General features: G+C 68.5%; 109 protein-coding genes and 1 tRNA gene (2 of these 110 cut by a window edge). 49 read left to right on the top strand and 61 right to left on the bottom strand.

All coding sequences use genetic code 11. The features are described from left to right. Window positions 1–536: the 5' portion of an LLM class flavin-dependent oxidoreductase gene (locus FHS97_RS08350; RefSeq protein WP_184035696.1), read on the bottom strand. 463 nt of this gene lie to the left of the window's left edge; the window shows 536 of its 999 coding nt (coding positions 1–536); the start codon lies at window positions 534–536; its stop codon lies beyond the left edge, outside the window. A gap of 233 nt (window positions 537–769) precedes the next feature. On the opposite strand from FHS97_RS08350, the gene FHS97_RS08345 reads away from it, so the two are divergent. The 4 genes from FHS97_RS08345 (at window position 770) to FHS97_RS17695 (ending at window position 4,110) form a co-directional block, all read left to right on the top strand. Then, the gene (locus FHS97_RS08345) at window positions 770–1,435 is read left to right on the top strand and encodes a pyrimidine 5'-nucleotidase (protein WP_184035694.1); all 666 of its coding nucleotides are present in this window, start codon (window positions 770–772) and stop codon (window positions 1,433–1,435) included. Further along, on the top strand, window positions 1,432–2,259 hold the full coding sequence (gene dapD, locus FHS97_RS08340; RefSeq protein WP_184035692.1) for a 2,3,4,5-tetrahydropyridine-2,6-dicarboxylate N-succinyltransferase: 828 nt from the start codon (window positions 1,432–1,434) through the stop codon (window positions 2,257–2,259). Before FHS97_RS08345 ends, dapD begins: the two co-directional genes overlap by 4 nt. Window positions 2,260–2,416: 157 nt before the next feature. After that, window positions 2,417–3,382, top strand: a complete 966-nt coding sequence (glpX, locus tag FHS97_RS08335; RefSeq protein ID WP_184035690.1) for a class II fructose-bisphosphatase — start codon at window positions 2,417–2,419, stop codon at window positions 3,380–3,382. Continuing rightward, window positions 3,379–4,110: a CPBP family intramembrane glutamic endopeptidase gene (locus FHS97_RS17695; protein WP_184035688.1), complete on the top strand. Its 732-nt coding sequence runs from the start codon at window positions 3,379–3,381 to the stop codon at window positions 4,108–4,110. Before glpX ends, FHS97_RS17695 begins: the two co-directional genes overlap by 4 nt. Window positions 4,111–4,264: 154 nt before the next feature. Here FHS97_RS17695 and FHS97_RS08325 read toward each other — a convergent pair whose 3' ends face one another. Genes FHS97_RS08325 through FHS97_RS08310 form a run of 4 tightly spaced genes read right to left on the bottom strand, consistent with a single transcriptional unit; the run spans window position 4,265 to window position 8,033 of the window. Next, window positions 4,265–5,005, bottom strand: a complete 741-nt coding sequence (locus tag FHS97_RS08325; RefSeq protein WP_184035685.1) for a 3'(2'),5'-bisphosphate nucleotidase CysQ — start codon at window positions 5,003–5,005, stop codon at window positions 4,265–4,267. Beyond that, entirely contained in the window at window positions 5,002–6,912 is a 1,911-nt protein-coding gene (cysN, locus tag FHS97_RS08320; RefSeq protein ID WP_184035683.1) for a sulfate adenylyltransferase subunit CysN, read from the bottom strand. The genes FHS97_RS08325 and cysN overlap by 4 nt, the downstream gene beginning before the upstream one ends. Then, window positions 6,912–7,832: a sulfate adenylyltransferase subunit CysD gene (gene cysD / locus FHS97_RS08315; RefSeq protein ID WP_184035681.1), complete on the bottom strand. Its 921-nt coding sequence runs from the start codon at window positions 7,830–7,832 to the stop codon at window positions 6,912–6,914. The genes cysN and cysD overlap by 1 nt, the downstream gene beginning before the upstream one ends. A gap of 36 nt (window positions 7,833–7,868) precedes the next feature. After that, window positions 7,869–8,033, bottom strand: a complete 165-nt coding sequence (locus FHS97_RS08310) for a hypothetical protein (RefSeq protein WP_184035679.1) — start codon at window positions 8,031–8,033, stop codon at window positions 7,869–7,871. A 49-nt stretch (window positions 8,034–8,082) separates the two neighbouring features. Between FHS97_RS08310 and FHS97_RS08305 the strand changes: the two genes are divergently transcribed. After that, window positions 8,083–8,928 carry an endonuclease/exonuclease/phosphatase family protein gene (locus FHS97_RS08305; RefSeq protein WP_184035677.1) on the top strand — a complete coding sequence of 282 codons (846 nt, stop codon included), beginning with the start codon at window positions 8,083–8,085 and terminating at the stop codon, window positions 8,926–8,928. Between the two features lie 88 nt (window positions 8,929–9,016). On the opposite strand, the gene FHS97_RS08300 is transcribed toward FHS97_RS08305, so the two are convergent. After that, entirely contained in the window at window positions 9,017–9,871 is an 855-nt protein-coding gene (locus FHS97_RS08300) for an MBL fold metallo-hydrolase (RefSeq protein WP_184035674.1), read from the bottom strand. 262 nt (window positions 9,872–10,133) lie between these two features. Between FHS97_RS08300 and FHS97_RS08295 the strand changes: the two genes are divergently transcribed. The 12 genes from FHS97_RS08295 to FHS97_RS08240 all read left to right on the top strand — a co-directional run bounded on the left by FHS97_RS08295 (window position 10,134) and on the right by FHS97_RS08240 (window position 25,127). Next, window positions 10,134–10,445, top strand: coding sequence for an STAS domain-containing protein (locus tag FHS97_RS08295; protein WP_184035672.1), 312 nt, complete (start codon window positions 10,134–10,136; stop codon window positions 10,443–10,445). Then, the gene (locus FHS97_RS08290) at window positions 10,442–10,810 is read left to right on the top strand and encodes a response regulator (RefSeq protein ID WP_184035670.1); all 369 of its coding nucleotides are present in this window, start codon (window positions 10,442–10,444) and stop codon (window positions 10,808–10,810) included. Before FHS97_RS08295 ends, FHS97_RS08290 begins: the two co-directional genes overlap by 4 nt. Beyond that, window positions 10,807–12,774, top strand: coding sequence for a chemotaxis protein CheW (locus FHS97_RS08285; RefSeq protein WP_184035668.1), 1,968 nt, complete (start codon window positions 10,807–10,809; stop codon window positions 12,772–12,774). The genes FHS97_RS08290 and FHS97_RS08285 overlap by 4 nt, the downstream gene beginning before the upstream one ends. 19 nt (window positions 12,775–12,793) lie before the next feature. Continuing rightward, window positions 12,794–13,276, top strand: coding sequence for a chemotaxis protein CheW (locus tag FHS97_RS08280; RefSeq protein ID WP_184035793.1), 483 nt, complete (start codon window positions 12,794–12,796; stop codon window positions 13,274–13,276). Between the two features lie 35 nt (window positions 13,277–13,311). After that, window positions 13,312–15,225 (top strand): methyl-accepting chemotaxis protein, encoded by a 1,914-nt coding sequence (locus FHS97_RS08275; protein ID WP_184035666.1) that lies wholly within the window; start codon window positions 13,312–13,314, stop codon window positions 15,223–15,225. Between the two features lie 168 nt (window positions 15,226–15,393). Beyond that, entirely contained in the window at window positions 15,394–17,181 is a 1,788-nt protein-coding gene (locus tag FHS97_RS08270; protein WP_184035665.1) for a methyl-accepting chemotaxis protein, read from the top strand. 52 nt (window positions 17,182–17,233) lie between these two features. Next, window positions 17,234–19,141, top strand: coding sequence for a methyl-accepting chemotaxis protein (locus FHS97_RS08265; protein ID WP_184035663.1), 1,908 nt, complete (start codon window positions 17,234–17,236; stop codon window positions 19,139–19,141). A gap of 178 nt (window positions 19,142–19,319) precedes the next feature. Then, on the top strand, window positions 19,320–20,990 hold the full coding sequence (locus tag FHS97_RS08260; protein ID WP_184035661.1) for a methyl-accepting chemotaxis protein: 1,671 nt from the start codon (window positions 19,320–19,322) through the stop codon (window positions 20,988–20,990). Further along, on the top strand, window positions 20,987–21,487 hold the full coding sequence (locus FHS97_RS08255) for a chemotaxis protein CheW (protein ID WP_184035659.1): 501 nt from the start codon (window positions 20,987–20,989) through the stop codon (window positions 21,485–21,487). The genes FHS97_RS08260 and FHS97_RS08255 overlap by 4 nt, the downstream gene beginning before the upstream one ends. 19 nt (window positions 21,488–21,506) lie before the next feature. Continuing rightward, window positions 21,507–22,358: a CheR family methyltransferase gene (locus tag FHS97_RS08250; protein WP_184035657.1), complete on the top strand. Its 852-nt coding sequence runs from the start codon at window positions 21,507–21,509 to the stop codon at window positions 22,356–22,358. A 6-nt stretch (window positions 22,359–22,364) separates the two neighbouring features. Further along, window positions 22,365–23,438, top strand: a complete 1,074-nt coding sequence (locus tag FHS97_RS08245) for a protein-glutamate methylesterase/protein-glutamine glutaminase (protein WP_184035655.1) — start codon at window positions 22,365–22,367, stop codon at window positions 23,436–23,438. A gap of 15 nt (window positions 23,439–23,453) precedes the next feature. Continuing rightward, window positions 23,454–25,127: a hypothetical protein gene (locus FHS97_RS08240; protein ID WP_184035653.1), complete on the top strand. Its 1,674-nt coding sequence runs from the start codon at window positions 23,454–23,456 to the stop codon at window positions 25,125–25,127. Window positions 25,128–25,185: 58 nt separating this feature from the next. Here the strand turns inward: FHS97_RS08240 and FHS97_RS08235 are convergent, their stop codons facing one another. Both FHS97_RS08235 and rnd read right to left on the bottom strand, forming a co-directional pair. Next, a complete protein-coding gene (locus FHS97_RS08235) occupies window positions 25,186–25,476 on the bottom strand; it encodes an I78 family peptidase inhibitor (protein WP_184035651.1) in 291 nt (96 codons plus the stop codon). Then, window positions 25,473–26,648, bottom strand: a complete 1,176-nt coding sequence (rnd, locus tag FHS97_RS08230) for a ribonuclease D (RefSeq protein ID WP_184035649.1) — start codon at window positions 26,646–26,648, stop codon at window positions 25,473–25,475. Before rnd ends, FHS97_RS08235 begins: the two co-directional genes overlap by 4 nt. 123 nt (window positions 26,649–26,771) lie before the next feature. Between rnd and aspS the strand changes: the two genes are divergently transcribed. After that, a complete protein-coding gene (gene aspS, locus FHS97_RS08225) occupies window positions 26,772–28,589 on the top strand; it encodes an aspartate--tRNA ligase (RefSeq protein WP_184035646.1) in 1,818 nt (605 codons plus the stop codon). 317 nt (window positions 28,590–28,906) lie between these two features. On the opposite strand, the gene FHS97_RS08220 is transcribed toward aspS, so the two are convergent. Beyond that, entirely contained in the window at window positions 28,907–29,536 is a 630-nt protein-coding gene (locus tag FHS97_RS08220; RefSeq protein ID WP_184035643.1) for a carbonic anhydrase, read from the bottom strand. A 52-nt stretch (window positions 29,537–29,588) separates the two neighbouring features. On the opposite strand from FHS97_RS08220, the gene lipA reads away from it, so the two are divergent. Beyond that, window positions 29,589–30,518: a lipoyl synthase gene (gene lipA / locus FHS97_RS08215; RefSeq protein ID WP_028967086.1), complete on the top strand. Its 930-nt coding sequence runs from the start codon at window positions 29,589–29,591 to the stop codon at window positions 30,516–30,518. A 6-nt stretch (window positions 30,519–30,524) separates the two neighbouring features. Continuing rightward, window positions 30,525–30,995 (top strand): type II toxin-antitoxin system RatA family toxin, encoded by a 471-nt coding sequence (locus FHS97_RS08210; RefSeq protein WP_184035640.1) that lies wholly within the window; start codon window positions 30,525–30,527, stop codon window positions 30,993–30,995. Here the strand turns inward: FHS97_RS08210 and FHS97_RS08205 are convergent. Genes FHS97_RS08205 through FHS97_RS08195 form a run of 3 tightly spaced genes read right to left on the bottom strand, consistent with a single transcriptional unit; the run spans window position 30,947 to window position 33,110 of the window. Continuing rightward, window positions 30,947–31,459, bottom strand: coding sequence for a CinA family protein (locus tag FHS97_RS08205; protein WP_184035638.1), 513 nt, complete (start codon window positions 31,457–31,459; stop codon window positions 30,947–30,949). The two genes, FHS97_RS08210 and FHS97_RS08205, sit on opposite strands and share 49 nt — an antisense overlap. Next, complete coding sequence (locus FHS97_RS08200; RefSeq protein ID WP_184035636.1) at window positions 31,456–31,986, bottom strand: hypothetical protein; 531 nt, start codon at window positions 31,984–31,986, stop codon at window positions 31,456–31,458. Before FHS97_RS08200 ends, FHS97_RS08205 begins: the two co-directional genes overlap by 4 nt. After that, window positions 31,983–33,110 carry a bifunctional 2-C-methyl-D-erythritol 4-phosphate cytidylyltransferase/2-C-methyl-D-erythritol 2,4-cyclodiphosphate synthase gene (locus FHS97_RS08195; RefSeq protein ID WP_184035634.1) on the bottom strand — a complete coding sequence of 376 codons (1,128 nt, stop codon included), beginning with the start codon at window positions 33,108–33,110 and terminating at the stop codon, window positions 31,983–31,985. The genes FHS97_RS08200 and FHS97_RS08195 overlap by 4 nt, the downstream gene beginning before the upstream one ends. A 402-nt stretch (window positions 33,111–33,512) precedes the next feature. Between FHS97_RS08195 and dusB the strand changes: the two genes are divergently transcribed. Genes dusB through ntrC form a run of 3 tightly spaced genes read left to right on the top strand, consistent with a single transcriptional unit; the run spans window position 33,513 to window position 36,969 of the window. Continuing rightward, complete coding sequence (gene dusB, locus FHS97_RS08190; protein WP_184035631.1) at window positions 33,513–34,505, top strand: tRNA dihydrouridine synthase DusB; 993 nt, start codon at window positions 33,513–33,515, stop codon at window positions 34,503–34,505. Beyond that, window positions 34,505–35,566 carry a two-component system sensor histidine kinase NtrB gene (locus FHS97_RS08185; protein ID WP_184035791.1) on the top strand — a complete coding sequence of 354 codons (1,062 nt, stop codon included), beginning with the start codon at window positions 34,505–34,507 and terminating at the stop codon, window positions 35,564–35,566. Before dusB ends, FHS97_RS08185 begins: the two co-directional genes overlap by 1 nt. Further along, entirely contained in the window at window positions 35,563–36,969 is a 1,407-nt protein-coding gene (gene ntrC, locus FHS97_RS08180) for a nitrogen regulation protein NR(I) (protein WP_184035629.1), read from the top strand. Before FHS97_RS08185 ends, ntrC begins: the two co-directional genes overlap by 4 nt. Before the next feature lie 22 nt (window positions 36,970–36,991). On the opposite strand, the gene FHS97_RS08175 is transcribed toward ntrC, so the two are convergent. Beyond that, entirely contained in the window at window positions 36,992–37,417 is a 426-nt protein-coding gene (locus tag FHS97_RS08175) for a hypothetical protein (protein ID WP_184035627.1), read from the bottom strand. A gap of 175 nt (window positions 37,418–37,592) precedes the next feature. Between FHS97_RS08175 and FHS97_RS08170 the strand changes: the two genes are divergently transcribed. The 4 genes from FHS97_RS08170 (at window position 37,593) to hflX (ending at window position 43,364) form a co-directional block, all read left to right on the top strand. Next, window positions 37,593–39,830: a sensor histidine kinase gene (locus FHS97_RS08170; protein ID WP_184035625.1), complete on the top strand. Its 2,238-nt coding sequence runs from the start codon at window positions 37,593–37,595 to the stop codon at window positions 39,828–39,830. 5 nt (window positions 39,831–39,835) lie between these two features. Continuing rightward, window positions 39,836–41,206: a nitrogen assimilation response regulator NtrX gene (gene ntrX, locus FHS97_RS08165; RefSeq protein ID WP_184035623.1), complete on the top strand. Its 1,371-nt coding sequence runs from the start codon at window positions 39,836–39,838 to the stop codon at window positions 41,204–41,206. Between the two features lie 345 nt (window positions 41,207–41,551). Beyond that, on the top strand, window positions 41,552–42,061 hold the full coding sequence (gene hfq / locus FHS97_RS08160) for an RNA chaperone Hfq (RefSeq protein ID WP_184035621.1): 510 nt from the start codon (window positions 41,552–41,554) through the stop codon (window positions 42,059–42,061). A 10-nt stretch (window positions 42,062–42,071) separates the two neighbouring features. Further along, window positions 42,072–43,364 (top strand): GTPase HflX, encoded by a 1,293-nt coding sequence (gene hflX, locus FHS97_RS08155; protein ID WP_184035619.1) that lies wholly within the window; start codon window positions 42,072–42,074, stop codon window positions 43,362–43,364. 158 nt (window positions 43,365–43,522) lie between these two features. On the opposite strand, the gene mazG is transcribed toward hflX, so the two are convergent. From mazG to FHS97_RS08080, 15 genes are all read right to left on the bottom strand, one after another. Then, the gene (gene mazG, locus FHS97_RS08150; protein ID WP_184035789.1) at window positions 43,523–44,260 is read right to left on the bottom strand and encodes a nucleoside triphosphate pyrophosphohydrolase; all 738 of its coding nucleotides are present in this window, start codon (window positions 44,258–44,260) and stop codon (window positions 43,523–43,525) included. A gap of 17 nt (window positions 44,261–44,277) precedes the next feature. Continuing rightward, complete coding sequence (locus FHS97_RS08145; protein WP_184035617.1) at window positions 44,278–46,746, bottom strand: T6SS phospholipase effector Tle1-like catalytic domain-containing protein; 2,469 nt, start codon at window positions 46,744–46,746, stop codon at window positions 44,278–44,280. Between the two features lie 162 nt (window positions 46,747–46,908). Further along, complete coding sequence (locus FHS97_RS08140; protein WP_184035615.1) at window positions 46,909–47,223, bottom strand: GCN5-related N-acetyltransferase; 315 nt, start codon at window positions 47,221–47,223, stop codon at window positions 46,909–46,911. Between the two features lie 140 nt (window positions 47,224–47,363). Further along, window positions 47,364–48,755, bottom strand: a complete 1,392-nt coding sequence (gene lpdA, locus FHS97_RS08135) for a dihydrolipoyl dehydrogenase (protein ID WP_184035613.1) — start codon at window positions 48,753–48,755, stop codon at window positions 47,364–47,366. A 19-nt stretch (window positions 48,756–48,774) separates the two neighbouring features. Further along, on the bottom strand, window positions 48,775–49,269 hold the full coding sequence (locus FHS97_RS08130) for a DUF1877 family protein (RefSeq protein WP_184035611.1): 495 nt from the start codon (window positions 49,267–49,269) through the stop codon (window positions 48,775–48,777). A gap of 11 nt (window positions 49,270–49,280) precedes the next feature. Continuing rightward, on the bottom strand, window positions 49,281–50,492 hold the full coding sequence (gene odhB, locus FHS97_RS08125) for a 2-oxoglutarate dehydrogenase complex dihydrolipoyllysine-residue succinyltransferase (RefSeq protein WP_184035609.1): 1,212 nt from the start codon (window positions 50,490–50,492) through the stop codon (window positions 49,281–49,283). Window positions 50,493–50,565: 73 nt separating this feature from the next. Next, entirely contained in the window at window positions 50,566–53,535 is a 2,970-nt protein-coding gene (locus FHS97_RS08120) for a 2-oxoglutarate dehydrogenase E1 component (protein ID WP_184035607.1), read from the bottom strand. Window positions 53,536–53,666: 131 nt separating this feature from the next. Then, window positions 53,667–54,557, bottom strand: a complete 891-nt coding sequence (gene sucD / locus FHS97_RS08115) for a succinate--CoA ligase subunit alpha (RefSeq protein WP_184035604.1) — start codon at window positions 54,555–54,557, stop codon at window positions 53,667–53,669. Then, the gene (locus tag FHS97_RS08110; protein ID WP_184035601.1) at window positions 54,554–55,084 is read right to left on the bottom strand and encodes a hypothetical protein; all 531 of its coding nucleotides are present in this window, start codon (window positions 55,082–55,084) and stop codon (window positions 54,554–54,556) included. The genes sucD and FHS97_RS08110 overlap by 4 nt, the downstream gene beginning before the upstream one ends. A 2-nt stretch (window positions 55,085–55,086) precedes the next feature. After that, entirely contained in the window at window positions 55,087–56,049 is a 963-nt protein-coding gene (mdh, locus tag FHS97_RS08105) for a malate dehydrogenase (protein ID WP_184035599.1), read from the bottom strand. Between the two features lie 117 nt (window positions 56,050–56,166). Next, on the bottom strand, window positions 56,167–57,261 hold the full coding sequence (gene zapE / locus FHS97_RS08100) for a cell division protein ZapE (RefSeq protein WP_184035597.1): 1,095 nt from the start codon (window positions 57,259–57,261) through the stop codon (window positions 56,167–56,169). Window positions 57,262–57,553: 292 nt separating this feature from the next. Further along, window positions 57,554–58,336: a succinate dehydrogenase iron-sulfur subunit gene (locus tag FHS97_RS08095; RefSeq protein ID WP_281391686.1), complete on the bottom strand. Its 783-nt coding sequence runs from the start codon at window positions 58,334–58,336 to the stop codon at window positions 57,554–57,556. A gap of 138 nt (window positions 58,337–58,474) precedes the next feature. Next, on the bottom strand, window positions 58,475–58,948 hold the full coding sequence (locus FHS97_RS08090) for a VOC family protein (RefSeq protein ID WP_184035595.1): 474 nt from the start codon (window positions 58,946–58,948) through the stop codon (window positions 58,475–58,477). Then, window positions 58,945–59,721: a VOC family protein gene (locus tag FHS97_RS08085; RefSeq protein ID WP_184035593.1), complete on the bottom strand. Its 777-nt coding sequence runs from the start codon at window positions 59,719–59,721 to the stop codon at window positions 58,945–58,947. The genes FHS97_RS08090 and FHS97_RS08085 overlap by 4 nt, the downstream gene beginning before the upstream one ends. Continuing rightward, complete coding sequence (locus tag FHS97_RS08080; protein ID WP_184035591.1) at window positions 59,718–60,131, bottom strand: VOC family protein; 414 nt, start codon at window positions 60,129–60,131, stop codon at window positions 59,718–59,720. Before FHS97_RS08080 ends, FHS97_RS08085 begins: the two co-directional genes overlap by 4 nt. A gap of 202 nt (window positions 60,132–60,333) precedes the next feature. Between FHS97_RS08080 and cobS the strand changes: the two genes are divergently transcribed. From cobS to FHS97_RS08045, 7 genes are all read left to right on the top strand, one after another. Continuing rightward, a complete protein-coding gene (gene cobS, locus FHS97_RS08075; RefSeq protein WP_184035589.1) occupies window positions 60,334–61,338 on the top strand; it encodes a cobaltochelatase subunit CobS in 1,005 nt (334 codons plus the stop codon). 46 nt (window positions 61,339–61,384) lie between these two features. Then, a complete protein-coding gene (locus FHS97_RS08070) occupies window positions 61,385–61,669 on the top strand; it encodes a type II toxin-antitoxin system Phd/YefM family antitoxin (RefSeq protein WP_184035587.1) in 285 nt (94 codons plus the stop codon). Continuing rightward, window positions 61,669–62,055 (top strand): type II toxin-antitoxin system VapC family toxin, encoded by a 387-nt coding sequence (locus tag FHS97_RS08065; protein WP_184035584.1) that lies wholly within the window; start codon window positions 61,669–61,671, stop codon window positions 62,053–62,055. The genes FHS97_RS08070 and FHS97_RS08065 overlap by 1 nt, the downstream gene beginning before the upstream one ends. Beyond that, window positions 62,055–63,878: a cobaltochelatase subunit CobT gene (gene cobT, locus FHS97_RS08060; protein WP_184035582.1), complete on the top strand. Its 1,824-nt coding sequence runs from the start codon at window positions 62,055–62,057 to the stop codon at window positions 63,876–63,878. Before FHS97_RS08065 ends, cobT begins: the two co-directional genes overlap by 1 nt. 189 nt (window positions 63,879–64,067) lie before the next feature. Beyond that, a complete protein-coding gene (locus tag FHS97_RS08055; RefSeq protein WP_184035580.1) occupies window positions 64,068–64,370 on the top strand; it encodes a ribbon-helix-helix domain-containing protein in 303 nt (100 codons plus the stop codon). A 31-nt stretch (window positions 64,371–64,401) separates the two neighbouring features. Further along, complete coding sequence (locus tag FHS97_RS08050; RefSeq protein WP_184035578.1) at window positions 64,402–66,825, top strand: TonB-dependent receptor; 2,424 nt, start codon at window positions 64,402–64,404, stop codon at window positions 66,823–66,825. Window positions 66,826–66,933: 108 nt separating this feature from the next. Next, window positions 66,934–67,617 (top strand): Fe2+-dependent dioxygenase, encoded by a 684-nt coding sequence (locus FHS97_RS08045; RefSeq protein ID WP_184035576.1) that lies wholly within the window; start codon window positions 66,934–66,936, stop codon window positions 67,615–67,617. Between the two features lie 33 nt (window positions 67,618–67,650). On the opposite strand, the gene FHS97_RS08040 is transcribed toward FHS97_RS08045, so the two are convergent. From FHS97_RS08040 to FHS97_RS08030, 3 genes are all read right to left on the bottom strand, one after another. Next, window positions 67,651–68,505 carry a manganese catalase family protein gene (locus FHS97_RS08040; RefSeq protein WP_184035572.1) on the bottom strand — a complete coding sequence of 285 codons (855 nt, stop codon included), beginning with the start codon at window positions 68,503–68,505 and terminating at the stop codon, window positions 67,651–67,653. A 445-nt stretch (window positions 68,506–68,950) separates the two neighbouring features. After that, on the bottom strand, window positions 68,951–73,579 hold the full coding sequence (locus FHS97_RS08035; RefSeq protein ID WP_184035570.1) for an NAD-glutamate dehydrogenase: 4,629 nt from the start codon (window positions 73,577–73,579) through the stop codon (window positions 68,951–68,953). A gap of 73 nt (window positions 73,580–73,652) precedes the next feature. Then, on the bottom strand, window positions 73,653–74,882 hold the full coding sequence (locus tag FHS97_RS08030; protein ID WP_184035568.1) for a PAS domain-containing protein: 1,230 nt from the start codon (window positions 74,880–74,882) through the stop codon (window positions 73,653–73,655). 163 nt (window positions 74,883–75,045) lie between these two features. On the opposite strand from FHS97_RS08030, the gene FHS97_RS08025 reads away from it, so the two are divergent. From FHS97_RS08025 to FHS97_RS08015, 3 genes are all read left to right on the top strand, one after another. Beyond that, window positions 75,046–75,121 (top strand) — tRNA-Thr (locus FHS97_RS08025). 859 nt (window positions 75,122–75,980) lie between these two features. After that, window positions 75,981–77,249: a M23 family metallopeptidase gene (locus tag FHS97_RS08020; RefSeq protein WP_246346532.1), complete on the top strand. Its 1,269-nt coding sequence runs from the start codon at window positions 75,981–75,983 to the stop codon at window positions 77,247–77,249. Window positions 77,250–77,253: 4 nt separating this feature from the next. After that, entirely contained in the window at window positions 77,254–77,658 is a 405-nt protein-coding gene (locus FHS97_RS08015) for a bactofilin family protein (protein ID WP_184035566.1), read from the top strand. A 168-nt stretch (window positions 77,659–77,826) separates the two neighbouring features. Here FHS97_RS08015 and FHS97_RS08010 read toward each other — a convergent pair whose 3' ends face one another. The 7 genes from FHS97_RS08010 to FHS97_RS07980 form a co-directional block, all read right to left on the bottom strand. After that, complete coding sequence (locus tag FHS97_RS08010) at window positions 77,827–78,240, bottom strand: Na+/H+ antiporter subunit G (protein WP_184035564.1); 414 nt, start codon at window positions 78,238–78,240, stop codon at window positions 77,827–77,829. Continuing rightward, window positions 78,237–78,506, bottom strand: a complete 270-nt coding sequence (locus FHS97_RS08005) for a K+/H+ antiporter subunit F (RefSeq protein ID WP_184035562.1) — start codon at window positions 78,504–78,506, stop codon at window positions 78,237–78,239. The genes FHS97_RS08010 and FHS97_RS08005 overlap by 4 nt, the downstream gene beginning before the upstream one ends. Then, window positions 78,503–78,991 carry a Na+/H+ antiporter subunit E gene (locus FHS97_RS08000; protein ID WP_184035560.1) on the bottom strand — a complete coding sequence of 163 codons (489 nt, stop codon included), beginning with the start codon at window positions 78,989–78,991 and terminating at the stop codon, window positions 78,503–78,505. The genes FHS97_RS08005 and FHS97_RS08000 overlap by 4 nt, the downstream gene beginning before the upstream one ends. Then, the gene (locus tag FHS97_RS07995) at window positions 78,988–80,511 is read right to left on the bottom strand and encodes a monovalent cation/H+ antiporter subunit D (RefSeq protein ID WP_184035557.1); all 1,524 of its coding nucleotides are present in this window, start codon (window positions 80,509–80,511) and stop codon (window positions 78,988–78,990) included. The genes FHS97_RS08000 and FHS97_RS07995 overlap by 4 nt, the downstream gene beginning before the upstream one ends. Then, window positions 80,508–80,861, bottom strand: coding sequence for a Na+/H+ antiporter subunit C (locus FHS97_RS07990; protein WP_184035554.1), 354 nt, complete (start codon window positions 80,859–80,861; stop codon window positions 80,508–80,510). Before FHS97_RS07990 ends, FHS97_RS07995 begins: the two co-directional genes overlap by 4 nt. Then, entirely contained in the window at window positions 80,858–83,668 is a 2,811-nt protein-coding gene (locus tag FHS97_RS07985; RefSeq protein ID WP_184035552.1) for a monovalent cation/H+ antiporter subunit A, read from the bottom strand. Before FHS97_RS07985 ends, FHS97_RS07990 begins: the two co-directional genes overlap by 4 nt. 272 nt (window positions 83,669–83,940) lie before the next feature. Next, window positions 83,941–85,884 carry a BCCT family transporter gene (locus FHS97_RS07980; RefSeq protein WP_184035549.1) on the bottom strand — a complete coding sequence of 648 codons (1,944 nt, stop codon included), beginning with the start codon at window positions 85,882–85,884 and terminating at the stop codon, window positions 83,941–83,943. A gap of 215 nt (window positions 85,885–86,099) precedes the next feature. Here FHS97_RS07980 and FHS97_RS07975 point away from each other — a divergent pair, with 215 nt between their 5' ends. Further along, complete coding sequence (locus FHS97_RS07975; RefSeq protein ID WP_184035546.1) at window positions 86,100–87,275, top strand: helix-turn-helix transcriptional regulator; 1,176 nt, start codon at window positions 86,100–86,102, stop codon at window positions 87,273–87,275. On the opposite strand, the gene FHS97_RS07970 is transcribed toward FHS97_RS07975, so the two are convergent. The 8 genes from FHS97_RS07970 to flgC are packed head-to-tail and all read right to left on the bottom strand — an operon-like array spanning window position 87,269 to window position 92,035. Beyond that, window positions 87,269–87,691 carry a flagellar biosynthesis protein FlgN gene (locus FHS97_RS07970; protein ID WP_184035543.1) on the bottom strand — a complete coding sequence of 141 codons (423 nt, stop codon included), beginning with the start codon at window positions 87,689–87,691 and terminating at the stop codon, window positions 87,269–87,271. The two genes, FHS97_RS07975 and FHS97_RS07970, sit on opposite strands and share 7 nt — an antisense overlap. Continuing rightward, complete coding sequence (locus FHS97_RS07965; protein ID WP_184035540.1) at window positions 87,691–87,987, bottom strand: rod-binding protein; 297 nt, start codon at window positions 87,985–87,987, stop codon at window positions 87,691–87,693. The genes FHS97_RS07970 and FHS97_RS07965 overlap by 1 nt, the downstream gene beginning before the upstream one ends. Then, window positions 87,987–89,111, bottom strand: a complete 1,125-nt coding sequence (locus FHS97_RS07960) for a flagellar basal body P-ring protein FlgI (RefSeq protein ID WP_425506301.1) — start codon at window positions 89,109–89,111, stop codon at window positions 87,987–87,989. Before FHS97_RS07960 ends, FHS97_RS07965 begins: the two co-directional genes overlap by 1 nt. Before the next feature lie 45 nt (window positions 89,112–89,156). Further along, a complete protein-coding gene (locus tag FHS97_RS07955; RefSeq protein WP_184035537.1) occupies window positions 89,157–90,224 on the bottom strand; it encodes an EscU/YscU/HrcU family type III secretion system export apparatus switch protein in 1,068 nt (355 codons plus the stop codon). A 1-nt stretch (window position 90,225) separates the two neighbouring features. Next, window positions 90,226–90,975, bottom strand: coding sequence for a flagellar biosynthetic protein FliR (locus FHS97_RS07950; protein WP_184035534.1), 750 nt, complete (start codon window positions 90,973–90,975; stop codon window positions 90,226–90,228). A 7-nt stretch (window positions 90,976–90,982) separates the two neighbouring features. Continuing rightward, window positions 90,983–91,249: a flagellar biosynthetic protein FliQ gene (locus FHS97_RS07945; protein ID WP_184035531.1), complete on the bottom strand. Its 267-nt coding sequence runs from the start codon at window positions 91,247–91,249 to the stop codon at window positions 90,983–90,985. Window positions 91,250–91,257: 8 nt separating this feature from the next. Further along, entirely contained in the window at window positions 91,258–91,611 is a 354-nt protein-coding gene (fliE, locus tag FHS97_RS07940; protein WP_184035528.1) for a flagellar hook-basal body complex protein FliE, read from the bottom strand. A 16-nt stretch (window positions 91,612–91,627) separates the two neighbouring features. Continuing rightward, window positions 91,628–92,035, bottom strand: coding sequence for a flagellar basal body rod protein FlgC (gene flgC / locus FHS97_RS07935; RefSeq protein ID WP_184035525.1), 408 nt, complete (start codon window positions 92,033–92,035; stop codon window positions 91,628–91,630). 112 nt (window positions 92,036–92,147) lie between these two features. Between flgC and FHS97_RS07930 the strand changes: the two genes are divergently transcribed. The 3 genes from FHS97_RS07930 to fliP are packed head-to-tail and all read left to right on the top strand — an operon-like array spanning window position 92,148 to window position 93,444. Then, on the top strand, window positions 92,148–92,381 hold the full coding sequence (locus FHS97_RS07930; RefSeq protein WP_184035522.1) for a FliM/FliN family flagellar motor switch protein: 234 nt from the start codon (window positions 92,148–92,150) through the stop codon (window positions 92,379–92,381). 3 nt (window positions 92,382–92,384) lie between these two features. Further along, window positions 92,385–92,690, top strand: coding sequence for a flagellar biosynthetic protein FliO (locus FHS97_RS07925; protein ID WP_184035519.1), 306 nt, complete (start codon window positions 92,385–92,387; stop codon window positions 92,688–92,690). After that, window positions 92,683–93,444: a flagellar type III secretion system pore protein FliP gene (gene fliP, locus FHS97_RS07920; RefSeq protein ID WP_184035515.1), complete on the top strand. Its 762-nt coding sequence runs from the start codon at window positions 92,683–92,685 to the stop codon at window positions 93,442–93,444. Before FHS97_RS07925 ends, fliP begins: the two co-directional genes overlap by 8 nt. A gap of 51 nt (window positions 93,445–93,495) precedes the next feature. Here fliP and FHS97_RS07915 read toward each other — a convergent pair whose 3' ends face one another. From FHS97_RS07915 to motA, 4 genes are read right to left on the bottom strand one after another with little or no spacing between them, the layout of a single operon-like run. Further along, window positions 93,496–93,876: a hypothetical protein gene (locus FHS97_RS07915; RefSeq protein WP_184035512.1), complete on the bottom strand. Its 381-nt coding sequence runs from the start codon at window positions 93,874–93,876 to the stop codon at window positions 93,496–93,498. Window positions 93,877–93,925: 49 nt separating this feature from the next. Next, window positions 93,926–94,732: an OmpA/MotB family protein gene (locus FHS97_RS07910; protein WP_184035509.1), complete on the bottom strand. Its 807-nt coding sequence runs from the start codon at window positions 94,730–94,732 to the stop codon at window positions 93,926–93,928. Window positions 94,733–94,792: 60 nt separating this feature from the next. Continuing rightward, entirely contained in the window at window positions 94,793–95,182 is a 390-nt protein-coding gene (locus FHS97_RS07905; RefSeq protein WP_184035506.1) for a response regulator, read from the bottom strand. A 31-nt stretch (window positions 95,183–95,213) separates the two neighbouring features. Beyond that, window positions 95,214–96,113 (bottom strand): flagellar motor stator protein MotA, encoded by a 900-nt coding sequence (gene motA, locus FHS97_RS07900; RefSeq protein ID WP_184035504.1) that lies wholly within the window; start codon window positions 96,111–96,113, stop codon window positions 95,214–95,216. 151 nt (window positions 96,114–96,264) lie between these two features. On the opposite strand from motA, the gene flaF reads away from it, so the two are divergent. Further along, window positions 96,265–96,621, top strand: a complete 357-nt coding sequence (gene flaF / locus FHS97_RS07895) for a flagellar biosynthesis regulator FlaF (protein WP_184035500.1) — start codon at window positions 96,265–96,267, stop codon at window positions 96,619–96,621. A gap of 278 nt (window positions 96,622–96,899) precedes the next feature. Here flaF and FHS97_RS07890 read toward each other — a convergent pair whose 3' ends face one another. The 5 genes from FHS97_RS07890 to FHS97_RS07870 all read right to left on the bottom strand — a co-directional run bounded on the left by FHS97_RS07890 (window position 96,900) and on the right by FHS97_RS07870 (window position 100,958). Continuing rightward, a complete protein-coding gene (locus FHS97_RS07890; RefSeq protein ID WP_184035497.1) occupies window positions 96,900–97,706 on the bottom strand; it encodes a sigma-70 family RNA polymerase sigma factor in 807 nt (268 codons plus the stop codon). 141 nt (window positions 97,707–97,847) lie between these two features. After that, window positions 97,848–98,807 (bottom strand): peptidoglycan-binding protein, encoded by a 960-nt coding sequence (locus tag FHS97_RS07885; RefSeq protein WP_184035494.1) that lies wholly within the window; start codon window positions 98,805–98,807, stop codon window positions 97,848–97,850. Next, a complete protein-coding gene (locus FHS97_RS07880) occupies window positions 98,804–99,226 on the bottom strand; it encodes a hypothetical protein (RefSeq protein ID WP_184035490.1) in 423 nt (140 codons plus the stop codon). Before FHS97_RS07880 ends, FHS97_RS07885 begins: the two co-directional genes overlap by 4 nt. Beyond that, entirely contained in the window at window positions 99,210–100,547 is a 1,338-nt protein-coding gene (fliI, locus tag FHS97_RS07875) for a flagellar protein export ATPase FliI (protein WP_184035487.1), read from the bottom strand. The genes FHS97_RS07880 and fliI overlap by 17 nt, the downstream gene beginning before the upstream one ends. A 12-nt stretch (window positions 100,548–100,559) precedes the next feature. Beyond that, window positions 100,560–100,958: a flagellar biosynthesis repressor FlbT gene (locus tag FHS97_RS07870; RefSeq protein ID WP_184035484.1), complete on the bottom strand. Its 399-nt coding sequence runs from the start codon at window positions 100,956–100,958 to the stop codon at window positions 100,560–100,562. Window positions 100,959–101,119: 161 nt separating this feature from the next. On the opposite strand from FHS97_RS07870, the gene FHS97_RS07865 reads away from it, so the two are divergent. Genes FHS97_RS07865 through FHS97_RS07855 form a run of 3 tightly spaced genes read left to right on the top strand, consistent with a single transcriptional unit; the run spans window position 101,120 to window position 105,494 of the window. Then, window positions 101,120–102,418 carry a flagellar hook-basal body complex protein gene (locus FHS97_RS07865; protein ID WP_184035481.1) on the top strand — a complete coding sequence of 433 codons (1,299 nt, stop codon included), beginning with the start codon at window positions 101,120–101,122 and terminating at the stop codon, window positions 102,416–102,418. Window positions 102,419–102,455: 37 nt separating this feature from the next. Further along, on the top strand, window positions 102,456–104,567 hold the full coding sequence (locus FHS97_RS07860) for a FlgK family flagellar hook-associated protein (RefSeq protein ID WP_184035478.1): 2,112 nt from the start codon (window positions 102,456–102,458) through the stop codon (window positions 104,565–104,567). A 12-nt stretch (window positions 104,568–104,579) separates the two neighbouring features. Continuing rightward, entirely contained in the window at window positions 104,580–105,494 is a 915-nt protein-coding gene (locus tag FHS97_RS07855; RefSeq protein WP_246346531.1) for a flagellin, read from the top strand. 81 nt (window positions 105,495–105,575) lie between these two features. Here the strand turns inward: FHS97_RS07855 and FHS97_RS07850 are convergent, their stop codons facing one another. Next, a complete protein-coding gene (locus tag FHS97_RS07850) occupies window positions 105,576–107,351 on the bottom strand; it encodes a tetratricopeptide repeat protein (RefSeq protein WP_184035475.1) in 1,776 nt (591 codons plus the stop codon). Then, window positions 107,348–107,578, bottom strand: coding sequence for a hypothetical protein (locus FHS97_RS07845; RefSeq protein WP_184035473.1), 231 nt, complete (start codon window positions 107,576–107,578; stop codon window positions 107,348–107,350). Before FHS97_RS07845 ends, FHS97_RS07850 begins: the two co-directional genes overlap by 4 nt. Window positions 107,579–107,671: 93 nt before the next feature. On the opposite strand from FHS97_RS07845, the gene FHS97_RS07840 reads away from it, so the two are divergent. After that, window positions 107,672–108,091 carry a hypothetical protein gene (locus FHS97_RS07840; protein ID WP_184035471.1) on the top strand — a complete coding sequence of 140 codons (420 nt, stop codon included), beginning with the start codon at window positions 107,672–107,674 and terminating at the stop codon, window positions 108,089–108,091. 10 nt (window positions 108,092–108,101) lie between these two features. Here FHS97_RS07840 and FHS97_RS07835 read toward each other — a convergent pair whose 3' ends face one another. The 4 genes from FHS97_RS07835 to FHS97_RS07820 all read right to left on the bottom strand — a co-directional run bounded on the left by FHS97_RS07835 (window position 108,102) and on the right by FHS97_RS07820 (window position 110,870). Continuing rightward, a complete protein-coding gene (locus tag FHS97_RS07835; protein ID WP_184035468.1) occupies window positions 108,102–108,848 on the bottom strand; it encodes a MotE family protein in 747 nt (248 codons plus the stop codon). Window positions 108,849–108,922: 74 nt separating this feature from the next. Next, window positions 108,923–109,381 (bottom strand): hypothetical protein, encoded by a 459-nt coding sequence (locus FHS97_RS07830; RefSeq protein WP_184035465.1) that lies wholly within the window; start codon window positions 109,379–109,381, stop codon window positions 108,923–108,925. Continuing rightward, window positions 109,381–110,376: a flagellar motor switch protein FliM gene (gene fliM, locus FHS97_RS07825; RefSeq protein ID WP_184035462.1), complete on the bottom strand. Its 996-nt coding sequence runs from the start codon at window positions 110,374–110,376 to the stop codon at window positions 109,381–109,383. The genes FHS97_RS07830 and fliM overlap by 1 nt, the downstream gene beginning before the upstream one ends. Further along, on the bottom strand, window positions 110,373–110,870 hold the full coding sequence (locus FHS97_RS07820) for a flagellar basal body-associated FliL family protein (protein WP_311770333.1): 498 nt from the start codon (window positions 110,868–110,870) through the stop codon (window positions 110,373–110,375). Before FHS97_RS07820 ends, fliM begins: the two co-directional genes overlap by 4 nt. Window positions 110,871–111,022: 152 nt before the next feature. On the opposite strand from FHS97_RS07820, the gene FHS97_RS07815 reads away from it, so the two are divergent. The 3 genes in view from FHS97_RS07815 to flgA are tightly spaced (at most 41 nt apart) and all read left to right on the top strand, a layout consistent with a single transcriptional unit that may run on beyond the window. Then, a complete protein-coding gene (locus FHS97_RS07815) occupies window positions 111,023–111,763 on the top strand; it encodes a flagellar hook-basal body complex protein (RefSeq protein ID WP_184035459.1) in 741 nt (246 codons plus the stop codon). 41 nt (window positions 111,764–111,804) lie between these two features. Further along, entirely contained in the window at window positions 111,805–112,590 is a 786-nt protein-coding gene (gene flgG, locus FHS97_RS07810) for a flagellar basal-body rod protein FlgG (RefSeq protein WP_184035455.1), read from the top strand. A gap of 9 nt (window positions 112,591–112,599) precedes the next feature. Further along, on the top strand, window positions 112,600–112,929 hold the 5' portion of the coding sequence (flgA, locus tag FHS97_RS07805) for a flagellar basal body P-ring formation chaperone FlgA (protein WP_184035452.1). Its footprint extends 132 nt past the window's final position; the window shows 330 of its 462 coding nt (coding positions 1–330); its start codon is at window positions 112,600–112,602; its stop codon lies beyond the right edge, outside the window.

The following is a 112,929-nucleotide window of genomic DNA, read 5'->3' as shown; positions in this document are numbered from 1 at the left end:
CCCAGCATCGCGGCGAGCTGCGCGCCGAACAGGCTGGAGCCGAGAATCCACATTTCCGGCTTCGCGCCCGCACCCGGCGTCGCGGTGATGCCGGTGCGCCCGTCGTCGGCGAAATAGCTTTGCAGCTCGACGACGTCGCGCGGGAATTCATTGGCGTCGCTGGACAGGTTGCGGCGCAGCGCGTGCGCGACGCGCTGATCGGAGCCGGGCGCGCGGCCGAGCCCGAGGTCGATGCGACCCGGGAACAGCGCGTCGAGCGTCCCGAACTGCTCGGCGATCTGCAGCGGAGCGGAGTTGGGGAGCATGATCCCGCCCGAGCCGATGCGGATGCGGCTGGTCGCCTGCCCGACATGCGCAATCACCACCGCAGTCGCCGCCGAGGCAATCCCGGTCATGCCGTGATGCTCGGCCACCCAATAGCGGTTGAAGCCGAGTTGCTCGGCATGTTGCGCCAGGTCCGCGGCATTGGCGAGCGACTGCGCGACCGAGCCGCCCTCGATGACGGGGACGAGGTCGAGAAGGGAATAACGGGTCATGAAACGAAGATGGGGATCGGATTGCCCGTCTGCCACGACAGCGTCGCTATTCGGTGGGAAAGCCGATGTTTCCGCTGCCCCCTGCCGTCATTCCCGCGCAGGCGGGAATCCAGACGCGCAGGTACTCGAAAGAGCCGATCCGTCACAGGCTCTGGCTTCCCACCTGCGCGGGAATGACGACCGGGCGGGCGCGGGGATGACGCCCGCCGCCAAACCCACTAGAGCGACGCGCCATGCACCCGGCCTTCGCGCACGTCGATACGTGGATCTTCGACCTCGACAACACGCTCTATCCGGCGCGTGCCGACCTGTTCGCGCACATCGACCGGCGGATGACCGCCTTCATCGCCGACTTCCTGAAGGTCGATGCGATCGAGGCGCGCCGCATCCAGAAGGAATATTTCCTCGGTCACGGCACCACGCTCGCCGGGCTGATGGCGGATCACGACGTCGATCCGTACGCCTTCCTCGCCTATGTCCACGACATCGAGATGGACGCGCTGGAAGAGAATGCCCCGCTCGCCGCCGCGCTGGCGCGATTGCCGGGGCGCAAGCTGGTCTTCACCAACGGCGACCGCCCCTATGCGCTCAAGGTGCTGGAGCGGCTCGGGCTGGGGCAGAGTTTCGAGGCGGTACACGACATCGTCGCGATGGACCTTACCCCGAAGCCTGCCGCCGCCGCCTATGCCGGGCTGTGCGCCGTGTTCGACATCGAGCCGACCCGCGCGCTGTTCGTCGAGGACATGGCGCGCAACCTCAAACCCGCCAAGGCGATCGGGATGACCACCGTCTGGGTGGACAACGGGTCCGAGCAGGACCACGACGCCGACCGATCCTATGTCGACCACCGCGTGACCGACCTCACCGCGTGGGTCCAGTCTGTTTTGGAGGACCAATGACCGCCGAGCTTTCCGCCACGATCGACGCCGCGTGGGAGAACCGCGCCGAGCTGGGGCTGACCACCGGGGGCGAGGTGCGCGTCGCGGTCGACCGCGCGCTGGCGCTGCTCGACGCCGGGCAGGCGCGCGTCGCCGAGCCGGATGGCAATGGCGGCTGGCGCGTCAATCAATGGCTCAAGAAAGCGGTGCTGCTCAGCTTCCGGCTCAACGACAATGCGCTGATCGACAACGGTCCGGGCGCGGGCCATTGGTTCGACAAGGTGCCGAGCAAATTCTCGGGCTGGAGCGAGGCCGAATTCCGCACCGCCGGCTTCCGCGCGGTGCCGGGCAGCATCGTGCGGCGCGGCGCGTTCGTCGGCAAGGGCGCGATCCTGATGCCGAGCTTCGTCAACATCGGTGCCCATGTCGGTGAAGGCACGATGGTCGACACCTGGGCGACGGTCGGCAGCTGCGCGCAGATCGGCAAGAACGTCCACCTCTCGGGTGGGGCCGGGATCGGCGGCGTGCTTGAGCCGTTACAGGCCGATCCGGTCATCATCGGCGACGGCGCGTTCATCGGCGCGCGTGCGGAGGTCGCGGAGGGTGTGCGCGTCGGCGAGGGCGCGGTGCTGTCGATGGGTGTCTATCTCGGCGCGTCGACCAAGATCATCGACCGCGAAACCGGCGAGACGTTCCGCGGCGAAGTGCCGCCCTATGCGGTGGTGGTCCCCGGCTCGATCGGCGGTGGGGATGGCAAGCCGGCGCTCTATTGCGCGGTGATCGTCAAGCGCGTCGACGCGCAGACCCGCAGCAAGACCAGCATCAACGACCTGCTCCGCGACTAGAATTTGCTCCACTTACGTGGAAGCGGGCCGGCGCCGCCGCTGATCCAGCCGTGCTGGATCGGACTCTAAAGCGCGTGTATAACACGTAAAACAAAATGCCTCGACACCGTCATGTGGCGCGCCTATCCGGGTGGGGATCAGAGGAAAAGGACTCCCCATGCCGACTGCCAGCAAGGTTCTCGACCGCGTGCTCGTGCTGGAGATGGTGCGCGTCACCGAGGCGGCGGCGATCGCCGCCTCGACGCTGACCGGGCGCGGTGACGAGAAGGCCGCCGACGCCGCCGCGGTCGAGGCGATGCGCGCCGCGCTCAACGAACTCGATATCGACGGCACGGTGGTGATCGGTGAGGGCGAGCGCGACGAGGCGCCGATGCTGTTCATCGGCGAGAAGGTCGGCAGCGGGCAGGGCCCGGCGATCGACATCGCACTCGATCCGCTTGAGGGCACGACGATCTGCGCCAAGTCGGGGCCGAACAGCCTCGCGGTGCTGGCGATCGCCGAGAAGGGCGGCCTGCTCAACGCGCCCGACGTCTATATGGATAAACTGGCGGTCGGGCCGGGGCTGCCTGCGGGCGTGATCGACCTCGATCGCACCCCGACCGAGAATGTCGCGGCGATCGCGGCGGCCAAGGGCGTCCAGCCGAAGGACATCATCGCCTGTGTCCTCGATCGCCCGCGCCACGAGGCGCTGATCGCCGAGCTGCGCGGGATCGGCTGCGGGGTGGTGCTGATCGGCGACGGCGACGTCGCCGGGGTGATCGCGACCAGCGATCCCGACACGACGATCGACGTCTATATGGGCTCGGGCGGCGCGCCGGAGGGCGTGCTGGCCTGCGCGGCGCTGCGCTGCGTCGGCGGGCAGTTCAAGGGACGCCTGCTGTTCCGCAACGACGACGAGCGCGGGCGCGCGCGCAAATGGGGGATCGAGGATCTCGACCGTCAGTATGATCTCAAGGATCTGGCGAAGGGCGATTGCATCTTCGCGGCGACCGGGGTCACCGACGGTTCGCTGCTGGAAGGCGTGCGGCGCGTCGGCGGCAAGATGACCACCGAGAGCGTCGTGATGCGCGCCTCGTCGGGTACGGTGCGCTGGGTGAAGGGCGAGCACCGCCTCGACCTGTGATCGTAGCGGCGGCGGCGCTGGCGGTCGCGCTGGCGAGCCTCGCGCTGCTGCTCCACGGCGCGCGCTTTGGCTATTGGCCGCGGCCACCCGCGGTTGCACGTGGGGCGGTGCGGCACCGCTGGTTCGCGCGGCTGGCGTTGCGCGCGCTGGTGCATTTCGGTGCGGTTGCGGTGCTGCTGCTGGCGGTGCTGGATCGGCTCGACGCGATCGCGCGATTCCCGCCCGAACTGCGGTCCGCCCGCGCGCCGGCGGTGGCGTGGATCGGCCAGCCGGGCTGGCCGCCGCTGGCGCTGGGGGCGCTCGGCGGGGTGGTGATCGCCGCATTGCTCGAACGCCGCGGACGGAGGGTGACGGTGGGCGACCTGCGCGCGGTGACGCCGATGCGCGGTGCCGAGCTTGGCTGGGGCGTGCTGCTCGCAATCGTCGCGGGAGTGACCGAGGAGTTGTTCTTCCGGCTGCTGCTGCCGTTGCTGATCGCGATCGTGAGCGGGTCGGCGTTGCTCGGCTTCGCGGGTACGACCGCAGCGTTCGGTTATGCGCACCGCTATCAGGGCTGGCGCGGGGTGATCGGGACGGTGATCGCCGGCGTGTTGCTGGCGCTGGTCTATCTGGTGTCGGGGCGATTGTGGGCGGCGATGCTGGTCCATGCCGCGATCGACCTCAACGGTCTGGTGCTGCGGCCGATGCTGGCGGGACGGTGGCTCGCCTCACCGTCATTGCGAGCGTAGCGAAGCAATCCAGGGCGTCCTGGTCCGGCACTGAATTGCTTCGCTGCGCTCACAATGACGAACGGCTTCGTCGCCCTGGACCTGATCTGGGACCCCGCTTTCTAAGGCGCGAGTGGAGAAGAAGCGGACCCCGGGTCAAGCCCGGGGCGACGCGTTAAACATTCGACAAGGCCGCCAGCACCGGCGCGACATGTTCCTGCCGGCAGATCAGCAGATCCGGCATGTAGGTGTCGGCGCAATTGTAGACCAACGGCGTGCCGTCGATGCGGCTGACGTGCAGCCCATGGGCGCGCGCCACCGCGGCGGGGGCGCAGCTGTCCCACTCATATTGCCCGCCCGAATGCAGGTAGATGTCCGACTGGCCGAGGATAATGCTCATCGCCTTCGCGCCGGCGCTGCCCATCGGCACCAGCTCTGCCCCAAGCGCCTCGGCGACCGCCACCGCCTCGCGCGCCGGGCGGGAGCGGCTGACCACCATCCGCAGCCGTTCGGGCGCGGGCGGGACCGGGACCGGCGCGTCGCTGCGCAGCACGACACCCGCCGCTGGCAAGGCGACCGCGCCGGTGGTCGGCACGCCGTCGATCGCGAGACCGACATGCACCGCCCAATCGGCGCGGCGCTCGGCATATTCGCGCGTACCGTCGACCGGGTCGACGATCCACACCCGCGAACGATCGAGGCGGATCGGACAGTCCTTTTCCTCCTCCGACAACAGCCCGTCCGCGCCACGCTGCGCGCGCAGCGCCTCGACCAGAAAGCGGTTGGCGATCGCATCCCCCGCCTTGGCGAGCGCCTGCTCGGTCAGCGCTGCGCTGTCGCGCACCGTCAGCAGCAGCGCCCCCGCCACCTCGGCGAGGTGCGCGGCCAGCGCCGCGTCGCTCACATCGCCGGTCATGCGCGGCGCAGCAGCAGGTCGACGATCTGCTCGGCGGCCTGTTCGGGGGTGGTGACGGTCGTGTCGATCCGCACCTCGGGTGCCTCGGGCCGTTCATAGGGGCTGTCGATGCCGGTGAAGTTCTTGAGCAACCCGGCGCGCGCCTTCTTGTAGAGCCCCTTCACGTCGCGGCGCTCGGCTTCCGCGAACGGTGTGTCGACGAACACCTCGACGAACTCGCCGGCGGGCAGCATCGCGCGCACCATCTCGCGCTCGGCGCGGAACGGGCTGATGAAGGCGGTCAGCACGATCAGCCCGGCGTCGGTCATCAGCTTCGCGACCTCGCCGACGCGGCGGATGTTCTCGATCCGGTCGGCCTCGGTGAAGCCGAGATCCTTGTTGAGCCCGTGGCGGACATTGTCGCCGTCGAGCAGGAAGGTGTGGCGACCGAGCGCGTGAAGCCGCTTCTCGACCAGATTGGCGATCGTCGACTTGCCCGACCCCGACAGGCCGGTGAACCACAAGACCGCCGGCTTTTGCTCCTTGAGCGCGGCATGCGCCTCGCGTCCGACGTCGACCGCCTGCCAATGGACGTTCTGCGCGCGGCGCAGGCTGAAGTGCAGCATTCCCGCCGCGACCGTCGCATTGGTCAATTTGTCGATCAGGATGAACCCGCCGAGCGTGCGATTGTCGGCATAGGGCTCGAAAACGATCGGACGATCGGTGGTCAGCTCGGCGACGCCGATCGCGTTGAGGTCGAGCGTCTTGGCGGCGAGCTGTTCGAGCGTGTTGACGTTGACGACATATTTGGGCTGCTGGACGGTCGCCGAGCCGGTCTGCGTCCCCAGCTTCAGCCAATAGCCGCGCCCGACGCGCAAGGCCGCATCGTCGAGCCATACCAACGTCGCCTCGAACTGGTCGGCGGCTTCCGGCGGCTGTTCGGCGGCGGCGATCACGTCGCCGCGCGAACAGTCGATCTCGTCGGCGAAGCAGAGCGTCACCGACTGCCCAGCGACCGCCTGCGGCAGGTCGCCGTCGAGCGTGACGATCCGCGTCACCGCCGAGGTCTTGCCCGACGGCAGCACGCGCACCTTGTCCCCGACCGCGACGCGCCCGGTCGCGATCAGCCCCGAGAAGCCGCGGAAGTCGAGGTGCGGGCGGTTGACCCATTGCACCGGCATCCGGAACGGCTTGTCGGCATCGACCGACGCCAGCACCTCGACCGTCTCCAGATGCTCGACCAAAGTCGGCCCGTGATACCAGGGCATATTCGGCGAGCGCGCGGTGATGTTATCGCCCTTGAAGCCCGAGATCGGCAGTGCGGTGAAGCCGGCGATCCCGATCGACTCCGCGAAGGCGGCATAGTCCGCGACGATCGTGTCGAACGTCGCCTGATCGTAGCCGACCAGATCCATCTTGTTGACCGCGAGCACGATGTTGCGGATGCCGATCAGGTGGCAGAGGTAGCTGTGCCGCCGCGTCTGCGTCAGCACGCCCTTGCGCGCGTCGATCAGGATCACCGCGAGATCGGCGGTCGACGCGCCGGTCACCATGTTGCGGGTATATTGTTCGTGGCCGGGGCAGTCGGCGACGATGAACTTGCGCTTCTCGGTATTGAAGAAGCGATAGGCGACGTCGATCGTGATCCCCTGCTCGCGCTCGGCGGCGAGCCCGTCCACCAGCAGCGCGAAGTCGATCTCGCCACCTTGCGTGCCCTGTTTGCGCGAGTCGCTCTCCAGCGCTGCGAGCTGGTCTTCGAAGATCATCTTTGAATCGTAGAGCAGCCGCCCGATCAGCGTTGACTTGCCGTCATCGACCGAGCCGCAGGTGATGAAACGAAGCATCGTCTTGTGCTGATGACTGTCGAGATATGCGTCGATGTCGCGCGCGACCAGATCGTCCACAACGTAAGCAGGTGCGGTGCTCATCAGAAATACCCCTGCTGCTTCTTCACTTCCATGCCCGCGCCGCCGGCATCCTTGTCGATCGCGCGTCCCTGCCGCTCGCTGGTGGTGGTGAGCAATGTCTCCTGGATCACCTGCGGCAGCGTCGTCGCGCGGCTCTCGACCGCGCCGGTCAGCGGATAGCAGCCCAGCGTGCGGAAGCGGATCGACCGCATGACCGGTTGCTCGCCGGGCAACAGCCGGAAGCGCTCGTCATCGACCATCAGCAGCATCCCGTCACGCTCGACGGTCGGGCGCTCGGCCGCGAAATAGAGCGGGACGATCGGCACGTCGTTCAGGTGGATATATTGCCAGATGTCCAGCTCGGTCCAGTTCGAGATCGGGAAGACGCGGATGCTCTCGCCCTTGTTCTTGCGGGCGTTGTAGAGGTTCCACAGCTCGGGGCGCTGGTTCTTCGGGTCCCAGCCATGCGTGGCGGTGCGGAAGCTGAAGATCCGCTCCTTGGCGCGGCTCTTCTCCTCGTCGCGGCGCGCGCCACCGAACGCGGCGTCGAAGCCGTAATGGTCGAGCGCCTGTTTCAGCCCCTCGGTCTTCCACATGTCGGTATGGAGCGCGCCGTGGTCGAACGGATTGATCCCGCGCTCGATCGCTTCCGGGTTCTGGTGGACGAGCAGGGTCATCCCGCTCTCCGCCGCCATCCGGTCGCGCAGGCGATACATCTCGCGGAACTTCCACGTGGTGTCGACATGCAGCAGCGGGAAGGGCGGGGGGCTGGGGTAGAACGCCTTGCGCGCGAGGTGCAGCATCACCGCGCTGTCCTTGCCGACCGAATAGAGCATCACGGGATTGTCCGCCTCGGCCACCACCTCGCGCATGATGTGGATCGCCTCGGCCTCGAGCCGTTGCAGATGGGTGAGGCGTTGGTGATCGAGCAACCGTGACATTCGCTTCCCTCTACGCCGGACGCGCGTGTCCGGTCGTCATGCGTCTGTCATCCCTTGCGCGGAAACGCGCGGCAGCGGGGCGTGGAATTGGTTGCGTCGGGGAAAATGCAGCTTCTCGGCGTCGACCGGCAGGGAGAGCATGGCGAAGGAAGTCGGGCCGTCATGGGTTCCGGCACTGGAGCGCTTCGCTCCGCTCGCCATGACGATCGCTTTTGGCTAGCCTTGGGTGCTGACAAGAAAAGGGTTGCAGATGAAGCGTTTGATGATGGTGGCCGCCGCAGCGGCGGCGCTGGTGACCGCAGGCGGCGCGCAGGCCCAGGACGTGCGCGTCATGACGTTCAACGTCCGCTTTGCGTGCGACTGCGACGGCCCCAACGTCTGGCCGGCGCGGCGTGACCTGTTCATGCAGACGGTGCGCGAGGCCAACCCCGACGTGATCGGCACGCAGGAGCTGTTGCAGACGCAGGGCGACGACATCGTCCGCGCGCTGCCGGGCTATCGCTGGTTCGGGCGCGACCGTGACGGCGGGCACAAGGGCGAGCATATGGGCGTCTTCTACCGCACCGACCGGCTCAAACTGATCCGCAGCGGCGACTTCTGGCTGTCCGAAACGCCGGAGACGCCGGGCAAGATCAGCTGGGGCGCGAACCTGCCGCGGATGGTGACCTGGGGCGTGTTCGAGACGACCGGCGCGACCAAGCGCCGCTTCCTGATGGCCGACACGCACTTCCCGCACCGCGGCGCCGAGGACGAGGAAGCGCGCAACCGCTCCGCCGCGCTGATCGCGGCGCGGCTGCCGGCGATCGCCAAGGGCCTGCCGATCGTGCTGACCGGCGATCTCAACACCACGCCGGACAGCGCGGCGGTCCGCCGGCTGACCGCGTTCCTGACCGATGCGTCGCAACTGGCGCGCACCCCCGACGCGCCGAGCGGTACGTTCCACGACTTCACCGGCACGCCCGAGGCGGGCAAGTGGATCGACTATATTCTCGTCAAGGGCTTTCGCCCGGTCGCGGCCAAGGTGCTGACCACCCACGATGGCGCGCGCTACCCATCCGATCACTTCCCGATCGTCGCCGATCTGAAGGGAGAGTAATACTCGTCATTGCGAGCGGAGCGAAGCAATCCAGAGCCGGACCAGGACGCTCTGGATTGCTTCGCTCCGCTCGCAATGACGTATTCCTCTACAACGGCATCCCCGCCTGCAGCCGTTCCAGCTCGACCGGATCGTGCGTGCAGGTGACGGTCACGGCGTCGCGATGGTCGATCGACAGCGCGCGCAGCCGCTGCTGGTTGTCGAGCCGGGCGGTGGCGTCGACCTCCATCAGCCGCTGATAGGCGCGCAGCCCCGGCGTGCAGCGCCGCCGCGCCTGCCGCATCTCGCCGCGGTAGAAATAGGCGTCGCCGGCATGGAGCAGCCAGCGCCCGCCGTCCTGCTGCACCGCCACGCCGGCGTGACCCCAGGTATGTCCCGGCAGCGGCACCATCAGGATCTCGGGCGGCAATCCTTCCAGATCGCGCACCGCATCGAACCCGAACCAGCGCTCGCCGCGCGCGCCATAGCGCTGCCAGCGCTGGACGTCGTCGAGCTGGCGCGGCCGCCAGCGGTTGCGCGCCACCACCCCGGCGCGCGGGCCGGTGGCGTCGTCATATTCGCGCTGCATCACATGCACGGTGGCGTTGGGGAAATCCTCCAGCCCGCCCGCATGGTCGAAGTCGAGATGCGTCGCGACGATGTGGCGGACGTCTTCGGCGCGATAGCCCAGCGCCTTGATCTGGCGGATCGCGGTGTCGCGCTCATGGAGCCGGATGTTGAGCATCATTCGCCATGGCAGCGTGATGCGCGGATCGGTCCCGTGGTGTGGATGCGCCACGTCGCGCAGGCCATAGCCGGTGTCGACGAGGACCAGCCCGTGCGCATCGGTTTCGATCAGGAGGCAGTGGCAGACGATCCGGCCGAGCGGGCCAAGACTGCGCCCGTCGAACAATGCACCGCCCACCGGACAGTCGGTTCCGCAATTCAAATGAAAAATTCTCACCGGGCACCTCCACCCATCAAAGTAGGGCAATCGCCAAGTCACTGACATCACGTCGATCAACTTGGAGAGGTTTCCGCCACGCCGAACGGCGGATTAATCGTCATTTTACTCCTGCCCGGTAGCACGGAGGCCGTAGGGGAGGACCCCGGCCCGCACGTCGATCACGAGACCGGCAGGCGAGACGGCGCGATCCGCAGCGTAATCGGGGGTTTGGCGCCGCGGCCTGCGAAGGGCCGGTGTCCAGTCAAGGAGCACCAAGTTGATGTCGATCACCCATGTGGTCGCGGCCGGAGACCTGTGCCTGCCGTCGATCAGGTCGCTGGCCGACGATCTGTCGCAGGCCTTCGCGGCCGGCGATGCGGTCCGCCTCGACCTGTCGGCGGTGGCCGCGCCCGATCTGAGCGTGGTGCAACTGGTCGAGTCGGCGCGCCGCGCCGCGTGCGACGAGGGCCGCGATTTCGCGCTGGCGGCGCCGGTCGGCGCACCGTTCCGTGCGCTGCTGGCACGCGCCGGCTTCATCCCCGCGTCCGATGAGGACGCCACTTTTTGGTTTCACGGAGATTCCGCGCAATGACCGCTTCGATCCTTACCGTTGACGACAGCGCCAGCCTGCGGATGGCGATCCGCATCGCGCTGACCGGCGCGGGTTACGCCGTGACCGAGGCGGTCGACGGCGCCGACGGGCTCGCCAAGGCGACGGGCACGCGCTTCGACCTGATCGTCACCGATCTCAACATGCCCAATATGGACGGGCTGTCGATGATCCGCGCGCTGCGCCAGCAACCGGCGCAGGCGGGCGTGCCGATCATCTTCCTCTCGACCGAATCCGATGCCGAGATGAAGGCGCAGGCCAAGGCGGCGGGCGCGACCGGCTGGCTGGTCAAGCCGTTCCAGCCCGACCAGTTGATCCGTGTCGCGCAGAAGGTGCTCGGCAAGTGACCGAGGACCCGACAGCCACCTTCCGGGTGGAGGCGGGCGAATTGCTCGACCAGGTCGAACAGGGCCTGCTCGATCTCGGGCACCGGCTCGGCGACATGGCGCTGGTCAATGCGGTGTTCCGCGGGCTGCACACGCTCAAAGGCTCTGGCGCGATGTTCGGCTTCGACGCGCTGGCGGCGTTCACGCACCATTGTGAGAGCGCGTTCGATCGCGTCCGCAAGGGCGAGGTGCCCGCAACCGCCGAGCTGGTGTCGGTGATCCTGTCCGCACGCGACCATATGGCGGCGCTGGTCGACGGCGCCGCGCGGCAGGCCGAGGGTGATGCGATCCTCGCGCGGCTGGCGGCAGCGGTCGAGGCGGCGCGCGGCGGCGGCGCGCCCGCGGACGCCGCACCGGCGGGCGCGCAGCAGGGCGTGCGGCTGTTCTTCCGCCTGCCGGCGGATGCGATGGCCAACGGGACCAACCCGCTGATGCTGCTCGACGAGTTGCGCGAGCTCGGCGAGGCGGAAGTGCGGGTGCGCACCGATACGCTGCCCCCGCTCGGCGCGCTGGTTCCCAACGAATGTCATCTCGGCTGGGACGTGACGCTGCGCGGCGACATCACCCGCGAGGCGATCGAGGATGTCTTCATCTTCGTCATGGACGACATGACGCTGGAGATCGCACCGCTCGACGACGCGGCGCCGGCCGGAGTCGTTCCGGTAGCGGAGACGCCCCCCGCCACGACCATCGCGGCGGTCGCCCCGGTCGCCGCCCCGGCGATCGTCGCGTCCGCGGCGGTGTCGCCCGCGGTCGAGAACGTCCGCGTCCCCGCCGACCGGCTCGACGCGCTGATGGACCGCGTCGGCGAGCTGGTGATCGCGCAGAGCCGCCTGTCGCAGCTCGCGAACAACCGCCACGATCTGCTGCTGCGCTCGGTGACCGAGGATATCGAGCGGCTGTCGGGCGAGTTGCGCGACACGATGATGGTGCTGCGCATGGTGCCGGTCTCGTCGCTGTTCGGGCGCTTCCGCCGCCTGATCCACGATCTGGCGCGCGACACCGGCAAGGCGATCGAGCTGCAGACGTCGGGCGAGACCACCGAGGTCGACAAGACCGTGATCGAGCGACTGTTCGATCCGCTGGTCCACATCATCCGCAACTCGTGCGACCACGGGCTCGAGTCGCCCGCCGACCGGATCGCGGCGGGCAAGTCGGAGACCGGGCTGGTGCGGCTCAGCGCGCATCAGGCGGGCGGCGAGGTGCTCATCACGATCGTCGACGACGGCCGCGGGATCGACCGCGAGCGCGTCCGCGCCAAGGGCGAGGCCAACGGGTTGATCGAGCCGGGGCAGCAGATCGCCGACGACGAACTGCTCGGCCTGATCTTCCACCCCGGTTTCTCGACGGCGGCGCAGGTCACCAACCTGTCCGGGCGCGGCGTCGGGATGGACGTCGTCAAGCGTACGATCGAGAGCCTGCGCGGCGCGATCAACGTGGCGAGCGAGCCGGGCAAGGGCTCGACGATCACGCTGCGCATCCCGCTGACGCTGGCGATCATCGAGGGGTTGCTGGTGCGCGTCGGCGAGAGCCGCTACGTCATCCCGCTGTCGGCGGTCGAGGAATGTCTCGAACTGTCGCTGGAGGACGATCTGCGCTCGCGCGGGCGCAGCCTGATCACGCTGCGCGACCGGCTGGTGCCGTTCGTGCGGCTGCGCGACCTGTTCTCGACCGGCACGCGCCCCGATCCGCACCAGAAGATCGTGGTCGTCGCCACCGGACGCGAGCGCGTCGGGCTGGTCGTCGACCAGATCATTGGCAACCATCAGACCGTCATCAAATCGCTGTCGGCCTTCCATCGCGGCGTCGGCAGTTTCTCCGGCGCGACGATCCTCGGCGACGGCAATGTCGCGCTGATCCTCGATGTCGCGCAACTGGTCGCGATGGCGCAACCCCGGGAGGAGACGCTCCGTGCCGCAAGCTAAGCAACGCGCCGAGGCCGCGATGGCCGCAACGGACACCAGCTGGAACGCGCGCGGCGAGCTGGAAGTCCTGACCTTCGACATCGGCGGCGAGACGCTCGCGCTCGAGGCGACGATGGTCCGCGAGATCCTCGACCTGCTGCCCGAGACGCTGGTGCCGGGCGCGCCGGCGCTGGTGCGCCACGTCGTCAACTTTCGCGGACGGATCGTGCCGGTCGCCGACCTGCGCCTCGCCTTCGCGATGGAGGCGGGGGAGACCACGGCCGACAGCCGGATCGTCGTCATCGAGCTGCCGATCGACGGCGAGCCGACGCTGATCGGGCTGCGCACCGACCATGTCCGCGAGGTCGCGACACTGAACGCCGGTGCCAGCGAAGAGGCGCCCGCGGTCGGGATGCGCTGGCAGCGCGATTACGTCCGCCGGCTCGTCCGCTGGCGCGACGACCTCATCATCCTGCCCGATCTCACCGCCATTTTCGCGGCCGTGCTGTCGCCGCGGTCGTGAACTGATGCTGCGTTAGCCTTCCTGAGGATCCGCCCATGTCGTTGTTCCCTGCGTTCAAGAAAACCGCTCGTCCCGAACATGCTCTGACCCAGATCAGGCAGCTCACCCGCGCGCTCGGCGACGGCGACCTGTCGCGCCGCGCGTCGCTTGATGCGGCGAGCGGCGAGGCGCGCGCGCTGCTCGAGGCGGTCAACGATCTGCTCGACGAGGCGCTGGCCCCGGCGGTGCGGCTGCGCGAGTCGATCGATCGCGTGGCCGCCGAGCATGACGCCGGCGACATCGACGCGGTCATCCCGGTGACCGCGTTCCGCGGCGACATGGCGCAGGCGGCGGGGGCGGTCAACGCGCTCGTCGGCGCGCATATCTCGGTCAAGAAGAAGACGCTGGCCTGCGTCAAGGCGCTCGGCGAGGGCCGGTTCGACACCCCGCTCGAGACCTTCCCGGGCAAGAAGGCGTTCATCAACGAGACGGTCGAGGGGCTGCGCACCAGTCTCAAGGGGCTGATCGAGGAGATGAACACCATGTCAGCGGAGCATGACCGCGGCGAGATCGACGTGTTCGTGCCGGTCGCCAGGTTCAAGGGCGACTTCGCGGTCATGGCGCAGGGCATCAACACGATGGTCGGCGGCCATATCGCGGTCAAGAAGCAGGCGATGGCGTGCATCAAGCATTTCGGGGAGGGCAATTTCGATGCCCCGCTCGACCGCTTTCCGGGCAAGAAGGCGTTCATCAACGACACGATCGAGGAATTGCGCGGCAATCTGCGCGAGATCATCGGCGAGATCCGCCGCCTGATCGCCGCCTCGACCGCCGGGCAGCTCAGCGAGCGCGGCGACGTGGCGCGCTTCCCGGGCGACTTCGGCAAATTGGTCGGCGGGATCAACGGGATGCTCGACGCGATCCTGCTGCCGATTGGCGAGGGCAATCGCGTGCTGTCGCTGGTCAGCAGCGGCGACCTCACCCAGCGCGTCGAGATCGCATGCGAGGGCGATCACGAGCGGATGAAGGCGGCCATCAACACGCTGGTCGATAACCTGTCAAAATTCGCCGGCGAGGTCAGCGCCGCCTCGGCGCAGGTCGCGGCGGGCAGCCAGCAATTGTCGAGCACCGCCGAGCAGGTCAGCGAAGGCGCGACCGAGCAGGCGGCGGCGGCCGAGGAAGCCTCGGCGTCGATGGAGCAGATGGCCGCCAACATCAAACAGAATGCCGACAACGCCGCGCAGACCGAGAAGATCGCGCGTCAATCCTCGCAGGATGCGGAATTGAGCGGACAGGCGGTCGAGAAAGCCGTCACCGCGATGCGCACGATCGCCGAGAAGATCGGGATCGTGCAGGAGATCGCGCGCCAGACCGATTTGCTCGCGCTGAATGCGGCGGTCGAGGCGGCGCGGGCCGGCGAGCACGGCCGCGGCTTCGCGGTGGTCGCCGCCGAGGTCCGCAAGCTCGCCGAGCGCAGCCAGACCGCCGCCGGCGAGATCAGCGGCATGTCGTCGGAGACGGTAACGGCGGCGGCGCAGGCCGGCGACATGCTGACGAAGCTGGTTCCCGACATCCGCCGCACAGCCGAGCTGGTCGCCGAGATCAGCGCCGCGTGCCGCGAGCAGGACATCGGCGCCAGCCAGATCAACGAGGCGATCCAGCAGCTCGACAAGGTCACGCAGCTCAACGCCTCGGCCTCGTCGCAGATTTCGTCGACGTCCGAGGAGCTGGCGGGGCAGGCCGAGGAGCTGGAGGCGAACATCGCCTTCTTCCGCACGGAGCAGCCGCGCGCGGTTCCGGGCGTCCGCAAGCCGGTGCGCACCGTCGCCAGGCCGATGAAAAAGGTACGGCCACCGCAGCGCAGCGGCGCGACCGTCGCCGACCAGCAGGCGCGCGCGCGCGGCTTCGCGCTCGACCTGACCACCGGCGGCCCCGACGACGAGGACGAGGATTTCGGCCGGGCGGCCTGACGTGTGCGGCGAGGCGCTTTGCGTGCCTCGCCATTCCGGCCGGCGTGATGCGGCCGAGTAACTTGTGACCGGTCCTTTCGCCCGTGCGGGAAAGGTCCGAACCCTTCGCGCGCATGTCCCGGGAGAGGGCGGGGTGATGCGTGTGCCAACGATGCCCTGGAGACTGACATGCGCGCCACGATAAAAATGAAACTGGGAGCGACCTTTGCCGTCCTTGTGCTGATACTCGCGATCGTGGTCGGGATCGGGGTCACGCGGATGAGCACGCTCAACGATGCGATCAGCAATGTGATCGCAGGCCCGGTGCGCCGGCTGTCGATCGCGCAGTCGATCGATACGGTGCAGAGCCAGATGCTGGCCGACCAGCAGTCGCTCGCGCTCAACACCGACATGGCCACGATGAAAGGCTATTACGACAAGGTCCTTGCCGGCGAGGCGGATATGGATCGGCTGATCGCGCAGGGAAGCGCGATGGCGACCGAACAGGGCCGCCCGATGTGGGAGACGCTTCGCCGCGACTGGGCGGAGCTGAAGCCGGTCTTCGATCGCGTGCGTGACCTCGGATACGCCAATCGCAACGACGAAGCCGCCAAGCTGTCCAACGAGGCGCAGGCGCCGATCATGACGCGGTTCATGTCGGATATCAGCAAGCTCAGCGATCTGCAGCGGTCGATGATGAAGCAGGCCGATGAGTCGACCAACGACCTCTACGCCGAAAGCCGCACGATGATGGTCACCGCGGGCACGATCGCGTTGCTGCTCGCGATCGTCGGCGCGGTCTGGATCTCGCTGGTCGTATCGCGTGGGTTGAAGCGGATCGGTGTCGCGGTGGAGGCCGTGGCGGTCGGCGACCTCGATCAGGATATTACCGTCACCAGCAACGACGAGATCAAGGATCTGGTCGACACCGTCAACCGCATGACCGCCAACCTGCGCAAGAGCGCGGCGCTGGCCGATGCGATCGCGGGCGGCGACCTGACGGTCGATCACCAGCCGCTGTCGGACAAGGACAAGCTGGGCCACGCGCTGGTGACGATGGTCGACCGGCTGCGCGGGGTCGTCGGGGATTCGACGGTTGCGGCGCAGAATGTCGCGGCCGGCAGCCAGCAACTGTCGTCGTCGTCGGAACAGGTGAGCCAGGGCGCGACCGAACAGGCCGCCGCCGCCGAGGAGGCGTCGGCGTCGATGGAGCAGATGGCGGCGAACATCAAACAGAATGCCGACAATGCCACCCAGACCGAGAAGATCGCACGTCAATCCTCGCAGGATGCGGAATTGAGCGGGCAGGCGGTCGAGAAAGCCGTCACCGCGATGCGGACGATCGCCGAGAAGATCGGGATCGTGCAGGAGATCGCACGCCAGACCGACCTGCTCGCGCTCAACGCCGCGGTCGAGGCCGCGCGTGCCGGCGAGCATGGCCGCGGCTTCGCGGTGGTCGCCGCCGAGGTCCGCAAGCTCGCCGAGCGCAGCCAGACCGCCGCTGGCGAGATCAGCGGCATGTCGTCCGAGACGGTGACGGCGGCGGCGCAGGCCGGCGAGATGCTGGTCAAGTTGGTCCCCGACATCCGCCGCACCGCCGAGCTGGTCGCCGAGATCAGCGCCGCGTGCCGCGAACAGGACATCGGCGCGACGCAGATCAACGAGGCGATCCAGCAGCTCGACAAGGTCACGCAACAGAACGCCTCGGCGTCCGAGCAGATTTCCTCGACCTCCGAGGAGCTCGCCGGCCAGGCCGAGGAACTGCAGGAGAGCATCGCCTTCTTCCGCGTCGACAACCAGCGCAAGCCGGCCCGCACGCCGATGCGCGCCGCGCCTCCGGCGCCTGCGAGGAAGGTCCGGCCCGTCACGCGCGGCAGCTCGGTCGCCGACCAGCAGGCGCGTGTCCGCGGCTTCGCCCTCGATCTGAACACCGGCGGCCCGGACGGCGAGGACGCGGACTTCGGTCGCGCAGCCTGACCCCCGACCGTCACGTCACCCAGGCCGCCGCCCGGCGACAGGAGCCATAATCATGAGTTTCTTCAACAACCTGACCATCTCGCGCAAGCTGATGGTCTGTCTGGGGATCATCATCGCCATCACCGTGGCGGTGGATGGCGTCATCCTGTCCAACGCCGGGCAGGTCCGCCAGACCACGCAGATCAACGAACACACCTACAAGGTCATCGCCACCGCCAACGAGATCGTGACGAGCATGGTCAATCAGGAGACCGGCTATCGCGGCTATCTGGTGTCGGGCAACGAGCAGTTCCTGACCCCCTATCGGCAGGGCTGGACCGAGTTTGCCGACACATGGTCGCAGGCCAAGGCGCTGACCAGCGACAATCCGGTCCAGCAGGCCCGGCTCGACGACGTCAAGCGGCTCGCGCAGAACTGGCATGACGAGGTGGCGGAGCGCGCGATCCGCCTGATGTCGCACCCCGAACAGCGCGAGCAGGCGCGCGCACTGGAGGGCAGCGGCGCCGGCAAGGCGGCGATGGACCAGCTGCGCGGCAAGGTCGGCGAGATCGTCGCGACCGAGAATGCGCTGATGACGCAGCGGCAGGCGGCACAGGCGGCGGCGTTCGCAACGATCACGCTCGCGATCTGGAGCGGGATGGCCGCCAGCGTCGTCGTCGCGGTGCTGATCGGGCTGGTGATGACGCGCGGGATCAGCCGGCCGATCGGCACGGTGACGCAGGCGCTGGCGCGGCTCGCCGCGCCGCTCGCCACCGAACGCAAGGACGAGATCGGACGGATGCAGGGCAGCGTCGCGGCGGTCGAAGGCGCGTTCGGCGACATCTCCGGCGTGCTGGCGGCCTTGTCGCGCGGCGATACGACCGTCACGACCACCCAGCGTTACGGCGGGCTGAGCGATCAGCTGAATGCCGACCTCGACGGGCTGCGTACCAATATCGAGGCGATCGCGCGCACGGCGGAGGACATCGCGGGCGGCGACCTGACGGTCGATCACCAGCCGCTGTCGGACAAGGACAAGCTGGGCCATGCGCTGGTGACGATGGTCCAGCGCCTGCGCGGGGTCGTCGGCGACGCCACCGCTGCGGCGCAGAATGTCGCGGCCGGCAGCCAGCAACTGTCGTCGTCGTCGGAGCAGGTGAGCCAGGGCGCGACCGAACAGGCGGCGGCGGCCGAGGAGGCGTCGGCGTCGATGGAGCAGATGGCGGCGAACATCAAACAGAATGCCGACAATGCCACCCAGACCGAGAAGATCGCACGCCAGTCCTCGCAGGATGCCGAGCTGAGCGGACAAGCGGTCGACAAGGCGGTCGGCGCGATGCGGACGATCGCCGAGAAGATCGGGATCGTGCAGGAGATCGCACGCCAGACCGATCTGCTCGCGCTCAACGCCGCGGTCGAGGCCGCGCGTGCCGGCGAGCATGGCCGCGGCTTCGCGGTGGTCGCGGCCGAGGTCCGCAAGCTCGCCGAGCGCAGCCAGACCGCGGCGGGCGAGATCAGCGGCATGTCGTCCGAGACGGTGACGGCAGCGGCGCAGGCCGGCGAGATGCTGGTCAAGCTGGTCCCCGACATCCGCCGCACCGCCGAGCTGGTCGCCGAGATCAGCGCCGCGTGCCGCGAACAGGACATCGGCGCGACGCAGATCAACGAGGCGATCCAGCAGCTCGACAAGGTCACGCAACAGAATGCCGCGGCGTCCGAGCAGATTTCCTCGACCTCTCAGGAGCTTGCTGGTCAGGCCGACGAATTGCAGGAGAGCATCGCCTTTTTCCGCGTCGATGATCAGCGCAAGCCCGCCCGGCCGGCGGCGCGCAGCGCGGTGCCGGCACCCGCGCGCAAGCCGAAGCCGGTCGTACGCGGCAACTCCGTCGCCGACCAGCAGGCGCGCGCGCGTGGCTTCGCGCTCGATCTCGCCAGCGGTGGCCCCGATGGCGAGGACGTCGATTTCGGTCGCGCGGCCTGATGGGCATGGCGGGGCGGCACGTCCGTACCGCCCGGGGCGCGCCATGTTCCGCGCGCGCCCCGACATCGGCACCGGCGTCTGAACCGTTCCTTCATTCCTGTTCGGTTAGTCGAAGTCAGTAAACCGCTGCGGCGGCCGCGTTGAGCGCACCGCGATGCGCAAAAGAAGGGATTTGCTGATGCGCGCCACGATAAAGCTGAAACTTGCCGGGACCTTCACGGTCGTTCTTCTATTGCTTTGCCTCGTCGTCGGAGTTGGCGTGTCGAAGGTCGGCGTCTTGAACGACATGATTTCCGAGATCGTCGGTGGTCCGGCGCAGCGTATCCAGCTTTCGCTGACCGCCGACGGCGACATCGGGCGCGCGATCCGCAACGAAAAGAACATGATCCTGACCGGCGACATCGCGCTGAAGCGCGATTACGACGCCAAGTTTCTCGAATATGACCGCAAGATCCGCGACAGCCTCGAGAGCGGTCAGAAGATCGCGACCGAGCAGGGTCGTCCGGTCTGGAAGAAGAGCCTCGACGAATGGGCCGCCTATCGCACGGTCAGCGAACGCGCGCGCCAGCTCGCGCTGGCCGGCCGCAACGAGGAGGCCGCCGCGCTGTCGATGAATGAGGGACGCACGCTCGCCACGCGGCTGGGCGAAACGCTGGCGCAACTGACGACGATCACCCAGGCGCAGCTCGCCAAGGCCAATGCCGAATCCGATGTCCTCTATGCCGATGCGCGCACCACCTTGCTGACCACCGCGATCATCGCGCTGCTGATCGCGATCGGCGGCGCGGTGTGGATCGCGCGGCTGGTGTCGAAGGGGTTGCAGACCGTGAGCAGCGCGGTGTCCGCGGTTGCCGACGGCGATCTGGCGGTGGAGGTCGCGGTGCGCAGCGACGACGAGATCAAGGATCTTGTCGATACGGTCAATCGCATGACGGTGCGGCTGCGCGAGACGATCGGCCAGACCACGCTGGCGGCGCAGAATGTCGCGGCCGGCAGCCAGCAACTGTCGTCGTCGTCGGAACAGGTGAGCCAGGGCGCGACCGAACAGGCGGCGGCGGCCGAGGAAGCCTCGGCGTCGATGGAGCAGATGGCCGCCAACATCAAACAGAACGCCGACAATGCCGCGCAGACCGAGAAGATCGCGCGCCAATCCTCGCAGGATGCGGAATTGAGCGGACAGGCGGTCGAGAAAGCCGTCACCGCGATGCGCACGATCGCCGAGAAGATCGGGATCGTGCAGGAGATCGCACGCCAGACCGATTTGCTCGCGCTCAACGCCGCGGTCGAGGCGGCGCGGGCCGGCGAGCATGGCCGCGGCTTCGCGGTGGTCGCCGCCGAGGTCCGCAAGCTCGCCGAGCGCAGCCAGACCGCGGCGGGCGAGATCAGCGGCATGTCGTCCGAGACGGTGACGGCGGCGGCGCAGGCCGGCGACATGCTGGTCAAGCTGGTTCCCGACATCCGCCGCACCGCCGAGCTGGTCGCCGAGATCAGCGCCGCGTGCCGCGAACAGGACATCGGCGCGACGCAGATCAACGAGGCGATCCAGCAGCTCGACAAGGTCACGCAACAGAACGCCTCGGCGTCCGAGCAGATTTCCTCGACCTCCGAGGAGCTCGCCAGCCAGGCCGACGAATTGCAGGAAAGCATCGCCTTCTTCCGCGTCGACGACGGCAAGAAGCCCGCGCGTCAGGCGGCGCGCGCGGCGGTGCGCAGCGTGGCGCCGGCGGCGTCGAAGGGCCGGCGCACTGCCTCGGTCGCCGAGCAACAGGCCCGCGTCCGCGGCTTTGCGCTCGATCTCGCCAATGGTGGCCCGGACGGCGAAGACGCCGAATTTGGACGTGCAGCATGAGCATTATCGGACAGGAACTTCAGGTCGTCGTCTTCGGTCTCGGCGAGGAGCGGTTCGCGCTTCCGGTCACCGACGTGCGCGAAATCCTCGACCATCGCCCGGCGTTCCGGATGCCCGACGCCCCGGCGTGGCTGCTCGGCCTCACCGACGTGCGCGGCACTTCGGTGCCGATGATCGACCTTCGCGTGCGGCTCGGACTGGGCGCGGCGGAGACGACGCTCGCGACGCGCGTGCTGGTGGTGGAGACGCCGGTCGCCGATGCCGCACCGCTGGTGCTCGGGCTGGTGGTCGACCGCGTGCTCGACGTCAGCCGCTTCGGCGCCGATGCGGTCGAGCCGTCACCCGATCTCGGCGGACGCTGGCGCTCCGGGCATGTCGAGGCGATCCTGCGCCGCGAGGACGGCTTCGTCGCCCTGCTCGACCTCACACGGATTTTCGCGAACGACGATGCCGACCTGTTCGGCGGCGACGTGGCGCCCGGCACGCTTGCGGCATGATGCGCGTCGGGGGCGGGGCATGAGCGCGCCGGCATGGTCCGCGACGGCCGAGGACGCGCTGTCGCGGCGCGACTTCGACCGGATCGCGCGCTACATCTATGCGCAGGCGGGCATCCGCCTGCCGCCCGCCAAGCTGACGATGATCGAGGGGCGGCTGCGGCGGCGCGTGCGCGCGACGCAGCACGCCTCGCTCGACGATTATTGCGGGTGGCTGTTCGAGCCCGGCAATCTCGATGCCGAGCGGCAGCACCTCCTGAACGCGGTCACCACCAACAAGACCGACTTCTTCCGCGAACCCAAGCACTTCGACTATCTGCAACAGGTCGCGCTGCCCGAGATGCAGGCGGAGGGCGTGCGGCGGCTGCGGGTGTGGAGCGCGGCCTGCTCGACCGGGGCCGAGCCCTACACGATCGCGATGGTGCTCGACGCCTTCGCGCGTGACCGGCGCGGCCCGGATTACGGTATCCTCGCCACCGACCTCGATACCGAGGTGCTGGCGGCGGCGCGGCGCGGCGTCTACCCGGCGGCGATGGTCGAGCCGGTGCCCGCCGCGCTGCGCCAGCGCTACGTGCTGCGCCCGCGCGACCGTGAGCGCGAGGAGGTGCGGATCGTGCCCGAATTGCGCGGTGCGATCGGCTTCGCCCAGCTCAACCTGATGGACGATCAATATCCGGTCGGGGCGCCGATGGACATGATCTTCTGTCGCAACGTCCTGATCTATTTCGACAAGCCGACCCAGGAGCAGGTCGTGCGACGGCTGGCGGCGTGTCTGCGGCCGGGCGGGCTGCTGTTCCTCGGCCATTCCGAGTCGGTCGCGGGCTTTACCCTTCCTCTCACCGTGGTGGCCAACACCGTGTTCAAGAAGATCTGAGCGGCCATGAAGAAGACCCGCGTCCTGATCATCGACGACAGCGCCAGCGTGCGTCAGGCGATGACCGCGATCCTTTCCGCCGATCCGCAGATCGAGGTGATCGCCGCCGCCGCTGATCCGTTCGCCGCCGCGCGCTACATGCAGGCCGAGGTGCCCGACGTCATCACGCTCGACGTCGAGATGCCGCGCATGGACGGCATCACCTTCCTGCGGCGGCTGATGGCGCAATGCCCGGTGCCGGTGGTGATGTGCTCGTCGCTGGTCGAGGAAGGGTCGGAGACGCTGTTGCAGGCGCTGGAGGCGGGCGCGGTCGACGTGATCCTCAAGCCGCGCGTCGGGGTCGCCGATCATCTCGCCGAATCGCACCTGTTGATCCGCGAGACCGTCAGGGGCGCGGCGCGCGCGCGGCTTGGCGCGCGCCGTTCGGCGACGGTGCGCGCGCCGCAGCAGAAATTGTCCGCCGACGCGGTGCTGCCGCCGCCGACCGGGCGCGCGATGAGCAAGACCACCGAGATGGTGGTGTGCATCGGCGCGTCGACCGGCGGGACCGAGGCGTTGCGCGAGGTGCTGGAGGCGCTGCCCGCCAACTCGCCGGGCATCGTGATCGTCCAGCACATGCCGGAAAGCTTCACGCGCGCCTTCGCGCGGCGGCTCGACGGGCTGTGCCAGATCGACGTCAAGGAGGCCGAGGACGGCGACACGGTGATGCGCGGCCGTGCGCTGATCGCGCCGGGCGGACTGCGCCATACGATGCTGGAGCGGCAGGGCGCACGCTATGTCGTGGCCGTGAAGGAAGGGCCGCTGGTATCGCGGCATCGCCCGTCGGTCGACGTGCTGTTCCGCTCGGCCGCGCGCAACGCCGGGTCGAATGCGGTCGGCATCATCATGACCGGGATGGGCGACGACGGGGCGCGCGGCTTGCTGGAGATGAAGACCGCCGGCGCGCGCACCTTCGCGCAGGATGAGGAGACGTCGATCGTGTTCGGGATGCCGAAGGAAGCGATCGCGCGCGGCGCGGCGGACCGGATCGTCCCGCTGGGGCGCATCGCGCGCGAGCTGCTGACCGCGACCGCGCGTTAAGGGAAAGGAGTGGACATGCTGTTGAGCACCATCGATCCGGCGACCGCCACCGCGTTGCCGCTCGGCGGATTGGCCGACGATCTCGACCTGTTGATCGGCGATCTTGAAACGCGCTTCCGCGCGGTCGGCGAGACGCTCGCCTCGACGATCGACACCGTCGACCGGATGGCGACCGGGCTCGACGAGGTCCAGCGCGCGCTGTCGCCCGAAGTGGCGGGCGCGGCGGTCGACAAGCTGCGGCAGGCCGCGCACCGGCTCGGCACCATTCCCGAACAGCGTCGGCAACGCGCCGGGCAGATCGGCGCGCTGACGCTGCGCACCCGCGAGCTGCGCGAGCTGTTGTCGGACGTCGCCGAGCTGCTGCGGACGCTCAGCATCTACGGCATGAACATCAAGATCGCCTCGTCGGGCGAAATGTCCTTCGTGCAATTCGCGACCGGGATGGAGGGCAAGCTCGACAGCGGGCGGCGCGAGCTGAAGCAGTTCGAGCAGGAACTCGCCAGCTTCGGCACGGTTGTGCGCGACGTGAAGGAGGCGGACGACCTGCTCGCCGACGAATGCCGCAAGGTGCCCGCGACCGTGCCTGCCGAACTGTCCGGCGACGCCGATGTGCTCGAACGCCACCTCGAGGCGACCGCGCGGATGGCGCGCGACGTGCGCGCGATCATGCAGCAGGTGCAAGCCGAGGTCGCGCGCATTCTCGGCGCGATCCAGGTCGGCGACAGCGTGCGCCAGCGGGTCGAACATTGCGTGGCGATCCTGCGTGCGGCGCATGCGGAACATGACGCGCCGGGCGCCAGCGCGCATCTCTCGCGGCTGGTCGCGGCGCAGATGGCGGGAATTGCGGACGACTTCCGGCGCGAGATGAGCGCGCTGGTCGGCTCGCTCGCGCAGCTCGGCCCGCTGGCCGGCGGGCTGATGAAGATCATCGCCGCGCAGGCTCAGGGCGAGGAGAGCGAGGCGCTCAACAAGCTGCAGAGCGGGATCGCGCGGCTCGGCCATGTCACCGGGCGGCTGAGCGAGGCCGATCGCCAGCTGGAGGGGCTGACCGCGTTCGTCGCCAACACGATCGCCGATCTCACCCGCGGGCTGGGGCGAATCCAGCGCATCGCAATGGACGTGCAGGACATCTCGACCAACACCCGCTTGCTGTGCCGTCGCCACGGGATCATCGGGCGTGCGGTGGCGGTGATCGCGACCGAGGTGAACCCGTGCGCGACGCGGCTGACGCGGCTGAGCAGCGATATCGAGCGGGTGGTGCAGTCGCTCGGCCTGCTCGACTTGCATCCAGGCGGCAGCGACGGCGCGGGCGGCTCGACCGGCGCGCTCGACGATGCGCTGGCGGTGGTGCGCAGCGCCTGCGAGACCTCCGACCATGCGATGGCGAACGGCGGCGACGAGGCGCGGCGGATCATCGCCACGCTGCAGGAGGACGTCGGCGCGTTGCAGCACGAACAGGTGTTCGCCGATCGGCTCGACGTCGGCGCGGTGGTGCTCAACCGGCAGGCGATCGAAACCGCGCTGACCCCGGCCGACGAGAACGCGCTGCACCGGTTGCTGCCATGGGCGGCCGGGCTCTACACGATGGCCTCGGAACGCGCGATCCACGCGCAATTCCTGCTGCCGGGCATGGAACAGCCCGCGAGCGCGGCGCCGGCGTTCGACGAGGATGACGACGGGCTGTTCTAGACGGAAACATCTTCCGCTTCACGTCGTCCCGGATCGAGTCCGGGATGACGCAGGGGCGTCACCCGCAGCTGAACTTCACCACCTTGCCCGCGGCGTCGCGCTCGACGTTCAGCCGGTCGGGGCGGAAGTCCATCGTCACCGCGTCGCCGCTGCGATAGCTGCGCACCGTGCGCGCGCCGCTGCGCTTCTGCGCCTCGGCCGTCACCTCGGCCGCCATCCGCCCGACGAGCGACTGCACCGCATTGGCGTCGCACTGCACGCCGGGCGCTTCGTTCGCGGCCACCGATGTCGCGGGCTTCGCGCACGCGCCGAGCGCCAGCAGCATCACCAGTCCGATCGTCCGCGTCATGCCGCCGCCTCCGTGCGCGTCATCTTCAGCCGCCCGTCCTGCACCGCGAAACCGAGTCGCCCCTCGACCAGATCAAGCGCATCCTGCCCGAACTGGTCGAACCGCCAGCCCTGCAGGATCTGCAACCCCTGCCGCTGCCCGGCGGCGAGCAATTCCAGCTCGTCGCCGCGCGCCAGCAGCCGCGGCGCGACGTCGATGTCGCGCGCACGGATCTTGAGTAGCAGCTTGAGCAGATCGGCGACCAAAGCGCCCTCCTTGCCCAGCCCCGGTTTGCGATCCTCGCGCGGCGGCATCTCGTCGTCGGGCAGCGGCTGCGCGCCCTCGATCGCCGCCATCAGCCGCGCGCCGATGTCGTTGCCCGCCCAGGTCTGCGACAGCCCGCGCACCTTGGCGAGATCGGCCTGCTTGCGCGGCGCGTGGCCGGCGAGATCGGCGATCGTTTCGTCCTTGACGATCCGCCCGCGCGGCAGGTCCTTGGCCTGCGCCTCCAGCTCGCGCCAGCGCGCAATCGCCTTCAGCCGCCCGAGCACCTCGGGCTTGCGGCTCGATACGCGCACGCGCTTCCACGCCACATCCGGGTCGTTGGCGTAATTGGCGGGATCGGCGAGCCGCTCCATCTCCTGATCGAGCCACGCGCCGCGCCCGGTCTTGCGCAGACGCTCCAGCATCTTGGGGAAGATGTTCGACAGGTGCGTCACGTCGCCGATCGCATATTCGATCTGCCGCGCGTCGAGCGGACGGCGCGCCCAGTCGGTGAAGCGCGCGCCCTTGTCGATCTGCACGCCCAGCCAGCTGTCGACGAGGTTCGAGTAGCCGATCTGCTCGCCCTGACCCAGCGCCATCGCCGCGACCTGCGTGTCGAACAGCGGATGCGGGGTGCGCCCGGTCAGATTGTAGATGATCTCGATGTCCTGCCCGCCGGCGTGGAAGACCTTGAGCACCTCCTCATTGTCGACCAGCAGGTCGAGCAGCGGCCCGAGATCGATCCCCGGCGCCATCGGGTCGATCGCCGCGGCCTCCTCGGTATCGGCGATCTGGATCAGGCAGAGCTCCGGGTAATAGGTGCTCTCGCGCATGAACTCGGTGTCGACGGTGACGAACGGGGCATCGGCAAGGCGGGCACAGAGATTGGCGAGCGTTGCGCTGTCGGTGATGAGCGGATGGACGTGCATAAGCGCCCGTCCATAGCCCGGCTCACGCGCCTTGACAAAGTGGGTTCCGAAAGGGGAGGGCGACGCCTGTCGGAAATGTGGCCGTGCGCGCTCGCGCGGTCGCCCATTGGTCAGAGATTTTTCATGCACGCCTATCGCACCCACCATTGCGCCGCGCTGTCCGCCGATCAGGCCGGTGACACCGTCCGCCTCTCCGGCTGGGTGCATCGCAAGCGTGACCATGGCGGCGTGCTGTTCGTCGACCTGCGCGACCATTACGGCATCACGCAGATCGTCGCCGACAGCGACTCGCCCGCGCTGGCGATCCTCGATGCGGTGCGCGTCGAGTCGGTGGTCACGATCGACGGCAGCGTGAAGCGCCGCAGCGAGGGCACGGTGAACGGCAATCTCGCCACCGGTGAGATCGAGGTCTATGCGCGCGGTGCGACCGTGCTGTCCGCGGCCGAGGAGTTGCCGATGCCGGTGGCGGGCGAGCAGGATTATCCCGAGGACATCCGCCTCCGCTATCGCTTCCTCGACCTGCGCCGCGAGACGCTGCACGCCAATATCGTTCGCCGCACCAAGGTGATCTCCGACATGCGCCGCCGCATGGAGGATGCCGGCTTCACCGAATATTCGACCCCGATCCTCACCGCCTCGTCGCCCGAGGGCGCGCGCGACTTCCTGGTGCCGAGCCGCATCCATCCCGGCAAGTTCTACGCGCTCCCGCAGGCGCCGCAGCAGTACAAGCAGTTGCTGATGGTCGCGGGCTTCGACCGCTATTTCCAGATCGCGCCGTGCTTCCGCGACGAGGACCCGCGCGCCGACCGGCTGCCGGGCGAATTCTACCAGCTCGACCTCGAGATGAGCTTCGTCACGCAGGAAGAGGTCTGGGAGACGATGGAGCCGGTGATCGGCGGCATCTTTGAGAAATTTGCCGACGGCCGTACCGTCACCCCGATCGGTGAATTTCCGCGCATCCCCTATGACGAGTCGATGCTCAAGTACGGCAGCGACAAGCCCGACCTGCGCAACCCGCTCCTCATCACCGACGTGTCGGCGCATTTCACGACCTCGGGCTTCGGCTTGTTCGAGAAGATCGTCGGTTCGGGCGGCGTCGTCCGCGCGATCCCCGCGCCGAAGACCGCCGAGAAGAGCCGCAAGTTCTTCGACGAGATGAACGACTGGGCGCGCAGCGAGGGCCATGCCGGGCTCGGCTATGTCACCCGCAAGGGCGGCGAGTTCGGTGGCCCGATCGCCAAGAATCACGGCACCGAGGGGATGGAGGCGCTGTATGCCGCGCTCGGGCTCGGGCCGGACGACGGGCTGTTCTTCGCCGCCGGCAAGCCCGAGCAGGCCGCCAAGCTGGCGGGCCTCGCGCGCACCCGCGTCGCCGACCAGCTCGGGCTGATCGAGCAGGGCGCGTTCCGGCTGTGCTGGATCGTCGATTTCCCCTTCTACGAATATGACGAGGACGAGAAGAAGGTCGAGTTCGCGCACAACCCGTTCTCGATGCCGCAGGGCGGGATGGACGCGCTCACCGGGCAGGACCCGCTGACGATCAAGGCGTATCAGTACGATCTGGTCTGCAACGGCTATGAGATCGCCTCGGGCTCGATCCGCAACCAGTCGCCCGAGCTGATGGTCAAGGCGTTCGAGCTGGTCGGGTTGTCGAAGGCGGATGTCGAGGAGCGCTTCGGCGGCCTCTACCGCGCGTTCCAATATGGCGCACCGCCGCACGGCGGAATGGCGGCGGGCGTCGACCGGATCGTGATGCTGGTGTGCGACGCGCAGAATCTGCGCGAAGTGTCGCTGTTCCCGATGAACCAGCGCGCCGAGGACCTGCTGATGGGCGCGCCGTCGCCGGCGTCGGTGAAGCAGCTTCGCGAGCTGAGCGTGCGGGTGACGGCGGACGCGCCGAAGAAGGACGCCACCGCGACGGTCAGCCCGCACGCGGGGTGACGCCCGTCATCCCGGGCTCGACCCGGGATCCCGCTTTTGGCGAGGAAGGAGCGGGGGCCCCGGATCAGGTCCGGAGCGACGCATAGGCGGCCGACCGTGCCACGATCGCCGTCGCCCCTGCGCAGGCAGGGGCCCATGTCTCTTTCGCCACGCGGAACGGCGCGGACACATGCGCGGCCCGTGTGTCCGCGCCCGCACACGTCCAATCCACAGCCATGGGCCCCTGCCTGCGCAGGGGCGACAGCCGCCTTGCAAACGGAATCGGCCGCCCCGCCCCCCGGCTAGGGAACGAAGCGGCCGCCGCACGTCACAACCGCTTACGCGGCTTCGTAATGCCCGTCTTCCTGCAGCACGTTCAGCTTGCCGTCCTTGATCGCGAACACCGCGCCGTGCAGCGTCAGCGAGCCGTCCTCCAGCCGCTGCTGGACGAACGGGAAAGTCTTCAGATTTTCGATCGAGACCTTGACGCCCTCGCGCTCCAGCGCGGTCTGGCCCTCGGGGCCGTCGCCATGCTCGGCGATCACCTTCTCGCGCGCTTCGTCGAGCAGCTTGATCCACTCGGCGACGAACCCGCCTTCACCCGGCTTGGCATCGCGCAGCGCGCCCGACAGTGACGCCTTGACGCCGCCGCACTGGCCGTGGCCCAGCACCAGGATCTCGTCGACCTTCAGCACCGTGACCGCGAATTCCAGCGCTGCCGACACGCCGTGCAGACCGCCCGACGGATCGAACGGCGGGACGAGGTTGGCGACGTTGCGCACCACGAACACCTCGCCCGGCACCGTGCCGAAGATCGTCGCGGGATCGACACGGCTGTCGGAGCAGGCGATCACCATCACCTTGGGCTCCTGACCCTCGGCCAGCTTGCTCCAGCTCTCGCGCTCCTCGATCCATTCGTTGCCGCGGAAGCGGTAATAGCCCTCGATCAGGTCGTGGAACTTTCTCATGCCGTAAAAGCCCTTCGTTGTTTCGGGTGGAAGTAAACGCTATCTGCTGCCCATGAACGACATGACCCCGCTCCCGGCTCCCCAGCGGCAACGCAAGCCCGACTGGATCCGGGTAAAAGCCCCGACCAGCGAGGGCTTCGCCGCGACTCGCGCGCTGATGCGCTCGAAGAGCCTGACGACGGTGTGCGAAGAGGCCGCCTGCCCGAACATCGGGGAGTGCTGGACCAAGAAGCACGCCACCGTCATGATCCTCGGCGATACGTGCACGCGCGCCTGCGCCTTCTGTAACGTGAAGACGGGGATGCCGCGCGCGGTCGATCCGATGGAGCCGCAGAACGTCGCCGATGCGGCGGCGCAGATGGGGTTGGCGCATATCGTCGTTACCTCGGTGGATCGCGACGATCTGCCCGATGGCGGTGCAAAGCAGTTCGTGAGGGTCATCGAGGCCATCCGTCGCACCAATCCAAATACCACGATCGAAATTCTGACCCCCGACTTCCGCAACAAGCATGAGGCGGCGGTCGAGGCAATCGTTGCCGCGCGTCCGGACGTATATAATCACAATCTGGAAACCGTGCCGCGGCTGTATCCGACCATTCGACCCGGTGCGCGCTATTATGCATCGCTGCGGTTGCTTGAAAGCGTCAAGAAACTTGACCCATCCATTTTCACCAAGTCGGGCATCATGCTCGGTCTCGGCGAGGAACGGCTGGAAGTTCATCAGGTGATGGACGACATGCGCTCCGCCGACATCGATTTCCTGACGATGGGGCAGTATCTCCAGCCGACGCCGCGCCATGCCAAGGTCGCCGATTTCGTCACCCCCGCGGCGTTCGACGCTTATGCCGCGATCGGGCGCGCCAAGGGCTTCCTGCTGGTCGCCTCGTCGCCGCTGACCCGGTCGAGCTATCACGCCGGCGACGATTTCGCGAAGATGAAGGCGGCGCGCGACGCGAAGCTGGCCGCGCGCCCCGCCGCCTGATCCCGGATGCCCAAGCATAGCGAGACGCGGCGGCTGCCCTATACGCCGGAGCAGATGTTCGATCTGGTCGCGGACGTGCGGCGCTACCCGGAATTCCTGCCGTGGGTCAGCGCGATGCGCGTCCGCAAGGACACGGCGGAGGAGACGCTCGCCGACATGATCGTCGGGTTCAAGGGGCTGCGCGAGACGTTCACGTCGAAGGTGACCAAGCAGCACCCCGAGACGATCCGCGTCGAATATATTGAGGGGCCGCTCAAGTATCTCAACAACGACTGGCGGTTCCGCGCGGACGGCGAGGGCGGGTGCCTCGTCGATTTCTCGGTCGATTTCGCGTTCAAGAACCGGATGTTCGAGATGCTGGCCGGGCAGGTGTTCGGCGTCGCGCTGCGCCGGATGATCGGCGCGTTCGAGGAACGCGCCGCCAGGCTCTACGGCGCGTCGGGCAGCAGCAGCTCCAGCGCGCACAGCGCGGCCTGAAGCCGCACCCCGCCGCGGCCGAGGTCGCCGAAGAAGCGCTTGTCGGCGATCACGTCCGCGGGATCGCCGCCGCGCTCGGCGCGCGCGAACACGACGGTGCCGACCGGCTTCTTCTCGCTGCCACCGCCCGGCCCGGCGACGCCGGTGATCGCCACCGCGACATCCGCGTCGGACTTGGCGAGCGCGCCCTGCGCCATGCTCCACGCCACCGCGATCGACACCGCGCCGAACGTGTCGAGCACGTCGCCGCTGACGTTGAGCAGCTTTTGCTTGGCGGAGTTGGAATAGGTGACGAACCCGGCCTCGACCACGTCGGACGAGCCGGGAATCTCGGTCAGCGCCGCGGCGACCAGCCCGCCGGTGCAGCTTTCGGCGACCGCGACACGGCGTCCGGCAGCGCGATTCGCCTCGACCACGCGGCGCGCGGCGTCGACCAGTTCCTGCGGCAAGGTAATGTCGTTCATCGTGCGGCCCCCGCCGGACACACCGGCAGATCGGGGATGTCGGTACGCTTCCCCTTGTTCTTCTCGGACTTCAGATATTGCAGCGTTGCGACGACGATCCCGGCGGTGTTGCGCGCCGGCAGCGGCTCGAGCAGCGTGACCAGCCGGTCGAGCGTCGGGCAATCGCCGGCCTGGATGCGCCCGGTGATCTGCGGCGCGAAAAGCGATGTCAGCATCGGGCGCGCATAGTCGCTGAGCAACAGCAGTTCCACCGCCGGATCGCTCAGCTTTGCGATCGCGGTGCGCGCCGCCGGCCAGGCGCGATCGGCCTCGCGGTCGTATTTGGCGAGGAACTCGCCGCTCTGTCGCTTGAGCAGGCTGGTCGCGGGCAGCGCCGCGCAGACGCGCCCGGCATCGCGGATGATCTCGGGCATCGCCACCAGCGCGATCGACTCGGCATCCGTGGTGCTCAGGCACGGCGTCTGCGCCGCGGCGGCGGGGGCCGCCAGCGTCGCGACCAGCGCGAGCAGCCCTGCGGCGCGCTTCATGCCCGCACCGCGCGGGGCAGTTCAATGGTCGCGACCGCCTGCGCCGCGATGCCCTCGCCACGGCCCGTGAATCCCAGTCGCTCGGTGGTGGTTGCCTTCACGCTGACCCGATCGGTCGAGAGCCCCAGAAGTTCCGCGATCCGCGCCTGCATCGCCGCGCGATGCGGGCCGATCTTGGGCGCCTCGCACATCAGCGTCAGGTCGACGAAGGTGATCCGGCCGCCGTTCGCCTCGACCAAAGTGCGCGCGTGCGCGAGGAACTGCCCCGATTCGGCACCGCGCCATTGCGGATCGCTCGGCGGAAAGTGTGTGCCGATATCCCCTGCCGCGATCGTGCCGAGCACCGCATCGGTGATCGCATGGAGCGCGACATCGGCGTCGCTATGCCCCGACAGGCCCTGATGATGCGGGATCAGCACCCCGCCGAGCCACAATTCCTCGCCGTCCTCCAGCCGGTGGACGTCGAAGCCGCTCGCCGAGCGCGTCTCGGTCGGGACGCGCGCCTCGGCGGCGGCGAAATCGGCGGGAAAGGTGATCTTGTCGAGCATCGTGTCGCCTTCGACCATTGCGACGCCTTTGCCCAGCGCGCGCACCATCTGCGCATCGTCGGTAGCGACCGGCCCGTCCCACGCAGCGTGGGCGGCGGCGAGCGCCTCGACCCGGAACGCCTGCGGGGTCTGCACCCGGCGCAGCGTGTCGCGCGCAACGGTCGCGCCGTCGGTCGCGACCAAGGTGTCGGCCACCGGCAGCACCGGGATCGCGCCCTCGTCATGATCGAGCGCGGCGAGCAGCCGGTCGATCACCGCCGCGGGCACGAACGGCCGCGCCGCGTCGTGGACGAGCACGCGCGTCGCATCGCCGAGCGCGGCAAGCCCCGCCGCGACGCTGTCGCGCCGCTCCGCGCCGCCCGTCACCCACTCGGCATCGGGCAAGGCGGCGCGTAGCAGCGGCTCCTGCCCGGGCGCGATCACGACCAGCACGCGCTCGATCGCGGGATGCGCGGCCAGCGCGTCGTGGCTCCACGCCAGCATCGCGCGCCCGGCGATCGGCGCAAACTGCTTGGGAAGCGTGCTGCCGCTGCGGGAGCCGGTGCCGGCGGCGACGATAAGGGCGACCGTGGTCATGTGCGCGCCCCTAAAGGAGGATCGAGCGCGAGGGAATGGCTTCTCCGTACGCCCTGCGCGCCGCGCTTCGACATGTCGAGCGCGAATGCTAACCCATTCGTCATTGCGAGCGTAGCGAAGCAATCCAGGGCGTCCTGGTCCGGCACTGGATTGCTTCGCTACGCTCGCAATGACGGAGCCTCAGCCGGATCGCGGGATTGCCGCCGTATGTCCATCCGAACAGCCCCTTATCGCCCCGGACTTGATCCGGGGCCCCGCTTCTTCATTATGGGCCGGGTAAGTAGCGAGATCCCGGATCAAGTCCGGGATGATGGAGGGGGGGAGCAAGGCCGACCACCCCAACCTTGCCCGAATCGCCTGAACCGCCTATCTGCCCATTTTTCAGGCAGCTTCCGAAACCCTATGCTCCGACCCATTCAGATCGGCGACGTCCGCATCGACGAGCCCGTCGTCCTCGCGCCGATGACCGGCGTGACCGACCAGCCGTTCCGCACGCTCGTCCGCCGCTACGGCTCGGGGCTCAACGTCACCGAGATGATCGCCAGCCAGGCCGCGATCCGCGAGACGCGCCAGTCGATCCAGAAGGCGGCGTGGCATCTCTCCGAGGAGCCGGTGTCGATGCAGCTCGTCGGCTGCACGCCCTATGAGATGGCAGAGGCGGCGAAGCTGGCGCGCGACAAGGGCGCGGCGATCATCGACATCAACATGGGCTGCCCGGTCCGCAAGGTGACCAACGGCGACGCCGGCTCGGCGCTGATGCGCGACCTGAAGCTCGCGACGCAGCTGATCGAGGCGATCGTCAAGGCGGTCGATGCGCCGGTGACGCTCAAGATGCGGATGGGCTGGTGCCACGACAGCCTCAACGCCCCCGAACTCGCGCGGATCGCCGAGGATCTCGGCGTTAAGATGGTCACCGTCCACGGCCGCACCCGCAACCAGATGTACAAGGGCAGCGCCGACTGGCGCTTCATCCGCTCGGTCAAGGATGCGGTGTCGATCCCGGTGATCGCCAATGGCGACATCTGCTCGGTCGAGGATGCGAGCGCGGCGCTGGAGCAATCGGGCGCCGACGGGATCATGATCGGGCGCGGCGCCTATGGCCGACCGTGGCTGCTCGCGCAGGTCATGCACTGGCTGCGCACCGGCGAGCGGCTGCCCGACCCGTCGCTCGACGAGCAATATCGCGTCATCGCCGAACATTATGACGCGATGCTGGAGCATTACGGCACCTTCACCGGCGTCAACATGGCGCGCAAGCATATCGGCTGGTACACCAAGGGGCTGAACGGCTCGGCGGAGTTCCGCAACCGCGTCAATCAGGAGCCGGATGCCGATCGCGTCAAGGCGATGCTCGCCGACTTCTACGCGCCCTATCGGCTGAGCGCCGCGGCGTGATGCTCGAGACGCGCGGTCCGGCGGCGGCGGAACTGCTCGCCGCGCTGCCGGTCGCAGTGCTGGTGGTCGACTCCGCGGACCGGATCGCGCGCGTCAATGCCGAGTGCGAAACGCTGCTCAACCTGTCCGAGCGCGCGATGGTCGGGCAGCCGCTGGCCGCGATCCTGTCCTTCCCCGATGCCGAGGCGCGCCGCGACGCGCACGCCTTCGCGATCTTCGACACCGATGTCGAAACCGTGCGCGGGCTGCGGCTGCGCGTAGATTTGATCGAGGCGGCGGTCGTCGACCATCCCGGCTGGCGCACGATCACGCTCCACCATGCCGGCGCGTCGCGGCGGCTCGGCGTCTCGACCGACCGCGCGGCGGCGGCGCGGTCGGCGGTCGGCGCGGCGGCGATGCTCGCGCATGAGATCAAGAACCCGCTGTCGAGCATCCGCGGCGCGGCGCAGCTGATCGCCGACGGCGTCGACACCGCCGAACTGACGCAATTGATGATCGCCGAGGTCGACCGCATCACTGCGCTGATCGACCATATGGAGGATTTCACCGACACCCGCCCGCGCGAGGTATCGTCGATGAACATTTATCCTTTGCTCGCGCACGCGCGCGGCGTCGCGCTGGCCGGCTTCGCGCGCGGCGTGGCGATCGAGGAACGCTACGATCCGTCGCTGCCGCCCGCGATGGGCAACAGCGATTCGCTGCTGCAGGTAATCCTCAACCTGCTCAAGAACGCCGCCGCCGCGCTCGGCGAGCGGGGCGAGCGCCGCATCACGCTCGCCACCGCCTATCGCCACGGCGTGACGGTCGCAGCAGGCAAGGGGCGCGGGCGCACGCCGCTGCCGATCGAGATCTGCGTGATCGACAGCGGACCCGGCGCGCCCCCCGACATCGCCGACCACCTCTTCGACCCGTTCGTCTCCGGCCGCCCGGAGGGCAAGGGGCTCGGCCTTGCCTTGGTCGACAAGCTGGTCCGCGACATGGGCGGGATCGTGCAATATTCGCGCGAGGGCACGCCGCACCAGACCGTCTTCCGCATCCTCCTGCCCAGAGCAACCGCATGACGCGCGTGCTGCTGGTCGACGACGACGACGCGATCCGCACCGTCGTAGCGCACGCGCTGCGCCGCGCCGGGCATGAGGTCCGCACCGCCGCGACGCTCGCCGAGCTGGGGCGCGAACTTGCGAGCCATCCGCCCGACGTGCTGCTCAGCGACGTGGTGCTTCCTGACGGCGACGGGATCGACCATGTCGCGCAGGTGCTCGCGGCGCGTCCCGACCTGCCGGTCATTGTGCTCTCGGCGCGCAACACGCTGACCACCGCGGTTCGCGCCACCGAAGCCGGCGCCTATGACTATCTCCCCAAGCCGTTCGATCTCGACACGCTGACCCGCACCGTTGCCGCGGCGCTGGCGCGCGGCGGGCGCAGCGGCGAGACGCAGGCGAACGACGACGATCCCTCGCTGCCGCTGATCGGGCGCTCGCCGGCGATGCAGGACGTCTATCGCGTGATCGCGCGCGTCGTCTCGAACGACCTGACCGTGCTGGTCTCCGGCGAGTCGGGCACCGGCAAGGAGCTGGTCGCGCGCGCGATCCACGATCTCGGCGCGCGGGCGTCTGCGCCGTTCGTGCCGATCAACATGGCCGCGATCCCGCGCGAGCTGATCGAGGCGGAATTGTTCGGCCACGAGCGCGGCGCGTTCACCGGCGCGGCGCAGCGCAACGCCGGCCGCTTCGAACAGGCGGCGGGCGGCACGTTGTTCCTCGACGAGATCGGCGACATGCCGATCGAGGCGCAGACCCGGCTGTTGCGCGTGCTGCAATCCGGCGAGTTCACGACCGTCGGCGGCGCGCGAACGATCCGCGCCGACGTCCGCATCGTCGCCGCCACCAACCGCGACCTGCAACAGGCGGTCGCGGGCGGACAGTTCCGCGAGGACCTCTATTATCGCCTCAACGTCGTGCCCGTAGCGCTGCCGCCGCTGCGAGAGCGCCGCGGCGATGTCGCGGAACTCGCCCGGCATTTCCTCGACCGCGCCGCCGCCGAGGGGCTGCCGCGCAAGACGCTCGACCAGGACGCGGTCGCGGTGCTGGAGGCGCATGACTGGCCGGGCAACGTCCGCGAGCTGGAGAATCTGATGCGCCGGCTCGCGGCGCTGTCGCGCGACGACCGGATCGGCGCGGCCGAGCTGAACGCCACGATCGGCGGCGGCGCGCCCGCCGAGGCCGCGCCCGATCCGGGGATCGAGGTGGCGGTGCGCGCGATGATCGAGCGGCTGGCGCGGCAGGAACCGCGCGCGCTCGACGACGGCTCGCTGTACGCGCGGATCATCGGCGAGGTCGAACGCCCGCTGATCGAGGCGATGCTGGCGCGCCACGGCGGCAACCAGCTCCGCGCCGCCCGCGCGATCGGCCTCAACCGCAACACCTTGCGCAAGCGGCTGGACATGCTCGGCATCGACGTTTGATTTACTCTTCGTCAGCTTCCGCTCAAGGCAACAGCGGCACTGGCTCCGGCGTATCCAGCTCGACATCGTCGGCGCGGATAAAGACCGGCAGCACCAGCGACGCGGTCCGATCGCCGTCCCGCGCCAAATACGCCACGTAGAACAGCGCATCATTCGACCCGGAGCATCCCATCTTGACATAAAGCAGGTCGGTCGCCTTGCGCAGCGCGGCCACGAGCTTCCGCCCTTCCTGCGCTCGCAAGACCTTGTCACCGCGCCGGATGACCGCATCGACCAGCCCGTTCTTGAAATGCCAGCGCAGGTCGACCGAGAAGCTGCCGCTCAGATCGCAGGTGATGGCATTGGCCAGGTGTTGCTCCACCTTGGCCGACGGGAACTCGTTCACGACCGGCGGTGGTAGCGGGTTTTGGGAGGCGAGCACGGCCGCAAGCACCGATAGCTCAAGCATGGGTCCGACCGTTCAAGACGCTGGCGAGAGACACGGCAGCCACCTCCTTGCGATGATATGCCTCTCTTATAGCTGCGCTACGCCCGGCGTGACGAGGTTGTCCGGTTCCTGATCTGCATCACTCATCGGCAATTATGTGTTTTCCATGCAACACTGATGCTGTAGCGAGGGGGGAATGTTCGCAGGAGTGACTTCCTCCTCCGCTTCCCCGCCCGGTGCGCTGCGCCGCGTCGGCGTGACACCGGCGATCGAGCTGATGGTGCTCGCCGCTGCGGTGGCGGTGGCGCTCGTCAGCTATTTCGCGCTGCGCGCGGAGGGTGACCCGGCACGGCTGATCCAGCCGCCACTGGTCGCCTCGCTGCTGGTCGCCAATCTCGTCACCGGGATCGCGCTGATGATGCTGTTCGGACGGCGCGTCGCGCTGCGCCGCGCCGAACGATCGTCGATCGGCGCCGGCGGGCGGTTGCACGTCCGGCTCGTGCTGCTGTTCTCGCTGGTCGCCGCCATCCCGGCGCTGCTGGTCACGATCTTTGCCTCGCTGCTGTTCCAATATGGCGTGCAATTCTGGTATTCCGACCGATCGCGCGGAATGTTCGAGAATGCGGCCTCGCTGACCCGCACCTCGTACGAACAGATCGTCCAGCGCTGGCAGGAGGCGACGTTCACGATGGCGTCGGATCTGTCGGTCACGCTGCAAGAAGTGCCGATCGATACGCTGTCCTTTCGCTCGACGTTCGGGCGGCAGGTCTATTATCGCAGCCTGTCCGAAGGGGCGCTGTTCGTCCTCACGCCGCAGGGGGAAGTCCGCACGCTGGCGGTGGTGAACCCGTATGACGTCGACTTCTCGCGGTTCGTGACCAAACCGGCAATCGCCAAGCTGCGTCAGGGGCAGAATGCGACGATCATCACCGGCGACCGTATCCAGGTCTTCACGCAGATTCCGGGCAGCGACGATCTCTACCTCTACGCCGCACGGGTCACCGACCCGAAGGAGATGACCACCCAGACCGCGCGGGCCGAAGCCGCGCTGGCCAATTACCGCCAGCTCATCGCCCGCGCGCGCTCGCTCCAGCTCCAATTCAACGCCGCACTGCTTATCGTCTCGCTGCTGATCGTCGGCGTCGCGGTGTGGATCGCGCTGACCGTCGCCGACCGGCTCGTCCGCCCGGTCGGCGAGCTGGTCGACGCCGCGCGCCGCGTCGAAGGCGGCGATCTGTCCGCGCGCGTGCCGGAGACGCTCGAACGCGACGAGATCGGCACGCTCTCCAACGCTTTCAACAGCATGACCGCGCGGCTGGTCGCGCAGAACACCGCGCTCGTCGCCGCCAATGCGCAGCTCGACAGCCGCCGCGCGCTGATCGAGGCGGTGATGTCCGGCGTGTCGGCCGGCGTGATCTCGATCGACGCGCGCGACCGCACGATCCGGCTCATCAACAGTTCGGCGCAGACGCTGATGGGGCTCGCCGAGCCGCCGGTCGGCCGCAAGCTCTACGATATCGCCCCCGAACTCGACGCCTTGCTCGACCAGTCGGGGCGCGAGGCGGCGGTGCAGCTCAACGTCGCGGGCGAGATGCGCACCTTCGCGGCGCGGATCGCGCGCGACGGCAGCGGCCCGATCATCACCTTCGACGACATCACGCAGCAACTTACCGACCAGCGCCGCGCCGCCTGGGCGGACGTCGCGCGGCGGATCGCGCACGAGATCAAGAACCCGCTCACCCCGATCCAGCTCGCCGCCGAACGGCTCCAGCGCCGCTATGGCGGCAAGATCGACCCGGCCGACACCACCTTCGCGCGGCTCACCGACACGATCGTCCGGCAGGTCGGTGACCTTCGACGGATGGTCGACGAATTCTCCTCGTTCGCGCGGATGCCCAAGCCGGTGTTCCGCGACGAATCGTTGGTCGATATCGCGCGCCAGACGATGTTCCTCCACGAGGTCGCGCACCCCGGCATCCGCTTCGTGCTCGATCATGCCGACCCTGCGCCGTCGCTGGTCTGCGACCGCCGCCAGCTCGGACAGGCGCTGACCAATATCGTCAAGAACGCGGTCGAGGCGGTCGAGGAGGCCGACGCGAGTGAGGCGAACATCACGATGACGCTCGCCGAAGGCGAGGGTCGCGTGACGATCGCGGTCGCCGATACCGGCGTCGGGCTCCCGCTGGAGCGTGACCGGATCGTCGAGCCCTATATGACCACCCGCGCGCGCGGCACCGGGCTGGGCCTCGCGATCGTCAAGAAGATCGTCGAGGAGCATTTCGGCACGATCACCTTCGCGGATCGCCCCGGCGGCGGCACGATCGTGACGCTGACCTTCGACACCGCGCCGCTCGCCGCGCTGGCGAGCGACGACCATTCCCCTTCCCACGACGACGATCGCACGATCGCGGCGTTGACCAGAAATCGGATCTGAGCCCCATGGCGATCGACATCCTCGTCGTCGACGACGAACTCGACATCCGCGAACTCGTGGCCGGCGTGCTCGAGGACGAAGGCTATGACACGCGCATGGCCGGCGACAGCGACGCCGCACTGGAGGCGATCGCGACGCGCCGCCCCAGCCTCGTGCTGCTCGACGTGTGGCTCCAGGGCTCGCGGCTCGACGGGCTCGACCTGTTGGAAGAGATCAAGCGTCGCGATCCGTCGATCCCGGTGCTGGTGATCTCGGGGCACGGCACGCTCGACACCGCGGTCGCCGCGATCCGCAAGGGCGCGTCCGACTTCATCGAAAAGCCGTTCCAGGCCGAGCGGCTGCTGCTGATGGTCGAGCGCGCGACCGAGACCGAGCGGCTGCGGGCCGAGGTCAAGTCGCTGCGCGCCGCCACCGGGCGCGGCACCGACCTGACCGGCAGCTCGACCGCGATCAACGCGGTTCGCGCGACCCTCAAGCGCGTCGCCGCTACCGGCAGCCGCGTGCTCATCATGGGGCCGGCTGGCGTCGGCAAGGAAGTCGCCGCGCGGCTGCTCCACGGCTGGAGCCAGCGCGCGCACGCCAATTTCGTGATCGCCAGCACCGCGGGCATGAACCCCGAGCGGATCGAGGAGGAATTGTTCGGGGTCGAGGAAAGCGGCGACCTCGTCCGCACCGGGCTGCTCGAACAGGCGCACGGCGGCACGCTGTTCCTCGACGAGATCGCCGACATGCCGCCCGCGACGCAGGCGCGCATCCTGCGCGTGCTGACCGACCAGAGCTTCACGCGGATGGGCGGGACGCGCGTCGTCAAGGTCGACGTCCGTGTCGTCTCCGCCACTGCGCGCGACCTGAGCGTCGAGATTGCCGAGGGGCGCTTCCGCGAAGATTTGTACTACCGGCTCAACGTCGTGCCGGTGACGATCCCGCCGCTCGCCGAGCGACGCGAGGACATTCCGGCGCTGGTCGAGCATTTCGCCGCGCATTACGCCGCCGACCGCCGCGTGCCCCCGCCCGAGATCGCCACCGACGCCTTGGTCGCGCTGCAATCCTATGAATGGCCGGGCAACGTCCGCGAGCTGCGCAACGTCGTCGAACGAACGATCATCCTCGCGCCCGGCGACCGGATCGGGCGCATCGACCTCGACCTGCTCCCCGCCGAGGTGCTGGGGACGCAGGACGCCGGGACGGGCGCGAGCGCGATCATGGGCGCGCCCTTGCGCGAAGCGCGCGAGACGTTCGAGCGCGAGTATCTGCGCGTCCAGATCCGCCGCTTCTCTGGCAACATCTCGCGCACCGCCAGCTTCATCGGCATGGAACGCTCGGCGCTCCACCGGAAGCTGAAGCTCCTCGGCATTACCGAGACGCGCGAGGAATAATCGTCCACCAACCGTCGCCCGGGCCTTGGGCCGGGGCCCCGCTTCTTTGGTGAAGGAAAGATGCGGGATCCCGGATCAAGTCCGGGATGACGAGGTGGCGGCTGTCCTACACTCTCCAACATCGGCTACGATCGCCGCGCCCCCGCGCATCGGCCGCCACCCGAACCCGCGCGCGCGCCCGTTTGGCGCCACCTTCGCAAACTTCCGCCGCGCGCCCGCCCGCATCTGGACGTTCGCCGACCGGAACCCTAACTTACGCCTGTCGTATTCCGATGCGACGCCACCGACGCCGGCAACGGCGCATCTCGCGGGGAACCTCCCGCCAAGAACAAGGACATTCTCTTCATGGCCGACAAGCCGACGTCGCTTCAGGACCTGTTCCTCAACGCGCTGCGCAAGTCCAAGACGCCCGTCACCATGTTCCTCGTCAAGGGGGTCAAGCTTCAGGGCATCGTCACCTGGTTCGACAATTTCTCGGTGCTGCTGCGCCGCGACGGCCAGTCGCAGCTGATCTACAAGCATGCGATCTCGACGATCATGCCCGCCGGCCCGGTCGACGTCGCCGGGATCGTCGGCCAGATGAACGACAATCCGCGCAAGCAGCCGCTGCTCCAGGACATCTTCCTCAACGCGGTCCGCAAGTCCGAGGACCCGGTGACGATGTTCCTCGTCAACGGCGTGATGCTGCAGGGCGCAATCGCCGGCTTCGACCTGTTCTGCATGTTGCTCCAGCGCGACGGCATGGCGCAGCTCGTCTACAAGCACGCCGTCTCGACCATCCAGCCGTCGCGCCCGCTCAACCTCTCCGACACTGGCGAGGATGACGACGATTCCGACGACGACGGGGAGGATTGATCCACTGTCCGTGACCACCGGCTTTGAGCGCGACCGCGACGAATTCACCCGCGGCGCCCGCGCGATCGTTGTCTACCCCGACCTCGGCGGATCGAGCCGCGATGCCGAGGCGCGGCTGGAGGAAACCGCCGGGCTCGCCGAGGCGATCGGCGTGCTCGTCGTCGACCGTGTCGCGCTGCGCATCCGCACCCCGCGCGCCGCGACGCTGCTCGGCTCCGGCCAGATCGAGGAACTCGCCACGCGCGCGCGGATGGAGGAGGCCGGGCTGATCGTCGTCGACGGCAGCCTGACCCCGATCCAGCAGCGTAACCTCGAAACCGCGCTCGAGGCCAAGGTGATCGACCGCACCGGGTTGATCCTCGAGATCTTCGGCGAGCGCGCCGCGACCGCCGAGGGGCGGTTGCAGGTCGAACTCGCGCACCTCGATTATCAGTCGGGGCGGCTGGTGCGCAGCTGGACCCACCTCGAACGCCAGCGCGGCGGCTTCGGCTTCCTCGGCGGTCCGGGCGAAACGCAGATCGAGGCCGACCGCCGGTTGATCCGCGACCGCATGGCGCGGCTGCGGCGCGAGCTGGATCAGGTCACCCGCACCCGTGGGCTGCATCGCGAGCGTCGCCAGCGCGCGCCATGGCCGGTGATCGCGCTGGTCGGCTATACCAATGCCGGCAAGTCGACGCTCTTCAACCGCCTGACCGGCGCGCACGTCATGGCCGAGGATCTGCTGTTCGCGACGCTCGATCCGACGCTGCGACAGGTGTCGCTGCCCGGCATCGACAAGGCGATCCTGTCCGACACCGTCGGCTTCGTCTCGGAACTGCCGACGCAATTGGTCGCGGCGTTCAAGGCGACGCTGGAGGAGGTCGTGTCCGCCGACCTGCTCGTCCACGTCCGCGACGTCGCGCATCCCGACAGCGCCGCGCAAAAGGCCGATGTCGAGGGCGTGCTCGCCGATGTCGGCGTGACCGAGACGACCCCGGTGATCGAGGCGTGGAACAAGCTCGATTTGCTGGACGGCGACGCGCGTGACGATCTGCTCGCCGAGGCGGCGCGGCGCGACGACGTGGTGCCGCTCTCCGCGCTGACCGGCGAGGGCGTCGACGCGCTGGTCCGCCACATCGGCGACCTGCTGACGCAGGGGCACGTCCGCTACACGCTGCCGCTCGACGCGGCGGACGGGGCAGGGGCGGCGTGGCTCCACGCGCACGGCGAGGTGCTCGACAGCCATGTCGAGGACGACCAGGTCGTCTACGAAGTGCGCATGTCCCCGGCCGACCACGAACGCTTCCTCACGCGCGGGGAGTGAGCGGGAGCGTCGTCAGCCCGCTTCCGCGGATAACCGTCGAAAGCGCATACCCCTGCCTTTCAGGGGAGGGGTTGGGGTGGGGCCTCCCCACGAGGACCGCCGCCCTCGAACAGCCCCACCCCCGACCCCTCCCCTGAAGGGGAGGGGAGAAGGGCGCCCTACTCCCCCGTCTTGACCCTCACCCACAGCGCCTCTTTCTCCGCCAGCGGCATCCCGGCAAACGCCGGGCCGCCGGCCGCCTCCATCGCCCGGAAGCGCCGCTCGAACTTTCCCGTCGCCGCGCGCAACGCCGCCTCGGGTTCGACCCCCAGATGCCGCGCCCAGTTCACCACCGCGAACAGCAGGTCACCGACCTCGTCCGCCACCTCTTCCGGGGTCGTCGCCGCCGCGACCTCGGCCAGTTCCTCGTCGATCTTCGCGCGCGGCCCGGCCGTATCCGGCCAGTCGAACCCGACCCGCGCCGCGCGGTTCTGGATCTTCTCGGCGCGCAGCAGCGCCGGCAAACCCTGCGCCACGCCATCCAGCGGGCTCGCTGCACCCTTGGCGGCGCGCTCGGCGGCCTTCACCTCTTCCCAGCGATGATGCCCGCCATCGGCTTCGCCGCGGAAGATGTGCGGGTGCCGCCGCTCCATCTTGTCGCTGATCGCCGCCGCCACGTCGTCGAACGCGAACACCCCCGCTTCCTCGGCGATGCGGCTGTGGAACACGACCTGGAGCAGCAGGTCGCCCAGCTCGTCCTTCAATTCGCTCAGGTCGTTGCGCTCGATCGCATCGGCGACCTCATAGGCTTCCTCAATCGTATAAGGTGCGATCGTCGCGAAGGTCTGCGCGCGGTCCCATTCGCAGCCGTCCGGCCCGCGAAGCCGCTCCATGATGGCGATCAGCCGTTCGATCATCTCCGTTTCCTCGTCGCTCAGCGCGCGACCGGCGCGCCGCACGTCGTCGCTGGTGGCGGGGGCAGCGCGATCGCGCAACCGTCGTCGCGGCACGAGGGCGCGCTTTCCTCCGTGACCGTGACCACCGCGCGCCCGGTGTTGTTGGCGTAGAACAGGTCGGGGCGGAACGGCGGCGCGGCATCGTTGAGCGCCATATAGAGTTGTCCGCCCGGCGACGGGGCGACCAGCCGCGCGCGGTAGCGGCCGTCGCCGAGATAGGCGAAGTCGAGCGGATCGATCCGCACCTTCGCGCCCGGCGTCCGTCCGTCCTGCGCATCGGGTCGGCGGATGATCGCCAGCGGCTTGAGCCAGTTGGCGCTGGTCACGCGGCGGTGGAAGCGGAACGGGGTCAGCCACCACCCGCCGGACACCCCGCGCACCGGATCGGCGGCCAGCCCGGCGTCGCACCATTGCCGCGTCACCTGCAAGGTGATCACGTAAGCGGCGCGAGGCGTCAGCGGCTGGTGCAGATCGGTACACGGCTGGTCGGCGGCAAAGGCGATCGCCGCGCCGCTCGCGCCGCGGCCCGAGCCGGGATCGTGGCACAAACTCCCGTCGCGCTCGGCCTTGGCCAGCCACCATTGCATCGGCAGCGCGAGCGGGATCGCGATCACCGCCAGCAGCACCGCCAAGGCGGCCAGCCCCGGCAGCAGCCGCCATTTGACGAAGCGCACCGTGCCCAGCCACAGCGCCGAGCACCGGATCGCGCGGGCCACGCCGCGTCGGTCGGGGGCGGCGGGGGTGCCATCAAGCACGCACCGCCACGCCGCGGCCGATCGCGCGCGGATCGCCCCGCTCAGCCGCCCGCCGATCGCGATCACCACGCCGAGCAGCACCAGCAGCGCGCTCGCCATCACCGGCTGCGCGGTATAGCGGTCGATCCACGGCGATGCCGCGCCGGGCAGCACCGCCTTGAGTGGGCTGAACAATCCCGGCAGCAGGCAGCGGCTGTCGTCGCACCAGCGCTCCATCCCCGCCGGCGCCGGCCACAGCGGCATCGAGGCGAGCGCGGCGGTGACGAGGACTGTCGCGAAATAGGCGACGCGCCGCCACCACACGAGATCCCAGATCGCCGGCATCATCGCGGCGCGTGCGGCGTTGCGCGCCGGATCGCGCAGCACCGCGACCTCGGCCGGCGACAGCAAGGGTACGACGCCATGGGCGACCGGGGACAAAGGCGCGTCGGCGCCGCTCGCTGGCTGCGGCGCGTTCTCGCCGGCGCGTTGCGGCGGATGGATCTCGAACGTTTCCGGGATCGTGATTGGCGCATAGCGATCGGTGCCGCGCAGGACCCGCGCCAGCGCGCTCTCGTGGATACGCGCCGCGGTCAGCAGCCCGCGGCCATATTGTCGCTCGGGCGGCCAGGTCAGCCGCGTCTCGGGCGCGGGCGGGTCGAGCAACGCGTCGATCCGGCGCGGCAGATAGCGGTAATAGCTGCCGAGCCCGGCGCGGCTGTCGTGGATCGGCCCGGCGCTGTTGGCGAGCGCGCGATGCCGGTCGGTAATGACGTCGAGCGTCCGCAGCCCGGCCTTTTGCGCCTCCTCCAGCATCCACAGCAGCGAGACGTAGCTCAGGCTCTCGTCGGGATAGCCGCCGCCGACATCGGCGTGCATCCCCGTGAACCAGAATTGCCGCAGCCGGTCCGTACCGACCAGCCCCCGCGCGACCAGATCGCGCTCGGCCCGTTCGTCCCACACCAGCGGCTGGAAGGCATCACGCTCGTCGTCGAGCGCCAGCGCGTGGCGGGCGCGGCCGACGCGTTTGCTCAGCGCGTAATTGGGCATGGACAGCGGATAGAGCCAATTGTCGATTGCGCGCGTGATCTCGACGCTCGGCCCGCCATAGGCCGCGACCGTGTCCCACACACCGACGAAGCGGATGTCGGGCCGTCGATTGCGGCGCAGGCGGTAACGCTCTTCGGGCCGCCGCACCGCGCGGATCAGCGCGGCCTGCGCGGCGCGCCACAGCTTCGTCGGCCATTGCAGCCGTCGCGGCAGATAGCGGCGGCGATAGGCACGCCACGCATCCGCGGTCCCGCGCTGCAGGGCGGCCTCGGTATCGGCGGGCACCAGTCCCTGCGACGCGATCAAAGCGATGACCAACCGGATCGTGAACGCGCCGCGACTGAAGCCGAAGGCGTAGATCGTGTCACCGGCGGTGTAATTCCGGCACGCAAAGCGGTACAGATCGAGCACATTGCGCTTCAATCCGATCCCGAAGATGCCGCCGAGGATCGCCAGCGGTCGGAACCACGACGTCCCCACCCCGTCGTCGTAAAAGGCGATCTGCGGGCGCAGGCCTGGCGGCGGCGGGCCGAGATCGGCGGCTTCATAGCTGCGCCAGACGTTGGTTTTGAACAGCTTGCCGCTGCTGTTCCCGGTCCCGTCGGAAAAGAGCAGGATCGATTTGCCCGCTGGTGGCGCGCTACCCTGCTGATCGACCGCCATCATCTCTCCCTCGCGCCGATGCTGCGCCGTCGGTGCCCATCAGGCAAGCGCAGCCACGGGTTGACCGCCGAGGTCGTTGACGAATCACGAGTATTTGGGTCAGGCCTCGACGCGCTCGTCGCTCGGGGTGCTACGCAGCGGACGGAAAAGAGCCGAGTGGGACTAAAGCTTTCCTCGCCATCGCAACGATTTGTCGTTGAACGCATCGAGGTCCGCGGTCCCCTCCGCCACCGACTCGCCCAATGCGATGGCGGCGGCGAGGATCGCATCCGGCGCGTGCGCATAGGCCGGCCGGCGTGCGATATGATCGTACCACCGCCCACCACAGGCATTGTCGAGCAATATCCGCTGAAAACAATGATCTGCGCTGACCGGCCAGTCGCGGGAGCGCGCCAGCGCCGGCAAGGTCTCGCGCGTCAAACGCAGCCAGTGCCGCTCGCGCGCCTCGCGGTCCGGGGCAGGTGAAAGAGGCGTCATAACAGACTCATAGCGGTACGGCCGACCTCGCACGCGGGCAAAAAAAACGGGGGCCGCAATTGCGACCCCCGGCAGCTTTTTCGTCAGGTCGGTTACGGACCAGCGGCGTCCCCGCACGAGAACCGCGGCAGCCTTTCACATCAAATGTGGATGGGCTTGCCCTGCACCGCCATTGCGGCTTCCTTGACGGCTTCCGAATGCGTCGGGTGCGCGTGGCAGGTGTAGGCGATGTCTTCGCTGGTCGCGCCGAACTCCATCGCCTGCGCCGCCTGCGCGATCATCGTGCCCGCGACGCTCGCGATGCACCACACGCCGAGCACGCGGTCGGTCTTGGCGTCGGCGATCACCTTCACCAGCCCGTCCGGCTCGTGGTTGGTCTTGGCGCGGCTGTTGGCCATCATCGGGAACTTGCCGACCTTGATCTCGCCCTGTTCGCGCGCGGCTTCCTCGGTCAGCCCGACGCCCGCGATCTCGGGCCAGGTGTAGACGACGGACGGGATGATCGCGTGGTTCACGATGCCATGCTGCCCGGCGATATTCTCTGCAACCGCAATGCCTTCGTCCTCGGCCTTGTGCGCGAGCATCGGGCCGGGGACGACGTCGCCGATCGCCCACACGCCGTCCGCCTTGGTGCGGAAGTCATGGTCGATCTCGATCTGGCCGCGCTGGTTGGTCGACAGGCCGGCGGCCTCGAGGTTGAGCCCGTCGGTGTTCGGACGCCGCCCGATCGACACCAGCACATGGCTCGCCTCGATCGTCGTCGCCTCACCGCCGGCGGCGGGCTCGACGGTCAGCACCGCCTTGTCGCCCTCGACCTTGATCGCGGTGACCTTGGTCGACAGCTGGAAGTCGATACCCTGCTTCTTAAAGATCTTGTTCGATTCCTTGCGGATGTCGCCGTCGAAGCCGGGCAGGATCTGGTCGAGATATTCGACGCAGGTCACCTTCGCGCCGAGCCGGCGCCACACGCTGCCCAGCTCGAGCCCGATCACCCCGCCGCCGATCACGACCAGATGCTCCGGTACGGTCGGCAGGTCGAGCGCGCCGGTCGAATCGACGATGATCTTCTGGTCGATCTCGACGCCCGGCAGCGGCGTGACGCTGGAGCCGGTCGCGATCACGATGTTCTTCGCGGTGACGGTCTGCCCGGCGACGTCGACGCTGTGCGCGTCCTTGAACGCCGCGCGGCCCTTGAGCCACGTCACCTTGTTCTTCTTGAACAGATATTCGATGCCGCCGGTCAGCTGCTTCACTGCGTCGCGGCGCTGGCCGTGCATCGTGTCGAGGTCAAGCTCGACCGTCGTCTTGATCCCCAGCTTTGCCATCGCGCCGTTGGCGGCATGATCGTACAGCTCCGAGGCGTGGAGCAGCGCCTTGGACGGGATGCAGCCGACGTTAAGACAGGTGCCGCCCAGCGTCTCGCGGCTCTCGGCGCACGCGGTCTTGAGCCCGAGCTGCGCGGCGCGGATCGCCGCGACATAGCCGCCCGGGCCGGCACCGATCACGAGGACGTCATAATCATATTCAGCCATGGGGAGGCTCCGTTCAGAATTACGTGATGAGGGCAAAAGCATTGTCGTTCGCGTCGACCGCTGCACTGACAAAGGCTCGCAGCCGGGCTACGTCTGCTTGCAGAAATCTGAGCGCTTCCTCGCCCTCGTCCGCGAGCGTTTCCGCCAGATAGACCTGATCGGAGATCGCCGCCGCCGCGTCGTAGCGCCGCGCCCATTCCTCGTCAGAGTGCGCCGACAGCGCTGTGTGGAAGGCGCCGATGGCTTTCGCAGGGATAAACCATGCCGGACCATAACCGTGATTTGGCCCCACCTCCTCGAACATGCCGAGAATGAGTCCCAACGGCCCATTCACAACGTCTGCGGTACCTGTCAGCAGGAAGTGCACGGCGTGCCATTGCTTGTCGAGGTCGATGCTCCGACCAGCGGTATAGGCTTCCTCGGAGTTCACGAAGTCGTAAATGGATTCGGGATCCGCACGCAAAGCCGCGACCTCGTGATCGCTGGCCCGCGCCATCACCCAAATCATTCCCATCGCTCGACTCCTTACAGGTCGATCAGGATGCGCGTCGGATCCTCGATCGCGTTCTTGAGCGCGACAAGGAAGGTCACCGCCTCGCGGCCGTCGATCAGACGGTGATCGTAGCTGAGCGCAAGATACATCATCGGGCGCACCACGACCTGACCGTCACGCACCACCGGACGCTCCTCGATCCGGTGCAGGCCGAGCACCGCCGACTGCGGCGGGTTGATGATCGGGGTCGACATCAGCGAGCCGAACACGCCGCCGTTCGAGATCGTGAAGGTACCGCCCTTCATCTCGTCCATCTTGAGCGTGCCGTCCTTGGCGCGCTTGCCGAAGTCGCCGATCGTCTTCTCGATGCCCGCGACCGACAGGTCCTGCGCATCGCGGATCACCGGGACGACGAGGCCGTTCGGCGCGCTGACCGCGACCGAGATGTCGGCGTAATCGTGATAGACGATCTCGTCGCCCTCGACCGAGGCGTTGACCGACGGGATGTCCTTCAGCGCCATCGTCGCGGCCTTCACGAAGAAGCCCATGAAGCCCAGCCGGACGCCGTGCTTCTTCTCGAACAGATCCTTGTACTTGGCCCGCGCCTCGATCACCGCGGTCATGTCGACGTCGTTGAACGTCGTCAGCATCGCGGCGGTGTTCTGCGCTTCCTTCAGGCGCTTGGCGATCGTCTGGCGCAGGCGCGTCATCTTGACGCGCTCTTCCTTGCGGCCGCCCGACGCCGGAGCGGCAGCCGGTGTGGCCTGCGCTTCCGGCGCGCTCGCCGGCTTGGTCGACGCCGCAGCGGCGACGTCTTCCTTGGTCAGGCGACCGTCCTTGCCGGTGCCCTTGACCGTCGAGGGGTCGACGCCGTGTTCAAGCACCGCGCGGCGCACCGACGGCGACAGCGCCGCGGCGGCATCACCCGACGGGGCGGACGCGGGCGCCGAGGCCGGGCTCTCGGTCACCGCCGGCTGCGGCGCGGCGCTCTTGGCGGGCGCGCCGTCGCCGCTCTCGATCGTCGCGATCAGCGCACCGACCTCGACCGTGTCGCCGACCTTGACCGCATGCTGGCCCATCACGCCCGCAACGGGCGAGGGGACCTCGACCGAGACCTTGTCGGTCTCAAGGCTCGCAATCGGCTCGTCGGCGGCGACCGCATCGCCGGGCTGCTTCAGCCATTCGCCGACCGTCGCTTCGGTGATCGATTCGCCCAGCGTGGGGACCAGAACTTCGGTTGCCATCTCAAACCTCGTCGTCGCGGCCGTGGCCGTCAGTGTCGTTAGCAGATCCCGGCGCGGGCCGGGACCATGATCGTCAGGCGGTCGGCGCCGCTGCCTTCTTGGTCGTCTCGGCCTCGCGCGTGCGACGAATCTCGTCGCGCACGTTATGGCCCAGCGCGTCGGCGATCAGCGCGCCCTGCTCCGCCTGGTGACGCTTCATTAGGCCGGTTGCGGGCGACGCAGCCGCGGTCCGCCCGGCGTAGCGTGGCCGCGCGACGCGCGCCTTGGCGATGCCCAGCGCTTCCTCGATGAACGGCTCGACGAAGAACCAGTAACCGTTGTTGCGCGGCTCTTCCTGCGCCCAGATCACATCCTCGAGGTTAGGCATCCGCGCGATCCGGGCGGCGAGCGCTTCGGTCGGGAACGGGTAAAGCTGCTCGACGCGGACGATCTGCGTGTTCTTGTCGCCCGCGGCGTCGCGCGCTTCCATCAGGTCGTAGGAGACCTTGCCGGTGCACAGCACCAGCCGCTTCGTCTCGGTATCCGCCGGTGCCGACGGGTCGGAGAGGATGCGGCGGAAGTGCGAGTCGCCGAGGAAGTCCGCCGCGCTGCTCACCGCCAGCTTGTGGCGCAGCAGCGACTTGGGCGTGAACACCACCAGCGGCTTGCGGAAGTTGCGATGCATCTGCCGGCGCAGCAGGTGGAAGTAGTTCGCCGGCGTGGTGCAGTTCGCGACCTGGATATTGTCGCCTGCGCACAGCTGCAGGAAGCGCTCGGGACGGGCCGAGCTATGCTCCGGACCCTGACCTTCGTAGCCGTGCGGCAACAGCATCACCAGCCCGTTGGCGCGCAGCCACTTGGCTTCGCCCGAGGCGATGAACTGGTCGATCATGATCTGCGCGCCGTTGACGAAATCGCCGAACTGCGCCTCCCACATCACCAGCGTCTTCGGGTCCGCGAGCGCATAGCCGTACTCGAACCCGAGCACGCCATATTCGGAGAGCGGGCTGTCGAGCACCTCGAAGCTGCCGTGCGGAATCGTCCACAGCGGCACGAACTTGTGTTCGTCGGTCTGGTCGACCCACACCGCATGGCGTTGCGAGAAGGTGCCGCGACCCGAATCCTGACCCGACAGGCGGACGCCATAGCCCTCGTGGAGCAGCGAGCCGAACGCCAGCGCTTCGCCGGTCGCCCAGTCGAAGTTGCTGCCGGTTTCGAACATCTGGCGCTTGGCATCGAGCACGCGCGACAGCGTCTTGTGGATCGCGATCGTCTCTGGAACCGTGGTCAGCGTGCGGCCGATCGAGTCGAACAGCTTCTGCTCGATCCCGGTCTCGACGCTGCGCCGCGCGCTCTCGGCGTCGGCGGGGGCGTGCAAGCCCGACCAGCGACCCGCGAACCAGTCGGCCTTGTTCGGCTTGTAGCCCGCGCCCGCCTCGAACTCGCCTTCGAGCAACGTGACATATTGCGTGACGTTGTCGTCGAGCCACGCCTGATCGATCACGCCCTCGGCGATCAATCGCTTGCTGTAGACGTCGCTGACCGGCGGATGCTCGCGGATCGCCTTGTACATCAGCGGCTGGGTGAAGCCGGGCTCGTCGCCTTCGTTATGGCCGAAGCGGCGATAGCACCACATGTCGATCACGACGTCGCGGTGGAACTTCTGCCGATATTCGATCGCCATCTTGGTCGCGAAGGTCACCGCCTCGGGATCGTCGCCGTTGACGTGGAAGATCGGCGCCTGCACGCCCTTCGCGACGTCGGACGGGTAGGGCGACGAGCGCGCGAATTGCGGGCTGGTCGTGAAGCCGATCTGGTTGTTGATGACGAAGTGGACGCAGCCGCCGGTGTTGTAGCCGCGGATGCCTGAGAAGCCGAGGCATTCCCAGACGATGCCCTGGCCCGCGAACGCCGCGTCACCGTGGATCAGCACCGGCAGCGAGCGCGAATGCGTCTCCAGATCGCCCGCGATATGCTGGATCGCGCGGATCTTGCCGAGGACCACCGGATCGGCCGCCTCGAGGTGCGACGGGTTCGCGACCAGCGACATATGGACGTGATGCCCGTCGAACTCGCGGTCGGTCGAGGTGCCGAGGTGATACTTCACGTCACCCGAACCGCCGATATCGTCGGGGTTGGCCGAACCGCCCGCAAACTCATGGAAGATCACGCGCAACGGCTTGCCCATGACGTTGGCGAGCACGTTCAGGCGGCCGCGGTGCGCCATGCCGAACACGATCTCGTTGACGCCCGCTGCGCCGCCGTACTTGATGACGCTTTCCAGCGCGGGGATCATGCTCTCGCCGCCGTCGAGCCCGAAGCGCTTCGTGCCGACGTACTTGCGGCCGAGGAACTTCTCCCACTGCTCGGCCTCGATCACCTTGTTGAGGATCGCCTTCTTGCCCTGCGCGGTGAACTCGACCTGCTTGTCCTTGCCTTCCATGCGCTCCTGGAGGAACTTGCGCTCCTCGACATCGGCGATGTGCATGAACTCGAGCCCGACATTCCCGCAGTAATTGGCGCGCAGCGTGTCGACCAATTCGCGGATCGTCGCCCATTGCAGCCCCAGCGAGCCGCCGAGATAGACCGGGCGGTCGATGTCGCTGTCGGAGAAGCCGTGATATTCGGTGGTCAGATCGGCCGGCAGCTCGCGCAGGCCCGACAGACCGAGCGGATCGAGGTTGGCGGCGAGGTGCCCGCGCACGCGATAGGTGCGGATCAAAAGCTGCGCGCGGATCGAGTCCGCCGCCGCCTTGACGATCGCGTCCTGCGACGGCGCTGCGGCGGCCGGGGCGGCGGCGAGCTTGCCGCCCTTCACGGGCTTGGGGGCCGGCTCCATCTGCGTCGGGTCGAGCCCGGCGGTCAGGTCGTCGGTGGTGGTCAGCGGCCAACGCTTGTTGGTCCAGGACGGCGCGTTCATCGAGCCCTCGAGCCCTTCGAAGAAATTGCGCCAGCCGGTGTCGACCGAGTCGGGCGATTCCTTGAAGCGCGCATAGAGCGCGTCGATGAACTGGGGGCTGACGCCTCCGGCGATGTCGCTGAAATCCTGGCCTTCGTAGCCCATGTCACGCTTCCCCGGCCGCTCGGCTGCTTCTTTTACGCGTCACCCCGACGAAAGGCCGGGGTCCAGAGCCGCGAGCGGCCCGCCTGCCGCTCTGGATCCCGGCCTCTCCGCCGGGATGACGTCGGGTCGTCTTACTTGTTGAGCACGCTCAGCAGCGTCGAGCCGAGCTCCGAGGGGCTCGCCGCGACCTTGATCCCGGCGGCTTCCATCGCCGCGATCTTGCTCTCCGCATCGCCCTTGCCGCCCGACACGATCGCGCCGGCATGGCCCATGCGCCGGCCCGGAGGCGCGGTGCGGCCCGCGATGAATCCGGCCATCGGCTTCTTGCGGCCACGCTTGGCCTCGTCGATCAGGAACTGCGCGGCCTGCTCTTCGGCGTCGCCGCCGATCTCGCCGATCATGATGATCGACTGCGTTTCCTCGTCGGCGAGGAACAGCTCGAGCACGTCGATGAAGTTGGTGCCGTTGACCGGATCGCCGCCGATCCCGACCGCGGTGGTCTGGCCGAGCCCGGCGTTCGAGGTCTGGAACACCGCCTCATAGGTCAGCGTGCCCGAACGCGACACGACGCCGACCGAGCCCTTCTTGAAGATGTTGCCCGGCATGATGCCGATCTTGCACTCGCCCGGCGTCAGCACGCCCGGGCAGTTCGGGCCGATCAGCCGCGACTTGCTGCCCGACAGCGCGCGCTTGACGCGGACCATGTCGAGCACCGGAATACCCTCGGTGATCGCGACGATCAGCGGCACCTCGGCGTCGATCGCCTCGAGGATCGAATCGGCGGCGAAGGGCGGCGGCACGTAGATGACGCTGGCGTTCGCGCCGGTCTTGGCGACCGCCTCCGCGACCGTGTCGAAGTTCGGCAGCCCCAGTTCCTCATGGGTGGTGCCGCCCTTGCCCGGCGTCACGCCGCCGACCATCTGCGTGCCGTAATCCAGCGCCGCCCTGGTGTGGAAGGTGCCGGTCTTGCCGGTCATCCCTTGCGTGATGACCTTGGTGTTCTTGTCGACGAGGATGCTCATTTTGACTCCCGAGAGACATAGACGACAGCGGCCCGGATCGAGGGGCGGTCGTTGTTGCCGGTAGATGCGAGATCGATGTAACGATGGTCTGGCGCGGCGAAAAACTGTTCGCCCTTGCCGTCGTCCTTAAATGGCGCGCCATAAGCATTGGCCATAGCCGCCTGAATGCCGGGGAACGCAGAAACCGAGCCAATGTCGGCCATCACCGTGCAGAGTTGTGACGTCCCGCGCGCCGGCGTGGTCGACACCATCATCAAACGACCCTTGCCGTACACGATGAGGGGGCTTTCAACCGGCTTTCCGTCTTTCGACGAGATCGACGCCTTGGACCAGCCGTCCGCCGCGAGCCGTGCCTGATCGAGACCGGCAGGCCCGACACTTACCACACATGAGCGGACGCCGGCGACGATCTCCTCCGGCGACGCGGGCGCTCGCGCTTTCGCATTCGCCGGACTGGCAGCCGTCCCCACCGCGCATAGCGCGGCGACGAGCAGACGTCGCAGGGCAGGGACGGACGTACCTTCCACGATCAGGCCAGCGAACCGTCGATGCCCTTGCAGGCGACCAGCAGTTCCTTGACCGCGTCGACCGAGACCTGAAGGTTGCCCTTCGCCTCGACCGACAGCTTGACCTCGACGACCTTCTCGACGCCGCCGGCACCGATCACCACCGGCACGCCGACGTACAGGTCGTCGATGCGATATTGGCCGGTCAGGTGCGCCGCGGCGGGCAGGATCCGCTTCTGGTCGTAGAGATACGCCTCGGCCATCGCGATGCCGCTGGTGGCGGGCGCATAATAAGCCGAGCCGGTCTTCAGCAGCGCGACGATCTCGCCACCGCCGCCGCGCGTGCGCTTGATGATCTCGTCGACCTTCTCCTTGGTGGAGAAGCCCATCGCGATCAGGTCGCTGACCGGGATGCCGCTGACGGTCGAATATTCGAGCACCGGCACCATCGTGTCGCCGTGGCCGCCGAGCACGAAGGTGTTCACGTCCTTCACCGACACGCCGAATTCCTCGGCGAGGAAGTGCGAGAAGCGTGCCGAGTCGAGCACTCCCGCCATGCCGACGACCTTGTTGTGCGGCAGACCGGAGAATTCGCGCAGCGCCCAGACCATCGCGTCGAGCGGGTTGGTGATGCAGATCACGAATGCGTCGGGGGCGTTGTCGCGAATGCCTTCGCCGACTGCCTTCATCACCTTCAGGTTGATGCCGAGCAGGTCGTCGCGGCTCATGCCGGGCTTGCGCGCGACACCGGCGGTGACGATGATGACGTCGGCGCCGGCAATGTCGGCGTAATCGTTCGAGCCCTTGATCGAGGCGTCGAAGCCTTCGACCGGGCCGCACTGCGACAGGTCGAGCGCCTTGCCCTGCGGCACGCCCTCGACCACGTCGAACAGGACGATGTCACCCAGACCCTTGAGTGCTGCGAGGTGCGCGAGCGTGCCGCCGATATTGCCGGCGCCGATCAGCGCGATCTTCTTGCGGGCCATCCCATCCCTTCCGTCGTTGACGTGTGAATGGTCATGCCGCCTACGCCCTTCGGGGGCAGGGAGCAACCCGTAAAGCGCGCGTCGGAAAAGTTTAATTGAAAATGGTTCGCAGCAGCATTAAGCCGCGCCATGACCTTCGGCGAGGTAGCTTTCGGAGCGCATCTCGTCCAGCCGGCTGACTGTCCGCTGGAACTCGAACGCGCCGTCGCCTTGCGGATAGAGCTGGTCGGGTTCGGCATCGGCGGACGCCAGCAACTTGACCTTATGCTCATATAGCGCGTCGATCAGCTGGACGAAGCGCGCGGCTTCATTTCGATTGTCCGGCCCAAGCACCGGGATGCCGACGAGGATCACGGTATGATAGCGGCGGGCGATCGCGAGATAGTCGGCGGCCCCGCGCGCTTCGCCGCACAATTTCTTGAACGCGAAAACTGCGACGCCTTTCAACGTCTTGGGCACGCGCAACGTGCGGCCCTGCACGACCAACTTCTCGGACGGGACGTGCTGGCGATCTTCGGGCGGATAGTCGGTGAGACGGAAGAAGGCGGCGGAGAGGTCGGCGGTCGCCTGCTCGCCGTTGGGCACGCACCACGTCTTCTGCGCGCCGAGCCGGTCGCGGCGGTAATCGACCGGACCGTTGAGCGCGATCACGTCCAGCCGCTCCTCGACCAGCGCGATAAAGCCAAGGAAATGCTCGCGATTAAGGCCATTCTTGTAGAGGTCGGCGGGCGCGCGGTTGCTGGTCGTCACCACCGTCACGCCCGCCTCGATCAGCGCGGTGAACAGCCGCGACAGGATCATCGCGTCGGGCGAGTTGGTGACCATCATCTCGTCAAAGGCGAGCAGCCGCGCCTCCTCGGCGAGCGCCTCGGCGACCGGGAAGATGGGGTCGCCCTGTTCCTTGCGGCGCTCGGCGGCGAGGCGGGCGTGAACCTCCAGCATGAACTCGGCGAAGTGGACGCGGCGCTTCTTGGCGATATCGACGTGGTGGAAAAAGAGGTCCATCAACATCGACTTACCGCGTCCAACGCCGCCCCACATGTAGATGCCGCGCGCGGGAATCGTGCGGCGTCGGAACAGGCCGGTGGTGCGCGGCTTCTCCAGTTCGGCAGCCAGCGCGTCGAGGCGGGCGGCGCCGGCGGCCTGCTCGGGATCGGGACGCAGTTCGTCGGCCGCGATCAGCGATTGATAGGCGGCCAGCACCTTGCCCATGTCGTTCCTTCCAGCGTCGATGTTGCTGTGCACAATAAGCGGCTGCTTTGGGCGAGCCGGCGCGGCGGATCAAGTCGCGCGCCGGTAGCGCCGGGTGCCGCTCTCACCGCCGTGGGTACCGGAGCGACCACGAAAATACCTTCCATCCGACGCGGGCGGTAGCGCGATGAAGGCAATCGGCGGCCCCAATCGGCGACCCCGGTCGCGAACGGGCGCACAAAAAAACCAGCGCCCCGGACAGGGCGCTGGTTCGTGTTGCTCCGCTCGCGATGATGGCGGCGAGCGCCCGGCGTCAGACCAGCCGCTCGACTTCCATCTTCTTGATCTCCGCGATCGCCTTGGCGGGCGACAGCCCCTTGGGGCAGGTGTTCGCGCAATTCATGATCGTGTGGCAGCGATAGAGGCGGAACGGATCCTCCAGCGCGTCGAGCCGCTCGCCGGTCATCTCGTCGCGGCTGTCGGCGAGCCAGCGATAGGCCTGGAGCAGGATCGCCGGACCGAGGAACTTGTCGCTGTTCCACCAGTAGCTGGGGCACGAGGTCGAGCAGCACGCGCACAGGATGCACTCGTACAGGCCGTCGAGCTTGGCGCGCTCCTCGGGCGACTGGAGCCGTTCCTTGCCGGCGGGCGGCGGGGTGACGGTCTGGAGCCACGGCGTGATCGACGCATATTGCGCGTAGAAGCGCGTGAAATCGGGGACCAGATCCTTGATGACGTCCATCGCGGGCAGCGGCGTGATCTTGATCTCGCCCTTCACGTCCTCGATCGCGGTGGTGCAGGCGAGGCCGTTGCGCCCATCGATATTCATCGAGCACGAACCGCAGATGCCTTCGCGGCACGAGCGCCGGAAGGTGAGCGACGGATCCTGCTCCGACTTGATCTTGATGAGCGCGTCGAGGACCATCGGCCCGCATTCGTCGAGATTGACCTCGAACGTGTCGTAACGCGGGTTCTCGCCCGAGTCGGGATCGTAGCGATACACCTTGAAGTTGCGCATCGTGCCGCCGGGCTGCGGCGACGGATGCTTCTGCCCGCCCTTGATCTTGCTGTTCTTCGGGAGCGTGAACTCGGCCATGCGCGCGTCTCGTCTTGGTCAGAATCGTCGGCGCACAGAAGGCGCACCGGCGCCATTACTCGGGCGGCGGGTACACGATCGCGAGGCTGGCCGCAAACATGCCCGTCGCCCGCCTAGTTAGCTATTATGCCCGGCGGCTCAAGAGGCGATCGCACGTTCCAGCGCGGCGACGTCGATCCGCATCATCTCCATCATCGCCGCCATCGCCTTCGCCGCGTGCCGCGGGTCGTTCATCAACTCGGTCAGGCGGCGCGGCACGATCTGCCATGCCACGCCCCAGCGATCCTTGAGCCAGCCGCACTGCATCTCCGTGCCGCCATCGCCGAGAAACGCCTCCCAATAGCGATCGACCTCGGCCTGATCGATGCAGTCGACCGACAGCGACATCGCCGCGCTGTGCTGCGGGCCGGGGCCGCCGTCGAGCAGCGCGAACCGGCGACCGGCCAGCGTGAACTCGACCGTCAGCACCTTGCCCGCCGCGCTGCCGGGATAGTCGAGTGGCGCGCGCAGGAACCGGTCGATCGCGCTGTCGGGGAGCAGCGCGGTATAGAAGCGCGCCTGTTCCTCGGCGGTGCCGTTGCACCAGATCCAGGTCGTCACCTTGTCGGTCACGCCGACCGCGTCCCGACAAAGCCGATCCGTGCGCCGTCCGGGTCGGCGGCGACGACCGAGAAATGGTCGTGCGGGATCGGATCGGGGCCTTGCAGGACGGTGCCGCCGCCCTCGACCACGCGCGCGACCGCCGCGTCGATGTCGTCGACCTGTGCGTAGAAGAGCCAACCCGGCACTCCGTCCGGCAACACCGGCATCGTCGCGCCGAGACAGGTGTCGCCGGCGTGCACGAACTTATACTCGCCGAGCGGTCCCATCGGCATCCCGCCCTCGTGCCGCCAGCCGAACACGCGCGCATAGAAAGCCAGTGCGCGTTCCTGATCGGGCGCGGTCAGCTCGTTCCAGACCATCTGCCCCGGCCCGTCATAGGGCGGGGTGACGAAGGCGCGCGACGGCTGGTCCATCGCGCCCCGCATCACGTAGAAGGGTCGCCCCTCGGGATCGGCGAGCAGCGCCATGCGCCCGACGCCGTCCATGTCGACCGGCGGCATCAGCATCGTGCCGCCTGCGTCCTGCGCGGTTGCGATCGCGGCGTCGACATCGTCGACCCCGACATAGAACAGCCAGCCCGGCGTCGCGTCGGGGTGGGGGCGCGGCATCAGCCCCGCGACGCCCTCGCCGCCCGCCGTGCTGACGATCCGATAGTCCATCCCCGCCACGTCGCCCGATGGCGCGACCTGCCAGCCGAACAATCGTTCGTAGAAAGCCTGTGCGCGGTCGGCGTCGGCGGCGTGATATTCGTACCAGATCGGAGTGCCGTGCGGGTTCCTCATGCTGCCTCTCCTGCCGGGGCGGCGGACATGTCCATATGCACCGTCTCCCAGATGTGACCGTCGGGGTCTTCGAACGCGCCGCCGTACATGAAGTGCTGATCGACAATCGGGCGCGTTTCCTTTCCGCCGGCGCTCCGCGCGGCGGCGTGGATCGCATCCACCGCGGCGCGATCATCAAACGACAGGCAGAAGAGCGCGGCGCTCACCTGATGCGTGTCGGCGATCGGCTTGTCGGTGAAGGTCGCGTAGAAGCCATGGTCGAGCAGCATGACGCTGATCGCGTCGGACCAGCGCATCGCCGAGGCGACGTCGTTGGAGAAGTCGGGATTCTGCTCGAACCCGATCGCCTGGTAGAAGGCGGTGGCGCGCGCCACATCGCCGACCGGCAGGTTGATGAAGATCATCCGCATCGCGCTCGCCCTCTCCCCGAGTCGTTATCGCCGCATCATGCGCCAACGCCTGCGCGCGGCAAGTGCCGGGAAACCGGCGCCAAAGGCGTGCGTTCATCCCGCGTTCTCCAGCCCCGACCCGGCCGGGCGAGGCGTGCGGCGGGTTGACGCGGGCGCGCCGGCTTCGCAGTGGTCGGAAAACTCCAGCGAACGGCGCCAACGCATGACCGATATCCCGAACACGCAGCCCGACAGCCGCGACACCACGATCCTCGACGCACCCGACAAGATGGTGCGCGTGCGCGACCTGTTCGGCATCGACACCGACATGGAGGTGCCGGCCTTCTCCGAGGCGGACGAGCGCGTGCCCGATCTCGACCCCGCCTATGTCTTCGATCCCGACACGACGCTGGCGATCGTCGCGGGTTTCGCGCACAATCGCCGCGTGATGGTGCAAGGCTATCACGGCACCGGTAAGTCGAGTCATATCGAGCAGGTCGCGGCGCGGCTGAAATGGCCGTGCATCCGCATCAACCTCGACGCCCACATCAGCCGCATCGATCTGGTCGGGCGCGATGCGATCGTGCTGCGCGACGGGCAGCAGGTCACCGAGTTCCGCGAAGGGCTGTTGCCGTGGGCGCTCCAGACCCCGACCGCTTTGGTGTTCGACGAATATGACGCCGGACGCCCGGATGTGATGTTCGTGATCCAGCGCGTGCTGGAGACCGAGGGCAAGCTGACATTGCTCGACCAGAATCGCGTGATCCGCCCGAATCCGTATTTCCGGCTGTTCGCGACCGCCAATACCGTCGGGCTGGGCGATACGAGCGGGCTGTATCACGGCACGCAGCAGATCAATCAGGGGCAGATGGACCGCTGGAACGTGGTCGTCACGCTCAATTATCTGCCGGCGGTCACCGAGGCGCAGATCGTGCTCGCCAAGTCGGGCGAATATGACAAGCCCGAGGGCAAGAAGCTGGTCGAGAACATGGTCCGCGTCGCCGACCTGACGCGCAAGGGCTTCGTCAACGGCGACATCTCGACCGTAATGAGCCCGCGGACGGTCATCACCTGGGCGCAGAACGCGCTGATCTTCGGCGATGTCGGTTTTGCGTTCCGGCTGTCGTTCCTCAACAAGTGCGACGAGGCGGAGCGCGCGCTGGTGGCGGAATATTACCAGCGCGTGTTCGGGAAGGACCTGCCCGAGAGCGTGGTGGCGAAAGCTTGATGCCGGGGGTGGACCAAGCTACTTAGTCCACCCGAGGAGACGGGCGATGGCCAAGGCCGATCCGCAGAAGACCTTCAACGTTCACGAAGCCAAGACGCAATTGTCGCGGCTGATCGAACGCGCCCATGCGGGCGAGGAGATCGTGCTGGCCAAGGCGGGCGTGCCCTATGCCAAGCTGGTCCCGATCGACCCGCCGGTGCCCGCCCGGCGGACGCCGGGACGGTTCCGTGGCCTGATGGACCTGTCGCCCCTAGAGGCGGTCGCCCCCTGCTTCACCGACGCGGAACTGGACGAGATCGAAAACCGCAGCATCTTTCCGCCGGAGCATTGATGCGACTGCTGCTCGACACGCATGCGCTGCTATGGTGGTGGTTCGACGACGCGACGCTGCCGGATCGGGCGAAGGCGGCGATCGGGGATCGTGACAACGAAGTCTACGTCAGCGCGGCGTCGGGCTGGGAGATCGCGACCAAGGTTCGCAAAGGGCAACTGGCCGGCATCGCCGACCGGATGGCAAACTTCGAGCATTATCTGGCCGACGACGGGTTTCGCGCGTTGTCGATCACGATGGCGCATGGCGTGCGCAGCGGTGCGCTGCCGGGGGCACATAAAGACCCTTTCGACCGCATGCTGGCCGCTCAGGCACTGATGGAGGACCTGACTCTGGTGACGTGCGATAAGGTAATGGCCAATTTCGGCTGTGAGACGTTCTGGTAATGGCGACCGACACCCCCCTCGACCGTTTCAAGGCCGTGCTCGGCGGCACCGCGCGTGCGCTGTCCGACGAGGCGGAAGTGGAACTCGCCTATACCGCCGATGCGCCCGCGCAGTCGGGCAAGCATCTGCGCGTGCCGATGCCGGCGCGGACCCTGCCCGCCGAGCAGGTCGCCGAGGCGCGTGGCTTCGCCGATGGTTTCGCGCTGCGGCTGCGCCACCACGACGACGCGCTCCACGCGCGCGGCGCGCCCGCCGAGGCGACGGCGCGGTCGGTCTATGACGCGGTCGAGACGGCGCGCGTCGAGGCGCTGGGCAGTCGCGGCTATGACGGGATCGCCGACAATCTCGCGCGCGCGCTCGACGTGCGGCTGCGCAGCGACCCGATCACGCGCGCGCGGACGAAGAGCGAGGTGCCGCTCGCCTCGGCGCTGGGGCTGATGGTGCGCGAGGCGCTGACCGGACGGCTGCCGCCGGTCGAGGCCGAGCCGGGGCTGGCGCTGGTGCGCGAGTGGATCGACGGCAAGGTCGACCTCTCCGCGCTCGCGCTCGCGCTCGACGACCAGCGCGCTTTTCAGGGGCTGACCCGCAAGCTGCTCGAACAGCTCGAACTCGTCGAGGGCGAACAGGCGCCGCAGGACAGCGACGAGGGCGGCGAGGACGAGGAAGGCGAGGAAGGACAGGAGACCGACGAGGCCGACGAGGGCGAGGCAGAAGGCTCGGAAGGCGAGTCCGAGGTCGAGGCGCGCGGCCAGCAGCGCGACGATCAGTCGCAGGAAGGCGAGAGCGAGCAGCTCGAAGGCGACGATATCGACGATGCCGAGGGCGAGCCCGGCGACGACGGCGAGGAGGGGATGCAGCCGGTGCGCCCCAACCGCCCGCCCACCGATCTGTCCGCGCATTTCGATTACAAGGTCTGGACCGAGCGGTTCGACGAAGTCGTCGCGGCGACCGAATTGTGCGACGCCGAGGAACTGGCGCGGCTGCGCGGCTATCTCGACCAGCAGCTCGTCCATCTGCAATCGGCGGTGTCGAAGCTCGCCAACCGGCTCCAGCGACGGTTGATGGCGCAACAGTCGCGATCGTGGGATTTCGATCAGGAAGAGGGGCTGCTCGACGCCGCACGGCTGGCACGCGTGGTGGTCAATCCGACCCAGTCGCTGAGCTACAAGATCGAGCGCGACACCGATTTTCGCGACACGGTGGTGACGCTACTGATCGACAATTCGGGATCGATGCGCGGGCGGCCGATCTCGATCGCGGCGATCAGCGCCGATATCCTCGCGCGCACCTTGGAGCGGTGCGGGGTGAAGACCGAGATCCTCGGCTTCACCACGCGCGCGTGGAAGGGCGGGCAGAGCCGCGAGACCTGGCTCGCGGCCGGACGCCCGCCGCAGCCGGGGCGGCTCAACGACGTCCGCCACATCGTCTACAAACGCGCCGACGAGCCGTGGCGGCGCGCGCGGCCCGCGTTGGGGCTGATGATGCGCGAGGGGCTGCTCAAGGAGAATATCGACGGCGAGGCGCTGCTGTGGGCGCACGCGCGGATGATGGCGCGGCCGGAGGAGCGGCGCATCCTGATGGTCATCTCCGACGGTGCGCCGGTCGATGATTCGACGCTGAGCGTCAATTCGGGGTCCTATCTCGAGCGGCATTTGCGGCAGGTGATCGCGTGGATCGAGAAGCGCTCGCCGGTCGAGCTGGTCGCGATCGGCATCGGGCATGACGTGACTCGCTATTACAGCCGCGCGGTGACGATCATGGATGCCGAGCAATTGGGCGGGACGATCATCGAGCAGCTCGCCGCGCTGTTCGATGCGGAGTAGACGGCAGCGCGCCCATCGTCCCCGGTCTTGAGGCGGGACGCCGGACGGCGGGCGCGTCGCCGCGATCCGCCATCCCGCTCCTGTCCGGACTGGCAGGAGAGGGAGCCCCGGGTTCGGATCAGGTCCGGTGCGACCGAGGCACCGGGGTCGCGGTGAAGCGCGTTGCGAGCGGGCGGAGGTCACACGATCATGATTGCAGCGCCGCACGGCGGCTTCATCGGCCCGGTCAAGCGCTCGGTCACGATCGCGGGGCATGCGACCTCCGTCAGCCTCGAACCCGTCTTCTGGGCGGCACTCGAACGCGCCGCCGTCGCGCATGCGCTTCCGCTGTCCGCCCTGGTGGCGCACGTCGACGCGCTCCGTATCGCCCAAGACGAACCGCCGAACCTGGCAAGCGCGCTTCGGTCGTATCTCGCCGACAATCCTGAACATTTTGCGACGGACATGCGATCCGGTCGCATTAGCGTTGACAGTGAAAGTCACTCGCAATAGCTGAGCGCCCATAACAATGGGGGTTCAACACATGTCATCGCCTTCCGCGTCGTTTCTGGCGCTGTCCTGCATCGGCTTCATCGCCTCCGCTCCGGCAACCGCGGAGACGCCGGATCGCCCTGCCGCCGCGCAGGACGGAAGGACGCGGATCGACCGCGACGATGTGGTCGTGACCGGCGCGCGCGAACGCGCCCCCGACCAGCTCGAAAGCCCAAAGGCGACCGCCGCGCTGCTCGATACGCCGCAGACCGTGACGGTGATCTCGGACCAGGTGCTTCGCAAACAGAACCTGCTGACGCTGCGCGACGCGCTCCAGACGCTGCCGGGCATCACCTTCGGCGCGGGCGAGGGCGGGGGCGGCTATGGCGACAGCATCAACCTGCGCGGCTATTCGGCCAACAACGACATCACGATCGACGGCATCCGCGACAGCGCCCAATATAGCCGCACCGATCCGTTCAACCTGCAGCAGATCGAAGTCTACAACGGTGCCAATTCGGTGTTCAACGGCTCGGGCTCGGTCGGCGGCACGATCAATCTCGTCAGCAAGGAGCCGCGCCCCGAAGATCTGACGATCGCGCAGGCGGCGATCGGCACCGACCATTATTACCGCGCCGCGCTCGACGCCAATGAGCGGGTGAGCGACATGGTCGGCGTCCGGCTCAACGCGGTTTATCACCATAACGACGTACCCGGCCGAGATGTCGAGAAGTACAAGCGCTGGGGCGTGGCTCCGGCGGTGACGATCGGGATGGACGGGCCGACCAGCCTGACGCTCGCCTATGTCCACCAGCAGGACCGCAACACGCCGTTGTACGGCATTCCGTATTTCAACAACGATCTCGTCGGCGGCCTCATCCCCGGCGCGGATCGCAGCGACTATTACGGCTACCGCAATCTCGACCGGCAGGACGTGGACGTCGACCGGCTGACCGCGACGCTGCGCCATCAGGTCAACGAGCATCTGTCGGTGCGCAATCTGACGCGTTGGCAGCGCGTCGGCCAGTATAGCGTCACCAGCGCGCCGCAGGGGACGTTCTGTCTGGCAAGCGGGACGCAGCCGGTGCAGGTGGCGGGGAAGACGACCGGCGCGGCCTGCACCACGACGGTCAACGGCACGGCGCTCACCATTCCTGCCGGGCAGTGGCTGCCGTCCGGACCGCGGGGGTTGATCCGCGATCAGGTCAACCAGCTCTTGGCCAACCAGACCGACATCCGGCTGGAACATGGCGACAAGGGTGGCATCCGCAACGTCGCCAATGTCGGCGTGTCGTGGATGGTCGAGGATTACCGGATCGTCACCGGCTCGCTGTTGCGCAATGCCGATGGCTCGGCGATCGCGCCGCTGCCGTTGCTGGCGATCAGCAACCCCGACACCAATTATCGCGGGCCGATCAACTACGTCGCCACCGCGCATTCCAAATCGTCGACGCGCAACGTCGCCGTATATGCGTTCGATACGCTGGAGCTTGGGCGGCACGTCGAGGTCAACGCCGGGGTCCGCTGGGAACAGCAACATGCCGAGTTCGAGCAATTGCCGGTCGCCGCAGCGCCGGGGGTGACGCAGCCGGTCGCCGCTCAGGCGCGCCAGTTGAACCGCGAACGGCTGTTCTCGTATCGCGCGGGGCTGGTCTATCACCCCGTGGAGGACGTCAGCCTCTACGCCAGCTACGGCAATGCCAAGACGCCGTCGTCAGCGACGGTGCGGCTCGGCTGCGTCAGCGTGTCGAGCGCGATCGTCACCAACACCTGCGGCGTCGCGCCGGAGACCGCGCGCAATTACGAGGTCGGGGTCAAGGCCGGGCTGTTCGGGCGACGGCTGGAGCTGACCGCCGCGGCGTTCCGCAACGAGCGGAGCAACTATCGCATCCCCTCGAACGATCCCGCGCTGCCGACGGTGCAGGTGCTCGATGGGCGCAGCCGCGTCGACGGGATCGCGCTCGGCGCGTCGGGCAACATCACGCGCAACTGGACGATCTTCGCCAATTACACCTATCTCGACAGCGAGGTGCGGCAATCGGTGTCCAATTACTGCCTCAGGAATGCCGGGGCAGCGGGATGCGGTAATTCGGTTGCGGTGCCCGATCCGCAGAAAGGCTTTGAGCTGGTGCAGACCCCGCCGCATTCGGGCAGCCTGTTCACCACCTACAAGCTGCCGTTCGGCCTCGAGCTCGGCTATGGCCTGACCTATCAGGGCGCGTTCACCACCTATGTCCCGACGCTCGCCAATGCTGCGCTGCTCAAGACCGACGATTATCTGATCCACCGCGCCTATCTGGCGTACAGCTTCCGTCAGGGGCTGACGATGCAGCTCAACGTCCAGAACGTCACCGACGAAAAGTACCTCACCAACGTGCGCAACAACATCAATGCGACGACCGGAGTGGTCACTGGCGGCTGGGCAATGCCGGGCGAGCGGCGGCAGGCGGTGCTGAGCCTGTTCTACAGCTTCTGACGCACGTACATCCGCTGTCATCGCGAGCGTAGCGCAGCAATCCAGTGTTCCGCGAGCTGCCCTGGATTGCTTCGCTCCGCTCGCAATGACGATAGCAAAGGATCATTTATGCTGATCGCGATCCCCGACGTGCTCGACGCTGCGACCCTTGCAGAGGTGCGCGCGACGATCGACGCGGCGGACTGGGTCGACGGCAATGCGACCTCCGGGCCGCAGGCGGCGCTCGCCAAGCGCAATCGCCAGTTGCCCGAGGACGGCGCGGCGGCGCGTGCAGCGGGGGCGACGATTCTCGACGCGCTGGGCCGCACGCCGCTGTTCGTGGCGGCGGCGTTGCCGGCGAAGGTCTTCCCGCCGCTGTTCAACCGCTACGAGGGCGGGCAGGACTTCGGCGTTCACGTCGACAATGCGATCCGCATCAAGCGCGGCAGCGACTTCCGTCTCCGCAGCGATCTGTCCGCGACGCTCTTCCTTGCCGATCCGGACAGTTATGACGGCGGCGAGCTGGTGATCGAGGAACAGTTCGGGACGCAGGCGGTCAAGCTGCCCGCCGGGCATATGGTGCTGTATCCGGCGTCGAGCCTGCACCGCGTCGCGCCGGTGACGCGTGGGGTGCGGGTGGCGAGCTTCTTCTGGATCCAGTCGATGGTCCGCGACGATGGTGCGCGGCGCATCCTGTTCGAACTCGATCAGGGCGTGCAGGCGGTCGCCGCGGCGCAGGGGCAGGGCGCGGCGGCGACGGTGCAGCTGACGGGCGTGTACCACAATCTGCTGCGCCGCTGGGCGGAGGTGTAGCGGGCGGAGCGCAGAGCCCCGCCCGCCATGGCCTTAGCCGATCTGCTTGTCCTGCGCGCCGCTGTCGGGGCGCGCCGGTCCGAGGATCGGTTCCTCGCCGAGCGGCTTGTTCGGGAAAACGGTGAACTCGCCGCGCCCGTCGATCGACGGGCCGCTGGTCCAGCGCCCCTCGGGATAGCTGCCGTCCGCCGCGGTGGCATAGAAATTGTAGTTGTTCTCCTGATCCTCCTGCTCCTGCGGGAAGCTGTTCGGGATCGGGAGATTGGCCGCCGCGCCGCCCAATTCCTCGATCACCGCCAGCCATTGCTGCTGGTGCATCGTGTCGCGCGCAATCATGTAGTGGAGCATCTTCTTCATGCCCTCGTCATGCGCGGCGTTGAACAGTCGCACCGCCAGCACGCGCCCGGTGCTCTCGGCGGCCACGTTGCAATACATGTCGGCCGCGACGTTGCCGCTCGCATAGACGTGGCTCATGTTGAACGGCACACCGTCGGAATCCATCGGCATCGCCGCGAGCCCGCCCGACAGCAGGTTCTTGTGGATCAGGCCTTCGATCTCCTGCCGGCCGTTGCCGCCACCCATCACCGCACCGACGATCCCGTCGGCCGCGCCTTCTTCCTGCAGCGAGGCCGGCGCCTTGTCGAGATTGAGCGCCACCGCGGTGGCGAGCATCTCGATATGGCCGATCTCCTCGGTCGCGGTGTGCAGCAGCATGTCGCGATATTTTGGCGTCGGCGCGCGATTGCCCCACGCCTGGAAGAAATATTGCATGCAGACGCGGATCTCGCCCTCCACGCCGCCGATCGCCTGTTGCAGCATTCGCGCGAAGGCGGGATCGGGCTTCTCGACCGTGACGGGGTACTGAAGGCGCCTGTCGTGATAATACATGCTGCTTCTCCGATGACAAAGACGGAGACGCAACCGCCGGGCCGGCGAGAAGTCGTTTGATCTGCGACATGACTTGGCTGCTTTCGCAGTAATTTAAGTCAGAAGTTGTTCTATGTCAGTGAGTTTATGGGGCATCGGCGCGGCGACGTTGATCTGGCTCAAGCTGCTGCGCCCGCGCGATGCAGCTGGCTTCTTCGCGAACGTCGCGCCGGATGTGGAGAGGGCAGATAGCCACATGCTTCGTCAGGCTCAGTATGGATCGGGCGGGCAAGCTCTTCCGACGCTCTCTCAAGAAAGATTGTCGTTTTGCGCAGCGCGAAGCCACCCAGCGCCGGAACAGAACGCTCTGGATTGCTTCCCCGGCCTTCGCCGGGGAAGCAACGACGGATCGTGGTTGTGTAGGACAGCCCTCCCCCCCCCTCCCGAGGGGAGGGGCTTCAGGGGGTCAGCGCCCGAGCAGCACGCGCGCCTGACCCGCGATCTGCGCCAGCATCGCCGCATTGGGCGCCTGCGCGTTGCGGGCGCGATCGATCACTGCGCGGAATTGCCCGACGCGCGCGGCGTTCTTCGACAGCCAGGCGTCGACCAGCGCGACCGGATCGCTCGCGCCGCCGCGGCCGAGGAAGTCGAGCCGCAATTGCTGGAAGTCGCGCGCGAGGCCGGCGATCAACAGCCGCTCCCACGGGTCGCTGGGGTTGATGCGCGTCGCGGTGCCCTGCGCCCAGTCGAGCCCGAGCCCTTCGCCGAGCCGCGTGAAGGCGCGCGCCAATTGCGTCTCGTCGATCGCGGCGCGCTCGCCGAGATCGGCGAGCCCGACCGCGCCGTCGAGTTCGAACAACAGCACGACACTGAGCGCGAGATCGTGCGGCGCGCCGGCCGCCTCCAGCGTGTCGGCGATCCGCCGCGAATGCGCGCGCGCCTCGTCGAGCAGCAGGTCGTCGGTCGCCGCCGCCAGCCGGTCGATCCCGCCCGACAGCCGCGCGAGCACGGTCGCGGGCAGCGTGCCGGGCGCGGTGGCGCGGAGCAGGTCGGCGATCTGCGACCGCACCGCGACCGCGACCTCGTCGAACAGCGCCAGCCGCCCGGCTTCCGGCATCGGCGTGGTTTCGATCGCCTGCCACAAGGCTGCGAGGCCGAATTGGCGCTCGGCGACGACGAACATCGCGGCGATGTCGGCGAGCGTGGCGCCTTCTTCCTCCGCCAGCTCGAACGGATGGAGGATGCCGATGCGGTTGACGATGCGGTTGGCGAGCTTGGTCGCGACGATTTCGGCGCGCAGGCGGTGCGCGTCGATCGCGGGGGCGAATTGCTCCTGCATCGCGTGCGGGAAAGCAGCGTGCAAGTCGGGGAGCAGCGCCTCGTCCTCGCCGAGCGCCGAATGCTCGATCTCGTCCTGCAACGACAGTTTCGCGGTCGCGAGCAGCACCGCGAGTTCGGGGCGGGTAAGCCCGCGCCCCTCGCCGGTGCGGCGCAGCAGGTCGGTGTTGTTCGCCAGCCCCTCGACATGGCGGTCGAGCCGCCCGGCTTCCTCGAACACCTCGATCAGCCGGACGTAGCTGGGCAGCGCCTGCGCGCCGCCGCGCTCGGCGATCGACAGGCCGAGCGTCTGCAGGCGATTGTCCTCCAGCACCAGTTGCGCGACATCGTCGGTCATGCTGCCGAGCAGGATGTTGCGATCCTCGAACGACAGCCGGCCCGCGATCATCTCGCGGTTGAGCGCGATCTTGATGTTGACCTCGTTATCCGAGCAGTCGACGCCCGCCGAATTGTCGATGAAGTCGGTGTTGATCCGACCGCCGCGCGCCGCGAACGCGATCCGCGCCGCCTGCGTGACGCCGAGGTTCGCGCCCTCGCCGATCGCGATCGCGCGCAATTCCTCGGCATCGACGCGCAGCCGGTCGTTGGCGGGATCGCCGACGGTGGCGTTGTTCTCGGCCGCCGCCTTCACATAGGTGCCGATGCCGCCGAACCAGATCAGGTCGGCGGGGCTCTTCAGGATCGCGGCGATCAGCGCGATCGGCTCCAGCCGGTCGGCGGTGATGCCGAGCGCGGCCTGCACCTGCGGGGTGAGCGGAATCGACTTCATGTCGCGCGCGAACACGCCGCCGCCTTCGGAGATCAACGACGTATCGTAATCCGCCCAGCTCGACCGCGGCAGCGCGAACATCCGGGCGCGCTCCGCCCAGCTTGCCGCCGGATCGGGATCGGGGTCGAGGAAGATGTGGCGGTGGTCGAAGGCGGCGACCAGCTTGATCGCCTTCGACAGCAGCATCCCGTTGCCGAACACGTCGCCCGACATGTCGCCGCAGCCGACGACGCGGATCGGGTCCGCCTGCACATCGACGCCGCGTTCCGCGAAATGGCGCTGGACCGAGACCCACGCGCCCTTGGCGGTGATCCCCATCGCCTTGTGGTCATAGCCCTGCGAGCCGCCGCTCGCGAAGGCGTCGCCGAGCCAGAAGTCGCGGTCGAGCGCGATCGCGTTGGCGACGTCGCTGAACGTCGCGGTGCCCTTGTCGGCGGCGACGACGAAATACGGGTCCTCGCCGTCGAGGATCGTCACGCCCTGCGGATGAACGACCGTGCCGTTCTCGATATTGTCGGTGATCGACAGAAGCGTGCGGATGAAGATGCGATACGCCTCGGTCCCCTCCGCCAGCCATGCGTCGCGGTTCGAGGGCGCGGGAAGCTGCTTGGCGTAGAAGCCGCCCTTCGCGCCGGTCGGCACGATGACGGCGTTCTTGACGCGCTGCGCCTTCATCAGCCCGAGAATCTCGGTGCGGAAATCGTCGCGGCGGTCGGACCAGCGCAGCCCGCCGCGCGCGACCGGGCCGGCGCGCAGATGGATGCCCTCGACGCGTGGGGAATAGACCCACACCTCGCGCCACGGCAGCGGGGCGGGGAGGCCGGGAATCTTCGCGCTGTCGAGCTTGAACGCCAGCGCCTCGTTCGCCGCCTCGGTGAAGGCGTTGGTGCGCAGCGTCGCGTCGATCACCGCGCGGAAGGCGCGCAGGATGCGGTCGTCGTCGATCCCGGTGACCGCGTCGAGCCCGGCGTCGATCACGCCCTGCGCCGCCTCGGCATCGGCGGTCGAGGCCGGGTCGTGAACCGCGACGAAGCGTTCGACCAGCGCCTTGGTGACGGGCCGGACGCGGGTGAGCGTGTCGACGACATTGGCGGGGCCGTAGCTCATCCCAGCCTGCCGCAAATAGCGATACCAGGCGCGGAACAGCACGACCTCGGACGGCGACAGCCCGGCCTCGAGCATCAGCCGGTTGAAGCCGTCATCCTCGGCGCGGCCTTCGAGCACCTGCGCCAGCGCTTCCTGCAAGGTGTCGGCGCTGGCGAGGACGGCGGGGATGTCGGCCTTGGTCTCGAGCGTGAAATCGTGGATCGAGCTGCGTTCCTCGTCGGTCAGCGCGGTCGGCATTTCCTCGATCACGCGGAACCCGAAATGTTCGAGCGCCGGCACCGCGTCCGACAGCGCGAGCGGGCCGCCCTGGCGATAGACCTTGAGGTGGAGCATCCCGTCGCCGCCGGCGGTGAAGCGCACCTCGCGGTCGGCATCGCCGTCGAGATTGGCGATCGACACGATGTCGCGCGCCGCCTCGTCGGCGCTAGCGCCGGTGCGATAGCGGACCGGGAAGGCCGCGGCGTGGCGCAGCGCGAGGCGGGCGGCGCGCGCCGGGCCGACCTCGTCCGCCAGCGCGGCCTCGATCGACGGCGTCCAGCCGCGGACCATCTTCTCGAGCTGCGCGTCGAGCGTCAGCGCGTCGGGCAGCACGCCCGCGCCGCGCAGGTCGATCGTGTAGCGGAGCAGCGCGACGCGCCCGTCCTCGACGCTGGTCGACCAGTTGAGCACCTGGCCGTTCGCGGCCTCGCCGAGCATCTCGCCGATCGCGACGCGGCGCGCGGTGGTCATCTCGTCGCGCGGCAGCCACACGAACGCATAGAGGTGCCGGCCGAGCGGGGAGGGGACCAGCACCAGCTTCGGGCGCGGCCGGTCGGCGAGGCTCATCGCGGTGAGCGCCAGCTCCTCCATCGACGCCGCGCTGATCGCGGTCATCAGGTCGTGCGGGAGCGTCGCGATGGCGTGGGTCAGCGCCTTGCCGGTGTGGCCGGCGGGGTCGAAGCCGAACTTCGCCTCGCTCGCCGCGAGACGCTGGCGCAGGACGGGCACGCTGCGCGGCGGGGCGTTGAGCGCGGCGGAGGTCCACAGCCCGGCGTGGATCGACAGCCCGGTGACGCGCCCGCCGGTATGGATCGGCACCACCAAGAGGTCGAGCGGGACGCGGCGGTGGACCGGCGAGATCAGGCTCGACTTGAGCAGCAGCGGCGCGGAATTGCCGGCAGTGAAATAGTCGATCGCCAGCCGCCGCGAGCGGTCGGCGAGGATCGGCACCTCATGCTCGTTGACGACGATGCCGAGCGGCGCGGCGGCGTCGACCGTGCCGTCGGCGTGCCAGCGCTCATGCCCCAGCAAGGTGAAATGCCGGTCGAGGAACCAGCGCAACAGCGCCGCGCCCTCCGGGTCGCCCCCCACGTCGTCGATCACGCCCGCATCCGCCGCCAGCGTGCCCTGCATCGCGCGCCAGTCGCGCACCGCGACACGGACGTCGGCGAGCAGCCGTTCGATCTCGTCGGTCAGCGCGCGCCGGTCACGCGCGTCGACGCGCTCCAGCTCGATATAGATCATCGATTCGGGCCGACCGTCCGCGCCTTCGATGTCGGTCAGCCGGCCCTCGGCATCGCGCGAGACGCGGATCACCGGGTGGATGACGCGATCGACCGCGATGTCGCGGTCACCGATCGCCGCCGCGACCGAATCGACGAGGAACGGCATGTCGTCGTTGACGATCGCCAGCCGCATCCGCCGCCGTGCGCCATCGCCGGGGAGCTGCTCCAGCGCCAGCACCGGGGTGCCGGGCGCGCGCACCGCGGCGGTCTGCGCGAGGAAGGCCGCCGCCTCCGCCTGCTTGTCCTCGCCGAAGCCGGCAAGCTCGCCCGGCAGCGCGCGATAGGTGAGGCGGGCCGCCAGCGCGGCAGACAGTATCTGAAGAGACTTTTCCGGCATGCGCCGAGCTATGCGCCCCTCGCGCGTCTAGCTCAAGCGTTGCCGCGCTGCACCGGTGCAGCGTCGGCGTGCATCAATGCAGGCGGCGCAGCACCTGTGCGGCGAGCCTGGCGTCGTCGCCGACGGTACCGACGACGACGATCCCGGTCGCGGTGGCGCGGCCGAGCAGCACCACCGGCGCACCTTCGTCGAGCCCGCTGTCGATCGCCAGTTCGGCGAGCGGCGTGCGCTCGGCGAGCGGCAGGGCCGGGGCGTCATCGGCCTCGGGCTGGCGCAGGGCGCGCTCGTTCGTGACGATCCCCTTGATCCCGCCCTCCGCGCGTTCCAGCGCATGGGCGAGCGCGCCCGCACCGATGCCGGTGCGTTGCGCCCAGGCGAGGATCGTGGCGGCCTCGGTCAGCCGCGTCTTGTCATGGTCCGCGCCGAACACGAGCTTGGCGATCGCGGTCAGCGGCGCGCGCGCCTGCACGCGGATCGCGGCGGCGGCGAGCAGTTCCTCCAGCCGCACCGGATCGGCCGCGGCGGCGAGCGCGACATCATGCGCGCGGCCCAGCGCGCGGTACAAAGCGGCATGGCTGCGCAGCCGCGCGGCGCGGGCGACCGCGGCGCTGTCCTGCGCAGCGGCGAGCAGCGCGTCGAGCGTCGTGGGCGCGGCCTGCGGCTCGGGGAGCGGCGCGGCGGCGCACGGCCCGTCCGCCCAGACGCCGCCGGGCAGCGGATCGTGGCGCGGCGCGCGGAACGCCGCAGCCAGCTCGGCGTCGAGCCCGGCCTGGTCGTCGACGGCGACCAGCTCCTTCCAGTTGATGACGCCGTAGATATAGTCGATCGTCTGCGCATCCGACGAGAAGGGCATCAGGATGCCGCGGTACATCGTATTGTGCCCGCGCGTGCCGGTGAATTCGGCCTCGAAGCCGATCGGCGCGCGATTGGCGATGATCTGGAGATAATGGTCGGTCAGCCGCGACAGCAACGAGCGCGACGGCACGTCGGAGATGCGTGCGATCGACTGGTCCATCGCGCATTCCTCGCGCAGCGCGCGGCCGATGAACTGGATCGCGGGATCCTCGACCCCGCCCGAGAAATCGAGCAGCACGCTGTGCGGGCCGAAATCGGCGATGCTCTCGGGCTCCAGATCGTCGATCGCCGGATAGGGGCGGCCGCGCAGCAGCGACACCCAGTGATTATAGGCGCGGACATGCATCCGGCGCTCGTCGGGGCCGACCGGCGCATGCGACTCGCCCACGCCGCCCTCGGTGGGGTCGTCGTCCTGACGGAGGTCGTCGTAGCCGTGCGCGCTGTCCATGCTCATCGTCCATTCCGGCGAGCGGCCTGATATTCGGCCGGATTCGCCGGATGCTTTTGCCGCGTGGATGGTAAAGGCCGGGTAAAGCCGCGCGACGCTTGTCAACGCCGTTTCGCGCTGCTAAGCGCCGCCTCCACGACGTTTCCCTCGCGGAAGCGCGTTGGCCGCTTTAGCTCAGCTGGTAGAGCATCGCATTCGTAATGCGGGGGTCACAGGTTCGAGTCCTGTAAGCGGCACCATAGCTCCCGAGGCGGGGAGAGCTCCTCGGAGCGACGTCTTCCGCGGCGTTCACGCTTCCATCGTACAGGCTGCTGCTACAAACGCGCTGCGATACCGCGGCTGGCAGCCCAGCGCGGTCCTCGTCGGGCCAGCCGGGCCGAGCCAACCACCGCTACCGCCGGAGCGCGGCATTCCGTCTTCCGCTTCGTTCCCGCTTTCTGGCGATTTTCTGGGTGGGTACGGCCGCGTCCGTTCTGCGCGACCGGCAGTGGATTCGCCATAGGCTCGCCCGGCGGCCGGGCCTTTGACGCTGTAGCAGCTCAAGCCTTTATGGACCTTCTCCACGGTAAGGCGCGGCGATCGGGCGGCGCACGGCGCGGAGCGTGCAGGATGAATCGATCCGCGTCGAGGTGCCGGACTGGGAAGGGATCGAAAAAAGGTCCTTGTGCAGCCCGGCACCATCGCCATGCTGGTCGGCGAGACGCCGGGCCTGCGCGTGCAGGTGACGACCTCCGCACGCTTCGTGGCGAGTTGGAGGCGGTGATCGAATCCTGCGACGGCGGCATTGTCGCCGATTGCCGGATGATCGAGGCGCGGGGGCCGCACCGCGATCGGCACCGATCGTGCTGACGCGAGCGCGCAGGCCGGCCTTGAAGGGCCTCATTGCTTTCAAGTGTTTGTCCGATTCGCGCGCCTGATCCTCGACGCGGACCGGCAGGCGTTCCGTCCGCCCCCCGATTCTCCCGACCCGATCGATCGGCGGCGTGGCGACCCGTTTTGGGTAGGATGCCGGCCGATCATGCCGCGGCGCTGTCACGAACGGGCGCCACATCCTCTATAATCATGGATGGGCCCAGGGATGACGGAAGCGGACTCGTGTTGAACAAGCCGAAACCGCAGCAGGCGGGGCAGCGCGTCGCGCGCGTTCGCTTGCGCGAGCGAGTGGCGGCAACGCGCGCGCGGATCGACGACTGGTTTCCCGACCGCGAGTTCATCATGCGCTCGCAGGGGCAGGTGCGGTTCATCCGTGTCTCCGCGCGCGCGCAGAAACGGGCCGCGACCGGTATCGCGGTGCTGGCGCTGACCTATGTCGGGTCGATCACCACGCTCGCGCTGATCCGCTGGCACGATTCCCGCGACGCGACCGCGCTGCTCAGCCGGCAGGCGCGCGTCGAGAAGGCGGAGAGCCGGGTCGCCGCCTATCGCCGCAACCTCGACGGCGTCACCTCCGACCTGCAGCGGCGGCAGGATTTCATCGAAAAGGTGACGCAGGCGCATCTCGGCGTGCTGCCCAGGGACAGCAAGAACGGCGAAACCGTCACCAACAGCAACAGCGAAGCCGCCCGGACGATCGACAAGGTCAGCGCCACCGTGCCCGAGGCGGGCAATCTCGCGCGGATGGAAGCGCGCCAGCTGGCGTTCGTCGAGAGCCTGACGCGCTATGCCGATCGCCGCGCCGCGCGCGGGCTGGCGATGATGCGCAAACTGGGCGTGAACCCGGGGATGCTCGGCGGATCGGGCGGGGGCGAGGCGGGCAATGACGCGATGGGCGGCCCGCTTTTCGCATTGTCCACCGATGCCGACGGCTCGATCGATCCGCGCTTCGCGCGGCTGGGCGCCAGCCTCTCACGGATGAGCGCGCTGGACCGGGCGATGTCCCGCATGCCGCAGGTCCTGCCCGCCAGCGCCGATTCGATCTCCAGCGGTTTCGGCTATCGCTCCGACCCGTTCACCCACCACGGCTCGTTCCACCCCGGGCTCGATTTCCGCGGCCCGCTTGGCGCGCCGATCTACGCCGCGGCGCCGGGGATCGTCACCTTCGTCGGGCAGCGCTCCGGCTATGGCAATTGCGTCGAGGTGACGCATGGCCCCGGGCTCGTCACCCGCTACGCGCATATGTCCGCCTTCCACAGCCATGTCGGTCAGCAGGTCGCCGCAGGACAGACCATCGGCGCGATCGGCTCCACCGGCCGCTCGACCGGCCCGCATCTGCATTTCGAGGTGCGGATCGACGGCCGTCCCACCAACCCCCGTCCCTTCCTGGAGGCGCGCAGTTATGTTTCATCGAAGATCGTCAGCCAATCCGCCGGCCCCGCCGCGGCCGCCGGCGCCGCCAAAGATACCGGTCCAGACAAAGGTAGCGACTGAACCCATGAGCAAGAATTCCACCTTCTCGATGATCGGCGCCGATGTCGTCATCACCGGCGACATCTCGGCCTCCGCCGACCTGCACATCGACGGCCGCGTCCGCGGCGACATCAACTGCCTCGCGCTGGTGCAGGGCGCGGCCAGCGAGATGATCGGCACGATCACCGCCCAGTCGGCGCACATGGCCGGCATGGTGCGCGGCAGCATCATCGTCGACAGCCTCGTCGTCCAGCGCAGCGCGCATATCGTCGGCGAAGTGCATTATGAGACGCTGACGATCGAACAGGGCGCCCGCGTCGAAGGCACGTTCGCCAAGGGCGGTGCCGAGGTGCCGGCCACGGCGATCCCGGTCGAACCGGTCGAGCCGGCGGCATACGACAGCACGCCGCTGTTGCTCGAAGGGGAGTAAGCGCGGCGCGCGCACGCGGTGTGTAACCGATGCCGCAACACTCGCCGGTGATCGGCGGCCATGAATCGCGGACCGCATATCGCCTGCTGCGCCTACCGGTCCGTACCGGATGGCGGGTCACGTCGCTGGCCCATCCCGCAGCGGGCGACCAGCTCCCGGCATGGCGCGTCAGCTGTTCGCGGTCGAGGCAGGCGTGTCGCGTCGCGGTGCCTCGAACGTCGCCCACTCGCCGTCGCCGCCCGGTCGCGGCGGCGGGCCGGCGATGCTGTCGGGCTCGCTGATCGCGCCGGTGCGGAGGCGGTGCAGATGAACCTTGGCGATCATGTTCGCCGAGATCGGCGCGGTGATGAACAGGAACAGCGAGATCAGCGCCTCGTGCGCGGTCCACACCCCGAACCGTGCCCGGAAATAGACCACCGACGCGACGAGCAGCGCGCCCAGCCCGAGCGTCGTCGCCTTGGTCGGCCCGTGCAGCCGCTCCATCGTCGAGGGCAGCCGCACCAGCCCCAAGCTGCCGATCAGCGCGAACCCCGCGCCCAGCAGCAGCAGCACGACGATGACGATATCGGCGATGACGCTCATTCGACGATGTCCCCGCGCAGGATGAACTTGCAATAAGCGATGGTGCTGACGAAGCCGACCATCGCCAGCAGCAACGCCGCCTCGAAATAGGTATCGTTGCCGCCGATCATCCCGATCAGCACGATCAGCGCGATGGCGTTGATGACCATCGTGTCGAGCGCGACGATCCGGTCGCCCAGCGCCGGCCCGCGCAGCAGCCGCCACAGGTTGAGCAGCACCGCGAGCGCGATCGCGCCCGCCGCGAGGTGAAGGGCAAGGTCGATCATGCGAAGATCCGGTGCAGCCGCGCTTCGTAGCGGCGCTTGATGCGCGCCACCTCCGCCGCCTCGTCCGCGACGTCGAGCGCATGGACGAGCAGGAAGCGCCCGTCCGCCGACACGTCCGCCGAGACGGTGCCGGGCGTCAGGCTGATCGTCCCGGCCAGCATCGTGATCGCCTCCGGCGTGGTCAGGTCGATCGGCACCACCAGCCAGCGGGCGCGCAGGTCGCGGCTGCGCCGGAACAGGATCAGCCACGCGACCTGGAAATTGGCGACGACGATGTCGAGCAGCACGATCGCCAGATAGCCGAGGAAGTGCCGGCCGAACCGCATCCGCGGCCGGTCGGGCCAGAACGGCTGGGTGAATTTGGGGAGGATCAGCGCGAACGCGCCGCCGAGCACGACACCGCCGATCGTGATGCTGTTCGCCATCAGCAACCACACGATCAGCAGCATCGCCGACAGTGCGGGGTGGGGCAGCACGTGCCTCATCGTGCCGCGCCCAATACGGCGGTGACATAGGTCACGGGCATCATGACCTGCGCGGCGGTGGCGCGGGTCTGTTCGGTCATCCAGCCCGCCGCGCCGGTCAACGCTGCCAGCGCGGCCAGCAACAGCGCGGGAGCGATGAACTCGGCGTGCGCGCGGGCCGGGCAGGCGATCGGATCGGCGTCGGCGGCGCTCGTCTTCCAGAACAAAGTCGAGCCGCTGCGCGAGAAGCCGATCACGCCGATCAGCGTCGTGACGAGGATCGTCGTCCACACCGCCGGCCAGCCAGGGGTCGCGTAGCTGGCGTCGAGGATAAGCAGCTTGCCGACGAACCCCGCCAGCGGCGGCAACCCGACCGCGCCGATCGCCGCGGCGAGATAGAGCAGCCCGGCGGCGTCCTGCCCGGCGAAGCGCGGGCTGGGGACGAGCGCATCGGCATATTGGCCGCGCCGCCGCATCGTCACATCGGCGACGAGGAACAATGCCGCGCCTGCCAGCACCGCCTGCACCATGTAGTAAAGCGCGGCGGCGAGCGTCGCCGCGCGCCACGACGCCACCGCCATCAACAGCGTGCCGGTCGAGGCGAGCACCGCGAACGCCGCCTGCTCACGCAGCCCGCGCGCGGCCAGCACACCGACGAACCCGACGACCGCGCCGAGGATCGCGGCGGGCAGCAGGTACGGCGCGGGCACCCACGCCGCCGCACCCGCCTGCGCGCCGAAGATCAGCGGCACGGTGCGGATCATCGCATAGACGCCGACCTTGGTCATGATCGCGAACAGCGCCGCGACCACCGGCATCGTCGCGGCATAGGTACGCGGCAGCCACAGGTGCAGCGGCACCACCGCCGCCTTGAGTGCGAAGACCGTCATCAGCAGCAGCCCCGCGACGCGCAGCAAGCCCTGATCCGCCGTGCCGAGCGCCGCGATCCTCACCGCGAGATCCGCCATGTTGAGCGTCGCGGTCAGCCCGTAGAGCAGCCCGAGCGCGATCAGGAACAGCGCCGACCCGACGATATTGACGACGACATAGGCGACCCCCGCCTTCATCCGCAGCGCGCCTTGCCCGTGCAGCATCAGGCCGTAGGAGGCGATCAGCAGCACCTCGAAGAACACGAACAGGTTGAACAGGTCGCCGGTCAGGAACGCGCCGTTCAGCCCCATCAGCTGAAAATGGAACAGCGGGTGGAAGTGCCAGCCGCGCCGATCCGCGCCGGTGACCAGCGCATGGCCCAGCACGACCGTCGCCAGCAGTGCGGCAAGCACCAGCATCATCGCGGCGAGCCGGTCGAGGACCAGCACGATCCCGAACGGCGCCGGCCATGCGCCGAGCGCATAGCTGCGGATCGCGCCGTCCTGCGCGACCCCGAACAGCGTGCAGGCCGCGACCAGCATCGCGACGCAGCCGCCCAGCGACAGCGCCGTCGCGGCACGCGCGTGTCGCCGCATCAGCATCATCGCCAGCGGCGCCGTCATTGCGGGAATCACGACCGGCGCGATCGGCAGGTGGTCGAGCAGCGTCACGCCGGCTCCTCCGCGTCGGGGTCGGCCAGCCCGTCGACCTGATCCGAACCGCTTTCCAGGAAGCTGCGCAACGACAGGATCACGGTCAGCGCGGTCATGCCAAAGGTGATGACGATCGCGGTCAGCACCAGCGCCTGCGGCAGCGGATCGGCGTGCGCGGTCACGTCCTTCGCGTAAAGCGGCGGCCGATCGACGATCAGCCGCCCGATCGCGAACAGGAACAGGTTGACCGCATAGGACAGCAGCGTCAGCCCCAGCACGACCTGAAACGTCCGCCCGCGCAACGCGAGATAGATGCCGCCCGCGACCAGCACCGCGATCGCGGAGGCGACCAGGAATTCGAGGCTCATGCCGCCGCATCCCCGTCGTTCTTGGCGGCGCGCTGCGCGACATGCGCGAGTTGCGCCAGCGCCATCATCACCGCCCCCACCACCACCGCGGCAACGCCGAGGTCGAACAGCATCGCGGTCGCCAGCTCGAAGTCGCCGATCAGCGGCAAGTGGAAGTGGCCGAAGCTGCTGGTCAGGAACGGCGCGCCGAACAGCAGCGATCCGAGCCCGGTCGCGACCGCGATCAGCACGCCGCTGGCGATCAGCTGATGCTCGCCGATCCGCCGCCGCACGTCGGTCCAGTCGAAGCCCGACGCCAGATATTGCTGCAGGATCGCGATCGAGAAGACCAGGGCCGCGATGAACCCGCCGCCCGGCTGGTTGTGCCCGCGCAGGAAGATGTAGAAGCCGACCAGCAACGCCAGCGGCAACAGCAGCCGCGTCGCCATCACGAACATCATCGGGTGGCGCTCGGGCGAGAAACGGTCGCGCGAGCGCCACTGGCGCAAGCGCCGCCCCGCCACGCCGTGCGCGGCGGGCTCGAGCAGGGCATAGATCGCGAGGCCGGCGATGCCGAGCACCGTGATCTCGCCGAACGTGTCGAAGGCGCGGAAGTCGACCAACGTGACGTTGACGACATTGGTGCCGCCCCCGCCCGCATAGCTGTTGTCCCAGTGGAAGCGCGAGACGCCCGCGCGCTCCGGGCGGGTCATGATCGTCCAGGCGAGCCAGCCGGTGCCGAGCCCGCCCGCCGCCGCGATCAGGCCGTCGCGCGCCCGCCGCGTCACCCCCGACAGTCGCGGCGGGTTGCCGGGCAGCAGGTGCAGCGCCAGCAGCATGAGCAGGATCGTCACCACCTCGACCGCGATCTGCGTCAGCGCGAGGTCGGGGGCGGAGAGGTGAACGAACGCCAGCGCCATCACGACGCCGATCACGCTGAGGAAGATCAGCGCGAGATAGCGCCGCCGGTCGATCGCCAGCACTGCGCCGGTCGCCGCCACCAGCGCCACCCAGGCGACGATCGCCACCGGCGAGGCGGGGGTGGTCGCGCGCGCGCCCGGCGTGATCCCGAAGCGCAACGCCGCCTCGCTGCCGAGCGCGATCGCGACGAGGAACAGCACCGTCAGATAGCGTTGCAGCGACGCGGCATGGAGGCGTCCCGACAGCTGCCGCAGCGCGCCGACCGCCGCGGTCATGCCACGGTCGAACAGCCGCTTGGCGTCGGGCGCGGGGAGCCGGGCGACGGCCGCGGCGACGGCGGCGTGTCGCCACAGCAGCAGCACGGCGACCGCCACCGCGCCGAGGCTCATCAACAGCGCCGGGTTGACGCCGTGCCACAGCGCCAGATGCAGCGCGGGGCGCGTCGCGCCGGTCACCGCCGCGCTGGCCGCCGCGACCAGCGGCCCGGCGAGCGTCATCGGCGCCAGCCCGAGCGCGAGCGCCAGCCCGACCAGCACCGCCGGCGGCGCGAGCAGGAGCGCGCCCGGATCGTGCGGCGCGGCCATTGCGGCGGTCCGGCGCGCGCCGAAATGCAGCGCCACCGCGTAGCGCAGCGAATAGGCCGCCGACAGCAGCGCGGCCAGCGTCGCCAGCACTGGCACCAGCAGCGCCTGCCCCGCCCAGGCGGTGTGCGCGCTCTGCTCCAGCATCATCTCCTTGGAGATGAACCCGCCGAGCGGCGGCAGCCCGGCCATCGCCGCCGCCGCCAGCACGCCGAGCGTCGCGGTCAACGGCATGAGCGCGGCGAGCCCGCCCAGCCGCCGGATGTCGCGCGTCCCGGTCTCGTGATCGACGATCCCGGCGTGCATGAACAAGGCGGCCTTGAACGCGGCATGGTTGAGGATGTGGAACACCGCCGCTGTCACCGCCGCGGCGGTGCCAAAGCCGAGCAGCATCACCATCAACCCCAATTGGCTGATCGTCGAATAGGCGAGGATCGCCTTGAGATCGTGGCGGAACAAGGCGACGCCGGCCCCGAAAATCATCGTCACCAGCCCGACCGCGGTGACGATGACGAACCACCATTCGGTCCCCGCCAGCACCGGCCACAGCCGCGCGAGCAGGAAGACGCCCGCCTTCACCATCGTCGCGGAGTGCAGATAGGCGCTGACCGGGGTCGGCGCGGCCATCGCGTGCGGCAGCCAGAAGTGGAACGGAAATTGCGCCGATTTGGTGAAGGCACCCGCGAGGATCAGCAACAGGATCGCCGGGAAGAGCGGCGACGCCTGCACCTGCGCGGCGCGCGACAGGATCGTCGCCAGCTCGTAGCTGCCCGCCGCCTTGCCGAGCAGCACCATCCCGGCGATCAGCGCGAGCCCGCCGCCGCCGGTGATGGTCAGCGCCATCCGCGCGCCCTGCCGCGCCTCGGCACGGTCGCGCCAGAAGCCGATCAGCAGAAACGACGGGAGGCTGGTCAGCTCCCAGAAGACGAGCATCAGCAGCACGTTGCCCGACAGCGCGATCCCGACCATCGCGCCCTGGAACAGCAACAGGAACGACAGGAAGCGCGCGGTCGGCTCCTCCTTCTTGAGATAGCCCTGCGCGTAGAGGACGACGAGAAATCCGATCCCGAGGATCAACGCCGCGAACAGCAGCGCCAGCGGGTCGAGCCACAGACTGAGATCCAGCCCCAGCGCCGGGAGCCACGCGATCCGCACTGCCGGTGTCCGGCCGGCGAGCACCGCGCCCGCCTGCGTCAGCAACACCGCCACTCCGCCGGCACTCGCTCCCCCGGCGATCAGCATATGGACGCCGCGCGTCGCATGCCGCGCCAGTGCCAGCAGGATCGCCGCGACGAACGGCAGTGATATCAGGGTCAGCAACGCCACCCGCTTCTCCCCCGTCTACGCGCCGCGCCGCGGCGCATGGCCGGCGCGGACCGGCCCCGCTGCGCTCGAACTCACGACGACGCGGCGTGGTTCAGGCGCGATCGCGGTCGGGGTGGGAATGATGTGGACGGCGTGGGTCGGATGTGGTCGCACGGGCAGGCCGATGCTCCAGGCACAGGGGTTCGGCGTTGGCGGCCCGACCAACGTGAGAACCTGCCCGCAGCAGCATGTTGCGGACACCCGGCGGCGCTATGACACAAGGCCGGGCGCGTTCACAACCCCGCGACGTCGGGACCTTCGACCTTCGGCGCGGCCAGCCGCCAGCGTTCGAGCTGGGTCAGCACGTCATTGGTGATCTGCGCGACCGTGAAGCCGGTCAGATCGCGGAAGCCGGGTTCGCCGTTGGTCTGCGCGGCGAGCATCCACGCCATGCTCCGGCGTCCTTCGGGAGCCTCGAGCGCCGTGTACGCGGCGAGCGGGCGCGAACGCGGCGACAGGCGATAGCTGAACGGCCGGCCGTCCGCGGCGGTGATGGTCAGTTCGACCGAACCTTCGCCGCTCTCCAGCCGACTCGCGGTCCAGCCCTCCTTCTCCATCGCATCCTGCACCGCCTGCAATGCCGCTTCGCCGGTGCCGGCGATCTGCGCGACGATGTCGGTGCGCCGCGCGGGGACCAGCAGGCGCTTGATCCGCTCCCCGACCGAGGCCGCGTCGCCCGGCAGCGTCACTCCCGCCAGATCGGCATTGGTCTGCCGGATCAGCCCGACCGCCAGCAGCAGCATGATGAAGCAGAACGGCAGCGCGGCTAGCAACGTCGCCGATTGCAGCGCGCCGAGCCCGCCGGCCACCAGCAGCAGCGTCGCCGTCACGCCGAGCAGCACGCACCAATAGATGCGCTGCCACCGCGGCGTCTCCTCGGTTCCGCCCGACGCCAGCGTGTCGATCACCAGCGCGCCCGAATCCGCCGAGGTCACGAAGAAGATCGCGACCAGTGCGATCGCCAGCGTCGCGGTGACACTGGCGGCAGGCAGATATTCGAGGAACTTGAACAGCGCGGTCGACAGGTTCGCCTGCACCGCAGCGGCGATCCCGCCATTCGCCACGCCGAGATCGAGCGAGATCGCGGTGTTCCCGAACACGGTCATCCACAGGAAAGTGAACGCGGTCGGCACGAACAGCACGCCGGTCACGAACTCGCGGATCGTCCGCCCGCGCGAGATGCGCGCGATGAACATCCCCACGAACGGCGACCAGGCGATCCACCACGCCCAGTAGAACAGCGTCCAGTCCGCCATCCACGCGCGCGGTTCATAGGCGTAGAGCGTGAAGGTCCGCTTCACGAAATGATCGAGATAGAGGCCGAAATTCTGCACCAGCGCGCGCAGCAGGAACAGCGTCGGGCCGACCGCCATCACGAACAGCATCAGCAGCACGGCGAGCACGAGGTTCAGCTCCGACAGCCGGCGGATGCCGCGGTCCGCACCGCTCAGCACCGACAGCGTCGCCGCGCCCATCACCAGCACGATCACCACGATCTTGGTCGTGATCGTGTCCGGAACGCCATATTCATAGGCCAGCCCCGCGGTCATCTGCGACACGCCGAAGCCGAGTGAGGTCGAGACGCCGAACACGGTGCCGCACACCGCGAAGATGTCGATCGCGTCGCCGAGCGGCCCGTCGATCCGTTTGCCGAGGATCGGCGACAGCCCCGAGCGTAGCGTCAGCGGCATGTCCTTGCGATAGGTGAAATAGGCAAGGCTCAGCCCGACCAGCGCATAGATCGCCCAGGCATGGACGCCATAATGGTGGAAGGTGATCGCCATCGCCTCGCGCGCGGCGAGGATCGTGCCACTCGGCGCTTCGGGGGGCGAGATGTAGTGCTGGATCGGCTCGGCGACCGCGAAATACATCAGCCCGATCCCCATGCCGGCCGCGAACAGCATCGCCAGCCACGACAGATAGGGAAAGTCGGGCTCGGAATCGTCCGGGCCGAGCTTCAGCTTGCCCGCCGGTCCGAAGCCGAGCACCAGCACCACGACCAGAAACACCGCGACCGCGGAGATATAGAACCAGCCGAACGTGTCGATCGCCCAGCTCTGCGCGGCCTTGAACGCCGCATCGGCGGTGCCCGGCATCGCGAGCGTCGTCACCAGCAGCAAGGCGATGACCCCGGACGCGCCCCAGAACACGCGGGGATTGATTTCACTCTTTACCATATCAGGATCTTAGCATCGGTTAAGCAAGATGGCGACTGGCGCACGCCGGCCAACGCGCCCGGGAGCGGGGAAACGGGGCGCGGTCGCGGGTCACGATGGATTTTCCAAGGCCGGCCAACGGCTTTCTTCGCACCGTTCCGGTTGCCGCAATGGTCAAGCGCACAAGGACGCGTTAGGACCGGAAGCTGCCGTACTTTATAGGAGCGGGGGAACGGGTGAAGACAGGGCGCAATGCCACCAGCCGATCGGGCGATCCCGCTGCGACGGAGATCGATCGCTACCGGTTGATCGTCTTTCCGAACCGGGTTCGCGAACACCGCAAGCACCACGGCTATCCGACCTTGCTCGCCCTCGCGGCAGAGCTGCCGGCGATGGCCTATATCCGGCTGTCGAAGATCGAGCGCGGCGAGGTCGTCGCCAAACCCGACGAACTGCGCCAGATCGCGGCGGTGCTGCACGTCGACCCCGCGGCGCTGCTGCTCGACGTCGACGCGCCCGATTTCGACATCGCCGCCTGGGCCACCGACCTGCAAGGCATGACCCCCGCTGAGGTGGAGGAGGATCGCTTCGCGGTGCTGCTCGCGGCCGCGATCCGCGCGCGACGCGACGCCGATCGTAGCCTGTCGATCGCGCAGATCGAACGATCATACGGGCTGGCGCCGGTGATCCTGTCGCGGTTCGAGAATGGCTACAAGCCGCTGGCGCGCTGGAATGCGCAGGCGGTCAGGGCGGTCTGCGCCCTGCTCGGCGCGGCGGACGTGGCGGACTTGCGCGCAAAGGTGCAGCGCGCGCACCAGGAACATCTGCTCGATCCCTATATCCCGATGATCGCGGGCGTGGCGGCGCGCCAGGACAAGACGCGCGCCCGGATCGCCGCCCTGCGGCGCGATCTGGACTCCGCGCCGGCACCCGCAACCGCGACCCGCCCGCGGCGCGTGATCGCACCGCCCGCGGCCCACGAGCCCGATCCGGCCGTGCTGGCCGCGATCCACGCCGCGGACGTCGCGACCGTCCGGATGGCACCGGTCTTTGGCGCGCCCTTGCCCGACGGGCTGATCGAGCGGGTGCCGCTCGGCCGGTCGGTGGAGGTGCCGCGACAGGGCGGGGCGAACAGTTACGGGCTGCGCGTCTGCCGTGCGACGCTGGGCGCGGCGCTGCCCGCGCAGGCGATCGCGATCGTCGACCCCGATCGCTTTCCCTCGGCGGGCGGGCTGGCGGTGCTGCGCGAGCCGGAGGGGCTGCGGCTCGTCATCGTGACGTTCGACCGGCAGGGACGGATGATCGGCTACAGCCTGCATCCCGAACGCGAGATCCTGCTCGACGAGCGCGATCCGGCGGAGGTGGCGATGGTCATCGCCGCGCTGTTCGACGGCGCCGGCCACGATCAATAGCGCGAGTTGATCGCGATCGGCATCGTCGGATCATAGACGGACAACGTGCCCGCCGCGCCATAGGTCGAGGAAGACCGTCCGGCCTGCCGCTTGGCTTCCGCGGCGATCGCGCCGATCAGTTCGACCGACAGGTCGATCTGCCGCTTGAGAGCCGCGCGATTGTCGGCCGCGGTGGTCTCGAATGTGCGCAGCATGTCAGTCAGATGCGCGCGATCCTGCTCGGTCAGCGTCGCCGACCAATTCTGTTCGTCGCGCGCGATCACCGCCGTGACATGTTCGAGCTGTCCGATCAGCCGGATCTTGGTCGCCGCGAGTTCGGGCAGCGTCGCGTCGAAGGTGCAGGAGCGGATATATTGCGTCTCCTCCTCCATGAGCAGCAGCAGCGAGGTCAGCAGATCGCTCAGCCGGTCGAACATCAGCGCCGGCCTTCCTGCATCCGCAGCATCTGCGCCATCACCGACGGCGCGATGCCGAGACCGCCGCGGCGCGCCATCGCCTCGCCCATGTGGTCGGCCAGCACGCTGCGGAACATCTCCTCGCCATGGCCACCGCCGAACGGGCCGTCGGTCGGCGCGCTGTCCATCATGATGCGCGTCATCTCGCCGATGAACACCGCCTCGAACGACCGCGCCGTCACGGCGGGATCGTCGCTCCGCCTCGGCAGGCGCGGCGGCGGCGTGGCGCCGGCGACGATCGGAGCGTTCACGTCCATTATTGCACCTCGATTTCGGCTTGCAAGGCTCCGGCGGTACGCAGCGCCTGGAGCACGGTGATGAGATCGCGCGGAGTGACGCCGAACGCGTTCAGCCCCGCCACCAGCGACACCAGCGACGTGCCGCCGTGCAGGATGCCGAGCGCATGGCCACCGCCGTCGTCGACGTTGATCCGGGTGCGCGGCAGCACCTGCGTGGTGCCGTCGGAGAACGGCTCCGGCTGCGAGGCGATGGGGGCTTCGGAGACGCTGATCGTCAGGCCGCCCTGCGCGATCGCAACCGGGCTGATCCGCACATCGGCGCCCATCACCACGGTGCCCGACGCCTCGTTGATGACGATCCGCGCCGGCAGGTCGACCTCGACCGGCAGTTCCTCGATCCGCGCGAACAGCTCGACAACCGCGCCCGGTGCGTCGCCCGGCGGCGTCAGTTCGACGGTGCCCGGATCAAGCACCTGCGCCGCGCCGCCGACGCGATTGTTGATGACCGCCGCGATGCGGAAGGCGGTGGTGAAATCGGGGTTCTTGAGTGCGAGTTTAAGCCTGGTGGAGGAGAGCAGCGGGAAGGGCACCTCGCGCTCGACGATCGCCCCGCCGGCGATCCGCGCCGAGGTGGTGACGCCGCGGCTGACCGAGGCGGCCTGACCCTGCGCGCGGAAGCCGGACACCGACACCGGCCCCTGCGCGACCGCATAGATCTCGCCGTCCAGCCCGCGCAGCGACGTGACGAGCAAGGTGCCGCCTTGCAGGCTGGTGGCATCGCCGATCGCGCCGATCTGCACGTCGATCGTGCTGCCGCTGCGCGCGAACGGCGGCAGCGTGGCGACGACCGACACGGCGGCGACGTTCTGCGTCCGCATATTGTCGCCGCGGATGTTCACGCCCATCCGCTCCAGCATCGACTGCACCGTCTCGGCGGTGAAGGGCGCGTTCTGCGTGCGGTCGCCGGTGCCCTGCAGACCGACGACCAGGCCATAGCCGATGAGCTGGTTGGGGCGGACATTCTCGACGTCGACGATGTCCTTGATCCGCGACACCGGCCCGGCGGCGGCGGAACCGCCGCCCAGCAACGCCGCGGCGAGCATGGCCAGAGCAGTCAGGAGGGGGCGCGGAAAGGCTGGCATCTTAGACCTTATAGGAAGATGGGCGGGCAGGCGTCGGGGGGGCGGTCAATTCAACTGGCGCGACAGGCGCATGACGTAGCTGATGATCTCCGCCACCGCGGCGTAATGCTCGACGGGGATCGGGCGTTCGACCTCGGCGGAGGCGTGGAGCGCCCGCGCGAGCGGCGGGCTTTCGACGATCGGGACGCCGGCATCGGTGGCGATCGCGCGGATGCGCAGCGCGACCGCGTTCATGCCCTTGGCCACCACGATCGGCGCGGCCATGACGCCATGTTCATATTTCAGCGCGACCGCATAATGGGTCGGGTTGGTCACGATCACGCTGGCGGTCGGCACCGCCGCCATCATCCGCTTGCGTCCGCGCGCCATGCGGATGCTGCGGATGCGCGCCTTGATATGCGGATCGCCCTCGCTCTGCCGGTGCTCGTCCTGCACCTCCTGGCGCGTCATGCGCAGGCTGCGGATGAAGGCGCGATGTTGATAGGCGAAGTCGGCGCCGGCGAGCAGCGCGACGAGCAGCGCGATCGCGCGCACGAGCTGGTAGATCAGCGTGCTGGCGCTGTGCGCGATGTCGATCGGCGACGCCCCCGCCAGCGCGTCGAGCGCGACCAGATGCGGGCGGAGCACCAGCACGGCGATGACCACGACCACGATCAGCTTGGCGAGCGTCTTGGCGAATTCGACCAGCGCCTTCTTGCCGAACAGCCGCGCCGCGCCGGCGGCCGGCGACAGGCTCGACCATTTGAGCGCGAGCCGGCTGGAGTTGAGCGTCGGGCGTCCTTGCAGGAACAGCGGCAACAGCGCGAGCCCGAACAGGGTCACGGCGAGCGGCGCGATGGCGATCGCGACATGTTCGGCGACACCGACGATCAGGTCGCGGGTCGCGTCCGGGGTGCGGGCGTAATCGTCGGCCTGGCCCCAAAGCTTCACGAACATGGTGCCGAGCCGCGCCAGCGTCCAGCTGCCCATCCCGCCCGCGACGAGGATGACGCCGACGAATGCCGTGGCATGGCGCATCTCGGGGACGGACGCGACCTGCCCCTTGCCGCGCGCATCGGCCAGTTTCTTGGCGGTCGGCTGTTCGGTCTTCTGGTCCTGGTCGGCGTCGGCCATCTCAGATCAGCCCGTCGTGGAGGAAGGCGATCATCGCCCGGCAGAAGCCGGTCAGCACGACGCCCAGCGTGACCGCGAACAGCGCAAGGCCGAGCAGCATGTTGAGCGGCTGCGCGACGAAGAAGACCTGCAGGCTGGGCGCCAGCCGCGCGGCGAGCCCGAGCGCGGTGTTGAACACCGTCGCATAGACGAGCAGCGGTGCGGCCATGCTGAGCGCCAGCTCGGTCGCGCGCGCGCTGGCGAGGATCGCCGCCCCCGCGAGGTGTTGCGACGACGGCAGCGTTCCGACGGGAAACTGGTCGTAGGAGTGCAGGATCGCGCGGATCCACAAATGGTGCACCCCCATCGCCATGCAGCCGACCAGCGCGGCGACCGACAGAAAGTGTGCGAGCAGCGGCGTCTGGCCGCCGAGCAAGGCGTCGGGGACCAGCACCGAGGACAGGCCGATCTGCATGCTGGCGATCGAGCCGGCGGTGGCGGCGGCGCTGAAGACGATGCGCACGAGCATGCCGATCCCCGCGCCGATCACGATCTCGGCGACGAGCGTGGCGATCAGCGCGCCGTCGGTGCCCGGGGCGGTGACGCGCCCGTCGAGCAGCCCCGCGAGGCCGAGCGTCAGCCCGATCGCCATCATCAGCCTGATCTGCACGGGCAGACCGTCTTCGGTGAACAACGGCAACGCCATCACGATCGCACCGATCCGCGCGAACAGGATCAGCAACACCGTGATCTGAAGGGGCAATGCCGTCATCGCAGCGTCATGCGCCGGTGACGATCGCGTCGGCGATCCGCGCCATGAACCCCGCCATCGCCTGGCCGATGAACGGCAGGCTGCCGAGGATCACCGTGCCAATGACCAGCAACTTGGGGACGAAGGTGATCGTCGGCTCCTGCAATTGCGTCAGTGCCTGGAACAGGCTGATCGCCACGCCCACCACCAGCGACGCGAGGAGCATCGGCCCGGCGATGGTGAGCACCAGCATCATCGCGGCGCGGCCCATTTCGGCGGCGTGAAAGGCGTCCATCGTCGCGCTCAGATCTGCATGTGCATGATTTCGGTGTAGGCGCCGACCATCCGGTCGCGCACCGCCACGATCGTGTTGAGCGCGGTCTCGGCCGCGCCGACCGCGGTGACGACATCGATGAGGTCGCCCTTGCCCGCGACCTGCTTGGCGCTTTCGGTCTCGGCGGTGTGCAAGGTCGCGGCGGTCTCGCCGATCATCGACTGGATCATCGCTCCGAAGCTGCCCGATTCCGCTACCCCCGCGGCCGGCGTCACCGCGGCGGCCGCGACCTCGGTTTCGGCGGCAGCGGCCCGATCGAGACCGGGCAGGGCGGTAAGGGCGCGGCTATAGGCGGCCGCGGCGTCAAGGGCGCCGATCGACATGGCGTGGATCTCCGTCTTACTTGATGAGGTCGAGCGTGCGGGCCGTCATGCTGCGGGCGGCCTCGATGGCGTTCAGATTGGCCTGATAGGAGCGCTGCGCCGCGCGCATGTCGGCCATTTCGATCAGGCCGTTGACGTTGGGCGTCTGGACATAGCCGGCCTTGTCGGCGGCGGGGTTGCCAGGCTGGTAGATCTTGCCGAACGGCGACTTGTCCGCGGTGATGCCGACGACCTGTACCGCGGTCGCGCCGTTCGCATGGTCGAGGTGCGCCCGAAAGGTCGCCACGCGGCGACGATACGGATCGCCGCCCGCGGTCTGCGCGACGGAATCGGCATTGGCGAGATTCTCGGCGATCACCCGCATCCGCAGCGCCTGCGCGTGCAGCCCCGTCGCGGAGACATCGATCGACGTACGCAGGTCCATGTCATGCTCCAAAAGCGAAATTGCCACTCCGTTTACCGTTATAGGAAGGAATTGTGCGGTGCCGCCGGGCCGGTGACATTCCCGTCCTATAAATTCGGGGAAGGAGAGCCGCATGTCCGTGCTCGAAGGCATACCCGTTGAATTGTCCGTAGTTCTGGGATCGGCCCAGATCCCCATCCACCAGGTGCTCAAGATGAGCCGCGGCGCGGTGATCCCGCTCGACTGCGATCAGGATGCGCCGACGCTGGTCTATGTCGACGACGAACTGGTCGCGCGCGGCCGGGTGATCGTCGAGGACGAGCGCATGTCGCTCGAGATCATCGAAATCCTGCCCAAGAGCGCCTGACCCATGGAATTGCTGTCGGCGCTGCGCGCCATCGGCGCGCTCAGCCTCGTACTGGGGCTGCTGGGCGGTGCGCTCTGGGCGGTGCGCCGCTTCGACCTGCGTCTGCCGGGCTCGATCCTCTCGGCCCGCCCGGGCGAGCGGCGCTTGGCCGTGACCGAGCGGGTGGCGCTCGACGGCCGGCGGTCGGTCGCGCTGATCCGCTGTGACTCGGTCGAGCATCTGGTGCTGATCGCGCCCGAGGGCGTGGTGACGCTCGGCGCCCCGCGTGCCCGCGTCGCGCACGTAGAAGGATATGATGATTATGCGTAAATTCCTGCTTCTCGCCGGCGGGGTCGCGGTGCTGGCCGCGGTGCCGCTCCCGGCGCTCGCGCAGACCATCGGGCAGGCTGCCGATCAGGCGCAGGGCGCGGCGGCAGGACTGGCGCAGGGGTCGATCTCCGGCCGGGCGATGCAGATCCTGCTGACGCTGACGGTGCTCAGCCTCGCGCCCGGCATCCTGATGACGGTGACGTCGTTCACGCGCATCGTCGTCGCGCTGTCGCTGCTGCGCTCGGGGCTCGGCGCGCCGGGGGTGCCGCCCAATCCGGTGCTGATCAGCCTCGCGCTGTTCCTGTCGTTCTTCGTGATGACGCCGACCTTCGAGACGGCGTGGCGCGAGGGCGTCGATCCCTACAACCAGGGGCGCATCACCGAGGCGCAGGCGCTCGACCGGACATCGCAGCCATTCAAGACCTTCATGCTCAGCCACGTCCGCCGCGACGACCTGCACATGTTCGTGGAACTGTCGCGCAAGCCCGCCGCGCGATCCGCCGATCTGCCGATCACGACCGTGATGCCCGCCTTCATGATCTCGGAGCTGCGGCGCGCGTTCGAGATCGGCTTCCTGCTGCTGCTGCCGTTCCTCGTCATCGATCTGGCGGTGGCGGCGGTGTTGATGGCGATGGGCATGATGATGCTGCCGCCGACGACGATCTCGCTGCCGCTCAAGATCATCTTCTTCGTGCTGGTCGACGGCTGGTCGCTGGTCGCCGGGTCGCTGGTGCGGAGTTTCGGCCACGCGTGACGGCAACCGCCCGGGCACCGCCCGGCGCGATCGCGCGCCGGCCGGTGCCGGTCATTGCGGCGCGATCTGGGTGACGACCACCCGGCGGACGGCGGCGCGGCCGAACGTCGCGGCCGCCGCCGTTTCGATCAAGTGGTGGATTTCGCGGAAGCGCGGCAGCCGACCATCGGGCCCGCGTGAGAGCGGTGCGCGAAAGGCCTGCATGTTCACCGCGTTCAGCAGCAGCGGCAGCTGCGCGCCGACGTGCGCGGCCTCCGCGTCGCTGACCTCTAGCTCTGCGCTGACGTTGATATAGGTGCTCAACCGGCCATCGGGCATGACGAGCGGGATCGTGATCGCACCGACCGGAATGAAGCTCGTCTGCGCCTGCGCCGCCTCGGATTGGTATTTCTGGACGATCTGCGCGGTGAACGCCCCGGCCGCGCCGAGCATCAACCCGACGGGAAGGATCAGGAATTTCAGCATTGCGACACCGTGCCTGTCAAAAACGGAAACTGGCGTCGCGCGGCAGCGCGGGGGGCTCTGCCAGGGCGACGATGGTGATCCGACGGTTTTCGGGGCGCTCGGGCTGCGAGGGGTAGATCGGCTCGGTGCCCGCCTTTGCGATCACTTCCGAGAAGCGATAGGGCGGCATCCCCGCCGCGATCATCGCGGCGCGGGCGGCCAGCGCCCGCTCCCCGGAAAGCCGCCAGTTGGTGTCGCTGTTGCCGCCGACCGCATCGGTATGACCCTCGATCGCGAGTTGCGCGTTCGAGCGGATCAGCTGACGCGCGACGCTGGTCAGCAGATGGCGGCCGTAATCGTTCAGCTCGGCGGTCGGCCCCCTGAACATCGGATGTTCGGCGGTATCGACCAGATTGACGCGCAGCCCGTTCTGGTCGGGACGGACCTGGACGTTGCGGTGCATGTCGGCCTGCGCCTGCAACGCGACGAGCATCTCGTCGGCGAAGACGCGCAGCGCCGCATCGGGAATGTTGGCGCTGCCGCCGGCCACCGGCTGCGCGGCGGTCGCGCCGACCTCCTCGGCCTGGCCGAGCCTGCGGCCCGCCAGCGCGGTGCCCGAACCCATCGGATTGTTCGACGTGGTGATCGGCGTGAAATAATCGGCAAGGCCTTTCAGCTTGCTCTTGTTCACGTTCGAGATCAGCCACAGCAGCAGGAAGAACGCCATCATGGCCGTCACGAAGTCGGCATAGGCCACCTTCCAGGCGCCGCCGTGATGGGCCTGGTGGCGCTTGGCACGGCCGCGGCGCGGGCGGATGATGGTTTCGGCGGCGGAATCGGTCATGAGGGCAGGTTCCCGCATCGTGAGAGCCGCGGCGGCAGCGACGCGTCGCGGCGGGCAAGGTCAGGTCAATTCCCCGAAGACGCGCTCGATCTTCTCTTTAAGCGCCGCCGGGGCGAACGGTTTCACCACATAATTGTTGACGCCGAGCGTGGCGGCTTCCTGCACCACCGTGCGGTCGGCGGCGCCGGTCAGCATGATGAAGGCGGTCTTGCCGATCACCGGGTCGGCGCGCACCGCCCGCAGGAACTCCAGCCCGTCCATCCCGGGCATGTTGTAATCCGACAGGATCAGGTGGACGCGATCGGTACGGACCGCCTCCAGCGCCTCGGCGGCCTCGGCCTTGTCGCGAATGTCGCGAAAACCAAGATCCTGCAGCGCATGGCGGATCATCGCCCGCATGCTGCCCTGGTCATCGACTACCATCACTTTGATTGCGGAAGCCGCCGGCATGTATTGATCTCCGAAGGTCGGTGTAGGCGGGTCAGGCGGTCTGTGCCTGGGGCGGGGAGGCGGCCAGCGCCTCGCGCGTCTGGTCGAGCGCCTGCTCCAGTTCGCTGAAGCTGGGTGCATAGGCCGATGGCGTGACGCGTCGCGCCAGCTCGACCGCCACCTGGATCGGCATGTGCTGCGCATAGGCGACGACGGCGGTCTTCACGAGCGTATAGGGCTTGTGATCGGCCTCAACCGTCTGTTGCAGCAGCGAGGCGATCGGCCCGACCAGCCCGTAGGCGAGCAGCACGCCGAGGAACGTTCCGACCAGCGCACCGCCGATCATCGCGCCGAGCACCTGCACCGGCTGGTCGATCGAACCCATGGTGTTGATGACGCCCAGCACCGCCGCGACGATGCCCAGCGCGGGCAAACCGTCGGCCATGACCTGGATCGCGTGTTGCGGCCCCATCATCTCGTGATGGTGGCGCTCCATGTCGTTCTCCATCGCCTCGGCAAGCTGATACGGGTCCTCGAGATTGACCGTCATCATGCGCAGATAGTCGCAGATGAAGTGGATCAGCTCCTTGTCCTCCAGCAGGCGGGGATAAGGGGCGAACAGGCTGCTCTGCTCGGGCGCGTCGATATGCTGTTCGATCGCCATCCCGCCGCCGCTGCGGAAGGTGGTCAGCAACGCGAACAGCAGCGCCAGCAGATCGCGATAGTCGCTCTCGCGCCAGCGCGATCCCTTGAACGCGTGAAGGACGCCGGCCAGCGCCTTCTTCACCGTTGCCATCGAATTGCCGAGGATGAAGGAGCCGATCGCGGCACCGACGATCGTCAGCATCTCGTGCGGCATCGCCTCGAGAACCACGGCGATATTCCCGCCCGTCATCAGAAAACCGCCGAAAACGCAGAGCAGGGTGACGACGACACCGATGCCGTTGAGCATGAAGAACTCCCAGACGAACGGCCGAGCGGCCTCCTCGATTATAGGAGTGGGCGGCGGGTCGTCGCCGTTGTCCGGAAAAATATAGTCCGGTCCGGGACGGTCTGCGGTCGATCCTTATAAAATGGGATCAGCCTGCTGCACCGGAGGAAACATGTTGCTCGACGCCTACCGCAAGACGCAATCGCGCACCGCATCGCCCCGCGCGACCGAACATCGGTTGCTCAGCGAGATCACGAGCGAGATGATCGAGGCGCGCACCATGGGGCTGTCGGGTGCGGCGTTGATGCCGCCGTTGCATCGCAATCGTCAGGTGTGGTCGGTGCTGTCCGCGCTGTGCGGCGCGCCGGAGAACCAACTGCCTGCGACGCTGCGCGCCTCGATCATGTCGCTCGCTTTGTGGGTCGGCCGCTATACGAGCCAGGTCGTCAACGGCAGCGAGTCCCTCGACGCGCTGATCGAGGTGAACACCACCGTGATGGAAGGACTGGCGGTCGAACACCCCGCCTGAGCGGCGCCGGTGCGCATGGCGGGGTTGCGGGCGCGACGGTCCCGCCGGGTCGATCGGCCGGACCGCCGTCGCACGGCGTCAGTGATAGGTGGGCGGTGTCTTCGGGGCAGGCGGGACGACCGGATACGGACCGCCACGGTCGTCGCGATCGTCCTTGTGGCGAAACGGCCCGAACGGATCGGGGCGGGCCGGACGCGTCGCGGGGAGCGGCGGGGCGTCGGCGAATCGGGCCGCCCGCGCCACAAGAGCCGCGCAAGGGGGACGTGGCATCGCGCACCTCACTTCGAGCTGAACGCGATCGTCTCGCTGATCTTGCGAAAGGCGCGTTTCGAGATCTGGCGGGCGCGTTCCTTGGAGATGCCGGCGGCCTCGGCGGCGGCGTCGGGATCGGGATCGAGCATCCGCTGCTCGATGACCTTGCGGTCGCGGCGAAGCCGTTCGTGCAGCAGAAGGATTTCGGCATCCAGCTCGGCATTGCGCGCCGGGAACCTGCCTTCCGCGTCGGGGACCCGCCGCTTCGGCCGCGGGCGACGGCGCAGCTGATCCTCGCCGACCAGCCGCAGTTGCTCCATATATTGATCGACCAACGTGTAGAAGGTTCGGCGCGCGAGATAGTCGGACACGCCGGCCTCGACGTCCGCCTCGGCATCCTCGTCCTGGATCAGCGACTCCAGCGTCGCTTCCTCGCCGTCCGGCCCGGTCGTCGCCGCATGGAGCGAGACGGTGCAGGCCTGCACCTTCTGCGCGGATGGGCGCTGATCGGTCATCAGGCGAAAGCGCAGGCTTTGCAGCTCCCCGCGAATTTGCCAGTTGATGAAGGTCGTGAACTGCGCCTTGGTCGGATCATAGGCGATGATTGCGCGGTGGACGGCGATCGCGCACACCTGTTCGGCGTCTTCCCAATGCCCGGCAAGTCCATATTGGTTGATGAAGTGGCGGATGCGCGGCGCCACGATCTTTATGACCCGCGCGAAGGCGCGATCCTCTTCCAGTCGGCGCCGCCGGTCGGACCCGTGGCTTTGGTCCGATCGGGTGGCGATGACGGCGGCGACAGCCGATTCAAGCGCGATGGTAGTCTTGGACATTACACCCCCGGTCGTTCTGACGAGAGGCGGCCCCCGCCCCCTCACACCGCAACGCTAGGACGAAGGTGTTAACCAGACGTTAATTCCATAATTTATCTAATCTTGATTTCCTATAACTTTCAAGCGGCTGGTTGATCGATCTTACTGGGCGATTATTTCCACCGCCCGGACCGCACGCGCGACATAGGCCGTCAGCCACTGCCGGTGCGCCAGAATCGAGTCGCCGGCGGTGGCGATCTTCCGCGCGGCGGCGGCGACTCCGACCTGCGCCTGCAAGAGCCGTCGCGCCCGTTCCGGCGCGATCTGCCCGCTCAGGAAATGGATGGCGTCGGCCGCGCCCAGATGATGGCCGAGATAGGCGATCTGCGTCACGTCGCGGAGGCCGTGGCCCACCGCGATGCCGGCGCGGCGGATCGCCGCGAGATTGTGCTGCGCATAGTCGGCGACCGCGTGGATCGACGCCTCCCCGTCATAGCGCAGCGCCAGCAGCGCCGCGCGCGCTTCGGGCAGCACGCGATCCTGCGGGTCGAGCCAGTGGCGGACGCGCGCGAGCTCGTGCAGCCACGTGCCCTTGCGCTGCGCCTCCCCCAGCCAGGTGCCGGTCAGGAATTGCCCGAGCCCGGCGGCGCTGGAATGCGGGTTGCGGGACAGCGGTCGCCAGCGGCCGTCCGGATCGCGCGCTGCCTCGGCGCCGATGATCGCGGTGAGCAAGGGCGCGGTGAGGCCGGTACGCTTCGCGGCGGCGTCGATCGCCCCTGCATAAGTCGCATTGGCGCCGAGCCCCCCTGCACCGTTCCGCGGATGCCGGTCGCCGGCACCGTCGTCGCGTGGCGACGGATCGTGCGCCGCGTGGCCGGCGAAGGGGGGCGTCGGCGGCGCGAAGGTCGCGCCGACCATCTGCCCATGGCTCAGCGTCGCCAGCAGCGAGGGCAGCGTCATGGCCGCGCTCGCGGTGCGCTCGCCCGGGCGCGGCGACCGCGACGCGCCCGTACCCAGCGCCGCGCGCCACAATCCCTGATCCAGCGGCGCGCGTGCCGCCGCATAGATGAGCTCGGCGCGCTGGCGGGTGTCCAGCGTCGCGGGTTCGATCGCGGCGGTCACGGCTTGGTCTCGCGCGCGGCCGCGTGTTTGCGCGCCGCCAGCTCGTCCATCTCCTGCTGCTCGACCGCGGCGCTCTGCTGCGCGATCCGCTCGCGGTACAGGTCGGCGGCGATGTCGATCGCGCGCGCCTTGCCATAAGCGTCCGCCATCCGCGCCTGGAGCCGGTGCAATTGTTCGTTGGCGGAAACGTTGGCCGCGGCCAGCATGGTGCGCTCGTGCCGCAGCCGCGTCAGATAGCGATCGCTCGGCAGCAGCGGTGAGGCCGCAGCCTCGCAGTGCGCGTCCTTCATCGCGGCCTCGACCCCGGCGTGCGCGGCCTGCGCCCGGCTGGCGGTCTCGACCTGCGTCGCAAGGTCGACGCGCATCGCATCCAGGGTCCGGCGTTGCAGCCGGATCACTGTGTCATAGGGGGTCGCCATCGGGCTCCTCCAGCAGTTTCGCCAGCGCCGCGAAGGCCTCGGCGGCGCGGCGCGGTTCGTGGCGGGGTTGATGCAACAGCGCCTCGATCTGCGGCGCGCGCAGCATGGCGGAATCGACCTGCGGATCGGTGCCGTGGCGATAGGCGCCGAGCCGGATCATCTCCTCCATGTCGCCATAGGTCAGCAGCAACTGCCGCGCGGCGTCGCGGCACCGGTTCTGCTCGGCGTCGTGCGCCTGCGGCAGCGTGCGCGAAACCGACTTGAGCACGTCGATCGCGGGATAGCGGCCGCGCTCGGCGATGCGGCGGGTGATGACGATATGGCCGTCGAGAATGCCGCGCACCGCATCCGCGATCGGTTCGTTGTGGTCGTCGCCATCGACGAGCACGGTGAACAGGCCGGTGATGCTGCCTTGCCCCGGCAGCCCCGGGCCGGCGCGCTCGAGCAGGCGCGGCAGTTCGGCGAAGACGGTCGGGGTATAGCCCTTGGTCGTCGGCGGCTCGCCGCCGGTCAGCCCGATCTCGCGCTGCGCCATCGCGAAGCGGGTGACCGAATCCATCAGGCACAGGACGTTGCGCCCGCGGTCGCGGAAATATTCGGCGATGGCGAGCGTGGTCCACGCCGCCTGACGGCGCATCAGCGCGGGCTCGTCGGAGGTGGCGCAGACCACGACGCTGCGCTGCAGCCCGTCCGCGCCGAGATCGTCCGCCACGAAGTCGCCGAGTTCGCGACCGCGTTCGCCGATCAGCCCGATCACGGCGACGTCGCACGCCGTCCAGCGCGCGAGCATCGACAGCAAGGTCGACTTGCCGACCCCCGAGCCGGCGAACAGGCCCAGCCGCTGCCCCCGGCACAAGGGGGCGAACAGGTCCAGCGCGGTTACGCCGGTTTCCAGCTTGGCCCCGACCCGCGAACGCGCGGAGGCGGGGGGCGGGGGCGCCTTGATCGGCATCGGCTGCCCCCCCGGCGGCAGCGGCCCGCGGGCGTCGATCGGGCGGCCCAGCCCGTCGACGATCCGCCCCAGCCACTGGTCAGACGGGCGCAGCGTAAATTGTCCGGCGATCAGGTCGGCGTGTGCGCCAGAGGCGATCCCCTGCGGATCGCTGAACGGCAGGCAATGCGCGACGCTGCGCTCCAGCCCGGTCACTTCGGCCTCGACCGGGCCGGCCGGGCTCTGGATGCGGATGCGCGATCCGATCCGCGCCGCCCCCATCAGCCCCTCGACCGCGATCAGCGCGCCGCGCACCGCCACCACGCGCCCGTGGCGGCGATCGGGGTCGATCCGGCGCAAGGCGGCGGCGACATCGGAGAGATCGGTCATGACGCTACCGGTCTAGGCGGCGGCGAACCGGTTCAGCGCGACGGTCTCGTAATCGATCAGGCGGCGGCAATCGCCGAGGGCGGCGTAGAAATCCGATGTCGCGATCTTCTGCGCGTAGGACGTGCAGATCGCCTTGGCCTCCAGCCCTTCGAGCGCGTCCAGCAGGTCCGCGATCAGGACGAGCAATGTTTCGCGATGCCGCTCCAGCCCGTCGGGATCGATATAGGCCATCATCGTCGCGAAATAGAGCCGCTTCGACGGGGTATCCGACTCCTCGGGGGTCATCACGTCGCGGCCGCGCAGCAGCAGCGCCTTGTTCTCGAAACAGATCTGCGTGCGCCCCACCGCGCGGAGCACCGCGCCGTTGACGATCATCTTCTCGCCGTTTCTGAGTGTGATGTGAAGCGCCATGCCGCCCGGTCCCCGTTTGCCTGATGGAAACCATTATAGAACCATCACGGTACGTTCCCGGTCAGGCACTAAAGATCGCGGGCGTTTTGGCGGGTCGCCAAGTCTTCCTAGAATGTCGTGGTGGCGGGGGTTCCCCGCGGTCATGATGCTTGGAGAATGACGTGGGCCTCTATTCCGCAATGTCCGCCGGTGTCGCGGGTCTCAATGCGCAATCCGCCGCGATGGGCACGGTTGCCGACAATATCACGAACGTGAACACGGTCGGCTACAAATCCACCACCGCGGACTTCCGCACGATGGTCGGCAGCGGCGCGGGCGGCGGGGACTATTCCGCCGGGGGCGTCAGCGCCGTGACGCGCGCGCAGATCTCGAAGATCGGCTCGACCCAGTCGACCAACAGCAATTCGGATCTCGCGGTCGCCGGCCACGGCTTCTTCGTCGTCAGCGACGATCCGAGCGGCAACGGCTCGGTCGCCTATACGCGCGCCGGCTCCTTCACCGTCGACCCCAACGGCCTGCTGCGCAACACCAGCGGCTATTACCTGCTCGGCTGGCCGACCGACGCGCAGGGCAAATATTCGAACACCGGTGACCTGAAGACGTTGCGGCCCGTCAACCAGACCGCGCTGACCGGCACCGCCGCACCGTCGACCAAGCTGACGTTCCAGGCCAATCTCCAATCCACCACCACCGCGAAGACGGGCTATGCCAATGGCAATCTCGCGACCGGTGCGCAGCCGGCCGATTTCGCCCGTCCGGTCACGGTCTACGATGCGCAGGGTGGCGCACACGAACTGAATTTCGCCTTCATCAAGACCGCGCCGAACACATGGCAGGCGGAGGTCTATGCCCAGCCCGCCAGCGACGTCACCGCCGCCAACGGATTGGTCGCAAGCGGCAAGGTCGTCTTCAACGGCGACGGCAGCCTCAATCAGACCGCGTCCGATGCCGCACTGTTCGGCTCGATCACACCGGCATGGACCAACGGCGCGGGCGCGTCGCCGATCAAGCTGGCGCTCGGCTCCAACGGCGGCACCGACGGCCTGACCCAGTCGAGCGACGCATCGACCGTGACGCTGCGTCAGGCCGATGGCGGGCTGATGGGCAAGGTCACGGACGTGAACGTATCGAAGGAGGGTCTGGTCAGCGCGGTGTTCGAAAACGGCACCATGCGCCCGATCTACCAATTGCCGCTGGCGACCTTTCCCAATGCCGATGGCCTGACCGCGATCCAGGGCAATGCCTATCAACTGTCGGACAGTTCCGGCGCGGCGGCGATCAACCCGGCGGGCGCGCAGTCCGCCAGCACCGTCGTGTCCAAGGCGCTGGAGACCTCCACGGCCGACATCGCCACCGAGTTCACCAACATGATCCGGTTCCAGCGCGCCTATAGCGCCTCGTCGAAGATCATCACGACGGTCGATCAGATGTTGCAGGAACTCAACGAGCTGAAGCGCTGATCCCGTCGCGCCCGCAGACTGAACAAGGAACCCCGTCGTGTCTTTGAGCGATATCCTCGGCACCGCCACGTCCGGCCTGAACGCGTCGCAGGCGGGGTTGAGCTCCGTATCGAACAATATCGCCAACGTCCGGACGCCGGGCTATGCGCGGCAGCAGGTCACGACCTCGACCAACGTGACCCCGGGTGGCGCGAACGGGGTGAGGGCGTCGGAGCCCGAGCGCGTCGCCGACCGCTATCTCGAAAGCGCGGTCTACCGCCGCGGCGGCGAGGCCGGGCGCACCGATGCCCTGTCGAGCGTGCTGGACCGCATCCAGTCGTTCCTCGGCGCGCCCGCCGGCAGCAACAGCGACAGCCTCGGCTATGGTGTGCCCAAGCAGCTCGACACGCTGATCGGCAGGGCGACGTTGCTGACGGGATCGCAGAACCCGCGCCAATACAGCAATGCCTTCGTCCTCAGCGCGCAGGATTTCCTGCAAGGGGTCGGCGGACTGGCCGGGGACGTCGGAGCGGCGCGCGCCGACGTCGCGTCGGGGGTCAGCAGCACCGTCAACCGCATCAACACGCTGCTTCGCCAGATCGACGACGACAATGGCCAGATCGTCCAGCTCCAGCACGTCGGGCGCAGCATCTCGGGGCTGGCGGATCAGCGCCAGACCGCGTTGCAGGAACTCAGCGGGCTGGTCGACGTGACGGTCTCGACCCAGCCGAACGGGCGCGTCACGGTCGAGACCGCGACGGGGCAGCCGCTGCTGGACGACCGGTTGCGCCAGCTCGATTATCCGGGCGGCGAGGGCGGCGCCAACGCCATCTATCCGACCATCGGCATCCGGTTCGCCGACGCTGCGGGCGGCCCCGGCTTCTCGACGGGGCAGAGCATCGACAGTGCGGCGGTGGGGGGCCGGCTGGGCGGGTTGCTGCAACTACGCGACGTGACGCTACCGAAATATCTGGATCAGATCGCCGATCTCGCCAATCAGGCCGGCGCCTCGCTGAACGCGGCGTCCAATGACTGCACCACCGCGCCCGCGCCGCAGACGCTGACCGGGCGCCCCAGCGGACTGACGGGCGCCGACCAGCTTCATTTCACCGGCAAGTCGGTGTTCGCGGTGACTGCGCGCGACGGAACCGTGCTGGCCAAGACGGTGGTCGACTTCGATGCGCTGGGATCGGGCGCGACCGTCGACGATGCGGTGCAGGCGATCAACGCCGGCCTCGGCGGCAAGGCGACCGCGGCGCTGGACGCGACCGGCACGCTCTCGCTGACCGCGAACGTCGGCGGTGCCGGGGTGGTGGTCGCGCAGGATCCGACCACTCCCGGCACGCGCGGCGGAACGGGCTTCGCGCAATATTTCGGCCTCAACGATCTCGTCCGCGTGCCCGGCAACCCGCTGGTGCCCTCGGGGATGCAGGCGAGCGATCCGACCGGCTTCGCGGCCGGTCAGACCGCGCATGTCGTGTTGCGCACGCTCGATGGTCGCGAACTCGCCGGCTATACGATCAACGGGCAGGCCGGCCAGACCTTCGGCAGCGTCGTCGCCGGCCTCAACGCGAGCATGGGGGCGTTCGGCAGCTTCGCGATCGGCAGCGACGGGCGGATCGGCTTCACCCCGTCCGCTGCGGCCGGCGGGGTGTCGGTACAGGTCGACACGGATTCGACCGATCGGCTGGGCACTGGCGTGGGCTTCACCGCGCTGAGCGGATTGTCGGGCGCGGCAGCGCGCGCGCCCGCGGCCCTGCGGGGGGACATCGTCACCGACTCCGGCCGGCTGCCGCTCGGCCGCTTCGACGTGAACGCGATCGTCGGATCGAAAGGGATCGGCACCGGCGATGTCTCGGGCGCGACGCTGTATGTCGATGCGCTCGGCAAGACCCAGGACCGCGGCGCGGCAGGCAAGGCGAGCATCGCCAACATGGCCGCCGATCTGTTCGGCCGGATCGGCACCGATGCCGCGCAGGCCAGCACCGGTCAGCTCGACGCCGCCGCGCGGCGCGACGAGGCGATCCAGCGCCGCGACACCTTCTCGGGCGTCAATGTCGACGAGGAACTCGCCAACATGGTCGTCCTGCAAAACAGCTATTCGGCGGCGGCGCGCGTCCTGACCACGGCCAGCGACATGTACCAGACGCTGATCGATATGGTTCGGTAAGGGAGCAGGGACATGACCAGGGTTGCGACGATGGCCACGCAGGGCACGCTGGTTGCCGCGCTCGGGCGCGCGCAGTCGAGCATCGTCGATGCGAACGTACAGCTCAGCACCGCCAAGCGCGTGCAGAATTACGCCGCGCTCGGCGACGATACGCGCCGCGTGCTGTCCGCCTCGACGATGCTGGCCGAGCAGAAGGCGCAGGGCGCGGTCGCCAATCGCGTCCAGACGACGCTGAGCTTCTACGACAGTGCGCTCAACGTCATGGACAGCACCGCCACCGACCTCAAGACCAAGCTGCTCAAGGCGGTCGGCGACGGCAATGGCAGCGCCGTCAACCAGATCGTCAGCGAGTCGTTCGCCGCGATCGCCGGGGCGCTCAATACCAGCGAGGCCGGAACGCCGATCTTCGCCGGCAGCCAGACCGACGGCAATCCCTTCCGGCCAGCCACCCTGTCGGACGTGGCGGCGCTCGCCTCTCCGGCCGATGCGTTCGCCAACGACGATCGCCGCGCCAGCGCGCGGCTCGAGAACGGGGTGGACATGCGCTATGGCATCACCGCCGACGAGGTCGGGACCGATCTGGTCAAGGCGTTCCAGACGCTCGCCGGGCTCGGGTCGTTTTCCAAGCAGATGACCAAGGCGCAGGTCGACGGGCTGAACGCGGCGATGAGCCAGCTCGATGACGGCATCGTCGCGGTGCGCACCGCCAATGGCCAGAACGGCGACCGGCAGAATCTGGTCGACTCGATCGTCAAGCGGTCGGACGACCGCATCGGCGTGCTGATGGGCGTGATCGGCGACGGGGTGGATGCCAATCTCGGCCAGGTCGCGGCGGACCTGTCGACGCGACAGACGATCCTGAATGCCTCCTATTCGGCGTTCGCGCACCTCAACGATCTGTCGCTGGTCAATTTCCTGCGGAGCTGACCCGCACCCGCCGCGCAAATGACAAAGAGGGGCACGGACCGCGACGTCCGTGCCCCTCTTTCGGTGCGGCGGGTGTGTGGCTCAGTCGCCCGCGATCATGTCGCCAATGTCCCCCGCGGGGCTGGCGGACGGCATCGCCGCCATCGCCTTGGCGAAGACCGCCGGCGTGACCACCGCGGGAGACTGGGTGATCGCGGTGAACACCGGCCCGCTCGGAAGCCGCGCGAAGGCGGTCTGATATCGCGCGCGCAGCGCGGCCAGCGCGGCATCGTTGTGCAGCATCGCCAGTGCGATCGCGCGGCGCAGCACCACGACCTGCCCGACCTTGCCGAGCGGTCCGGTCGGCAGGCTGCCCTGCGTTTCGGCGACGACCCGCGCCCAGTCACGCCGCTTCCACGCGAATTCGGCGCGGATCGCGGCGCCGTCCGGAACGTCCTGCAACACCGCCTCGGCCTCGGCGGTGCGGCCGAGCAGGTCGAGCGCCACCGCCACGACCCGCCGACGGTCGATCTGCATCGCCGCGGTATAATCGGGACGTTCGCTGTTCCGGATCGCCGATAGCGCCCGGTCCGGCCGACCGGCGAGGATGTAGAGCGTCGCGACCTTCGCCGACAACGGCCCCCGCGCGAGGTCGATCGCCGGATCGTCGAGCCGGTGCTCGAGCAATTGCGCCGCGCGCTCGTAGAGCCCGGCGCCCTGCAACCGGTCGGCGAGGCCGTTGACGATCGTGTCGCCCTCCGCGCCGCCGGGCAGCAGATCGCGATAGTCCCAGATCAGCCCGGCGGCGCGGTCGAGCGGTACCGGACTGGCCGGACTGGCGGCCGCCGCAATCTGCATCTGCAGGTCGGTGAGCAGCGTCGCATCGGTCATCGTCGCCGGAAAGAAGCGGAACAGCGCCGCGCCATTGTCCAGCATGCTCGCAAGATCATGTTCGCGGGTGGCGAGGTCATAGGCGAGCCGCAACGCGCGCGCCTCGATCCGGTCGCCGCGCCACGTATAGCGAAGCTGGTTCAGCTGGCGCAGCAGCACCGGCGGCTTCGCCCAGCCATGCGCCGCCGCCAGCTCGATCTTGCCGAGCTGCGCCTCGGTGCGGGTCGCCGGATCGCCCGCGGCGACCGCGCGGTCGAAACGCTCCCGCGCCGGCGCGACCTGATTGAGCGCGGCCAGCGCACGGCCGCGCAGCATGTTCGCCCGGCTGTCGGAGTCGGGAAGCGAGGAAAGCCACTGCAGCGCGTGCTGCGGTTGCCCGGCCTCCAGCGTCACGCGACCGGCGGCGAGCAGGAAGGCGGAGCGCGCCGTCAGCCGGCGCGCCTGGATCGCGGCGGCGGCGCAATTGACCGTCGGCAGCGCCTCGCCGGCCCGCCCGGCGTCGGCCAGCGCGCGCATCCGCCACGCGCAGGCTTCGGGATTGTTCGGCAGGCCGCCGGTGCCCAGCGCAGCCACCGCCGGGTTCGGGCGCTGCGCCAGCGTCAGCGCGGCGCCGTAAGCGAGCTGCCAGTCGTCGACGAGCGCGAGATCCGGCTCGTCCGACAGCATCACCTCGAGCACGCCGATCGCTTCCTGCCCGCGCGCCGATCCGATCAGGCTGCGGGCATAGGCCCAGCGCGTGCGTTGGCGGTCGATCCCGCGATCGTGCGCCAGCGCCTGCCAGATCTCGCCCGACGGCAAAACGACCCAGCTTCTGGCCGACAGTCCCGGCCGGTCCTGCGCCAGTTCGGCCGCGAAGCCGACCAGTCGCGGATCGACCGGGCTCATCAGGCTGTCGGGCGGCGCGGCGTTCGGCGCCGGATCGACCGGCTCGGCCGCGGGCGCGGCGGCGACCAGCGCGGTCGCGAGAAGCAGATGAACCTTTGTCATGTGATGATCCCGAACAAAGCGAGGCTGGCGACCACCGCGCCGCCGGCGAAGCTCGACAAAGCGAACAACAGGATCGTCCCCCGCCCGGCCTTCGCTTTCTTCGGCGCGCGCGCGCCGGCGGCGGCGGCGGCGGCGGCGGGCGGCCTGGGATCGTCGCGGCGCCGCGTGGCTTCCCCCGGGACGCCGGCCGTCATGCGGACGCGCTCGGGACGCTGAACTTGGCTCACGGCAAAACTCCACGCTGCTCCGTCTATTATAGAAGAGGTCGCGGCCTTCGGTCGGGCTGTCCCATCTTCCATCGCACGTCGGCGGAGCCCGTCATGAGCCTAGCCCTTCTTCTCACCCTTGCGCTGGCCGCGGCGCCCGCCGCCGATGAACGCGATTTCCGCCGCAATGAAGGGGGCGTCGACACCGCGATGACCGGCAGCGACGCGCGCTATGTCTGGCTGGACGAGATCGTGCTTCCGATCTTCGGCGAAAGCCAGATGGAGGGAAAGGTACATGTCCGGTTGGTGCTCGATGCGGGAGACAAGGCCGGGGCGGCGGCGGTGCACGCCCGGCTGCCGCGTCTGCGCGCCAGGGCGCTGTCCGCGCTTCTCGAATTCGCGCGGCTCAACGCCTCGCCCTATGCCGCGCTCGACGCGCGGGCGCTGAGCGTGTCGTTGAACCGCGCGCTGCGGGCGGAGGACCGGCAGATCGCGCGCGTGCTGATCGCGCGCGTCCGCGTCGACGACGGTTGAGCGCCGCCGCTCACCGTGCGGCGGGCACGTCCGCCGTTCCGTCACGCGCCGCCGCCTCCGCTGCCGAGGCGTCGGCGGCACGGTTCGCGGTCGATCGCCGCGCCGGGACGGTCGGCAGGCGCGGAGCCGTCACCGTCGGGCGCGCGATCCGCGCCACGTCGCCGCCCGATCGCGCGGCGGTGCGGGGCAGGGACGCGGAGGCGCGCGCGACGGCGACGCGCGGTGTCGGGCGCTCCGCCGCGGGCAGCACCGCCGGCCGCGATACGGGATGCCCGGCCAGCGCCATGCTGAGATCCGCCGCCGCGCCCGACGACATGCTCGCCATCAGCAGCGCCGCCGAGCGGCCGCGCATCTTGCGCGCGATGTTCAACTGGACATCGGGTGCCAGCTTCTCGAAGATCGGCGCAGCGCGATTGGGCTTCATCGCCTGATAGATGTGCGCCAGATCGTCATAGGCGGTGTCGCCGCTCGGCGTCGCCGACCCGCCCGCACCGTTCGGATTGGCCTCGGCCGATTGCAGCCGCTGCTCGGCGGCGCGCTGTGCCTCCTCGCGCAAGGCGAGCGCACGCTTGCGACTGGCCAGATTCTTGTCGATGTCGCGCATCGCCTGATCGATCGACTGGCCGAGCCGGGTAGGTTGGTCGGACGGCGGCAGCGGCGTCATCATCGCCGTCGCGCTCATCGCGTTGGCGACCATGCTGATCGTGGCCGTCGGGATCATCAGGACGAGCAGCGACGGTCGGCGCGAACGCTTCACGGCACGCGCTGGGACCGGCACCGGCGGATGCACGGCGGACGGGGCGGCTTTGGGGTGGCTGTGGGTCATGGTCATCACGCGATCGAGGAGGGGGCGGGGTGATGCAGGTCGTCGACGTCCTGCCCGGCGGCGGCGGAGGAGGTGTCGGCGCCCGGTGCAGCGTGATGGGCTTCATCGTCTACAGGCGCATCGGGAGCGACGTCTCGTGATGGATGCTGCGCGACCGACGCCGATGCGTCGATGATGCGGTCCGCCAGGGCATTGCCGATGCCGATCAGGATCGTCAGCTCTTCCTGGAGCGCCTGCGCGGTCCGCACCGTCCTGAACGCGCCCGCCATGTCGCCGGTCAGCAGCGAGCGCATCTCTTCCAGCACCTGACGCGCCTGCCCGGCGGCATGATCGAGCGCCTGGACGGTGCCATGCAGATCGTCGGCCTTCAGCTCGCGGATCCGCCGCATCATGCGCGCGCTCTGCAACAGCACGAGCGCGCAGAGCATGACGAGCGCCAGGTTGATCCCAAGGGCGAAGCTCATCATTTCATTCCTTTGGCGATGTCGGTGACGGTGCGGACCGCGATGTTGCTGCGGCGCTGGCCGATATGCCCCTGACCCAGCGGCACGCCCCCGCACTGGATGCCAAGCGTATCGTCGGGGCCGCGATCGAGCCGGATCGTGTCGCCGATCTTCAGATTGTTGACGTCGTGCAGCCGCATCCGCCGCTCGCCGAGCACGACGTCGACGGTGACTTCGGTGCGCCACAGTTCGGCAGCCATATGCGCTTCCCACAGCCGGTCGCGGCCGGGATTCTCGCCCATGAAGCGCTGCAACAGCCGCTCGCGCACCGGTTCCAGCGTGGCATGCGGCAGCAGGATGCTGAAATGACCGCCGCGCGTGTCCATGTTGACGACGAACGAGGCGACCGCCGCGATATTGCTGGGGCCGGCGATCGCCGCGAAGCGCGGGCTGGTCTCGATCCGTTCGACCTCGATGGTGATCGGCTCGATCCGCTCGAAGGCGGAAGCGAAATCGTCGAGCGCGAGCTGGACGATCCGCGACACCAGCCGCGTCTCGATCGAGGTGAAGGCGCGTCCGTCGATCCGCTGGGCGCCGCCGCCTTTCCGTCCGCCGAGCAACGCATCGACCACCGCGTAGATCAGCCCGGAATCGACCGTCACGATCCCGTGATTTTCCCATTCGCGGACCTTGAAGACCGCGAACATCGCCGGCAGCGTCGCGCGCTTCATATATTCGCCGAACCGGTTCGAGCTGACATTCTCGAGCCGGACGTCGATCGCGTCCGAGGTGACGTTGCGCATGCTGGTCGCGAAGGTCCGCGCCAGCCGCTCGCACACCGCCTCCAGCATCGGCATCCGCTCGTGGCTGATGACGTCGGACTCGATGACCGCGCGCAGGCCCTTGCGCTGCTTCTGCGCCGCCACCTCCTCGAACCCGAACAGCGCGTCGATATCCGCCTGCGCGAACGTGCCGGCCGCCTCGCCGCCCGGCGGGTCACCCTCGGTGCCGCTCATAGCTGGATGAGATCCTGGACCAGGATGTCCTTGACCGCCGCGTCGCCGAACACGCCCGACGCACGGGAAAGCATCTCTTCCTTCACGCGGAAGATCGCCGCCGAGCCGTTCAGGTCCTCCGGGCGCAATTCGTGGAGGAAGGGCTGCAGCGCGTCGATATAGAGCGGCAGCTTGGCGCGCATTCCCTCGATCGCTTTCGGGTTCGCCGCGACCAGCATGAAATGCAGCTTGAGCAGATGCGGACGGCCGTCGCTGGTGTGGAGGCTGATCGTCATTTCCGGGACGTCGACCAGCGCTTTTTCGAGGTCGGCGGCCGGCGCTTCCTCATGCGCGGCGCTACGGTTGCCGAGCATGTAATAGGCCCCACCGCTCACCGCGAGCAGCGCGGCGGCGGCACCCGCGATCAACGGCAGGCGCTTTTTCCTGGCGGGCGTATCGAGGGAAATTTCCGCGTCGGTATCGTCCGCGTCGTCGTCGATACTGGTGCTGGCCACGTTGCTCGTTCCTCCGGCTGATCGCGTCGCCACGCGTGGATTCCTGCATCGTCGTGACGGCGCAGGCGGCTCTGCCTCTATTATAGGATCAGTGATCGCTGCGCTTTCCGCTTTGGCAACGACGATCGCATGATTGTTCAGGAGGTCATCCGATGGACGTGTCGTCCTATGTGCTGCTCAGCCACGAGCAGGCGCTGCGCCGGCGACTGGATGTGGCGGCCAACAACATGGCCAATACCAATACGGTCGGCTTCCGCCGCGAACGGCCGGTGTTCCGCGAATATGTCGAGCAGGCGGCGCAGGCCCCCGTCCGCGACGCGCGCAAGACTTCGTTCGTGCTCGACTTCGGCGCGGTACACGATACCGCGCCCGGTGCGTTTCAGGTGACGGGCAACCCGCTCGACGTGATGATCCGCGGCGAGGGCTATCTCACCGTCCGCACGCCGACCGGGACGGCCTATACCCGCGCCGGCTTCATCAAGATCGGCGCGAAGGGCGAGCTAACCACGGGGGCGGGCTATCCACTGCTCGACGAGCGGGGCGAGCCGATCGCCATCCCGCAGGGGCAGGAGACGCGCGTGACGATCGGCGAGGACGGTACGGTCATGGGCGCGAACGGACCGCTCGGGCGGCTCGGCCTGACTGCGTTCGTCGACGAGCGCGCGGTGACGCCGCGTGGCGACGGCGTGCTGACCGGCAGCGGCGGGCGTACCCTGAGCGCCGCCGAGGTCAAGCTGAAGGCCGGCGGTGTGGAGGGATCGAACGTCGAACCGATCGTCGAGACCACGCAGCTGATCGACATCCTGCGCTCCTACCAGACCAGCCAGCAGATGACCCAGAGCATCGACGACCTGCGCCACGACGCGATCCAGCGGCTCGGCAAGGCCGGCTGACCCCACCTGCCACCTCTCTCTCAAAGCTAGGACATCTCGCCATGCGCGCACTCTCGATCGCCGCCACCGGCATGTTGGCGCAACAGACCAACGTCGACGTCATCTCGAACAACATCGCCAATATGAACACCACCGCCTTCAAGCGGCAACGCGCCGAATTCCAGGATCTGCTGTACCAACAGGTCGCCCGTCCCGGCGCCGAGTCCGGCACCGACGGCAGCCGCGTCCCTTCGGGCATCCAGATCGGTGCGGGCGTGCGCACCGGCGACGTCTATCGCATCAGCGAACAAGGCGAGATGACGCAGACCGGCAACCCTTACGACCTGGCCGTCAACGGCCTGGGCTATTTCCAGATCACGCTGCCCAACGGCGAGCAGGCCTATACGCGCGCCAGTTCCTTCCAGCTGTCCGACCAGGGCGAGCTGGTGACCACCGACGGCTTCCGCGTGATGCCGGGGATCACCATTCCGCAGGGCGCGGAAAAGGTCAGCGTGTCGAAGGCCGGTCAGGTGCAGGTGAAGATGCCCAACCAGACGCAGATGCAGAGCGTCGGCCGCTTGCAGCTCGCGACCTTCGTCAACGATGCCGGGCTCGAGGCGCTGGGGTCGAGCCTGTACCGGCAGACCGAGGCGTCGGGGCAGGCGACGGTCGGCAATCCCGGCGATGCCGGCTTCGGCTCGGTGGAACAGGGGTTCGTGGAAGCGTCGAACGTCAACCCGGTGTCGGAGATCACCTCGCTGATCGCCGCGCAGCGCGCCTATGAGATGAACAGCCGCGTGGTGAAGACGGCCGACGAGATGCTGTCCACCACCACGCAGCTGCGCTGAGCCGCGGCGATGTTGATCGCGCTGACGCTGATCCTCGCCGGGCAGGCGGCCGCGCCGTCGCGCCAGTCGCCGTCGCCTGCGCCGCGCGACACGGTGACGGTCGCGGTGCTGACGCACGATGTCGAGCGCAACGACCGCGTGACGGCGGGCGATTTCGCGCCGGAAGACCGCCCGCGCGCGCAGGTGCAGGGCGCGTTGTCCGCGCATGACGCCGACGGGCTGGAGGCGGCGCGCCGGCTGGTCGCGGGCAGCGTCGTGCGACGGGGTGATCTCGTCGCCGCCCGCCTCGTCCGCCGGGGGGAAAACGTCACGATCACGCTCGCCAGCGGGGCCCTGTCG

It is taken from the genome of Sphingomonas endophytica (assembly GCF_014199415.1).
Taxonomy (GTDB): domain Bacteria; phylum Pseudomonadota; class Alphaproteobacteria; order Sphingomonadales; family Sphingomonadaceae; genus Sphingomonas; species Sphingomonas endophytica.
Note: the sequence above shows the minus strand (reverse complement) of the source record. Positions and strands in the feature narration are given on the sequence as shown.

Coding starts and splice junctions, on each gene's coding strand:
- FHS97_RS08345 (WP_184035694.1), top strand. CDS start 770: ATGCACCCGGCCTTCGCGCACGTCGATACGTGGATCTTCGACCTCGAC.
- dapD (WP_184035692.1), top strand. CDS start 1,432: ATGACCGCCGAGCTTTCCGCCACGATCGACGCCGCGTGGGAGAACCGC.
- glpX (WP_184035690.1), top strand. CDS start 2,417: ATGCCGACTGCCAGCAAGGTTCTCGACCGCGTGCTCGTGCTGGAGATG.
- FHS97_RS08325 (WP_184035685.1), bottom strand. CDS start 5,005: ATGACCGGCGATGTGAGCGACGCGGCGCTGGCCGCGCACCTCGCCGAG.
- cysN (WP_184035683.1), bottom strand. CDS start 6,912: ATGAGCACCGCACCTGCTTACGTTGTGGACGATCTGGTCGCGCGCGAC.
- cysD (WP_184035681.1), bottom strand. CDS start 7,832: ATGTCACGGTTGCTCGATCACCAACGCCTCACCCATCTGCAACGGCTC.
- FHS97_RS08310 (WP_184035679.1), bottom strand. CDS start 8,033: ATGGCGAGCGGAGCGAAGCGCTCCAGTGCCGGAACCCATGACGGCCCG.
- FHS97_RS08305 (WP_184035677.1), top strand. CDS start 8,083: ATGAAGCGTTTGATGATGGTGGCCGCCGCAGCGGCGGCGCTGGTGACC.
- FHS97_RS08295 (WP_184035672.1), top strand. CDS start 10,134: ATGTCGATCACCCATGTGGTCGCGGCCGGAGACCTGTGCCTGCCGTCG.
- FHS97_RS08290 (WP_184035670.1), top strand. CDS start 10,442: ATGACCGCTTCGATCCTTACCGTTGACGACAGCGCCAGCCTGCGGATG.
- FHS97_RS08280 (WP_184035793.1), top strand. CDS start 12,794: ATGGCCGCAACGGACACCAGCTGGAACGCGCGCGGCGAGCTGGAAGTC.
- FHS97_RS08275 (WP_184035666.1), top strand. CDS start 13,312: ATGTCGTTGTTCCCTGCGTTCAAGAAAACCGCTCGTCCCGAACATGCT.
- FHS97_RS08270 (WP_184035665.1), top strand. CDS start 15,394: ATGCGCGCCACGATAAAAATGAAACTGGGAGCGACCTTTGCCGTCCTT.
- FHS97_RS08265 (WP_184035663.1), top strand. CDS start 17,234: ATGAGTTTCTTCAACAACCTGACCATCTCGCGCAAGCTGATGGTCTGT.
- FHS97_RS08260 (WP_184035661.1), top strand. CDS start 19,320: ATGCGCGCCACGATAAAGCTGAAACTTGCCGGGACCTTCACGGTCGTT.
- FHS97_RS08255 (WP_184035659.1), top strand. CDS start 20,987: ATGAGCATTATCGGACAGGAACTTCAGGTCGTCGTCTTCGGTCTCGGC.
- FHS97_RS08250 (WP_184035657.1), top strand. CDS start 21,507: ATGAGCGCGCCGGCATGGTCCGCGACGGCCGAGGACGCGCTGTCGCGG.
- FHS97_RS08245 (WP_184035655.1), top strand. CDS start 22,365: ATGAAGAAGACCCGCGTCCTGATCATCGACGACAGCGCCAGCGTGCGT.
- FHS97_RS08240 (WP_184035653.1), top strand. CDS start 23,454: ATGCTGTTGAGCACCATCGATCCGGCGACCGCCACCGCGTTGCCGCTC.
- FHS97_RS08235 (WP_184035651.1), bottom strand. CDS start 25,476: ATGACGCGGACGATCGGACTGGTGATGCTGCTGGCGCTCGGCGCGTGC.
- rnd (WP_184035649.1), bottom strand. CDS start 26,648: ATGCACGTCCATCCGCTCATCACCGACAGCGCAACGCTCGCCAATCTC.
- aspS (WP_184035646.1), top strand. CDS start 26,772: ATGCACGCCTATCGCACCCACCATTGCGCCGCGCTGTCCGCCGATCAG.
- FHS97_RS08220 (WP_184035643.1), bottom strand. CDS start 29,536: ATGAGAAAGTTCCACGACCTGATCGAGGGCTATTACCGCTTCCGCGGC.
- lipA (WP_028967086.1), top strand. CDS start 29,589: ATGAACGACATGACCCCGCTCCCGGCTCCCCAGCGGCAACGCAAGCCC.
- FHS97_RS08210 (WP_184035640.1), top strand. CDS start 30,525: ATGCCCAAGCATAGCGAGACGCGGCGGCTGCCCTATACGCCGGAGCAG.
- FHS97_RS08205 (WP_184035638.1), bottom strand. CDS start 31,459: ATGAACGACATTACCTTGCCGCAGGAACTGGTCGACGCCGCGCGCCGC.
- FHS97_RS08200 (WP_184035636.1), bottom strand. CDS start 31,986: ATGAAGCGCGCCGCAGGGCTGCTCGCGCTGGTCGCGACGCTGGCGGCC.
- FHS97_RS08195 (WP_184035634.1), bottom strand. CDS start 33,110: ATGACCACGGTCGCCCTTATCGTCGCCGCCGGCACCGGCTCCCGCAGC.
- dusB (WP_184035631.1), top strand. CDS start 33,513: ATGCTCCGACCCATTCAGATCGGCGACGTCCGCATCGACGAGCCCGTC.
- FHS97_RS08185 (WP_184035791.1), top strand. CDS start 34,505: ATGCTCGAGACGCGCGGTCCGGCGGCGGCGGAACTGCTCGCCGCGCTG.
- ntrC (WP_184035629.1), top strand. CDS start 35,563: ATGACGCGCGTGCTGCTGGTCGACGACGACGACGCGATCCGCACCGTC.
- FHS97_RS08175 (WP_184035627.1), bottom strand. CDS start 37,417: ATGCTTGAGCTATCGGTGCTTGCGGCCGTGCTCGCCTCCCAAAACCCG.
- FHS97_RS08170 (WP_184035625.1), top strand. CDS start 37,593: ATGTTCGCAGGAGTGACTTCCTCCTCCGCTTCCCCGCCCGGTGCGCTG.
- ntrX (WP_184035623.1), top strand. CDS start 39,836: ATGGCGATCGACATCCTCGTCGTCGACGACGAACTCGACATCCGCGAA.
- hfq (WP_184035621.1), top strand. CDS start 41,552: ATGGCCGACAAGCCGACGTCGCTTCAGGACCTGTTCCTCAACGCGCTG.
- mazG (WP_184035789.1), bottom strand. CDS start 44,260: ATGATCGAACGGCTGATCGCCATCATGGAGCGGCTTCGCGGGCCGGAC.
- FHS97_RS08145 (WP_184035617.1), bottom strand. CDS start 46,746: ATGGCGGTCGATCAGCAGGGTAGCGCGCCACCAGCGGGCAAATCGATC.
- FHS97_RS08140 (WP_184035615.1), bottom strand. CDS start 47,223: ATGACGCCTCTTTCACCTGCCCCGGACCGCGAGGCGCGCGAGCGGCAC.
- lpdA (WP_184035613.1), bottom strand. CDS start 48,755: ATGGCTGAATATGATTATGACGTCCTCGTGATCGGTGCCGGCCCGGGC.
- FHS97_RS08130 (WP_184035611.1), bottom strand. CDS start 49,269: ATGGGAATGATTTGGGTGATGGCGCGGGCCAGCGATCACGAGGTCGCG.
- odhB (WP_184035609.1), bottom strand. CDS start 50,492: ATGGCAACCGAAGTTCTGGTCCCCACGCTGGGCGAATCGATCACCGAA.
- FHS97_RS08120 (WP_184035607.1), bottom strand. CDS start 53,535: ATGGGCTACGAAGGCCAGGATTTCAGCGACATCGCCGGAGGCGTCAGC.
- sucD (WP_184035604.1), bottom strand. CDS start 54,557: ATGAGCATCCTCGTCGACAAGAACACCAAGGTCATCACGCAAGGGATG.
- mdh (WP_184035599.1), bottom strand. CDS start 56,049: ATGGCCCGCAAGAAGATCGCGCTGATCGGCGCCGGCAATATCGGCGGC.
- zapE (WP_184035597.1), bottom strand. CDS start 57,261: ATGGGCAAGGTGCTGGCCGCCTATCAATCGCTGATCGCGGCCGACGAA.
- FHS97_RS08095 (WP_281391686.1), bottom strand. CDS start 58,336: ATGGCCGAGTTCACGCTCCCGAAGAACAGCAAGATCAAGGGCGGGCAG.
- FHS97_RS08085 (WP_184035593.1), bottom strand. CDS start 59,721: ATGAGGAACCCGCACGGCACTCCGATCTGGTACGAATATCACGCCGCC.
- FHS97_RS08080 (WP_184035591.1), bottom strand. CDS start 60,131: ATGCGGATGATCTTCATCAACCTGCCGGTCGGCGATGTGGCGCGCGCC.
- cobS (WP_184035589.1), top strand. CDS start 60,334: ATGACCGATATCCCGAACACGCAGCCCGACAGCCGCGACACCACGATC.
- FHS97_RS08070 (WP_184035587.1), top strand. CDS start 61,385: ATGGCCAAGGCCGATCCGCAGAAGACCTTCAACGTTCACGAAGCCAAG.
- FHS97_RS08065 (WP_184035584.1), top strand. CDS start 61,669: ATGCGACTGCTGCTCGACACGCATGCGCTGCTATGGTGGTGGTTCGAC.
- cobT (WP_184035582.1), top strand. CDS start 62,055: ATGGCGACCGACACCCCCCTCGACCGTTTCAAGGCCGTGCTCGGCGGC.
- FHS97_RS08055 (WP_184035580.1), top strand. CDS start 64,068: ATGATTGCAGCGCCGCACGGCGGCTTCATCGGCCCGGTCAAGCGCTCG.
- FHS97_RS08050 (WP_184035578.1), top strand. CDS start 64,402: ATGTCATCGCCTTCCGCGTCGTTTCTGGCGCTGTCCTGCATCGGCTTC.
- FHS97_RS08045 (WP_184035576.1), top strand. CDS start 66,934: ATGCTGATCGCGATCCCCGACGTGCTCGACGCTGCGACCCTTGCAGAG.
- FHS97_RS08040 (WP_184035572.1), bottom strand. CDS start 68,505: ATGTATTATCACGACAGGCGCCTTCAGTACCCCGTCACGGTCGAGAAG.
- FHS97_RS08035 (WP_184035570.1), bottom strand. CDS start 73,579: ATGCCGGAAAAGTCTCTTCAGATACTGTCTGCCGCGCTGGCGGCCCGC.
- FHS97_RS08030 (WP_184035568.1), bottom strand. CDS start 74,882: ATGGACAGCGCGCACGGCTACGACGACCTCCGTCAGGACGACGACCCC.
- FHS97_RS08015 (WP_184035566.1), top strand. CDS start 77,254: ATGAGCAAGAATTCCACCTTCTCGATGATCGGCGCCGATGTCGTCATC.
- FHS97_RS08010 (WP_184035564.1), bottom strand. CDS start 78,240: ATGAGCGTCATCGCCGATATCGTCATCGTCGTGCTGCTGCTGCTGGGC.
- FHS97_RS08005 (WP_184035562.1), bottom strand. CDS start 78,506: ATGATCGACCTTGCCCTTCACCTCGCGGCGGGCGCGATCGCGCTCGCG.
- FHS97_RS08000 (WP_184035560.1), bottom strand. CDS start 78,991: ATGAGGCACGTGCTGCCCCACCCCGCACTGTCGGCGATGCTGCTGATC.
- FHS97_RS07990 (WP_184035554.1), bottom strand. CDS start 80,861: ATGAGCCTCGAATTCCTGGTCGCCTCCGCGATCGCGGTGCTGGTCGCG.
- FHS97_RS07980 (WP_184035549.1), bottom strand. CDS start 85,884: ATGGTAAAGAGTGAAATCAATCCCCGCGTGTTCTGGGGCGCGTCCGGG.
- FHS97_RS07970 (WP_184035543.1), bottom strand. CDS start 87,691: ATGTTCGACCGGCTGAGCGATCTGCTGACCTCGCTGCTGCTGCTCATG.
- FHS97_RS07965 (WP_184035540.1), bottom strand. CDS start 87,987: ATGGACGTGAACGCTCCGATCGTCGCCGGCGCCACGCCGCCGCCGCGC.
- FHS97_RS07960 (WP_425506301.1), bottom strand. CDS start 89,111: ATGCCAGCCTTTCCGCGCCCCCTCCTGACTGCTCTGGCCATGCTCGCC.
- FHS97_RS07955 (WP_184035537.1), bottom strand. CDS start 90,224: ATGGCCGACGCCGACCAGGACCAGAAGACCGAACAGCCGACCGCCAAG.
- FHS97_RS07950 (WP_184035534.1), bottom strand. CDS start 90,975: ATGACGGCATTGCCCCTTCAGATCACGGTGTTGCTGATCCTGTTCGCG.
- FHS97_RS07945 (WP_184035531.1), bottom strand. CDS start 91,249: ATGGACGCCTTTCACGCCGCCGAAATGGGCCGCGCCGCGATGATGCTG.
- fliE (WP_184035528.1), bottom strand. CDS start 91,611: ATGTCGATCGGCGCCCTTGACGCCGCGGCCGCCTATAGCCGCGCCCTT.
- flgC (WP_184035525.1), bottom strand. CDS start 92,035: ATGGACCTGCGTACGTCGATCGATGTCTCCGCGACGGGGCTGCACGCG.
- FHS97_RS07930 (WP_184035522.1), top strand. CDS start 92,148: ATGTCCGTGCTCGAAGGCATACCCGTTGAATTGTCCGTAGTTCTGGGA.
- FHS97_RS07925 (WP_184035519.1), top strand. CDS start 92,385: ATGGAATTGCTGTCGGCGCTGCGCGCCATCGGCGCGCTCAGCCTCGTA.
- fliP (WP_184035515.1), top strand. CDS start 92,683: ATGCGTAAATTCCTGCTTCTCGCCGGCGGGGTCGCGGTGCTGGCCGCG.
- FHS97_RS07915 (WP_184035512.1), bottom strand. CDS start 93,876: ATGCTCGGCGCGGCCGGGGCGTTCACCGCGCAGATCGTCCAGAAATAC.
- FHS97_RS07910 (WP_184035509.1), bottom strand. CDS start 94,732: ATGACCGATTCCGCCGCCGAAACCATCATCCGCCCGCGCCGCGGCCGT.
- FHS97_RS07905 (WP_184035506.1), bottom strand. CDS start 95,182: ATGCCGGCGGCTTCCGCAATCAAAGTGATGGTAGTCGATGACCAGGGC.
- motA (WP_184035504.1), bottom strand. CDS start 96,113: ATGCTCAACGGCATCGGTGTCGTCGTCACCCTGCTCTGCGTTTTCGGC.
- flaF (WP_184035500.1), top strand. CDS start 96,265: ATGTTGCTCGACGCCTACCGCAAGACGCAATCGCGCACCGCATCGCCC.
- FHS97_RS07890 (WP_184035497.1), bottom strand. CDS start 97,706: ATGTCCAAGACTACCATCGCGCTTGAATCGGCTGTCGCCGCCGTCATC.
- FHS97_RS07880 (WP_184035490.1), bottom strand. CDS start 99,226: ATGGCGACCCCCTATGACACAGTGATCCGGCTGCAACGCCGGACCCTG.
- fliI (WP_184035487.1), bottom strand. CDS start 100,547: ATGACCGATCTCTCCGATGTCGCCGCCGCCTTGCGCCGGATCGACCCC.
- FHS97_RS07870 (WP_184035484.1), bottom strand. CDS start 100,958: ATGGCGCTTCACATCACACTCAGAAACGGCGAGAAGATGATCGTCAAC.
- FHS97_RS07855 (WP_246346531.1), top strand. CDS start 104,580: ATGACCAGGGTTGCGACGATGGCCACGCAGGGCACGCTGGTTGCCGCG.
- FHS97_RS07850 (WP_184035475.1), bottom strand. CDS start 107,351: ATGACAAAGGTTCATCTGCTTCTCGCGACCGCGCTGGTCGCCGCCGCG.
- FHS97_RS07840 (WP_184035471.1), top strand. CDS start 107,672: ATGAGCCTAGCCCTTCTTCTCACCCTTGCGCTGGCCGCGGCGCCCGCC.
- FHS97_RS07830 (WP_184035465.1), bottom strand. CDS start 109,381: ATGAGCTTCGCCCTTGGGATCAACCTGGCGCTCGTCATGCTCTGCGCG.
- fliM (WP_184035462.1), bottom strand. CDS start 110,376: ATGAGCGGCACCGAGGGTGACCCGCCGGGCGGCGAGGCGGCCGGCACG.
- FHS97_RS07815 (WP_184035459.1), top strand. CDS start 111,023: ATGGACGTGTCGTCCTATGTGCTGCTCAGCCACGAGCAGGCGCTGCGC.
- flgG (WP_184035455.1), top strand. CDS start 111,805: ATGCGCGCACTCTCGATCGCCGCCACCGGCATGTTGGCGCAACAGACC.